This is a genomic window from Lentzea aerocolonigenes (assembly GCF_000955955.1).
GTDB lineage: Bacteria > Actinomycetota > Actinomycetes > Mycobacteriales > Pseudonocardiaceae > Lentzea > Lentzea aerocolonigenes_A.
Window position 1 is genome coordinate 1 of the sequence record NZ_JYJG01000004.1, and the last position, 113,883, is coordinate 113,883.

110 protein-coding genes and 1 pseudogene (1 of these 111 only partly in view) are annotated in these 113,883 nt (G+C 67.8%); 59 read left to right on the top strand and 52 right to left on the bottom strand.

The window, feature by feature from the left end; genetic code table 11:
• Window positions 1-4 precede the first annotated feature (4 nt).
• Window positions 5-439, bottom strand: coding sequence for a hypothetical protein (locus tag UK23_RS01360; RefSeq protein ID WP_045309484.1), 435 nt, complete (start codon window positions 437-439; stop codon window positions 5-7).
• An 89-nt stretch (window positions 440-528) separates the two neighbouring features.
• Here UK23_RS01360 and UK23_RS01365 point away from each other — a divergent pair, with 89 nt between their 5' ends.
• Both UK23_RS01365 and UK23_RS01370 read left to right on the top strand, forming a co-directional pair.
• Window positions 529-1,404, top strand: coding sequence for a phosphoribosylaminoimidazolesuccinocarboxamide synthase (locus tag UK23_RS01365; RefSeq protein ID WP_045309485.1), 876 nt, complete (start codon window positions 529-531; stop codon window positions 1,402-1,404).
• A gap of 50 nt (window positions 1,405-1,454) precedes the next feature.
• Window positions 1,455-2,105, top strand: a complete 651-nt coding sequence (locus tag UK23_RS01370) for a hypothetical protein (protein WP_045309486.1) — start codon at window positions 1,455-1,457, stop codon at window positions 2,103-2,105.
• Here UK23_RS01370 and UK23_RS01375 read toward each other — a convergent pair.
• Window positions 2,068-2,691 (bottom strand): MBL fold metallo-hydrolase, encoded by a 624-nt coding sequence (locus UK23_RS01375; RefSeq protein ID WP_045309487.1) that lies wholly within the window; start codon window positions 2,689-2,691, stop codon window positions 2,068-2,070. The genes UK23_RS01370 and UK23_RS01375 overlap by 38 nt on opposite strands.
• Before the next feature lie 237 nt (window positions 2,692-2,928).
• Between UK23_RS01375 and UK23_RS01380 the strand changes: the two genes are divergently transcribed.
• Window positions 2,929-3,882: a trypsin-like serine peptidase gene (locus tag UK23_RS01380; RefSeq protein WP_052684281.1), complete on the top strand. Its 954-nt coding sequence runs from the start codon at window positions 2,929-2,931 to the stop codon at window positions 3,880-3,882.
• Here UK23_RS01380 and UK23_RS01385 read toward each other — a convergent pair.
• Entirely contained in the window at window positions 3,866-4,846 is a 981-nt protein-coding gene (locus UK23_RS01385; RefSeq protein ID WP_045309575.1) for an NAD-dependent epimerase/dehydratase family protein, read from the bottom strand. The two genes, UK23_RS01380 and UK23_RS01385, sit on opposite strands and share 17 nt — an antisense overlap.
• Window positions 4,847-4,995: 149 nt before the next feature.
• Here UK23_RS01385 and UK23_RS01390 point away from each other — a divergent pair, with 149 nt between their 5' ends.
• The 4 genes from UK23_RS01390 to purL all read left to right on the top strand — a co-directional run bounded on the left by UK23_RS01390 (window position 4,996) and on the right by purL (window position 8,927).
• Window positions 4,996-5,529 carry a DUF3800 domain-containing protein gene (locus UK23_RS01390; protein WP_045309489.1) on the top strand — a complete coding sequence of 178 codons (534 nt, stop codon included), beginning with the start codon at window positions 4,996-4,998 and terminating at the stop codon, window positions 5,527-5,529.
• Window positions 5,530-5,764: 235 nt separating this feature from the next.
• Window positions 5,765-6,004, top strand: a complete 240-nt coding sequence (gene purS, locus UK23_RS01395; RefSeq protein ID WP_030465889.1) for a phosphoribosylformylglycinamidine synthase subunit PurS — start codon at window positions 5,765-5,767, stop codon at window positions 6,002-6,004.
• On the top strand, window positions 6,001-6,675 hold the full coding sequence (gene purQ / locus UK23_RS01400) for a phosphoribosylformylglycinamidine synthase subunit PurQ (RefSeq protein WP_045309490.1): 675 nt from the start codon (window positions 6,001-6,003) through the stop codon (window positions 6,673-6,675). Before purS ends, purQ begins: the two co-directional genes overlap by 4 nt.
• On the top strand, window positions 6,672-8,927 hold the full coding sequence (gene purL / locus UK23_RS01405; protein ID WP_045309491.1) for a phosphoribosylformylglycinamidine synthase subunit PurL: 2,256 nt from the start codon (window positions 6,672-6,674) through the stop codon (window positions 8,925-8,927). The genes purQ and purL overlap by 4 nt, the downstream gene beginning before the upstream one ends.
• A 19-nt stretch (window positions 8,928-8,946) precedes the next feature.
• Here the strand turns inward: purL and UK23_RS01410 are convergent, their stop codons facing one another.
• Entirely contained in the window at window positions 8,947-9,738 is a 792-nt protein-coding gene (locus UK23_RS01410) for a lysozyme (protein ID WP_045309492.1), read from the bottom strand.
• 42 nt (window positions 9,739-9,780) lie between these two features.
• Window positions 9,781-10,620 carry an aldo/keto reductase gene (locus UK23_RS01415; RefSeq protein ID WP_045309493.1) on the bottom strand — a complete coding sequence of 280 codons (840 nt, stop codon included), beginning with the start codon at window positions 10,618-10,620 and terminating at the stop codon, window positions 9,781-9,783.
• Between the two features lie 78 nt (window positions 10,621-10,698).
• On the opposite strand from UK23_RS01415, the gene UK23_RS01420 reads away from it, so the two are divergent.
• Window positions 10,699-11,592, top strand: coding sequence for a LysR family transcriptional regulator (locus tag UK23_RS01420; RefSeq protein WP_045309494.1), 894 nt, complete (start codon window positions 10,699-10,701; stop codon window positions 11,590-11,592).
• 865 nt (window positions 11,593-12,457) lie between these two features.
• Here the strand turns inward: UK23_RS01420 and UK23_RS01430 are convergent.
• Complete coding sequence (locus UK23_RS01430; protein WP_052684282.1) at window positions 12,458-13,363, bottom strand: pentapeptide repeat-containing protein; 906 nt, start codon at window positions 13,361-13,363, stop codon at window positions 12,458-12,460.
• Between the two features lie 92 nt (window positions 13,364-13,455).
• Between UK23_RS01430 and UK23_RS01435 the strand changes: the two genes are divergently transcribed.
• The 3 genes from UK23_RS01435 to UK23_RS01445 all read left to right on the top strand — a co-directional run bounded on the left by UK23_RS01435 (window position 13,456) and on the right by UK23_RS01445 (window position 18,346).
• The gene (locus UK23_RS01435) at window positions 13,456-14,268 is read left to right on the top strand and encodes an SAM-dependent methyltransferase (protein ID WP_045309495.1); all 813 of its coding nucleotides are present in this window, start codon (window positions 13,456-13,458) and stop codon (window positions 14,266-14,268) included.
• Window positions 14,269-14,328: 60 nt separating this feature from the next.
• The gene (locus UK23_RS01440; RefSeq protein ID WP_196777574.1) at window positions 14,329-16,494 is read left to right on the top strand and encodes a putative bifunctional diguanylate cyclase/phosphodiesterase; all 2,166 of its coding nucleotides are present in this window, start codon (window positions 14,329-14,331) and stop codon (window positions 16,492-16,494) included.
• A 64-nt stretch (window positions 16,495-16,558) separates the two neighbouring features.
• Complete coding sequence (locus tag UK23_RS01445; RefSeq protein WP_045309496.1) at window positions 16,559-18,346, top strand: glycoside hydrolase family 15 protein; 1,788 nt, start codon at window positions 16,559-16,561, stop codon at window positions 18,344-18,346.
• Here the strand turns inward: UK23_RS01445 and UK23_RS01450 are convergent.
• The gene (locus UK23_RS01450; protein ID WP_052684284.1) at window positions 18,343-20,982 is read right to left on the bottom strand and encodes a glycoside hydrolase family 2 protein; all 2,640 of its coding nucleotides are present in this window, start codon (window positions 20,980-20,982) and stop codon (window positions 18,343-18,345) included. The genes UK23_RS01445 and UK23_RS01450 overlap by 4 nt on opposite strands.
• Before the next feature lie 150 nt (window positions 20,983-21,132).
• Here UK23_RS01450 and UK23_RS01455 point away from each other — a divergent pair, with 150 nt between their 5' ends.
• From UK23_RS01455 to UK23_RS01475, 5 genes are all read left to right on the top strand, one after another.
• Window positions 21,133-21,729, top strand: a complete 597-nt coding sequence (locus UK23_RS01455; protein WP_082114333.1) for a DUF3558 domain-containing protein — start codon at window positions 21,133-21,135, stop codon at window positions 21,727-21,729.
• 146 nt (window positions 21,730-21,875) lie between these two features.
• A complete protein-coding gene (locus tag UK23_RS01460) occupies window positions 21,876-22,220 on the top strand; it encodes a hypothetical protein (RefSeq protein WP_045309580.1) in 345 nt (114 codons plus the stop codon).
• Window positions 22,221-22,235: 15 nt separating this feature from the next.
• Window positions 22,236-23,462: a PPE domain-containing protein gene (locus UK23_RS48160; protein WP_052684286.1), complete on the top strand. Its 1,227-nt coding sequence runs from the start codon at window positions 22,236-22,238 to the stop codon at window positions 23,460-23,462.
• Window positions 23,459-24,277, top strand: coding sequence for an ESX secretion-associated protein EspG (locus tag UK23_RS01470; protein ID WP_045309498.1), 819 nt, complete (start codon window positions 23,459-23,461; stop codon window positions 24,275-24,277). Before UK23_RS48160 ends, UK23_RS01470 begins: the two co-directional genes overlap by 4 nt.
• A gap of 158 nt (window positions 24,278-24,435) precedes the next feature.
• A complete protein-coding gene (locus tag UK23_RS01475) occupies window positions 24,436-25,965 on the top strand; it encodes a glycosyl hydrolase family 28-related protein (RefSeq protein ID WP_196777575.1) in 1,530 nt (509 codons plus the stop codon).
• Here UK23_RS01475 and UK23_RS01480 read toward each other — a convergent pair.
• Window positions 25,962-27,671, bottom strand: coding sequence for a hypothetical protein (locus tag UK23_RS01480; RefSeq protein ID WP_045309500.1), 1,710 nt, complete (start codon window positions 27,669-27,671; stop codon window positions 25,962-25,964). The two genes, UK23_RS01475 and UK23_RS01480, sit on opposite strands and share 4 nt — an antisense overlap.
• On the bottom strand, window positions 27,668-29,233 hold the full coding sequence (locus tag UK23_RS01485; protein ID WP_045309501.1) for a hypothetical protein: 1,566 nt from the start codon (window positions 29,231-29,233) through the stop codon (window positions 27,668-27,670). Before UK23_RS01485 ends, UK23_RS01480 begins: the two co-directional genes overlap by 4 nt.
• 88 nt (window positions 29,234-29,321) lie before the next feature.
• On the opposite strand from UK23_RS01485, the gene UK23_RS01490 reads away from it, so the two are divergent.
• Window positions 29,322-29,669 (top strand): sterol carrier family protein, encoded by a 348-nt coding sequence (locus tag UK23_RS01490; protein WP_419503861.1) that lies wholly within the window; start codon window positions 29,322-29,324, stop codon window positions 29,667-29,669.
• On the opposite strand, the gene UK23_RS01495 is transcribed toward UK23_RS01490, so the two are convergent.
• Both UK23_RS01495 and UK23_RS01500 read right to left on the bottom strand, forming a co-directional pair.
• On the bottom strand, window positions 29,666-31,708 hold the full coding sequence (locus UK23_RS01495; protein WP_063778030.1) for an alpha/beta hydrolase: 2,043 nt from the start codon (window positions 31,706-31,708) through the stop codon (window positions 29,666-29,668). The genes UK23_RS01490 and UK23_RS01495 overlap by 4 nt on opposite strands.
• On the bottom strand, window positions 31,705-32,028 hold the full coding sequence (locus UK23_RS01500; protein WP_045309503.1) for a type VII secretion target: 324 nt from the start codon (window positions 32,026-32,028) through the stop codon (window positions 31,705-31,707). The genes UK23_RS01495 and UK23_RS01500 overlap by 4 nt, the downstream gene beginning before the upstream one ends.
• A 96-nt stretch (window positions 32,029-32,124) precedes the next feature.
• On the opposite strand from UK23_RS01500, the gene UK23_RS01505 reads away from it, so the two are divergent.
• The 6 genes from UK23_RS01505 to arfB all read left to right on the top strand — a co-directional run bounded on the left by UK23_RS01505 (window position 32,125) and on the right by arfB (window position 37,606).
• Window positions 32,125-32,871, top strand: a complete 747-nt coding sequence (locus UK23_RS01505) for a maleylpyruvate isomerase N-terminal domain-containing protein (protein ID WP_045309504.1) — start codon at window positions 32,125-32,127, stop codon at window positions 32,869-32,871.
• Window positions 32,871-33,194 carry a hypothetical protein gene (locus UK23_RS01510; RefSeq protein WP_045309505.1) on the top strand — a complete coding sequence of 108 codons (324 nt, stop codon included), beginning with the start codon at window positions 32,871-32,873 and terminating at the stop codon, window positions 33,192-33,194. Before UK23_RS01505 ends, UK23_RS01510 begins: the two co-directional genes overlap by 1 nt.
• 147 nt (window positions 33,195-33,341) lie before the next feature.
• Window positions 33,342-34,847 carry an amidophosphoribosyltransferase gene (purF, locus tag UK23_RS01515; RefSeq protein ID WP_045309506.1) on the top strand — a complete coding sequence of 502 codons (1,506 nt, stop codon included), beginning with the start codon at window positions 33,342-33,344 and terminating at the stop codon, window positions 34,845-34,847.
• A gap of 30 nt (window positions 34,848-34,877) precedes the next feature.
• Window positions 34,878-35,939: a phosphoribosylformylglycinamidine cyclo-ligase gene (gene purM, locus UK23_RS01520; RefSeq protein ID WP_045309507.1), complete on the top strand. Its 1,062-nt coding sequence runs from the start codon at window positions 34,878-34,880 to the stop codon at window positions 35,937-35,939.
• Window positions 35,940-36,009: 70 nt separating this feature from the next.
• On the top strand, window positions 36,010-37,167 hold the full coding sequence (locus UK23_RS49905) for a SigE family RNA polymerase sigma factor (protein ID WP_231114336.1): 1,158 nt from the start codon (window positions 36,010-36,012) through the stop codon (window positions 37,165-37,167).
• Between the two features lie 10 nt (window positions 37,168-37,177).
• Window positions 37,178-37,606, top strand: a complete 429-nt coding sequence (gene arfB / locus UK23_RS01530; RefSeq protein ID WP_045309508.1) for an alternative ribosome rescue aminoacyl-tRNA hydrolase ArfB — start codon at window positions 37,178-37,180, stop codon at window positions 37,604-37,606.
• Here arfB and UK23_RS01535 read toward each other — a convergent pair.
• Together UK23_RS01535 and UK23_RS01540 are read right to left on the bottom strand one after the other, a co-directional pair.
• Window positions 37,589-38,260, bottom strand: a complete 672-nt coding sequence (locus UK23_RS01535) for a response regulator (RefSeq protein WP_045309584.1) — start codon at window positions 38,258-38,260, stop codon at window positions 37,589-37,591. The genes arfB and UK23_RS01535 overlap by 18 nt on opposite strands.
• Window positions 38,257-39,792, bottom strand: a complete 1,536-nt coding sequence (locus UK23_RS01540) for a sensor histidine kinase (protein WP_045309509.1) — start codon at window positions 39,790-39,792, stop codon at window positions 38,257-38,259. The genes UK23_RS01535 and UK23_RS01540 overlap by 4 nt, the downstream gene beginning before the upstream one ends.
• Window positions 39,793-39,922: 130 nt before the next feature.
• Between UK23_RS01540 and UK23_RS01545 the strand changes: the two genes are divergently transcribed.
• The 3 genes from UK23_RS01545 to UK23_RS01555 are packed head-to-tail and all read left to right on the top strand — an operon-like array spanning window position 39,923 to window position 42,924.
• Window positions 39,923-40,891, top strand: a complete 969-nt coding sequence (locus UK23_RS01545) for a Bug family tripartite tricarboxylate transporter substrate binding protein (RefSeq protein ID WP_082114344.1) — start codon at window positions 39,923-39,925, stop codon at window positions 40,889-40,891.
• On the top strand, window positions 40,888-41,406 hold the full coding sequence (locus tag UK23_RS01550) for a tripartite tricarboxylate transporter TctB family protein (protein WP_045309511.1): 519 nt from the start codon (window positions 40,888-40,890) through the stop codon (window positions 41,404-41,406). The genes UK23_RS01545 and UK23_RS01550 overlap by 4 nt, the downstream gene beginning before the upstream one ends.
• 54 nt (window positions 41,407-41,460) lie before the next feature.
• The gene (locus UK23_RS01555; protein ID WP_082114343.1) at window positions 41,461-42,924 is read left to right on the top strand and encodes a tripartite tricarboxylate transporter permease; all 1,464 of its coding nucleotides are present in this window, start codon (window positions 41,461-41,463) and stop codon (window positions 42,922-42,924) included.
• Window positions 42,925-42,988: 64 nt separating this feature from the next.
• Here the strand turns inward: UK23_RS01555 and UK23_RS01560 are convergent, their stop codons facing one another.
• Complete coding sequence (locus tag UK23_RS01560) at window positions 42,989-44,482, bottom strand: CoA-acylating methylmalonate-semialdehyde dehydrogenase (RefSeq protein ID WP_045309513.1); 1,494 nt, start codon at window positions 44,480-44,482, stop codon at window positions 42,989-42,991.
• Window positions 44,479-45,531 carry a LacI family DNA-binding transcriptional regulator gene (locus UK23_RS01565; RefSeq protein ID WP_082114334.1) on the bottom strand — a complete coding sequence of 351 codons (1,053 nt, stop codon included), beginning with the start codon at window positions 45,529-45,531 and terminating at the stop codon, window positions 44,479-44,481. Before UK23_RS01565 ends, UK23_RS01560 begins: the two co-directional genes overlap by 4 nt.
• A gap of 110 nt (window positions 45,532-45,641) precedes the next feature.
• On the opposite strand from UK23_RS01565, the gene UK23_RS01570 reads away from it, so the two are divergent.
• The 10 genes from UK23_RS01570 (at window position 45,642) to UK23_RS01615 (ending at window position 55,996) form a co-directional block, all read left to right on the top strand.
• Entirely contained in the window at window positions 45,642-46,637 is a 996-nt protein-coding gene (locus UK23_RS01570; protein WP_045309514.1) for a Gfo/Idh/MocA family oxidoreductase, read from the top strand.
• Window positions 46,638-46,639: 2 nt separating this feature from the next.
• On the top strand, window positions 46,640-47,500 hold the full coding sequence (locus UK23_RS01575) for a TIM barrel protein (protein ID WP_045309515.1): 861 nt from the start codon (window positions 46,640-46,642) through the stop codon (window positions 47,498-47,500).
• 14 nt (window positions 47,501-47,514) lie between these two features.
• Window positions 47,515-48,498: a sugar ABC transporter substrate-binding protein gene (locus UK23_RS01580; RefSeq protein WP_045309516.1), complete on the top strand. Its 984-nt coding sequence runs from the start codon at window positions 47,515-47,517 to the stop codon at window positions 48,496-48,498.
• Between the two features lie 15 nt (window positions 48,499-48,513).
• Window positions 48,514-49,563 carry an ABC transporter permease gene (locus UK23_RS01585; RefSeq protein ID WP_045309517.1) on the top strand — a complete coding sequence of 350 codons (1,050 nt, stop codon included), beginning with the start codon at window positions 48,514-48,516 and terminating at the stop codon, window positions 49,561-49,563.
• Window positions 49,560-50,330, top strand: coding sequence for an ATP-binding cassette domain-containing protein (locus tag UK23_RS01590; RefSeq protein ID WP_045309518.1), 771 nt, complete (start codon window positions 49,560-49,562; stop codon window positions 50,328-50,330). The genes UK23_RS01585 and UK23_RS01590 overlap by 4 nt, the downstream gene beginning before the upstream one ends.
• A complete protein-coding gene (iolC, locus tag UK23_RS01595) occupies window positions 50,327-51,259 on the top strand; it encodes a 5-dehydro-2-deoxygluconokinase (protein ID WP_045309519.1) in 933 nt (310 codons plus the stop codon). Before UK23_RS01590 ends, iolC begins: the two co-directional genes overlap by 4 nt.
• Complete coding sequence (locus tag UK23_RS01600) at window positions 51,256-52,161, top strand: Cgl0159 family (beta/alpha)8-fold protein (RefSeq protein WP_045309520.1); 906 nt, start codon at window positions 51,256-51,258, stop codon at window positions 52,159-52,161. Before iolC ends, UK23_RS01600 begins: the two co-directional genes overlap by 4 nt.
• Window positions 52,158-53,045 carry a 5-deoxy-glucuronate isomerase gene (iolB, locus tag UK23_RS01605; protein ID WP_045309521.1) on the top strand — a complete coding sequence of 296 codons (888 nt, stop codon included), beginning with the start codon at window positions 52,158-52,160 and terminating at the stop codon, window positions 53,043-53,045. The genes UK23_RS01600 and iolB overlap by 4 nt, the downstream gene beginning before the upstream one ends.
• Complete coding sequence (gene iolD / locus UK23_RS01610) at window positions 53,042-54,895, top strand: 3D-(3,5/4)-trihydroxycyclohexane-1,2-dione acylhydrolase (decyclizing) (protein WP_045309522.1); 1,854 nt, start codon at window positions 53,042-53,044, stop codon at window positions 54,893-54,895. Before iolB ends, iolD begins: the two co-directional genes overlap by 4 nt.
• A 105-nt stretch (window positions 54,896-55,000) precedes the next feature.
• A complete protein-coding gene (locus tag UK23_RS01615; protein WP_045309523.1) occupies window positions 55,001-55,996 on the top strand; it encodes an NADH:flavin oxidoreductase/NADH oxidase in 996 nt (331 codons plus the stop codon).
• A 72-nt stretch (window positions 55,997-56,068) separates the two neighbouring features.
• Here UK23_RS01615 and UK23_RS01620 read toward each other — a convergent pair whose 3' ends face one another.
• Window positions 56,069-56,257: a DUF3073 domain-containing protein gene (locus tag UK23_RS01620; protein ID WP_045309524.1), complete on the bottom strand. Its 189-nt coding sequence runs from the start codon at window positions 56,255-56,257 to the stop codon at window positions 56,069-56,071.
• A 173-nt stretch (window positions 56,258-56,430) separates the two neighbouring features.
• On the opposite strand from UK23_RS01620, the gene UK23_RS01625 reads away from it, so the two are divergent.
• On the top strand, window positions 56,431-57,291 hold the full coding sequence (locus UK23_RS01625; RefSeq protein WP_045309525.1) for a hypothetical protein: 861 nt from the start codon (window positions 56,431-56,433) through the stop codon (window positions 57,289-57,291).
• On the opposite strand, the gene UK23_RS01630 is transcribed toward UK23_RS01625, so the two are convergent.
• Genes UK23_RS01630 through UK23_RS01650 form a run of 5 tightly spaced genes read right to left on the bottom strand, consistent with a single transcriptional unit; the run spans window position 57,234 to window position 61,382 of the window.
• Window positions 57,234-58,412, bottom strand: a complete 1,179-nt coding sequence (locus tag UK23_RS01630) for an MFS transporter (RefSeq protein ID WP_045309526.1) — start codon at window positions 58,410-58,412, stop codon at window positions 57,234-57,236. The two genes, UK23_RS01625 and UK23_RS01630, sit on opposite strands and share 58 nt — an antisense overlap.
• A gap of 43 nt (window positions 58,413-58,455) precedes the next feature.
• Window positions 58,456-59,025 (bottom strand): hypothetical protein, encoded by a 570-nt coding sequence (locus tag UK23_RS01635; RefSeq protein WP_045309527.1) that lies wholly within the window; start codon window positions 59,023-59,025, stop codon window positions 58,456-58,458.
• 60 nt (window positions 59,026-59,085) lie between these two features.
• Window positions 59,086-59,910, bottom strand: a complete 825-nt coding sequence (locus tag UK23_RS01640) for a 3-keto-5-aminohexanoate cleavage protein (protein ID WP_045309528.1) — start codon at window positions 59,908-59,910, stop codon at window positions 59,086-59,088.
• A gap of 18 nt (window positions 59,911-59,928) precedes the next feature.
• A complete protein-coding gene (locus tag UK23_RS01645) occupies window positions 59,929-60,990 on the bottom strand; it encodes a YgfZ/GcvT domain-containing protein (RefSeq protein WP_045309529.1) in 1,062 nt (353 codons plus the stop codon).
• Entirely contained in the window at window positions 60,987-61,382 is a 396-nt protein-coding gene (locus UK23_RS01650; protein WP_045309586.1) for a Fur family transcriptional regulator, read from the bottom strand. The genes UK23_RS01645 and UK23_RS01650 overlap by 4 nt, the downstream gene beginning before the upstream one ends.
• A gap of 72 nt (window positions 61,383-61,454) precedes the next feature.
• Between UK23_RS01650 and UK23_RS01655 the strand changes: the two genes are divergently transcribed.
• Window positions 61,455-62,297, top strand: coding sequence for an aminodeoxychorismate lyase (locus UK23_RS01655; protein ID WP_045309530.1), 843 nt, complete (start codon window positions 61,455-61,457; stop codon window positions 62,295-62,297).
• Here the strand turns inward: UK23_RS01655 and UK23_RS01660 are convergent.
• The 15 genes from UK23_RS01660 to UK23_RS01725 form a co-directional block, all read right to left on the bottom strand.
• Window positions 62,294-64,828 carry a glycosyl hydrolase family 18 protein gene (locus UK23_RS01660; protein WP_082114336.1) on the bottom strand — a complete coding sequence of 845 codons (2,535 nt, stop codon included), beginning with the start codon at window positions 64,826-64,828 and terminating at the stop codon, window positions 62,294-62,296. The two genes, UK23_RS01655 and UK23_RS01660, sit on opposite strands and share 4 nt — an antisense overlap.
• Window positions 64,829-64,912: 84 nt before the next feature.
• Complete coding sequence (locus tag UK23_RS01665) at window positions 64,913-65,764, bottom strand: biotin-dependent carboxyltransferase family protein (protein WP_045309531.1); 852 nt, start codon at window positions 65,762-65,764, stop codon at window positions 64,913-64,915.
• The gene (gene pxpB / locus UK23_RS01670; protein ID WP_045309532.1) at window positions 65,761-66,348 is read right to left on the bottom strand and encodes a 5-oxoprolinase subunit PxpB; all 588 of its coding nucleotides are present in this window, start codon (window positions 66,346-66,348) and stop codon (window positions 65,761-65,763) included. Before pxpB ends, UK23_RS01665 begins: the two co-directional genes overlap by 4 nt.
• Window positions 66,349-66,357: 9 nt before the next feature.
• Window positions 66,358-67,320, bottom strand: a complete 963-nt coding sequence (locus UK23_RS01675) for a S8 family serine peptidase (RefSeq protein WP_052684287.1) — start codon at window positions 67,318-67,320, stop codon at window positions 66,358-66,360.
• Window positions 67,311-67,775, bottom strand: coding sequence for a hypothetical protein (locus tag UK23_RS01680; protein ID WP_156212648.1), 465 nt, complete (start codon window positions 67,773-67,775; stop codon window positions 67,311-67,313). The genes UK23_RS01675 and UK23_RS01680 overlap by 10 nt, the downstream gene beginning before the upstream one ends.
• A gap of 23 nt (window positions 67,776-67,798) precedes the next feature.
• Entirely contained in the window at window positions 67,799-71,641 is a 3,843-nt protein-coding gene (locus tag UK23_RS01685; RefSeq protein ID WP_052684288.1) for an SGNH/GDSL hydrolase family protein, read from the bottom strand.
• 34 nt (window positions 71,642-71,675) lie between these two features.
• Window positions 71,676-75,038: a hypothetical protein gene (locus tag UK23_RS01690; protein WP_052684289.1), complete on the bottom strand. Its 3,363-nt coding sequence runs from the start codon at window positions 75,036-75,038 to the stop codon at window positions 71,676-71,678.
• A gap of 159 nt (window positions 75,039-75,197) precedes the next feature.
• On the bottom strand, window positions 75,198-75,833 hold the full coding sequence (locus UK23_RS01695; RefSeq protein ID WP_045309534.1) for an FABP family protein: 636 nt from the start codon (window positions 75,831-75,833) through the stop codon (window positions 75,198-75,200).
• Window positions 75,834-76,162: 329 nt separating this feature from the next.
• Window positions 76,163-76,462 carry a DUF1416 domain-containing protein gene (locus UK23_RS01700; protein WP_045309535.1) on the bottom strand — a complete coding sequence of 100 codons (300 nt, stop codon included), beginning with the start codon at window positions 76,460-76,462 and terminating at the stop codon, window positions 76,163-76,165.
• 5 nt (window positions 76,463-76,467) lie between these two features.
• Window positions 76,468-77,313 (bottom strand): sulfurtransferase, encoded by an 846-nt coding sequence (locus tag UK23_RS01705; RefSeq protein WP_045309536.1) that lies wholly within the window; start codon window positions 77,311-77,313, stop codon window positions 76,468-76,470.
• A 31-nt stretch (window positions 77,314-77,344) separates the two neighbouring features.
• A complete protein-coding gene (locus UK23_RS01710; protein WP_082114337.1) occupies window positions 77,345-77,788 on the bottom strand; it encodes a DUF4395 domain-containing protein in 444 nt (147 codons plus the stop codon).
• 73 nt (window positions 77,789-77,861) lie between these two features.
• Entirely contained in the window at window positions 77,862-77,939 is a 78-nt protein-coding gene (locus tag UK23_RS54910) for a putative leader peptide (protein ID WP_352235731.1), read from the bottom strand.
• A 79-nt stretch (window positions 77,940-78,018) separates the two neighbouring features.
• Window positions 78,019-78,426: a thioredoxin family protein gene (locus UK23_RS01715; protein WP_045309538.1), complete on the bottom strand. Its 408-nt coding sequence runs from the start codon at window positions 78,424-78,426 to the stop codon at window positions 78,019-78,021.
• Window positions 78,423-79,253 (bottom strand): DUF2993 domain-containing protein, encoded by an 831-nt coding sequence (locus UK23_RS01720; RefSeq protein ID WP_045309539.1) that lies wholly within the window; start codon window positions 79,251-79,253, stop codon window positions 78,423-78,425. The genes UK23_RS01715 and UK23_RS01720 overlap by 4 nt, the downstream gene beginning before the upstream one ends.
• Entirely contained in the window at window positions 79,250-80,014 is a 765-nt protein-coding gene (locus UK23_RS01725) for an alpha/beta fold hydrolase (RefSeq protein ID WP_269112240.1), read from the bottom strand. Before UK23_RS01725 ends, UK23_RS01720 begins: the two co-directional genes overlap by 4 nt.
• A gap of 134 nt (window positions 80,015-80,148) precedes the next feature.
• On the opposite strand from UK23_RS01725, the gene UK23_RS01730 reads away from it, so the two are divergent.
• The 7 genes from UK23_RS01730 (at window position 80,149) to UK23_RS01760 (ending at window position 87,113) form a co-directional block, all read left to right on the top strand.
• Window positions 80,149-80,913: a response regulator transcription factor gene (locus tag UK23_RS01730; protein WP_045309591.1), complete on the top strand. Its 765-nt coding sequence runs from the start codon at window positions 80,149-80,151 to the stop codon at window positions 80,911-80,913.
• Between the two features lie 10 nt (window positions 80,914-80,923).
• Window positions 80,924-81,802, top strand: coding sequence for a mycothiol synthase (gene mshD / locus UK23_RS01735; protein ID WP_045309541.1), 879 nt, complete (start codon window positions 80,924-80,926; stop codon window positions 81,800-81,802).
• 198 nt (window positions 81,803-82,000) lie between these two features.
• Window positions 82,001-83,110 (top strand): phosphate ABC transporter substrate-binding protein PstS, encoded by a 1,110-nt coding sequence (gene pstS / locus UK23_RS01740; protein ID WP_045309542.1) that lies wholly within the window; start codon window positions 82,001-82,003, stop codon window positions 83,108-83,110.
• A 33-nt stretch (window positions 83,111-83,143) separates the two neighbouring features.
• Window positions 83,144-84,208 (top strand): phosphate ABC transporter permease subunit PstC, encoded by a 1,065-nt coding sequence (gene pstC, locus UK23_RS01745; protein WP_082114339.1) that lies wholly within the window; start codon window positions 83,144-83,146, stop codon window positions 84,206-84,208.
• Window positions 84,205-85,119, top strand: coding sequence for a phosphate ABC transporter permease PstA (pstA, locus tag UK23_RS01750; RefSeq protein ID WP_045309543.1), 915 nt, complete (start codon window positions 84,205-84,207; stop codon window positions 85,117-85,119). The genes pstC and pstA overlap by 4 nt, the downstream gene beginning before the upstream one ends.
• 10 nt (window positions 85,120-85,129) lie before the next feature.
• Entirely contained in the window at window positions 85,130-85,906 is a 777-nt protein-coding gene (gene pstB / locus UK23_RS01755; protein ID WP_045309544.1) for a phosphate ABC transporter ATP-binding protein PstB, read from the top strand.
• A 10-nt stretch (window positions 85,907-85,916) separates the two neighbouring features.
• Complete coding sequence (locus tag UK23_RS01760; RefSeq protein ID WP_156212652.1) at window positions 85,917-87,113, top strand: hypothetical protein; 1,197 nt, start codon at window positions 85,917-85,919, stop codon at window positions 87,111-87,113.
• A 7-nt stretch (window positions 87,114-87,120) separates the two neighbouring features.
• Here the strand turns inward: UK23_RS01760 and phoU are convergent, their stop codons facing one another.
• From phoU to UK23_RS01790, 6 genes are all read right to left on the bottom strand, one after another.
• Window positions 87,121-87,786 (bottom strand): phosphate signaling complex protein PhoU, encoded by a 666-nt coding sequence (gene phoU, locus UK23_RS01765; protein WP_045309546.1) that lies wholly within the window; start codon window positions 87,784-87,786, stop codon window positions 87,121-87,123.
• A gap of 72 nt (window positions 87,787-87,858) precedes the next feature.
• Complete coding sequence (locus UK23_RS51175) at window positions 87,859-90,807, bottom strand: LCP family protein (protein ID WP_196777576.1); 2,949 nt, start codon at window positions 90,805-90,807, stop codon at window positions 87,859-87,861.
• Between the two features lie 302 nt (window positions 90,808-91,109).
• Window positions 91,110-91,958 carry a GGDEF domain-containing protein gene (locus UK23_RS01775; protein ID WP_045309594.1) on the bottom strand — a complete coding sequence of 283 codons (849 nt, stop codon included), beginning with the start codon at window positions 91,956-91,958 and terminating at the stop codon, window positions 91,110-91,112.
• A gap of 141 nt (window positions 91,959-92,099) precedes the next feature.
• Window positions 92,100-92,552: a hypothetical protein gene (locus tag UK23_RS01780; RefSeq protein ID WP_045309547.1), complete on the bottom strand. Its 453-nt coding sequence runs from the start codon at window positions 92,550-92,552 to the stop codon at window positions 92,100-92,102.
• The gene (dusB, locus tag UK23_RS01785; protein WP_231114338.1) at window positions 92,545-93,669 is read right to left on the bottom strand and encodes a tRNA dihydrouridine synthase DusB; all 1,125 of its coding nucleotides are present in this window, start codon (window positions 93,667-93,669) and stop codon (window positions 92,545-92,547) included. The genes UK23_RS01780 and dusB overlap by 8 nt, the downstream gene beginning before the upstream one ends.
• Window positions 93,670-93,679: 10 nt before the next feature.
• Window positions 93,680-94,204 carry a macro domain-containing protein gene (locus UK23_RS01790; protein ID WP_045309548.1) on the bottom strand — a complete coding sequence of 175 codons (525 nt, stop codon included), beginning with the start codon at window positions 94,202-94,204 and terminating at the stop codon, window positions 93,680-93,682.
• A 121-nt stretch (window positions 94,205-94,325) separates the two neighbouring features.
• Here UK23_RS01790 and UK23_RS01795 point away from each other — a divergent pair, with 121 nt between their 5' ends.
• Window positions 94,326-94,997 carry a DUF4241 domain-containing protein gene (locus UK23_RS01795; RefSeq protein ID WP_052684293.1) on the top strand — a complete coding sequence of 224 codons (672 nt, stop codon included), beginning with the start codon at window positions 94,326-94,328 and terminating at the stop codon, window positions 94,995-94,997.
• Here the strand turns inward: UK23_RS01795 and UK23_RS01800 are convergent.
• Window positions 94,994-95,539 carry a superoxide dismutase family protein gene (locus UK23_RS01800; RefSeq protein WP_045309549.1) on the bottom strand — a complete coding sequence of 182 codons (546 nt, stop codon included), beginning with the start codon at window positions 95,537-95,539 and terminating at the stop codon, window positions 94,994-94,996. The genes UK23_RS01795 and UK23_RS01800 overlap by 4 nt on opposite strands.
• Before the next feature lie 91 nt (window positions 95,540-95,630).
• Here UK23_RS01800 and UK23_RS01805 point away from each other — a divergent pair, with 91 nt between their 5' ends.
• A complete protein-coding gene (locus UK23_RS01805; RefSeq protein ID WP_045309550.1) occupies window positions 95,631-96,104 on the top strand; it encodes a DUF6328 family protein in 474 nt (157 codons plus the stop codon).
• Here UK23_RS01805 and UK23_RS01810 read toward each other — a convergent pair.
• Window positions 96,069-96,761 carry a hypothetical protein gene (locus UK23_RS01810; RefSeq protein ID WP_045309551.1) on the bottom strand — a complete coding sequence of 231 codons (693 nt, stop codon included), beginning with the start codon at window positions 96,759-96,761 and terminating at the stop codon, window positions 96,069-96,071. The genes UK23_RS01805 and UK23_RS01810 overlap by 36 nt on opposite strands.
• Window positions 96,762-96,812: 51 nt before the next feature.
• Window positions 96,813-97,931, bottom strand: coding sequence for a serine hydrolase domain-containing protein (locus UK23_RS01815; RefSeq protein WP_045309552.1), 1,119 nt, complete (start codon window positions 97,929-97,931; stop codon window positions 96,813-96,815).
• Window positions 97,932-98,252: 321 nt separating this feature from the next.
• On the opposite strand from UK23_RS01815, the gene UK23_RS01820 reads away from it, so the two are divergent.
• Entirely contained in the window at window positions 98,253-99,698 is a 1,446-nt protein-coding gene (locus UK23_RS01820; RefSeq protein ID WP_045309553.1) for an MDR family MFS transporter, read from the top strand.
• A 50-nt stretch (window positions 99,699-99,748) separates the two neighbouring features.
• Here UK23_RS01820 and UK23_RS01825 read toward each other — a convergent pair whose 3' ends face one another.
• On the bottom strand, window positions 99,749-100,450 hold the full coding sequence (locus UK23_RS01825) for a hypothetical protein (RefSeq protein WP_045309554.1): 702 nt from the start codon (window positions 100,448-100,450) through the stop codon (window positions 99,749-99,751).
• A 187-nt stretch (window positions 100,451-100,637) separates the two neighbouring features.
• Window positions 100,638-101,852 carry a saccharopine dehydrogenase family protein gene (locus tag UK23_RS01830; protein WP_045309597.1) on the bottom strand — a complete coding sequence of 405 codons (1,215 nt, stop codon included), beginning with the start codon at window positions 101,850-101,852 and terminating at the stop codon, window positions 100,638-100,640.
• Window positions 101,853-102,288: 436 nt separating this feature from the next.
• On the opposite strand from UK23_RS01830, the gene UK23_RS01835 reads away from it, so the two are divergent.
• On the top strand, window positions 102,289-103,377 hold the full coding sequence (locus UK23_RS01835; protein WP_045309555.1) for a serine hydrolase domain-containing protein: 1,089 nt from the start codon (window positions 102,289-102,291) through the stop codon (window positions 103,375-103,377).
• A gap of 98 nt (window positions 103,378-103,475) precedes the next feature.
• On the opposite strand, the gene UK23_RS01840 is transcribed toward UK23_RS01835, so the two are convergent.
• The gene (locus tag UK23_RS01840; RefSeq protein WP_196777577.1) at window positions 103,476-103,814 is read right to left on the bottom strand and encodes a hypothetical protein; all 339 of its coding nucleotides are present in this window, start codon (window positions 103,812-103,814) and stop codon (window positions 103,476-103,478) included.
• Window positions 103,815-103,942: 128 nt separating this feature from the next.
• Here UK23_RS01840 and UK23_RS51180 point away from each other — a divergent pair, with 128 nt between their 5' ends.
• Window positions 103,943-104,350 carry a hypothetical protein gene (locus UK23_RS51180; RefSeq protein ID WP_156212658.1) on the top strand — a complete coding sequence of 136 codons (408 nt, stop codon included), beginning with the start codon at window positions 103,943-103,945 and terminating at the stop codon, window positions 104,348-104,350.
• Window positions 104,351-104,496: 146 nt separating this feature from the next.
• On the opposite strand, the gene UK23_RS01850 is transcribed toward UK23_RS51180, so the two are convergent.
• Together UK23_RS01850 and UK23_RS01855 are read right to left on the bottom strand one after the other, a co-directional pair.
• Window positions 104,497-104,868 (bottom strand): hypothetical protein, encoded by a 372-nt coding sequence (locus UK23_RS01850; RefSeq protein WP_156212660.1) that lies wholly within the window; start codon window positions 104,866-104,868, stop codon window positions 104,497-104,499.
• 111 nt (window positions 104,869-104,979) lie between these two features.
• Window positions 104,980-105,396, bottom strand: coding sequence for a hypothetical protein (locus UK23_RS01855; protein WP_196777578.1), 417 nt, complete (start codon window positions 105,394-105,396; stop codon window positions 104,980-104,982).
• A 233-nt stretch (window positions 105,397-105,629) separates the two neighbouring features.
• Here UK23_RS01855 and UK23_RS49910 point away from each other — a divergent pair, with 233 nt between their 5' ends.
• From UK23_RS49910 to UK23_RS01860, 3 genes are all read left to right on the top strand, one after another.
• The gene (locus UK23_RS49910) at window positions 105,630-107,114 is read left to right on the top strand and encodes an AAA family ATPase (protein WP_196777579.1); all 1,485 of its coding nucleotides are present in this window, start codon (window positions 105,630-105,632) and stop codon (window positions 107,112-107,114) included.
• 130 nt (window positions 107,115-107,244) lie between these two features.
• On the top strand, window positions 107,245-107,562 hold the full coding sequence (locus UK23_RS51185; RefSeq protein WP_156212662.1) for a hypothetical protein: 318 nt from the start codon (window positions 107,245-107,247) through the stop codon (window positions 107,560-107,562).
• Between the two features lie 152 nt (window positions 107,563-107,714).
• Window positions 107,715-108,281, top strand: a complete 567-nt coding sequence (locus UK23_RS01860) for an HD domain-containing protein (RefSeq protein ID WP_045309559.1) — start codon at window positions 107,715-107,717, stop codon at window positions 108,279-108,281.
• On the opposite strand, the gene UK23_RS01865 is transcribed toward UK23_RS01860, so the two are convergent.
• Window positions 108,266-108,739, bottom strand: a complete 474-nt coding sequence (locus tag UK23_RS01865; RefSeq protein WP_045309560.1) for an NUDIX hydrolase — start codon at window positions 108,737-108,739, stop codon at window positions 108,266-108,268. The two genes, UK23_RS01860 and UK23_RS01865, sit on opposite strands and share 16 nt — an antisense overlap.
• A gap of 10 nt (window positions 108,740-108,749) precedes the next feature.
• Window positions 108,750-109,503, bottom strand: a pseudogene (locus tag UK23_RS01870) (DUF5919 domain-containing protein).
• A 159-nt stretch (window positions 109,504-109,662) separates the two neighbouring features.
• Between UK23_RS01870 and UK23_RS01875 the strand changes: the two are divergent.
• The 6 genes from UK23_RS01875 to UK23_RS01905 form a co-directional block, all read left to right on the top strand.
• On the top strand, window positions 109,663-110,118 hold the full coding sequence (locus UK23_RS01875; RefSeq protein WP_045309561.1) for a hypothetical protein: 456 nt from the start codon (window positions 109,663-109,665) through the stop codon (window positions 110,116-110,118).
• A 3-nt stretch (window positions 110,119-110,121) separates the two neighbouring features.
• Window positions 110,122-110,325, top strand: coding sequence for a hypothetical protein (locus UK23_RS01880; protein ID WP_045309562.1), 204 nt, complete (start codon window positions 110,122-110,124; stop codon window positions 110,323-110,325).
• Window positions 110,325-110,585 (top strand): hypothetical protein, encoded by a 261-nt coding sequence (locus UK23_RS01885; RefSeq protein WP_045309563.1) that lies wholly within the window; start codon window positions 110,325-110,327, stop codon window positions 110,583-110,585. Before UK23_RS01880 ends, UK23_RS01885 begins: the two co-directional genes overlap by 1 nt.
• Window positions 110,572-110,823 (top strand): AMED_5909 family protein, encoded by a 252-nt coding sequence (locus tag UK23_RS01890; RefSeq protein WP_231114339.1) that lies wholly within the window; start codon window positions 110,572-110,574, stop codon window positions 110,821-110,823. Before UK23_RS01885 ends, UK23_RS01890 begins: the two co-directional genes overlap by 14 nt.
• Window positions 110,824-111,242: 419 nt before the next feature.
• On the top strand, window positions 111,243-112,724 hold the full coding sequence (locus tag UK23_RS01900; protein WP_330769808.1) for an FtsK/SpoIIIE domain-containing protein: 1,482 nt from the start codon (window positions 111,243-111,245) through the stop codon (window positions 112,722-112,724).
• Window positions 112,721-113,883: the 5' portion of a replication initiator gene (locus tag UK23_RS01905; RefSeq protein ID WP_045309566.1), read on the top strand. It continues 442 nt past the right edge of the window; only the first 1,163 of its 1,605 coding nucleotides appear in the window; its start codon is at window positions 112,721-112,723; the stop codon falls past the right edge of the window. The genes UK23_RS01900 and UK23_RS01905 overlap by 4 nt, the downstream gene beginning before the upstream one ends.

The window sequence follows — 113,883 nt, forward strand, 5'->3', positions numbered from 1 at the left end:
CCGTCTAGACCTTGTGCCAGCGCAGGCGGTTGCCTCGGTTGCCGTCCTTGCGACACTCCAGCGGCTCGCCGAGCAGGCCGATCCCGCTCGCGCCTTCCGGGCTGCACGACGCGCCCTCGGAGACGAACAGCCCTTGCTGCGGGGGCGTGCTCGGCGTCGTGGTCTGCGGGGGCGGTGGCGGTGCCTGCACGGGCGGCGGCTTCGGCTGCGCGGTCGTCGTGGTGGTGGTGGTCGTCGTCGTGGTCGTGGTGCTGACCGTGATGTCGACGACATCCGGTGTCGGCACGATGCTGACCGACTGGGTCGGAGTAGTTGGCTGCGTGCTCGAGGCCGGCGACGAGAGCGGGCTGGAGTCGATGCTCCACCCGGCCACGCCCAGCACGATGAGCAGTCCCAGGCTCGCCAAAGCCGGGATCCACAGCGACTTGCGGGTGAGCACGGGTGCACCTTAAGCGTCAGAGAGCTTGATCTGTAGGGGTGAAGGGGTGTACGTCGGTTTCCGGAACACGGGCACGTAGGCTGACCAGCGTGCCTACGCTCGCTGACTACCAGCACGTCGCCCGCGGCAAGGTTCGCGAACTCTACGACGTCGACGACGAGCTGCTGCTGTTCGTCGCGTCGGACCGGATCTCGGCCTACGACCACGTCCTGAGCACCGAGATCCCGGACAAGGGCCGGGTGCTGACCGCGATGAGCGTGTTCTGGTTCGAGCGGCTCGCCCCCAACCACCTGGTCGCCTACGACGACCCGCGCATCCCGGCCGAGGTCCGCGGCCGCGCGCTGCTGGTGCGCAAGCTGCAGATGGTCGACGTGGAGTGCGTGGCACGCGGCTACCTGACGGGTTCTGGCATGGCCGACTACACGGCAACGGGCGCGGTGTGCGGGATCGAGCTGCCGGCCGGGCTGGTCGAGGCGTCCGAGCTGACGCCGCCGATCTTCACGCCCGCGTCGAAGGCCGAGATCGGGGCGCACGACGAGAACGTGTCGTTCGAGGTCATCGCGGAGAAGCACGGTGTCGAGCTGGCGTCGAAGCTGCGCGACCGGACGATCGAGCTGTACAGCGAGGCGCGCGCGTACGCGTTGACGCGCGGCCTGATCCTGGCGGACACGAAGTTCGAGTTCGGGCTGGACGCCTCGGGCGAGCTGATCCTTGCCGACGAGGTGTTCACGCCGGACTCGTCGCGGTACTGGCCGGCCGAGGGCTACGAGCCCGGTCGCGTGCAGCCGTCGTTCGACAAGCAGTACGTCCGCGACTGGCTGACGTCCGATGCGTCCGGCTGGGACCGCAAGAGCGATGTTCCGCCGCCTCCGCTGCCCGCGGACGTCGTCGAAGCCACCCGGAATCGGTACGTGGAGGCGTACGAGCGGCTCACTGGCCGGTCTTTCGCTGACTGGCTCGCCTGAGTTAGCTCCGCTTTCACGCGGATGTCACCACGGCATGGCGCACTCAGAACGTGCATTCACAGCTCGTGGTCTCACTGTCCGGCATCGGTCCGCAGACACTCGACCGATGCGCTGATCTCGCCGCGGCCCTCGACCCGCGGAAGGTGCCGTTGTCGCTGCTCGTGAAACCTCGCGAGCTCGGCAAGGCGCAGGAATGGGTGCGGCAGCGCGCCGCGCTCGGCGATGACGTCGTGCTGCACGGTCTCGGCCAGCGGCGGCTCCCTGCCTATGAGGCGGGGTTGTTGCTGACGGGTGCCCGCGTGCAGATGGAAGCCATCGGCCTGAACACCACCACGTTCGCCCCACGGCGGTGCGTCGCGTCGCCCGGCACGTTGATCGCGCTGGCCAAGCACAGGTTCAACCGCTGTGCCGACGCCCACGCCGTGCGCGACGTCGGCACCGGGCTCGCGACGCTCGGCCGGCTGCACGCGCTGACCGAGCGCAGCAGCTTCGGTGAGCTGCGCTCGCTCGCGCTCGTCTACGCGACGGCACGGTCCGCGCGCCGCGGAGGTCTGACCCGGATCACCGTCGACGCCCGCGACCTGGACCGGCCGGGTGCGCGGCAGGCCGTGCTCGACGCCGTGGACATCGCGCTCGCGCACGACGCCGAGCCGACGACCTACGTCAAACTGCCGTCTCCTCGCTTGGCGTCAGCGGCCTGACCTCGGTGCCCTCCGGCTTCAACATGTCGAACAGCGCGTAGGCGTTCTGCGGCATCGACAGCAGCTTCTCGTGGATGGGCACGGCGACGCGCGGCTTGATCGCGCGCATGAAGTCGACGGCCTCGCCCAGCCTGAGCCACGGAGCGCCGGAGGGCAGGCCGAGCACGTCGACGTCCTCGTCCGGCACGAACAGCGAGTCGCCGGGGTGGTAGAACGCGCCGTCGCCGACCACGTACGCGGTGTTCGGCACGATGGGGATGTCCTGGTGGATCATCGCGTGCTTGCCGCCGACGACCTTCACCGTGGTGTCGCCGACCTTGATGACGTCGCCCGGCTGGGCGACCGTCGGATTCTCGACGCTGGGCGCCGATCCCTCGTCCACGATGAGCTGAGCTTGCGGGTTCCGCGCGAGCAGTGCGGGCAGCCTCTCGGTGTCCAGGTGGTCGTAGTGCTGGTGCGTGATGAGCACTGCGTCCAGGTCTTGCACGTCCTCGAACCCCGCGGAGAACGTGCCGGGGTCGATCAGGATGCGCGTCGACCCGGTGTCCAGAAGCACGCAGGCGTGGCCGAAATGGACAACTCGCATGGATTCCTCCATTACCGACTTTTGGCGGGCTGACACGGTCAGGTGACGTCGGAAGTATCAAAAGGCATGAGGAAAACCCTGCAACTCCTCACGGCACTGGCACTCGCCCTGCCGATGACGTCCTTCGTCCCTGCTACCACCACCTCTACTCCTGCTCAGGCGGCCTCGCCGCAATCCCAGGAGATCGGAACTGAGGAATCGATCTCAGTCCGCGTGGGTGGTGCAAACCGTTCTGCTGTGATCGACAGGCCGGGTTCCGGTTACGTGAAGATCCATTTCACCGACCTCCGGATCCTGCCCGGCGACGTGCTCACGGTGTCGAACCCTGACGGCACCGAGAAGTACACCTACAACCGGGATCTTCGATCTTCGTTGACGGCGACTCCTGACGCGACCGGTTTCTGGGCCATGTCGGTCACGGGCTCATCAGCCGTGGTGTCGTTGAAGAACCCGCTGTCGCGCGTGCGGATCGACAAGATCACGCGCGGCTACACCGAGGCCGAGATGTCCTCGCAGCCGTCCGTGCAGAGCATCTGCGGCACGAACGACTACAAGGACGCGGTCTGCTACCAGTCGAGCAACCCGACCGAGTGGGGCAAGACCGCGTCCGTCGCGAAGTTGCTGAAGAACGGCAGCTCGTTGTGCACGGCGTGGCGGGTCGGCCCGAAGAACAACATGCTCACCAACAACCACTGCTTCACCAGCACCAACGGCATCGAGGTCTGGTTCAACTACCAGTGCCCGACCTGCGGCGGCACCACGTCCGCCACGGTCACCAAGGTTCTGGCGGACAGGGTGATCAAGACCGACTCCGGTCTCGACTACACCCTCTTCTCCGTGAACAACTTCACGGCCATCAGCTCGTTCGGCTACCTCGAACTGGACGCGCGCGTTCCGGCCGTGGGTGAGGAGATGTACATCGTCGGCCACCCGGCCGGGAAGCTGAAGAAGTTGTCATTGCGCGACAACAACAACGGCGGCGGCTACTGCGTCGTGCGCGCGGTGCGGGTCAACGGCAACGTGTCGCAGTCCGACATCAGCTACATGTGCGACACCGAAGGCGGCTCGTCCGGTTCGCCGGTGCTGTCGAGGCGCACGCACAAGGTGATCGGGCTCCACCACTTCGGCGGCTGCCCGAACCAGGGCGTGCGCATCGACCTCGTCGCCGCGCAGATCAACCCACTGCTGTAAGGATTTCCTGCTCTTCCTCCGCGGTGAGCCCAGCCTTGCGAGGCCGGTCCAGCCCGAGGCCGCGCTCGTACTCCAGCGAGTCGAGCGCGGTCTCGGCGAGCGGCCTCGTTTTGAGCCCGTTGGCGAACGCGTTGCTGACATCGCGACCGACCATCTTGGCCCACTCCTGCGGCAGCCACAGCGGCAACGACCGCGGCCCGGCCCACGGGTTGATCTCCAGCTGCTGCAGGACGTTCTCCGGCACGCTGACGATCTGCGTCCCCGGCGCCGCCGTCGCGCCCGCGATCTCCCCGATCGCCATCTGGAACGGCATGACCGGCCCGGTCGAGTCGTACGTGCCGGTGACTCCCTCCTCGGCAGCGAACACGATCCACTGCGCCAAATCCCGCACGTCGATGTGCTGGAACCCCAGGTCGGGGCTGTCCGGCACCACGACCTTCCCGCCCTGGCTGAAGCGCGCGGGCCAGTACCCGAACCTGTCACTCGGGTCGTCCGGCCCGGTGATCAGCCCGGCCCTGACGATGAACTCGCGCCCTGCCACCGCTTCCCTGACGGCGTTCTCGCTGGCCACCTTCACGCTGCCGTACCGCTCAGCCGTGAACTCCTGCGTCGGGTCGTCCTCCAGCGGCGGCAGGAGTTCGTCGCTGCCACTGCTGTGGTCCGCGTAGACCGAGATGCTGGACACGAACGTCCAGTGCGGCGTCGTTGCGCCGAACGCCTCCAGCGCGTCCCGCACCCAGTTCACCGAGTACTTGGACACGTCGATGACCGAGTCGAACTGCTCGCCCGCCAGCTGGCCGAACGCGCCGGGCCGGTTTCTGTCGATCGAGACGAGGCGTGCGCCATCGGGGACCTCACCCGAGGCACCGCGGGCGCCGCACAGCACCTCGTGGCCCCGGCGCACCGCCTCCGCCACGATGGCCTTGCTGAGGAACACGGTTCCGCCGAGCACCAGGATCTTCATGATCTCCAGCATCCGTCGGATCCGGCTCGGGTGCCACCGGTCTCGCTTTCGGCGAAATAGCTTGTTGGAATGGGTCCAACACCCGGTCGTTCGGACCCGATCGGCTGGACGTGGTGAACTGTTGTTCGGACCCGGCCGATGGACGTTTCGTGAGTCTGCACGCCTTCGTCGACGAGTCGCGGCGAAACGACACGTACCTGCTGGCGGTGGCCTTGGTGCCGCCCGGCCAGTTGCACAAGTTCCGCAAGGCCTTGCGCTGTCTGCTGATGCCTGGGCAGCGGGAACTGCATTGCAAGAAGGAGACCCCCAGTCGCCGCAAAGCGATCGCGTCCCGGATGGTGGAGGAGAAGGTCTCCGTGCGGCTGTACAGGAGCAGCTGTGACCAGGGTGACGAACAGGCGCGTCAAGCGTGCGTCCGGCGGCTCGTCGAGGATTTGCTGCAAGCCGGTGCTCATCGACTCGTCCTTGATTCGCGTGCCCAGCGAGACCAGCACGACCTCCTGACCATCCGCACATCACTTGGCCACGTCGCGTTGTCCACGAACCTCGTCTACGAGCACTGCCGCAGCAGCAACGAGGAGCTGCTGTGGATCGCGGATTTCGCGGCCTGGTGCTACGGCTCCGGCGGTGAGTGGCGGGAGCGGGTGATGCCGATCGTCGAGTCGGTCGTCGACCTGAACTAGCCCCAAAAAGCGCGATACCCAGCCGTCGACCGTCCGGACGTGGGCTGGGTACACTTCCTCGGCTTACGGGCCTCGGCACGTCCAACTCTACCAAACAGCGCCGCCGAGGCAAGCTCGTTCACCCGGTGGTGAGCCGGTGAAGATGTGCCGCCCACCACGTGTCGTCTGGATGAACCCCCAGGTCAGGTAGGGTCTCGGAGTACCGCCAGCCCCTCAAACCCGGGAGCAGTCTGTCGTGGCCCGAGTCGTCGTCGACGTCATGCCGAAGCCCGAAATTCTCGACCCGCAAGGCCAGGCGGTGGCGAACGCGCTGCCGCGTCTTGGCTTCGACGGCATCACCGCCGTCCGCCAGGGCAAGCACTTCGAGCTGGAGGTCGCCGACGACGTCGACGACGCCACGCTCGCCAAGATCGCTGAGACCTTCCTCGCCAACCCCGTGATCGAGGACTGGACCGTGCGCAGGGTCGAGGCATGAGGGTCGGTGTCATCACCTTCCCCGGCACGCTCGACGACGTCGACGCCCAGCGCGCCGTCAGGTACGCCGATGGGGAGGCTGTGCCGCTCTGGCACGGCGACCACGACCTCAAGGGTGTCGACGCCGTCATCGTCCCCGGCGGGTTCTCGTACGGCGACTACCTGCGCTGCGGTGCCATCGCCCGGTTCGCGCCGGTCATGCAGGAAGTGATCGAGGCCGCGCACAAGGGGATGCCGGTTCTGGGCATCTGCAACGGCTTCCAGATCCTCGCCGAGGCCCACCTGCTGCCGGGCGCGTTGGTGCGCAACCACAAGCTGCACTTCGTGTGCCGCGACCAGTGGCTCGCCGTCGAGAACAACACCACGCCGTGGACCACCAGGTACGACAAAGGTGCCGAGATCCTCGTGCCGCTGAAGTCCGGCGAGGGCGGCTACCAAGCCGACCAGAAGACACTCGACGAACTCGAAGGTGAGAACCGAGTCGTCTTCCGGTACGTCGGCGAGAACCCGAACGGCAGCCGCAACAACATCGCGGGCATCACCAACGCCAGGGGCAACGTCGTCGGCCTCATGCCGCACCCCGAGCACGCCATCGACGCGCTCACCGGCCCGACCGACGACGGTCTGGGGATGTTCCTGTCGCTTCTCGACGCAGTGCAGGTGAAGGCATGAGCATCGACACCGTCAAGAACGCCGAAGCCACGCCCGACCAGGAGCAGCCCTACAAGGAGCTGGGCCTGAAGGACGACGAGTACGCGCGCATCAAGGAAATCCTGCAAAGGCGCCCAACGGACGCCGAGCTCGCCATGTACTCGGTCATGTGGAGCGAGCACTGCTCCTACAAGTCGTCCAAGGTGCACCTCAAGTACTTCGGCGACACCACGACCGACGAGATGCGCGCCAAGATGCTCGCGGGCATCGGCGAGAACGCCGGCGTCGTCGACATCGGTGACGGCTGGGCGGTTACGTTCAAGGCCGAGAGCCACAACCACCCGTCGTACGTCGAGCCCTACCAGGGCGCGGCCACGGGGGTCGGCGGCATCGTGCGCGACATCCTCGCCATGGGCGCCCGGCCGCTCGCGGTCATGGACCCGCTGCGGTTCGGCAAGCCCGACGCCGAAGACACCAAACGCGTCCTGCCCGGCATCGTCGCGGGCGTCGGCGGCTACGGGAACTGCCTCGGCCTGCCGAACATCGGCGGCGAGGTCGTGTTCGACGAGTCCTACCAGGGCAACCCGCTGGTCAACGCCCTGTGCGTGGGTGCGATGCGGGTCGAGGACCTGCACCTCGCGCACGCGTCCGGCACCGGCAACAAGGTCATCTTGTACGGCGCGCGCACGGGCCTCGACGGCATCGGCGGGGTCAGTGTCCTGGCCAGCGAGACGTTCGACGACAGCGCCGGCAAGCGCAAGAAGCTGCCGAGCGTGCAGGTCGGCGACCCGTTCACGGAGAAGGTCCTGATCGAGTGCTCGCTGGAGCTCTTCGAGAAGGGCATCGTCGTCGGCATCCAGGACCTCGGCGGCGCCGGGCTGTCCTGCGCCACGAGCGAGCTGGCGTCCGCTGGTGACGGCGGCATGCACGTCTGGCTCGACCGGGTCCCGCTCAGGGCGAAGAACATGACTCCGGCCGAGATCCTCTCCAGCGAGTCCCAGGAACGCATGTGCGCGGTCGTCGAGCCCGCGAACGTCGAGGCGTTCATGGAGGTCTGCCGCAAGTGGGACGTCATCGCCACCGAGATCGGTGAGGTGACCGACGGCGACCGCCTGGTGATCACCTACCACGACGAGGTCGTCGTGGACGTGCCGCCGCGCACCGTCGCGCACGAGGGCCCGGTCTACCACCGGCCCATCCAGCGACCGGCGGACCAGGATGAGCTGCAGGCGAACACGCCGGACAGCCTCGAAAGGCCCGAGAACGTCCTCGAACTCATCAAGATCATGGCGGCCAGCCCGAACCTGGCTTCCAAGAAGTGGGTCACGCAGCAGTACGACCGGTACGTCCGCGGCGGCACGGTCCTCGCGCAGCCGAGCGACGGCGGCATGATCCGGATCGACGAGGAGACCGGCCGCGGGGTCGCTCTCTCGACGGACTGCAACGGCCGCTACACCAAGCTCGACCCGTACGAGGGCGCGAAGCTGGCGCTCGCCGAGGCCTACCGCAACGTCGCGGCCACCGGTGCCACGCCGGTCGCCGTCACGAACTGCCTCAACTTCGGCTCGCCGGAGGACCCCGGCGTGATGTGGCAGTTCGAGCAGGCCGTGAAGGGCCTCGCGGACGGCTGTGCCGAGCTCGGCATCCCGGTGACCGGCGGCAACGTCAGCTTCTACAACCAGACCGGCACCACGGCGATCCTGCCGACGCCGGTCGTGGGTGTGCTGGGCGTGATCGACGACGTGCGACGCCGCATCCCCACCGGGATCGGCGCGGAGGCCGGCGAGACGCTGCTGCTGCTCGGCGAGACGCGCGACGAGTTCGGTGGCTCCGAGTGGGCCCACCACGTGCACGGCCACCTCGGCGGGCTGCCGCCGAAGGTCGACCTGCAGCGCGAGAAGCTGCTCGGCCAGGTCCTCGTCGCGGGTTCCCGGGACGGCATGGTCTCGGCCGCGCACGATCTCTCCGAGGGCGGCCTGGCCCAGACGCTGGTCGAGACGTGCCTGATCGGCGAGGTGGGCGCGCGCGTGTTCCTGCAGGGCGACCTGTTCACCGAGCTGTTCAGCGAGTCCGCCGGCCGCGTGCTGGTCGCGGTTCCCCGCACGGAGGAGCAGCGCTTCACCGACATGTGCACCGCGCGGCGCCTGCCGTGGCGCAAGGTCGGTGTCGTCGACCCGGGGTCGAAGGCGCTGGAGATCCAGGGGCTCGGTGAGCTGCCGCTCGACGAGCTGCGCGAAGCCTGGGAGGGCACCCTCCCGGCTCTGTTCGACTAGAACCTGCAGCGCATCGCCGTCAGCTGGCGGCGATGCGCTGCAACTGGTCGAACTTGCCGTTGAACAGGTTCTGGTCACCGGGGAAGAGCCCGGCCGCCTGCCACTGCCAGATGGTGTGGAACTCGAAACCCATGGGCAGCGGGCCGAGCTTCGAGTTGTAGTGCGCCACCCACAACGGGTTGTTCTCACCGAACTTCACCGAGCCGCCGACGCACTTGTTCCACCAGCTGGTGGACGTGTAGATCGCCGGATATCGCTTGGTGAGCACGAAAACCCTGTCGCTGAACGCCTTCACCCACGCCGTCATCGCGGCCTGGTCCATCTTGTAGCAGGTGTCGCCGTACGGGTTGTACTCCATGTCCAACGCCGGCGGCAGCGTCCGGCCGTCCGGCGACCAGCCACCGCCGTTGTTGACGAAGAAGTTCGCCTGCGCCACGCCGTCGGAGCGATCGGGCAGCGCGAAGTGGTACGCGCCGCGGATCATGCCGGCGTCGTAGGAACCGTTGTACTGCTGGGTGAACTTCGGGTTCCGGTAGTGGGTGCCCTCGGTCGCCTTGACGTAGGTGAACCGGGCTCCTTTGTCCCAAGAGGACTTCCAGTCGACGTCACCCTGGTGGCTGCTGACGTCCATCCCGGGCACTTTGCCCTCTGTCGGCGGGTCTTCCTCCGCCCGCAGATCACCAAGGCCTTCGTGCTTCAGGACTTGAGACCCCGCGAAGTGGTCCGCGGAGCCCTCTGGCAAGGGCGCCGCGGACGCGGGTGCCGGTGTCATACCGGCGACGATCGCCACGATGCTGATCAAGGTCCGCATGGACTAGATCGTGCGACCATTTGTCCTGATTTGCCACCGGGGTCACCCGTCCAGGCGGGTCAGCTCGTCCTTGGTCAACTCCAGGTGGGTGGCCTGGGCCGAATCGCGGATGCTCGCCGGTCGAGAAGCACCCGGAATGGGGACTACCACTTCGGACTTCGCCAGCATCCACGCGAGACACACCTGGTGTGCGCTCACGCCGTGCGCGTCGCCGACCTCCTTGAACGGACCGCTCAACGCACCCGCCTTGCTGATCCCGCCGAACGGGCTCCACGGCAGGAAAGCGATGCCGAGCTTGTCGCACAGCTCGAGCTCCGGCTCGCTCGACCGGAACGACGGCGAGAACTGGTTCTGCACGGCCGTCAGCCGCCCGCCCAGGATCTCGTTGGCCAGCACGATCTCCTCCGGGTTGAAGTTGGAGACGCCGGCGTAGCGGATCTTCCCGTTGTCCAGCAGCTCCTTCAGTGCACCGACCGACTCGGCGATCGGCGTCCTCGGGTCCGGCCGGTGGAACTGGTACAGGAAGATCTGGTCGACCCCGAGCCGTCGCAGCGACCCGTCGACGGCGTTCAGCAGGTATTCGCGGGTGCCGTTCAGGCCCCAGCCGCCGCCCGGCACGCGGGTGTGACCGCCCTTGGTCGCGACGAACACCTCCTCGGACCTGCCGCGCAACGCCTCGGCGATCAGCTCCTCGTTGTGCCCGAAGTCGCTGTCGTCGAGCGAGTAGGCGTCGGCGGTGTCGATGAACGTCACGCCGGCGTCGAGCGCGGCGTGAATGGTCTCGACGGCCTGCGCGCGGTCCGGCCTGCCCTGGATGGAGATGGGCATGCCGCCCAGACCGATGGCGCTGACCTCGACTTCTCCGATACGACGCTTCTGCATGTCCTCCACTCTGGCCCACTTGGATTAAGCTGTCCAACGCAAAGAAGTGATCTCATTGAGCACTGCGGGTGATGAATCGTGGAACTCAGACAGCTCGAGTACTTCCTCGCGGTCGCCGACGAATGTCATTTCACGAGGGCTGCGCGCCGGATGCACGTCTCCCAGTCGGGCCTCTCGGCGTCGATCCGGGCGCTGGAGGTCGAGCTCGGCGCGCCGCTGTTCCTGCGCACCACCCGCCAGGTCGAGCTGACCCAGGCGGGACGAGCCCTGCTGCCAGAGGCGCGCAGGGCGTTGACCAGCATCGACTCGGCGAGGGACGCGGTCGCCGCCGTGCAGGGACTGCTGCGCGGCACGTTGTCCGTCGGCAGCCTGCAGTGCCTGCACGTGGTGCACCTGCCCGCGGTGCTGGCGCGGTTCCACGAGATCCACCCCGGCGTGGAGATCCGGATGCGCCAGTCCGGCAACGCCGAGCTGGTCGAGGAGGTTCGCGCGGGCAGGCTCGACCTGGCGTTCGTCACGCGTCAGCCGAAGATGGCCGACGATGTCAGAGTGTCCACTTTGGCCACCGAACCGCTGATGCTGGCGTGCGCACTCGGAAGTCCCTTCGCCGACCGGGACTCCGTCGGCCTGGAGGAGCTCGCGGGGCTGCCGTTCGTCGATTTCAACCCCGAATGGGGCACGCGCGACGTCGCCGACCGCACGCTCGCCGCGGCCGGGGTCGAGCGGCGCGTCGCCGTCGAGGTCAACGACGTGCACTCACTTCTCGACTTCGTCGGGTTCGGCCTCGGCGTCGCGCTAGTCCCGCAGTCCTTCGTCGTCAAGACGAACAGCGCGTGCTTCGTCGGCCTTCGCGGGGACCTTCCCGTTGCCGAGACCGTGGTCGTCACGAGCAACACCGTCAGCGCCGCCGCGAGCGTCCTGCTCGACATGGTCGCCGAAGCCAAGTCCGGCCGCCTCCGTGCTGCCGGTTAGGTGCCAGCCGGTCGCGGGCTCGCGGAACTCGGTGCCCTCCAGCACCTTCATCTCGCCGCGCTGCTCGGGCGCCTTCGGTGACGGGTGGAAGAACCTGCCCAACTGGGCGGTCCCGAAGTCCCCGCTCAGCTCCACCTCGTGAGCGAAAGTGACCTCCTGGAACGAGATCCCGCCCTCGAACCTGCCGTTCTCCATCTGCAGCCTGCCGTGGAACGTGCCGCCGGAGAACAAGGTGACGCTCTGCACGTGGACGTTGCGCAGGTTCGTGATGCCGTAGAACTGGGCTCGGCGGGCGACGAACCTGTTGACGTGCCTGCCGTCCAGGGAGAAGTACTCGAGCGTCGCCCCGGTCAGATCCAGGTTCAGGTGGTAGTGCTTGCGCGTTTTCCGCCACGACAGCGTGTCCTTGATCAGCCGCTGCGCGGTCAGCCGCACCTGGTGCTCCAGACGGACTGCCTGAGGCACATCGCCGAAGTCCTGGTCCGGGTCGGCCGGCTCGGCCAGGTGAGAGGGGTGCTCGAAGGGGCGGCGCAGGTACGCGCACAGCACGTCGATCACGGTCTGCCGGTAGCGCGGGGTGGAGTTCGCCAGCGCCGCCAGCGCGTGCATCGCGCCCACCCGCACCTGGTCAGCCTCGTTGCCGAGCAGCTCGACCGAGCGCGCGAACCGTTCGTCCGCGGTTTTCTCGCTTTCCAGGAAGTGCTTCCTGTCGTTGAGCCACAACGCGTAGAGCGCGACGATCGCGCCGCCCGCCACGCCCGCGGTCTTCACGATCTCCACCGGCGGCGCCTTGAACCACCAGAGCAGCACCGCGGTCCCGGCGGTGACGATGGCGGCCATCACCACCGCGAGCAGCCACTTCACGTCAGTTCCTCCACGCTTCGGGAAGATCGGCTTCCACCGCGAACGTACAGCCGTCCGCCTTCACGTCCGCCCACTCCGAGTCGGCGAACTTGGTCTCCCCGCCGAACTTCGTGTTGGTGAACACGGCGAGACCGCGCGACTTGAACCGGCTGAACCACGCCTTGCCGCGGATCTCCGTGTGGTGCACCTGGAACCGGCCGTTCGCCACTGCCTCGGTGACGTAGAAGTGGCCGTGGATCAGCATGTGGTGGAACGAGTTGGAGTCCTCGAAGTGGGCGACCCTCATGTACAGGTCGCCGACCTGCCGGTACGAGAGGTCCATGAACTCCAGGTGCGCCTTGGTCAGGTTGAGGTCGTACTGCGGGGCGTTCTCCTCGCCCAGACGTGGCAGCAGGTCCTCGATCAGCCGTTGCGAGGTGAGCCGGACCTCCAGTTCGATCTCCTCGGGGTCGTTGCTCGTCTTCTTGTACGGACGGCGCAGGTACGCGCAGAGGATGTCGAGCACCGTCTGCGTGTAGTCGGCCCTGGACTTCGCCAGGCCGGCCAACGCGTGCATGGCGCCCACGCGGACCTGCGCCGCATCGTGCCCCAGCAGCTCCACAGCGCGTGCGAACCGTTCGTCGGCGACACGGGACCTGTCGTGCTCGATGCGCTGGCTCTCGAGCTCCTGGCGGGCCTCCTCGACCTTGCGGCGCCGGTCGTTGAGCCACAACGCGTAGAGCGCCACGATCGCGCCGCCCGCGAGCCCGCCCGTCTTGATGGCCTCGTGCTTCGGCGCGCCGGGGTCGATGAGCAGCAGGACACCGCCGACCAGCACGAACGCGCCGAGCGAGGCGAGAATGGTCGGAAGAAGCAAACTTTTCGCGCGGCGGTGCTTGCGTGCGCCGCCGACCGGCAGGAACCTCACGAGATCGGCATTCTGCCAACCAGGTGGTGTGCCAGGCTGACGTATTGGCCGATGATGGGCTGAACGGGTTCCTACGCGAACGGGGTGGGCGGGTGGAGCGGCCGAACTGGGCGCCAGGAGACATCGACCTGGAGCGGCCGAGCGTCGCGCGTGTGTACGACTACTGGTTGGGCGGCGCGCACAACTTCGCCGCGGACCGGGCCGCCGCGCAGAAGACGCTCGAGTACCTGCCCGAGCTGCGCAACATCGTGCTGAACCACCGCGCGTTCCTGCGCCGGGCGGTCCGCTACCTGCTGAGCAGGGGCATCAGGCAGTTCCTGGACCTCGGCTCCGGCATCCCGACGGTCGGCAACGTGCACGAGATCGCCCAGACCGCCGACCCGAACTCGCGGATCGTCTACGTCGACATGGATCCGGTCGCGGTCGCGCACAGCCGGTCGCTGCTCAACGGCAACGACCGGGTGAGCGTGCTGCAGGCCGACGTGCGCGACCCGGAGTCGGTGCTCACCTCGGCCGAGGTGACCGAGCAACTGGACTTCGACGAGCCGGTCGGCGTGCTGATGATCGCGCTGCTGCACTTCGTGTCGGACGACGACAACCCGACGGGCATCATCGGCGGCTACCGCGACCGTCTCGTTCCCGGCAGCTTCCTCGCCGTCTCCCACGCGGGCTACGAGGCCGACGAGGAGACCGGCTCGTACCGGGCCGCGAGGTCCAACTACGACCGCAGCGTCACACAGATGACATATCGCAACAAAGTCGAGTTCACCAAGCTCTTCGAGGGGTTCGCGCTGGTCGAACCCGGTGTCGCGCGGCTGCCCGCGTGGCACCCGGAGTCGCCGGACGACCTGGACGACGCGGGCACGTCGTTCCCGGGCTTCGGCGCGGTGGGCCGGAAGGAGTAAAGGTGACTCCGCACGGCGACCGCCCGTATGCTGCGCGTTCGTGGCGTTAGGGCCGAGCAGATGACCGAACGGGTAGACCAGCGTTTGCGCGAGGATCGCTCTCCTTTGGGCCCGGCCGTTCTGGCCGGTGCCGAGTCGTTCGCGCGCAGCTGGGCCACGGCTGTCATCGGTTCGAGCTACGTCCCGATGACCCGCGCCGAGGTCGCCCAGCACCTCCAGGACCTCACCGAGATGCTGGTCGAGGCGCTGTTCGCGAGCCCGTTCCGCACCGCACCCGGCTACGACATCGGCTCCAAGCTGGTCGACGCGCACTTCACCGGCACGGACACGCTGGGCCGCACCGTGCAGCTGCTCGGCGACGACCTGCTGGCCGAGCTGGGCTTCCCCGGTGACGAACGTCTGCAATCCCGGCTCGCGGCTCTGCAGGGCGCGCTGGCCGCCGGGTACGCCCGTGCCCTGCGCGAACGCACGCTCGCCGAGCAGGAGGCGATCAGGGCCGCTGTCCTGGACGCCCGCGACCAGGCGGAAGCGATGCTGCGGGCGTCGGAGGCCCGGTTCCGCGCGATGTTCACCGAGGCCGCGATCGGCATCGGCATCGCGGACATCGAGGGCCGGATACTGGACGTCAACCAGGCACTGCAGGACATGCTCGGGTTCAGCGTCGAGGAGATGCGCCAGTACAACGTGCGCGACCTCATGCACCCCGAGGACGCGGGCAGCGTGTGGCGGCTCTACGACCAGCTCATCGCGGGCGAGTGCGACCACTACCGCGCCGAGAAGCGCTTCCACCGGGCCGACGGCGAGCAGGTGTGGACGCATCTGACGTTGTCACTGGTCCGCGACGACCACGGCGAGCCGCAGTACCAGGTCGCGATGATCGAGGACGTCACCGATCGCCACCTGCTGCAGAACCGCCTGCGCTACCAGGCGCTGCACGACCCGCTGACCGGCCTGCCGAACCGCGCGCTGTTCCTCGAACGGCTGGGGCGCGTCTTCAACAACCGGGCCAAGCACGTCCGGGCCGGTCTTTGTTACCTGGACCTGGACGGCTTCAAGGTCATCAACGACTCGCTGGGCCACGACATAGGAGATCAGCTCCTGGTCGAGGTCGGCCGGCGCCTGGACCACTCGGTGTCCGGCGAGGGCAAGCTGGTCGCGCGCATGGGCGGCGACGAGTTCGTGATCCTGGTCGAGGGCTCGACCGGCGAACAGGACATCGTCGACGTGGCGGACCGGGTGCTGACCGAGCTGGAGGCGCCGATCCGCATCGCGGGCCACGAGCTTTCGGTTTCCGCGTCCATCGGCATCGTCGAACGGCAGCTGTCCGGCACGACGTCCGCCGATCTGATGCGCGACGCGGACATCACGCTGTACTGGGCCAAGGCCGACGGCAAGGCGCGCTGGGCGTTGTACGACCCGGAGCGCAACGCCCGCGAAGTAGCTCGCTTCACGCTGTCGGCCACGATGCCGCGTGCGTTGGAACGCGGCGAGTTCTACGTCGAGTACCAGCCTTTGGTGCGTCTGGAGGACTCCACGGTTACCGGCGTGGAGGCGTTGGTGCGCTGGCAGCACCCGGAGTTCGGCCGCCTCGCGCCGGACCGGTTCATCGAGCTGGCCGAGGAGACCGGCCTCATCGTCCCGTTAGGACGGTGGGTGCTGCGCAAGGCCTGCGAGGAAGCCCGGCGCTGGCTGGTCGAGTTCGGCGACGCGGCCCCGTTCGTCTCGGTGAACCTGGCGGTGCGCCAGTCCCGCGACCCCGAGCTGGTCCGCGACGTGAAGCGCATCCTCGACGAGTGCGCGCTGCCGCCGCACCACCTGCAGCTGGAACTGACCGAGTCCGCGATCATGGGCACCGCCGACGAGCCGCTGGAAGCGCTGCGGGCGTTGTGCGACATGGGTGTGCGCATCGCGATCGACGACTTCGGCACGGGCTACTCGAACCTCGCGTACCTGAAGCACCTGCCCGTGCACGAGCTGAAGATCGCCGGCTCGTTCATGGAGGGTCTGCGGGCCGAGCACGAGGAAGACCCGGTCGACTCGCAGATCGTGGCGACTTTGGTGCAGCTGGCGCACGCATTGGGGTTGGGTGTGACGGCTGAAGGCGTCGAGACACCTGCTCAGTCCGCCCGGCTGCTGCGGCTCGGGTGTGACACGGGCCAAGGATGGTTCTTCGCTCGTCCCGGGCCGCCCGAGAACATCGACAGTCTGCTGCGGGGAGATCTGTAGCCGCCGGAGAACATCCGGCGGCCACTCCGCGTGGTGATCTCCACTGCGGGGAACTCCCAGGGCCATGAAGTCATTGGCCCTGGTGGTGCTTCTGCTCCTGATGATGACCCCGGTCGTTCGTGCCGCGGCTGACGTCGTCCCGTTGCCCGCCGACAAGCAGGGTTTCGGGACTGCGAGGTCTGCGGCGAGCCCGGTCTGGTTCACGCTCGGCCACCAGGGCCTGTCCGAGATCTTCTTCCCGGACCTCAGCACGCCCGCGACCCGCGAAACCCGCCTGCTGGTCGACGGAAAGCCAGGTCAGGCCTACACCGAACCCGCCGACGACCGATCGTTGACGTTCCGGCAACGCCTGCGCGGCGACGGCTGGCAGGCCGAGATCACCTACGTCACCGACCCGCAGCGCGCCGCCGTGCTCGCCGACGTGGCACTCACCGCACGGCGCCCGGTCCGGATCACCGTCGACCACGTTCCGATGAAGGGCGCCAGCGAGGTGGTCAGCACGTTGCCCACCGAGCCGGTGCGGCATGCGCGCGGCACGTTCGCGGTCGGGTTCGGCGACGGTGTTGGCCAGGCCGCGCTGGACCGCGGGTTCCGCGTGGTGGCGCGGGAGTACGCGCGGGGCTGGCACGCTTACCTGGACGGACTGCGGCGCCCGAAGTCGGCGGACCCGAAGCTCTACGACATGTCCGTGATGGTGCTGGCGGCGACCGAGGACAAGACCAACCCCGGCGCGTCGATCGCGTCGCCGAGCTTCCCGTGGGCCTTCGGGTTCGATCGGGAGCTCGCACCCGAACTCGGGCCGTACGCGCTGGTGTGGCCGCGCGATCTCTACCACGTGTCGACGGCCATGATCGCGGCCGGCGATCGCGCGTTCGCCGGCCGCGCGCTGGACTTCATGCTCCAGCGGCAACAACAGCCCGACGGCCACCTCCCGCAGAACACGAAGGTGGACGGCACCCCGTTCTGGAAGAGCGTCCAGCTCGACGAGACTGCGGCACCTCTGCTGCTGGCCTGGCAACTGGACCGCCGCGACAAGTCCACTGTGGACGCGATGCGCAAAGCCGCCGACTACCTGCTGAGCTACCCGAACGCCCCGTTCAGCGAGCAGGAGCGGTGGGAGAACCAGAGCGGCTACTCGCCCGCCACGATCGCCTCGGTCGTCGCCGGCCTGGTGTGCTTCGCGGACCTGTTGCAGCGCAACGGAGAGGACGCCGGCAAGTACCTCAAGGCCGCCGACGAGTGGCAGAGCGAGGTGGAGAGCTGGACCGCGACCAGCACCGGCCCGTACGCGCCCAAGCCGTACTACCTGCGGCTGACCAAGGACGGAAACCCCGACGCGGCGACGAAGTACAACCTCGGTGACAACAACCCGGCCGACATCGACCAGCGCGCGGTCGTCGACCCGAGCTTCCTCGAACTGGTCAGGCTGGGCGTCAAACGCGCCGACGACCCGGTCATCCGCAACACCGTCGAAGTCGTCGACCAGCAGTTGAAGGAACAGGGCTACTGGCACCGGTTCACACAGGACGGCTACGGCGAGACCAAGGACGGCGGGCCGTGGAACGTGCCGAACCCAGTCCGCACCTACGGGCGCCTGTGGCCGTTGCTGACCGGCGAGCGCGGTGAGTACGAGCTGCTCATCGACCAGAAGGCGAGCGCCGCCAAGCGTCTGAGGGAAATCGCGGCCACCGCCAACAACGGCCGGATGCTGCCGGAACAGGTGTGGGGTGGCCGGGGAACCACCTCGGCCACCCCACTCGCCTGGACGCACGCGCAATACGTGCGGCTGGCGTGGTCGCTGGACGCGGGCCGTCCCGTGGAACGACCCGACGTCGTGGCGAACCGCTACTAGCGCTTCGAAACGTTGTGGCCCGACACCTCCACGACCGGCTGGGCGCCACCCAGGTCGGACGCGCGGTACTCGGCCCTGATCGTCTGGGTCTCACCGGGGAACAACGTGATGTAGTTGTCCGTCCAGTCGACCGGCAGCACCTCGGCGCCACCCGTGCCCTTGCGCAGCGACGCCCGCAGGAAGAACGCCACGGAAGTGCCGGTGTTCTTGATGGTCACGTGCGTGGCCTGCCTGCCGTCCGTGCCAGGCGTGGTCGTGGAGGACACCGACACCTGACCGGCCTTCAGCGAGCTCAACGACTTCAGGTCCGTGTACGCGGACTGCGGCGTGTAGTACCAGTCACCGCCGTTGTAGTTGAGCGTGTCCGCCTTGGTGGACAGCCAGTACACGTTGCGGTCGATCTCCTTGCCGCTGGAGTCCTTGAGCACCAACCGCACGAAGTACGCCGTGGACAGGCCAGAGGGCTGCGGCACGTTGCCGACCCGCACGGAACCGTTGGCCTTGGCCGGAACCGGGCGCGTCTCGTTCGCCTTCTGGGAGCCGTCGGAGTTGAAGACGGTCACCTGGAGGCTGAGGCCGTCCTGCGCCTGCAGACCCATGTTCACGACGGCGAGCGACTTGTCGTCGTAGGAGTACTGCGCGTGCAGGGCCTTGTTCGCCGTCTTGGCACCGAAGTACGAACCCGCGGTCGCGAGGTTGTAGTTGTAGAGGTGCCAGTACAGCTTGGGCCACGGGTCGTTCTGCATCCAGTAGATGACGCCCTGCGCCTGGTTCGCGCCGGTGTCGGAGAAGTCGCGGCCGAACGCCTCGAACTGCGCGCGGTTCGTCTCGTACTGCTGCAGCTGGGCCTTCTTCACGAAGTCGTTGACGTCAGAAGGCTTGCCGTAGCGGTTGTCCAGCGCGGTGCCCCAGAATCCGAGCTTGCTGAACGTGCCCGACGGGGACAGGTGGTACTGCGAGGCGTTGTAGTCGGTCAGCTTGTTGATCTCGGAGGAGCTGAGGAACTTCTTCAGCTCGTCCATCTCCGGGATCGCCGGGCCGGGGCCGATCTCCGACGCGAAGCCGGCCGAGCCGCCCTTCTGGTTGTTGTACCAGTAGACCGGCGGCTCCCACCAGTACGGGCCGTCCATCTTCATGCCCGAGTCACCGAGCTGAGGGGAACTGCGGCGAGCGGCCGCGGTGACGATCGGGGTCTGCCAGTCGGCCCGCTTCAGGGCGTCCAGGTAGATCTTCTCGACGGCGGCCACCGGGGCCTCGTCCGAGCCGATCAGGAACGTGAACACGCTGGGGTGGTTGCGAATCCGCTTGGCCTCGCCCTCGGCGGACGCGCCCGCGACCTTCTTGTCCTCCGCGGAGTAGCTGCCGGTGCTCTGCCACTTCGAGCAGCACTCCCAGCCGGTCATGATCAGGATGCCCATGCGGTCGGCCATGTCGTAGATCTCGTCGTTCTCGGGCTTGCCCTCGAGACGGATCGTGTTGAGGCCCATGGACTTCGTCAGCAGCATCTCGTCGGCGATCTTCTGCACGTTGGTGCGCAGGAAGAGGTCCGACGCCCAGCCGCCGCCGCGGATCAGGATCGGCTTGCCGTTGATCTGGTACTGGATGTTGCCGCTGACCATCTTCGAGGTGACCTCGCGGATGCCGAACGTCGTCTTCTGCTCGTCCGACTTCGCGCTCGCCACGGTCGCGGTCGCCGTCGCGTCGTACAGCGGCTGCGCGCCCATCTGGAACGGCCACCAGACCTGCGGGTTGCTGACGTTCAGCGTGAACGTGACCGTCTTGGTCTCGTTCGCGGCCAGGCTCACGTTCTGGCTGTAGTTCTGGCCCGCGGCACTGCCGGCGACGGTCGTGGTGACCGCGCCGCCGGTGTTGTTGCGCGCGTCGACCTTCACGGTGACCGTGGCGCTGTTCAGGTTCGGCAGCGGCAGGTCGGTCGTGACGTGCAGGCCGCGCAACGAGACAGGACCGCTCGCGGCCAGGTCGACGTCGCGGAAGATGCCCTGGTTGCGGTCGGGCGGGAGCTGGGACCAGTCGATGAAGTGGATCACCAGGTCCTTGGCCGGGTCGGACGGCGAGGCCTTGATGGCCAGCGCGTTGTCGCCCTTCTTCAGCAGGCTGGTGACGTTGAACTCGAAGGTCGGGTAGGCGCCGATCACGGTGTCGGTGCCCGCGACCTTCTTGCCGTTCAGCCAGATCTCACCGCGGGAGATGATGCCGCCGTTGAGCTTGAGGAACGTGTTGACGCCCGGCTGCGGGTCGGCCTGGAAGGTCTTGCGGTACCACCAGGGGACCTGGAAGTCCGCGCGGTTCGCCTTCTTCAGGTTGTCCGAGTAGTTGACGTCGCCGTACTTGTTGTTCGCGATCAGGCCGGCCATGACCGTCGATCGCGCGGGCACGGTGAGCCATCCGGAGTCCGAATAGGTCGGCGCGGAGATCACGTCACCGGCCTGGGTGGCGGTCTTGCTGGTCTGCATCCGCCAGTCGGGGACGGTGGAGACGGATCCGGGGCTGGCGGCCGCCTTGAGCGCCGCCCCCGTGCCGGGCACGGGGCCCGCGTTGGCTGATGTAGCTGGCACGAACAGGGCCAGACCCACCGCCGCCACGACCAGTGTCGGTAGTGGTCGGTTGCGCAGCATGTCGCTCCTCGACGCATCGGGGCGGCGGCGCTTCGGGGTATCGTAAAGAAGGTTTCCTTTTTGTGAGGTCACCGGCAATGCGCCTTATGGGTGACGCGGGACACATCAATCGCAACACTCCGTGCGCGACGGTCGGATAGGTTGACCGGCATGCGTCGACTTGTCGTCCCGTTCGTGCTGGCAGCGGTCCTGACCGGGTGTTCTTCGACCGAGCAGGGGACGCCCTCGGCGGGCAACCCGACCAGTGGGACACCGACGACCGGAACTTCTGCCGGTACTGCCCCCGTGGACAGGCCCAAGGCCGTCGACATGAAGACCCTCGACCCGTGCTCGCTGATCACGCCGGAGACGAAGAAGGCTCTCGGCATCCGCACCGCCGAGGCGCTCCCCGCGGACAACGACTACGGCGACGGCGCGAAGGCGTGCGGTACGACCTACGAGGACCGAACGTACAACTGGGACATCGAGACGATCGTCAACGGCGGTGTCGCCAGGCTGAAGTCGACCGAGGGCAAGGCGCGTGAACTGACCGAGCTCAAGATCGCCGGTTATCCCGCCTATCTCGGCAAGGGGAAGTCGCAGGGCACTGGCTCGCCCCAATGCGAGATCTACATCGACGCGCACGACGATCAGCTGCTGCTGGTCTCGGTGAGCGCGCCGTTCAGCGGCACCGTCACCGAGGACAGTGCCTGCGACAAGGTCAAACCGCTCGCGGAGGCGGTAGGAGCCGTGCTCGCCACGAAGTGAGTAGAAGTACTCCCCTTGTACCGGGAACCGGTCACTCGCGTCATGCATCAGAGCTAAAGTCGTCCCAAATGCACACGCGGCCCGTTGCTGTGGGGCCGTACTGAGGAGGGTGTGCCGTGTATCTCGCGGATGGTGGTGGGGGTGGCGTGTCCACGCCCACGGAGTTCGGTCAGCGCAAGCTGAAGGTGGACCCGTCTGCCATTCCAGAGGCCAGAAAGGCCTTCGAACACGCGCTCGACGAGTTCGACGCCAAGATCAGGCGTGCGGTGGACCACCTGCCCACGAAGCCGTGGGCAGAAGACCCGATCAGCAGCGAGACGTCGAAGGCGTTCAACGAGCAGACGTCCGACAAGGCGCTCGCGGCGCTGAAGTTCTACCGCGAGCAGCTCGTCGGCGTGATCAGCCAGCTCAAGATGATCGAGGAGCAGTACCGCAAGGTCGAGGGCGACAACACGGCCATGTGGGGCAAGCACCAGCGAGACCTGGGCTGAGAGGGGGACTGACCGATGACTGACCACCGCTTTCAGGGGTACGCACACCCCGAGCTGTACAAGATGATCAACTCTGGTCCTGGCGTCTCCGCCTCCATCCCGGTGGAGCAGGGCTGGAAGACGATCAAGGAGACGCTCGCCCAGATCGACGGCGACCTGCACACCGCGCTGAGCAAGATGGGTGCGGGCTGGGAGTCCGACGCCGCCGACGCCGCGGGTGCCGCGCTGTCGCCGCTGGCGCAGTGGGCCGGGTACGCCGAGCAGGGCTCCGGCACGATGGAGAGCTCCGCGCGCCTGCAGGGCGAGTTCATCGCCGACGCGCGCAAGAAGATGCCCGAGGTCGTCCCGGTCACCACCGAGAAGCCCGGCCTCCTCGACATCGCGGTCGGCGGCCTGACCGGTCCGGTCGGCATGGCGCACGTCGTGGGCCAGCAGTTGGACCACGAGAAGCAGGAAGCCGCCGCGGACAACGCCGCAGCCCAGGCCGTCAAGGTCATGGAGGACTACCAGTCGGACAGCCGCTGGAACTCCTCGACGCTCGGTGAGTTCCCGGAGCCGCCTCAGGTCGTGATCGACACGCCGCCTCCTGCCGGGTCCGGCACGGAGAACACGCGCGTCGGCTACTCGTCCACCGGCACGCCCACGGTGTCCGGCCACAACACCGGCACGACGAGCCCGTCCTGGGCCACGCCGCCGTCGACGCAGCAGCACGTCCAGACCTGGACGCCGCCGCCCACCGACACGACGCACACGTCGTGGGTGCAGCCGCCGACGCCGACGCCGACGCCGCCGGTGCACACGCCGCTGCCCACGAACCTCCCGACGCCCGAACCGCGCCCGACCCCGGTCGGCCCGGTGTTCACCCGGCCCACCACGAGCGGCACCACCGGTGTCCGCGGTGGCGGTGCCGGCGGCGTTCGTGGTGGTCAGCTCGGGTCCGGCAAGGCGTTCGGCCCGATGTCCGGCTCGCTCGGCGCGTCCGGTCAGCAGGGCTCGATGAAGCCCGGTGCCATGGGCATGGGTTCCGGTCCCGAAGGCATGCGCGGTGGGGCCATGGGTTCCGGCGGGGCTGCCGGCAAGGGCGGTGCCGCGGGTTCGGGCGCTGGTGGCGCGCACGGCCAGAAGGGCGAGGGCGAGGACGACATCGAGCACAAGGCGGCCGACTACCTGGTCGAGACCGACGACGTGTTCGGTGACGAGCGCATGGTCGCGCCTCCGGTCATCGGAGGCTTCTCGGAGTGAGCCTGTTCGGCGCACCGGCGGAGAGGGAGCCGATCACTCTCTCCGCCGAGGAGTTCGACGTGGTGTGGGAACGGATGAACGTCGGCCCGATGCCGCTCGTGCTCAAAGTTCCCACTCCCGGTAAGACGCGAGACGAGCGGATCACCCTCGAAAACCGCGTCTACCAGCAGTTGGACTACCGGCGCCTGGGCAACTCGCGCGGTCTTTCGTCCGAACTGGACGGACTGCTGCGCATGTTCGTGAAGCCCGAGCGGGAGGCGGACGGCCGCCTCTGGCTCGGCCACAGCCTGCGTGTCCTGGCCGTCGCGAACGGCGACTGGGGCGCGCTGGCGACGTTGCGGGACGACCAGCTGACGTTCCAGCCGTGGGCGGGCTCCGGCCTTGCCTCCGCGGTGCTGTCCGTGCTGCCCGCGCACCCGGCCGGAACCGGTCTTTCGGTGACGCTGCCCAGCGCGGACATCGAGAAGGCGATCTCCCAGACCGACGGCTCGCCGAAGTCGATGGAGGCCGCCTTCCGGGGCGTCGGCCTGCGTGAGGCGGACGCGAAGGCGTTGGTGCAGATGTTCACCGGCATCGTGCACACCGGGAACTTCGGGGCAGCGGCACGGGACAAGTACGGGAAGCGGTGCAGGCCCGAGCGCGTGATCGCGTTCTTCGACACCGAAGAGGGCCGCTACCTGCAGCAACGTCGTTCGTCGAACGGTCAGCCACCCTGGAGCACGTTCACGCCGACCGATGCTCGGCGGATGATGCACCAGGTGGACGAGCTGATCTCCGAAGCGGTTCGTTCCGCAGGCGGCTCGAGTCTGGTTTGATCTGAGCACCGCCGCCGTGGCCAAGACCCCTTGGAGACGGCGAAATGAGCATCGACAGACGGCAATTCCTGCTGGCTACAGGGGCTGCCTTGGTCGGGACGTCAGCGTTGACGGGGACTGCTTCGGCAGCGTCCTCGGCAACGCTCTGGCAAGAGTTCGTGGCGAACCCCTACAACCACCCGCAGATCCCGAACATCGCGTACGCCGGCTACCGGATGGGCGAAAAGCCTGCTCACCGGCCCGTGCTCGCGAACGTGCTGTTCTTCGGGGCTCGCCGGGACGGTTCCGCGGACGCCGCGCCCGCGATCAACAAGGCCATCGAGTTCGTCGGCCGCTTCGGTGGCGGCACCGTCTACGTGCCGCCGGGCCGCTACCGGATCGACGACATCATCCGCGTCGGCTACGACAACGTGGTGCTGCGCGGCGCCGGCAGCTCGAAGACCACCTTCTACGCGACCCGGTCGCTGGAGGAGATCGTCGGCATCAACCGCAGCCGCTACGGCTCGGAGAACTCGGCGTGGAGCTGGTCGGGCGGACTGGTGTGGGTGTGCCACCGCGACCGGTACCAGCCGTTGGTCGACGCGATCAAAGCGCACAAGTGGCCGTTCGAGGGCTGGACGGGCAACGAGCTGGAGCTCGGTTCGACCCTGACCGGCGTCACGGGGTCCGCTGCGCGTGGTGCGTTCGTCGTGACCGTCGAGAATGGACACAAGCTGCGTGCCGGTCAGCGCGTGCTGCTGCGGGTGGACGACGACGGCTACTCGCTGCCGAAGCACATGTGCGGCGACGTCGAGGGCACGAAGACCTACAAGTGGGACGACAAGGACAAGCTCCTGTCGTACTTCCCGTTCCTGTGGCCGGTGAAGATCGAGTGGGTGCGCGGCAACAGGGTCAAGCTCGCGCAGCCGTTGCCGGTGGAGATCCGCCCGGAGTGGAAGGCGCGCCTGACGACGATGGCGCCGGTGATCACGGGTGCCGGCGTCGAGGGCATCAAGATCGAGATGTTCAAGGTGCCGACGCCGAAGCACCTGCAGGACAAGGGGTACAACGGTCTCGCGTTCCAGTGCGCGTGGGACTGCTGGGCCGACGACGTGCACGTGCAGGACGTCGACAACGGGTTCCTCCTGGTGTCCTCCAAGGGAATCTCCCTGCTGAACACTCGGGTTTCCGGCCGTGGTCACCACCACGCGTACGCGACGCGCGAGCAGTCGCACGACAACCTGACGGATGGCTTCGTGATCGAGGCGCCGTCCGAGCCGTCGCAGGCGGGCGCGGGCAACCACGGGCTGAACGTCGAAGGCCTGTCGTGCGGCAACGTCTGGACGCGCGGCAAGATGGACTACGACGTCTTCGACACCCACCGCGGTCTGCCGTTCGGCAACGTCCGCACCGAGATCACCATCAACAACGTCGGTGCACACGGTGGCAGCGCCAACGCGGGCCCGTTGTACGGAGCCAGGTTCGCGCACTGGAACGTCACCGTCACGAACCAGCGTGCCGGCAACGTGCGAATCGACCAGGTCGCGCCGTGCAGTGCGACCGTGGCGATCTCCGAGGTCCGCGACTTCGGTCAGATCGACAAGCCGGACTTCGCCGGTGCGTTGAACTCGCGGCTGGAGCTCTACGGCACGAACGAGGTGACTCCGAAGAACCTCTATGACGCGCAAAGGAAGTTGCGCCGGAACTAGCCGCGCATAGCGATCGGCAGCGAGCGCGTCACGTCGGCGAGATCGGTGGGGAGCACGAAGCTCTCCACCGATCTGCTGATCCGTCGCGTCCAGCCTCGTTCGGTGAGTTCGAGCCGGTACGACAGCGAGACGCCTGGCAGATCGCTGGGTGTCGAGTCGGCGAGCAGCAGGTGCTGGCCGTAGTTGCGTCCTGCCTCGCTGAGCGCCTGCAGGACCTTGAGGAGTTCCGGGTCGGCCTCGACCAGGTCGCGCACGCCGTTCACGCAGACGAGCAGTTCCGGCAGCGGGTGCTTCAGTTCTTTCTGGGCGAGCAGTGCCGCGCGGTAGTCCCAGGTGGTCCGGAAGCCGTTGTCCGCCAACGTCCTGGCGCGTCGGTCGAGGTCGTCCAGCAGATCTCCGTGCCATACGTGCGGTGCTTCGTCGAGGCCGGTGGGGCCACCGATGAACGTGACTCGCAGGTCGTCCGGTGAGTGGCGCAGCAGCTGGCCGAGAATCAGCGCGTTGAGGGCTTCCGCGCGTCGTTCGGGTGGTGCGACGACCTCGCCGTGCGGGCCCATCCCGTCCTGGAGGTGGGTGGACTTGAGGTCCACCTCCACCGGCTGGCCGTGCTCGTCCGCACCCACCGGAGCCCGGTACTGCAGGGCGACGGGACGGGGCCGCCACGCGTGTTTCGGCAGGTCGTGGAGCGTGAAGAAGTCCGGCGCCGGTTCGGTCCGGTGCATGAGCAGCGGCAACGAGACCGCGAGCTCTTCGAGGTTCGCGGGTGCGGTGCAGTCGTCGATCTGCAGGTCCGTTGTCGCGTGTGGACTGTCGAGCAGCAGCTGGATTCCCGACTTGCCGACGTCCTTGGCGACGATCACGAGGTCCGCGGCGAACGACGGATCCGCTTTGACGATGTCCTCGAACCCGTTGACGCAGACCAGAAGCTGAGGCAGCACCTGGTCGAAGCCGCGGTGGTGGAAGATCGTCCAGGTGTTGCCGACGACTTCGAGCCTGCGCTGCGACTCGGCCAGCAGCATGTCCGCGAGCTGCGCGGGATTCCTCGTCGCGTTGCGGTGATGGCTCTGCACGTGCGGCGCCTGGTCGAGTCCGGCGAAGGCATCCGTGTCGTGCGCGTCGATGAGGATCGTCTGGAACAGCCTGGGCGAGTGCGTGGTCATCAGCCCCAGCACCAGACTCCGGAACGCGCCCGGCGAGGTGATGCTGAGATGCGATCCCGTGCGCCACTTGCCGTCGACGAACCGGGTGAGCTCGACGACGACCGGTTCGCCGGCGCCGTCGACCCCGATCGGGACCTTCCACCACCGGCCCTTCCACGCGAGCGTCCTGCTGAACTCGTGGATGCCGTGCAGTGCGAGGAAGTCCAGCACTTCGACCTGCAGGCGAACGTTGTCGGGAAGATCGCCGAGCACACGGGCGGTGATGACCACGTTGACCTCGTGCGCCGTCGTGGTGATCCACCGGACGGCGTCGGCGAGCCCGGGATCGCTTTCCGCGCACAGCTTCCAGTCGTCGATCAACAGCGTCGCGCCGGGTTCACCACCGCGCTCGAACCAGGTCAACAGGTTCTGGCGGCGGCGTTCGTCGGCGGGGTCGAAGCTGACGGCGGCCTGCGACTCGCCGCGCCCGATCCGGTAGACCCCTTGTCCCGCAGGGGTTCGCAGGCCGGTGAGGCGTGGCGGCCCGACCAGGGCGAGAGGCGTCACGGCACCGCGATCTGCGACTGGACCGGGCCTGGGAGGGTGAGGGCGAAACCGGGCCGGTCCGGCACCAGGGCGGCCTGACGTGCGTCGAGCAGCGACGTGGCCGGGTCGTCGAGCCGGAACTCGATCGCGAAGCCCAGGTTCTTCATGATGAAGGCCGGAACCTCGGCCCACGTGCGGGCGGTGACCACGACGTGGCGTTGCGGGTCCAGCGGTTCGCCGGGACCGTCCAGGAGCTGGTAGTTCGGCAGTTCGTCACCGAGAACCGTCGCCAGCGTGCGCAGGGCCGTGCTCTTGCCCGTGCCCGGTTTGCCGACGATGGCGCCGTAGCGCGCTTCCGAGGTGAAGATCGGGGTGAAGACGGCACGGCGTTGCTCGAACGGGATGTCCACGATGCCCATGGCGCCGGGAGGAAGCATGTCCAGCTTCAGCTCGACCGGACTCTGGTGCAGCGGCGGCAGGACGAGCGGGTGGGCGGGTGGACCGGAGTCGGCCAGCGCCTGCGGCAGCGTCTCGGCCCACTCCTCGAGGTCGTACGGCGGTGTCGCGGACGGCCACTCCGGCAGCCTGGCGCGCAGCTGTTCGGGGAACGCCTCGCCGGAGAAGAGCAGGTAGACGCCCATGACGCGGCCGGCGCCGGTCAGGGCGTCCAGGGTGTCCTTGAAGCGGGGATTCCGCTCGATCAGCACCTCGGCGCTGTCCACGCAGACGAGCAGGGCCGGGAGCGGGTCGAGGCGCGGGTTCTCGTCGCGCTTGTCGCGGTAGTCGTTGTAGTTGCGGCACCCGTCGGTCTTGTGCACCAGTTCCTGCCGCCGGTTGAGCTCGCCGTCGAGACCGATCCGGAACCGCTCGAGGACCTCGTCGGAGTCGTCGCCGGTGAGGCTGAAAGCCATGTGCGGTGCGGGGCTCAGGCCGTCGAAGACACCGGTGTTCAACATGTCGAAGCAGCCGATGTTGAGGTCTCTCGACGAGTGCGTGGCCATGAGTCCGAGCAGGGCGGCGAGCAGCTTCTGCTCCCGTTGCGCGGCCGTGCCGAGGTAGGTGCCCGAATACCCGTCCGCACCAACGGCGATGTGCAGGTAGACCGGCCAGCCGCGCTCATCGGAACCGACGGCGGTCCTGAGGTCGCGCCGCTGCTGCTTGTTGCTCAGATCGGTCTCGATCTCGTGCAGAGCCAGGAAGTCCGCCGCCTCGCCGAGCAGATGGCGCCGCAGCCGTCCCGGCACGTCCGACCACTTCCGCGCCGTGACCACGACCTGCACGCCCCGCGCGGGCCCGAACGCCGCTATCCACTCGACGACCTGGTCGAGCTCCGGGTCGTGTTGCACGCACAACGCCCAGTCGTCCACCAGCAGCACCGCACCGGACGGCGCCCCGCGTTCGAACCAGTCCAGCAGACTCCGGCACCCCATCTGGTCCGACGGGTCGAAGGTCGCCGACACCGGCAACGGGTCCGCCCCGCGCCCGATCCGGTAGACGGCCATGTCCGGCGCGGCCGCGAGAGCCGCCGTCAGCCGCTCCCTCGTCGCCTGGCCGGAACCGACGACCGCGAAGTTCCTGATCACGGTCCAGATATACCAACAGCTCCGGGGCCGCCGCTGCCGCTTCGCTAATGTGGGCGACGTGCCAGCCAAGCCCGTCGACCCCGCCGAGATGCGAGCCGCCGTGCAGGCCGTGCTCCCGTGGCTGCGAGGCGAGGCCGACCAGCCGGCACGCCCGCTGCTGGCCGCCGCCGTGCGCCTCAGCCTGCGCACCCTCGAGCAGATCGCACCTGGCCGCAGCGTCGAGGTCCGCGTCCCGCCGTTCGCCGCCGTGCAGTGCGTCGAGGGCCCGCGGCACACCAGAGGCACGCCCCCGAACGTGATCGAGACCGACCCGCGCACCTGGCTGGAACTCGCAGTCGGTTCTCTCGCCTGGGCCGAGGCCGTGGACGGCGGTCGGGTCACCGCCTCAGGGACCCGAGCCGACCTCTCCCACCTCTTGCCGGTCGTGCGCTTCTAGAACCACGACCCGATCGTGTTGTCGTAAACGGACTTCGCACCGTCCGAAATGGCGCCGCCGACGTCCTTCACGACCTCGACACCACCCTCGACCACGGCCTTGCCACCCTCGTAGACGTCCCGTCCGAGCTCACCGGCGTTGCCCAGTGTGTCAGCGGCCACGTCAACGACATCGCTGCCCAACTCGCCCACCGTGCCGACCGCGTGCCTGCCTGCGTCGCCCCAGTTGCCGTGCGAGATGTCGTCGACGACCTGGCCGCCACCGCGCCAGACGTCCTCGCCCATGTCGACGACCTCCTTGCCGGTGTTCACGCCCCAGTCGATGACCGGCCCGACACCGGGAATGTTCGAACCAGGCACCTCGACCGGCGTCGGCGAGTCCTGCCACCGCTGCTCGGTGACGTCACCGCCGTGCCCGGTAGCGATCTTCGCCAGGTTGCCCAACGACTCGGAACCCTTGTCGTAGTACGACGAGTGCGCTTCCCCGACCCAGGTCTGGCCGGAGGTGCCGAACTGCTTGGCGCCGAACGAAGCGTCGTACGGACCGGTCGACGACCCGTCCTTGGTGAACCAGTCGCCACTCGTGCCCTGGATGACCGGGTCGTGCTCGGTGCCGCCGACGTACACGTGCCCGGCACCCGGTCCGAGCTGGTTCACGTTGGACGCACCGACGCCCGGCGACCCGACGAATGCGATGTCGTCCGCCTTGAGCCCGTTGTCCATCGCCGAGTACCCGACGACCGTGCTGCCGTAGCTGTGCCCGATCACCGTGACGTGCGCGCCCGGGTTGACCGCGCGGTAGTTCGCGACGTCCTGCGCGAGGAGCTTGCCGCCCTCGATCGCCTGTGCCGGGTCGTTGACCTGGCCGAGCGCTGCGGCAGGCGCGTCGTACCCGAGCCACTGGATCGCGGCGCCGTCGGGCCCCATCGCGTTGCTGAGGTTCGCGGCCTGCGACATGCTGAAGCCGCCTTGGAGGTCCGAAGTCGTGCCGGGCACGCAGACAGCCAGGTTCTTGGCGGTGTCCGGGTTGCCGAACGCCACCGCCATCGTGCCTTCCTTGAGCCCAGGACCGTCCGGGCTGTAGGCGAGGATGTATGGCGTCTTGCCGCTGTCCTTGCCCAGCTTGATGGCCTTGTCCATCGAGCCCTTCGCGGCCTCGGCGTTGTGGGCGCGACGTGCGGCTTCGTCGTATTGGGACAAGAGCTGCGACCCCTGCGGGTCGTTGCGCAGTGCTCGCTGGCCATCCGACGAGTTCGGGTCGACGCCCAGCTCACGAGCGCGGTCAGCCAACTGCTGCTGCAGAGCGGTCTTCTGGCTGTTGAACCGGCCGATGTCATCGGTGATGCGTGCGCGGTTCGCCTTGTCGAGCACCTCGGCCGGCAAGCCGGGAAGCTGGCCGAGTTCCTGGAACTTGGTGTCCAGCAACGCCTTCTGCTGATCCGCGCTGAGTGACTTCCACCAAGCCGCGACCGTCTTCGGATCGGTGCCTGGTGGAGGCACCGGAGGAAGTGCCCCTGCACCGCCGGCGCGCTGTGCGGCACGATCCCAGCCGCAGTCCGTGCGAGCGGATTCCTCGAAGCCGGGCGGGATCTTGGTGAGCGCGCCCGCGTAGGACCGCAGCACGTTGTCGTAACCCGACTTCACCTTGTTCAGGGAGTCGTTGACCTGGTTGGCGAGCGTGCGGGTCTGCTCCTCGTCGAGACCCGGAGGACGGCTGCGCCACACGTTGATCGCCTGGTCCGCAGCGCCGCGCATCTGACCGTAGGCACGGGATGCCGCCTGAACGATGTCCACGCCCGCGCCCAGTCGTTCGGCGGCGGCCTTGGTGGCTCTCGTGGACAGTTCGGCGCGTGCGGTGAACTTGGTGGAGGCTTGGCCAACCCAGTTGCTCACCGCGGTCTTGCCACCCTTGGCCACCGAGTCACCGGCGCGGCCGACGGCACTGATCGCACCGGTGATCGGATCCGCGGCGGCAGCGATCCGGCTGACATCGCCAGATGCGAGCTTGCCGTAGAGGCTCTCCGGATCCGTGTAGCTCACTTGCCGCCCCCAAGTCCCTGAACGAGCTTCATCAGCGCCGAGGCGTGGTCGTCGTCCGTGCGCTGGTAGGCATCGGCGTTCGAGACCAGGCCTTCCGCCGCGTCGGTGATCCACGCGGAGCCTCGTTGGAGGTCCTGCGAGTGCGTTCCGACGAACTTGGACAGGGCGTCGGCGAACTCCGCGGCTGCGTCGACCTCACCCAGCGCGCCAGCGTCGAGCTTGAGCATCGAGATCATCTCCGCCGCCTCGCGCACCGCGTCGGAGCCGTTGCCGAACTCCTTGGACGCGTTGCGCAACAGCTCTGGCTCAACGCCGAACATCGCACACCCCCTGATTGGTCCTCGATCACTGCGACGCACGCACATCATCGCCGGTTCCTCCGTCGCGGGTGGACCGTTTCAGGCACGATGACCCCCATGGTGCAGACGGGGTGGACGGCCGAGCGGTGGACCGCTGTGTTCATCGAGCAGGCGGAGATGTTCCGCAAGGCAGTGGCTGACGCGGATCCGGCGGCCGAGGTGCCGACGCGTCCGGGATGGACCGTGCAGGACCTCGTCGTGCACCTCGCGCGCTTCCTGGAGACGTCCACGGCCTACCTGCGCACCGGCAGCCGCAACCCGATGAAGCCGCCGGCGCCGAGGGGCGGGCTGTCGCCGCTCGAATACCTCGACCTGCAGCTGGCCGAGGCCGGAGAGGTTCTCGCGGCCGTACCCGGCAATCGGCCGGTGTGGACGTTCTCACCCGCTGCTCCCGATCTGGCGTGGGTGTGGCACCGCCGAATCGCGCACGAGACGGTGTTGCGCCGGTTCGACGCGCAGACGGTCGTCCGCCAGGTGGTCGCCACGGACGCGGACCTCTGCGTCGACGGCATCGACGAGGTGCTGACCACGATCGTCGCGGCCAAGCTCGACGGTGATTCGCCCAGTGAGGTGTCCGGCACGGCCGTGGTGCGGCCGACCGACGTACCCGAGTCCTGGCTGATCTCGCTCACCGCGGGCGAGGTGCCCCAGACCCGTGCCGCCGCACCCGGCGAGGAAGGCGACGCGCAGGTGACCGGGGACGCGGAGCTCGTCTACTTCTGGCTCTGGAACCGGATGAACCTCAAGGAGATGACCGGCGACCAGCGCGTGCTGGACGTCCTGAAGGTCGGACGGGGGCACTGATGCGCAAGCTCACCGCTGTAATGGTCGGTTGTCTGGTGCTCACGGGGTGCGCGGCCTCCTGGCAGGGGGACGAGGTCCGCTACCGGATCAAGGCCGTCGACAACTCCACCCCCACTGAGTACTTCGAACTCGAACTGGCAGGTAGTGCACCGAAGGGCGCGTTGGACGCGGCCGACATGGCACGTGAGTTCGTGCAACCGAGCGACGTCAGTGGTGGTGCCGCCGCCGGTGACGAGGTGCTCTGCCTGGTCGAGCAGAAGAAGGGCAGCGCGATCGGTGACTCGCACGTCGTGACCCGGGTGAAGAGCTGCAAGAAGGCGTGATTGGCAAGATCATCGTGCGCTGAAGGCGTTTTCGGCGTCCGAAGGCATGAGTTTGGTCACCTCACCAGGGGTTCGAGGGGGGTGGTTGGCCCCCTGCTCCACTTACACTCGGGACGTAGCCAGCCCCGTCGTTAGGGAGCCAACTCGGTGGTCGCCGACCAGTCCCAGCCCGAACAGGAACCCCGTGAGGAGTGCGGCGTCTTCGGCGTCTGGGCTCCCGGTGAGGACGTCTCGAAGCTGACCTACTACGGGCTCTACGCCCTGCAGCACCGCGGCCAGGAGGCGGCGGGCATCTCGGTCGGTGACGGGGCTCAGGTCGTCGTCTTCAAGGACCTCGGGCTCGTCAGCCAGGTGTTCGACGAGCAGGTGCTCCAGAGCTTGAAGGGCCACGTGGCCGTCGGGCACTGCCGTTACTCCACCACCGGGTCCACGACCTGGGAGAACGCGCAGCCGACGTTCCGCACCACCGCTGCCGGCTCGGGGCTCAGCCTCGGCCACAACGGCAACCTGGTGAACACCGCCGAGTTGCTGGAGAAGGCCAAGGCGCTCGGCATCGTCGAGCGCAACGGCGCGACGACCGACTCGGACATCCTCTGCGGCCTGCTCGCCCACGCGGCGGCCGACAAGGGCATCGAGCAGGCGGCCCTCGAACTCCTCCCGACGGTCAAGGGCGCGTACTGCCTGACCTTCAGCGACGAGTCCACGCTCTACGCGGCGCGTGACCCGCACGGTGTCCGGCCGCTGGTGCTCGGCCGGCTGGAACGCGGCTGGGTCGTGGCGAGCGAGACCGCGGCGCTGGACATCGTGGGCGCGAGCTTCGTGCGCGAGGTCGAGCCCGGTGAGCTGATCGCCATCGACGAGAACGGGCTGCGGTCCTCCCGGTTCGGCAACCCCGACCCCAAGGGCTGCATCTTCGAGTACGTCTACCTGGCGCGGCCGGACACGACGATCTCCGGCAGGGGCGTGCACGCCACCCGCGTCGAGATCGGCCGCCGGCTCGCCAAGGAGCACCCGGTCGAGGCGGACCTGGTGATCCCGGTACCGGAGTCCGGCACGCCGGCCGCGATCGGGTACGCCCAGGCCAGCGGCATTCCGTACGGCACCGGCCTGGTCAAGAACGCCTACGTCGGCCGCACGTTCATCCAGCCGTCGCAGACCATCCGCCAGCTCGGCATCCGGTTGAAGCTGAACCCGCTCCGGGACATCATCCGGGGCAAGCGGCTGGTCGTCGTGGACGACTCGATCGTCCGCGGCAACACCCAGCGCGCGCTCGTCCGCATGCTGCGCGAGGCCGGTGCGCTTGAAGTGCACGTCCGGATCGCGTCGCCGCCCGTCAAGTGGCCGTGCTTCTACGGCATCGACTTCGCCTCGCGTGCCGAGCTCATCGCGAACGGCCTGGACGACGACGGCATCCGCCGCTCGGTCGGTGCCGACTCGCTCGGGTACGTGTCGCTGGAGCAGCTGGTCGCGGCGACCGAGCAGCCCAAGACGCGGTTGTGCTCGGCGTGCTTCGACGGTGAGTACCCGATCGAGCTGCCGGCGGACGCCCTCATGGGCAAGCACCTTCTTGAAGGGCTCAAGGGCGTGTCGGGCTCGGCCGCTCCCGTCCTGGCCAACGGCTATGGTGCCGAAGACGCCTTGCGTCGTCCCTGAGCACCCAAGATCCAAGTGGAAGAAGTTGACGTGACCGACAGCGCCAAGGCCACCTACGCCGCCGCCGGAGTCAGTATCACCGCAGGTGACGAGGCGGTGGAGAAGCTCAAGCCGTGGGCGGCCAAGGCGCACCGGCCCGAGGTTCTGGGTGGCATCGGCGGGTTCGCCGGCCTGTTCCAGCTCAAGCTCGACCGCTGGAAGGAGCCGATCCTCGCGTCCTCCACGGACGGCGTCGGCACCAAGATCGCGGTCGCGCAGGCGCTCGACAAGCACGACACCGTGGGCATCGACCTGGTCGCCATGATCGTGGACGACCTGGTCGTCTGCGGTGCCGAGCCGCTGTTCGTGCAGGACTACATCGCGGTCGGCAAGGTCGACCCGGACAAGATCGCGTCGCTGGTCAAGGGCATCGCCGAGGGCTGTGTCCAGGCCGGTTGCGCGCTGCTCGGCGGCGAGACGGCCGAGCACCCCGGCCTGATGGGCGACGACGACTACGACATCTCCGGCACCGGTGTCGGCGTGGTCGAGCAGTCCAAGCTGCTCGGCCCGGACCGCGTGCGCGACGGCGACGTCGTGATCGCGATGGGCTCGTCCGGCCTGCACTCCAACGGCTACTCGCTCGCCCGGCACGTGCTGCTGGAGATCGGGCGCATGCCGCTGGAGGGTCACGTCGAGGAGTTCGGCCGCACCCTCGGCGAGGAGCTGCTGGAGCCGACCAAGATCTACGCCAAGGACTGCCTCGCGCTGATCGCCGAGACGGAGGTCCGCGGGTTCTCGCACGTCACCGGTGGTGGCCTCGCCGCGAACCTGGCGCGCGTGCTGCCGGAGGGCCTGCACGCCACGCTCGACCGCGGTACCTGGTCGCCCGCGCCGATCTTCCAGCTCATCGCCCAGCGCGGCCGGGTGGAGCGCGAGGAGATGGAGAAGGCGTTCAACATGGGCGTCGGCATGGTCGCCGTCGTGGCGCCCGAGGACGTCGACCGCGCACTGGCCGTGCTCACCGCGCGCCACGTCCCGTCGTGGGTGCTCGGCGAGATCTCCAAGGCCGAGGTCGGCGGCGCCGCACTCGTCGGAGACCACCCCAGGTTCTGAGACAACCGGTTTCCGAGGCAACCCCCTACGGTCGTCGTTGCGTACTAAGCGGCGACCGAGGAGGGGGCACTTGGACCGTCGGCTTTCTAGGGACCGCGAGTTCGGGGAGTTCGTCGACGCACGCGCTCTCGTCATGCGCCGCACGGCCTATCTGCTGTGCGGCGACTGGTACCGCGCCGAGGACATCGTCCAGAACGCGTTGATCAAGCTCTACGTGGCCTGGTCCCGCGTGCGCAAGGACAGCGTCGACGCCTACGCGCGCAAGGTGCTGGTGCGCACCGCCATCGACGAGGGCCGGCGCGGCTGGTTCCAGCGCGAACGCACGGTCGACGTCGTGCCGGAACCGGCGGTGACCGACGACGCGGCGGACTTCGACCTGCGGCTGGCGCTGGACGCCCTGCCGCCGGGCCAGCGCGCTGTCGTCGTGCTGCGGTACTGGGAGGACCTGAGCATCACCGAGACCGCCCGCATCCTCGGCAGGACGGAGGGCACGGTGAAGAGTCAGGCGGCCAAGGGGCTTGCCGCGTTGCGCGAACTGCTGGAGGACGAGCCGAAGCTGCGGATCTACCGCTCCGAGGTCATCCGCAAGGGCAAGGCCAAGCTCACCCGCAGGCGCACGGCGATCGCGGGTGCGCTGGCGATGGTCATGATCGTCGGCCTGGGGACGACCGGGTACGTGCTGCAGTCGTCGATGACCATGAAGGACTCGGGAGGCATGGCGACGTCCGCGACCATCGACCGCAACGCCCAGCTGACCGAGGTCCTGCGCGGCGCGGGCATCGTTCCGGCGGGTGTCACCGCGGAAGGCGTCCCCGAGATCGACGCCGGCGCTTTCACGTTCTTCACCGTCGACACCGTCCGGCGAGCCGTGGCGAGGTTGCGGGACACCGAGGGCGTCGGTGGCGTGACGATCACGCTCGACCGCCCCCCGACGAGGGACCTCGGCACCTGCGAGTTCTACCTCGAGTGCCAGATCGTGGAACGCAACGGCATCAAGGTCCGCGTCATGGTGATGGCGGTGCCCGGCCGGCCTGCCGCACAGGTCCTGGCCGCCCTCGCCATCCGCTCCGACGGCACGCGCGTCGAGGTCACCAGCGACAACATCGGCCGCTTCACCGACACCGTGCGCCGCGAGCCCGACCTGGTGGGTGCTCCGCAACGGCCGGCGCCCCTGCTGGACCGCGAGGCGTTGATAAAGATCGCGACACTGCCGGGGTTGACCTTCTAACCTTGCAGGCATGAACGACGTGACCGTGACGAGGACGCTGGTGATTCCGGCGTCCGAGTTGCGCGAACGTTTTTCCAGGTCAGGTGGGCCGGGCGGGCAGGGAGTGAACACGGCGGACAGCCGCGTGGAGCTCTCGTTCGACCTGGCTGCCTCGCCGTCGGTCCCCGAGCACCTCAAGCGCCGGATGCTCGATCGCCTGGAGAACCGCCTCGTCGACGGCGTGCTCACGATCGCCGCGTCCGAGCACCGGGCGCAGCTGCAGAACCGCGCCGCCGCACGGGAACGCCTCGCCGCGATCCTGCGGTCAGCAGCCGCGCCGCCGCCTCCGATGCGCAGGCCGACCAAACCCACCAAGGGCTCGCAGGAACGCCGCATCGCGGGCAAGAAACGCCGTGCGGAGACCAAGCGCGGCCGCGGTCGTTCAGGCTCCTGGGACTAACGCGTAGATCCGCTCCGGACGGCCGGTTCCGCCGTACCGCAACCGAACTTCAGCGCGACCCGTCGACACGAAGTGCTCCAGATACCGGCGTGCACTGACGCGGGCAACGCCGGTCGACGACGCGCACTCCGACGCCGACAGCCCTTCCGCGTGAGACCGCAACGCGTTCTCCACGAGCCGGGCGGTCTCCGGCGTCAACCCCTTGGGCAGCAACGGTTTCGAGGTTGGTCGAGCGCCGAACACCTGGTCCACGTCGGCTTGCCCGGCCGAGTCCAGCCGGTGCAGCTTGTCCCGCAACGACGCGTAGTGCGCGAGCTGGTCCCGCAGAGCCGAGTAGTCGAACGGCTTGATCAGGTAGTGCAGCACGCCACCGCGCATCGCACTGCGCACGGTCTCGACGTCGGTTGCCGCCGTGATCACGATGACGTCCACGTCCTCGTTGGCGCGCAAGGACTTCAGCACTTCCAGCCCGCTCTGATCGGGCAGGTAGATGTCGAGCAGCACCAGATCGGGCTTGAGGGAAGCCACCAGCTTCAACGCATCCCCGCCGCTGTGCGCGACCCCGGCCACCTCGAACCCCTCGGTGCGCGCGACGTAGCCGCTGTGCACCTTGGCCACCATGAAGTCGTCGTCGACGACGAGCACCCGGATCACCAGGGCAGCCTTGCCGTGAAGACCGAGCCGGTGACGCTCACCGAACCTCCGCGCCGCAGGCACGCTCGCCTGATCAGCGCGAGCCCGATACCGCGTTCACCGTGCGATGCCGCCTTGGTCGTGAACCCGTGCCGGAACACCTCTTCTGCCAGTTCCGGTGCCACCCCGGGACCTGAATCGCGCACCACGACCTGGACCTCGTCGTCCAACTGCATCACACCCACCTCGATCCACTTCCCAGCTCCGTTGGTGCTCAGCGAGCTCAGTGCATCCAACGCGTTGTCGACGAGATTTCCCAGCACCATCACCAAATCCGCGGACAAAGCTTCGTCGACGCGTCCCAGCACGCTGTCCGGGCCCATCCGCAGTGCCGTGCCGCGTTCGGACGCGAGCGACGCCTTGGCGATCAGCAGCGCGGCCACGGCGGGGTCGCCGATCGACGAGCTGACCTCGGCCCGCCACTGGTCCTGCGCCGAGCTGATCTGGTGAATGTAGTTGGTGACCTCGTCGTACTCCTTCAGCGCGATCAGCCCGGCGATGGTGTGCAGCCGGTTCGCGAACTCGTGCGCCTGCGCCCGGAGCGTGTCCGTCGCGTGCTGCGAGGCGTCGAGTTCGTGTTGCAGCGCAAGGAGTTCCGTGCGATCTCGCAACGTCACGACCGCGCCGGCACCCTCGATCGGCATGCGGTTCACCGTGAGCACGGCACCCTGCCGCAGCACCAGCTGGTCGACACCGGTCGCGCGCCCGGTCAGCACGTCGCGCAGCCGGTCGTTGAGCTCCAGTTCCTCGACGGACCGGCCGACCGCGTCCTCCGGCAACGCCAGCAGGTCGCTCGCGTGGTCGTTGACCAGCGTGATCCGGTTCTGCCCGTCGAGACCGACAACGCCCTCGCGGATACCGTGCAGCAACGCCTCGCGGTTCTCGACCAGCGCGGTGATCTCGTGCGGTTCCAGCCCGAGCGTCTGGTTCTTCACCCTGCGCGCCAGCAGCAACGATCCGGTGACGCCGATGACCAGCGCGATCGCCAGGTACCGCAGCACGTCGACCGGCTGGTTCAACGCACCGACGAACAGGCCCGGCTCGATCGCACCGGCGATCACCATGCCGTTCACCTTGCGGCTCTGCTCGTCGAACACCGGCACGTGCGCCTCGATCGAGTCGTCCACCGTGCCGACCCAGGCCTTGCCGTCGAGCGCTGTCGTCGGAGTGTCCAGTTTGGACCCGATCTGGGCCGGATCGGGTGACGCGATCACGATCCGCCGGGCGTCGACGATCAGCACGTAGGAGGCACCGGAGAGGCTCCGCGCGGTCTCGGCGGGCGCGGCCAGAATTCGCCAGTTGCCCATCGACGTCTGCACGACGTTGGTCGCCGCCACGTTCTCCGCGACGGACAGCATCCGGCGCTCCTCGTTCGAGCGGAAGTTGCTGCCCAACTGGACGACCGTCAGCGCGCCGACCGCGCACAGTAGCAACGTGACGACAACGAGTTGCCACACTAGGAGCTGGCTGGCCAGGGAACGGCGGCGACGCATGAGACCTCCCGTGACCAGAAAGACCGAAAGAAACCTTAGAAGCGCAAGAGCGACATCAAGGTTTACACCAGAGCAACATGTCGAACCACGCGGATGAGAGGCGGGGATCACAGTGTCGGTGAAGGTGTGGGTGGCAGTGGCGACGGCGTTGCTCGCCGTCCTGCTGGTGCCACCGCTGCTGACGCCGGGTGCGGACAGCGGCGAGACCAGTCAGGTGCGGGCGTTGCGCGTGCTGGTGCCGAACCAGCCCGGCGGCGGGTACGACATCACGGCCCGCACTGCGGCGAAGGCCATGGAGGACGCTGACCTGCTGCGCAACGCCGAGGTGTTCAACCTCCCCGGCGCGGGCGGCACGGTCGGGCTCGGGCGCACGGTCGGTGAGCGCGGCAACGGCAAGCTGATCATGTCGATGGGCCTGGGCGTCGTGGGCGCGGTGTACACGAACAAGTCGCCGAACTCGCTGCTGGACACCACCCCGATCGCGAAGCTGATCGAGGAACCGGACATCGTCGTGGTCGGCAAGGACTCGCCGTACACGTCGTTGCAGCAGCTCGTGGACGCGTGGAAGGCCAACCCTGGCACGGTGACGGTCGGCGGTGGTTCGGCTCCTGGCGGACCTGACCACCTGGCGCCGATGCTGATGGCCAAGGGTGTCGGGCTGGCGCCCAAGAGCGTCAACTACATCCCGTTCGACGGCGGCGGCGAACTGCTGGCCAGCGTGCTCGGCGGCAAGGTCGCGTTCGGCGTCTCCGGCGTCGGCGAGTACCGCGACCAGATCCAGGCCGGCACGTTGCGGGTGCTCGCCGTGACGAGCTCGAAGCGCATCAGCGGCATCGACGCGCCGACGCTCAAGGAGTCCGGTGTGGACGTCGAGTTCACCAACTGGCGCGGCATCGTGGCTCCTCCCGGCATCACGCAGACCGACCGCGACAAGCTGGTCGATCTGCTGCAGCGGATGCAGAAGACCCCTCAGTGGGCAGAGGCGTTGCAGCGCAACGGCTGGACCGACGCCTTCGCACCGGGAGACCAGTTCAAGACCTTCCTGGAAAGCGAGAACAAGCGGGTGGCAACAGTGCTGAAGGACTTGGGGCTGGCATGACGACCGAGACTGAGGCGGGGCCCAAGAACTGGCTCCGCGAACGTTCTGAGCTGGGCATTTGCGCCCTCCTGGTCGTGCTCGGCGTGCTGGTGCTGACCGACGCGCTGCGCATCCCCACCGACTTCGCCCAGCGCGGCCCGGTCGGCCCGAAGGCGGTGCCGATCCTGGTCGGCTCGCTGCTGCTGGTCGTCGCCGTGCTGCTGGCCCGTGACGTGCTGCGCGGCGGTCGCGGCGAGGCGGAGGGCGGCGAGGACGTCGACCTGACCGAACCGGCCGACTGGCGCACGGTTCTGCTGCTGTGCGGTGCTTTCCTCGCGAACGCCGCGCTGATCGGCGTGGTCGGGTTCCCGATCTCCGGCGCGATCCTGTTCTGGGGCGCGGCCTACGCGCTCGGCAGCCGCGCGTACGTCCGCGACCCGCTGATCGCGGCCGGGCTCTCGATCCTCACGTTCGTGGTGTTCAACAACCTGCTCGGCGTCCCCCTGCCAGGTGGCCCGTTGATGGAGGTGTTCTAGGTGGAACAACTGCTCGACGGCTTCGCGACCGCGCTGACGCCGACACACCTGCTGATGGCGGCGATCGGCGTGCTGCTCGGCACCGCGATCGGCGTCCTGCCGGGCATCGGCCCGGCCATGGCGGTGGCACTGCTGCTGCCCGTCACCTACGGCATGGAGCCGACCGGCGCGTTCATCATGTTCGCGGGCATCTACTACGGCGGCATGTTCGGCGGCTCGACGACCTCGATCCTGCTGAACACACCAGGCGAGAGCGCCGCGGTCGTCACGGCGTTCGAAGGCAATCCCATGGCCCGCCAGGGACGTGGTGCGCAAGCGCTTGCCGCCGCTGCCATCGGCCACTTCACCGGCGGCATCATCGGCACGATCCTGATCGTCCTGCTGGCGCCGTTCGTGGCCAAGCACGCGGTCGACATCGGCGCGCCGGACCTGTTCGCGATCATGGTGCTGGCGTTCATCGCGGTGACCTCGGTGCTGGGCGCCTCGCGGATTCGCGGTGTCGCGTCGTTGCTCATCGGACTGACGATCGGTCTGGTCGGGTTGGACGAGATGACCGGCCAGCAGCGGCTCACGTTCGGCTCGTTGCACCTGGCCGACGGCATCGACGTGATCATCGTGGCGGTGGCGTTGTTCGCGGTCGGCGAGGCCCTGTGGGTCGCGGCTCACCTGCGCCGCAAGCCGTTCGTCCCGATCCCGGTCGGGCGTCCGTGGCTCGCGAAGGCGGACCTCAAGCGCACCTGGAAGCCGTGGCTGCGCGGCCCGGTGATCGGCTTCCCGTTCGGCGCGATTCCGGCCGGCGGCGCGGAGATCCCGACCTTCCTGTCGTACGTGACGGAGAAGCGGCTCTCCAAGCACAAGGACGAGTTCGGCAAGGGCGCCATCGAGGGCGTCGCGGGTCCGGAGTCGACGGCTTCCGCTTCGGCCGCAGGCACTCTGGTCACGATGCTGACCCTGGGCCTGCCGACGACGGCGACCGCGGCCGTGATGCTCGCGGCGTTCCAGACCTACGGCATCCAGCCCGGACCGTTGCTGTTCCAGCGCGAGTCCGGCCTGGTGTGGGCGCTCATCGCGTCGCTGTTCATCGGCCTGACGCTGCTGCTCGTGCTGAACCTGCCCCTCGCACCGTTGTGGGCGAAGCTGCTGCGCATCCCGCGGCCGTACCTGTACGCGGGAATCCTGTTCTTCGCCTCGGTCGGCGCCTACGCGGTGAACGCGGACATCTTCGACCTGCTGCTGATGTTCGTGATCGGCCTGCTGGGCTTCGGCATGCGCCGCTACGGTCTGCCGGTGCTGCCCGCGATCATCGGCGTGATCCTCGGCCCGGCCGCGGAACAGCAGATGCGCCGCTCGTTGCAGCTCTCCGACGGCTCGCTGACGGGCCTGGTCAACAGCCCGATGGCGATCGTGGTCTACGTGGTCATCCTGCTGATCGTGTTCTTCCCGCTCATCAAGAAGTTCCTGCCGAAGCCGACGCCTCCTGCGGCTCCGGTCGAGGAACGCGAGAAGGTCGACGCCTGATCTGGTCGTGACGTCTGCAAGTACTACCAACTGCGAGTTGGTAGTACTTGCAGACGTCTTTTCGTCAGCCGTGGGTGGGGAAGCCCAGGTTCACGCCGTGCTGCTGCGGCCACCGCGCCGTGATCGCCTTGGCGCGCGTGTAGAACTTCACGCCCTCAGCGCCATGAACGTGCGTGTCGCCGAACAGCGAGTCCTTCCAGCCGCCGAACGAGTAGTAGGCCATCGGCACGGGGATCGGCACGTTGATGCCGACCATGCCGACGTGCACGCGCCGCTGGTACTCGCGCGCGGCCAGGCCGTCGCCGGTGTAGATGGCCGTGCCGTTGCCGTACTGGTTGGCGTTCACCAGTTCCACGGCGTCCTCGAACGTGTCGACGCGGACGACCGACAGCACCGGGCCGAAGATCTCGTCGGTGTAGATCGTCATGTCGCGGGTGACGTGGTCGAAGAGCGTGGGCGCGAGCCAGAAACCGCCCTCGGATCCCTCAGGTGCGTGCCCGCGTCCGTCGACGACCAGCGACGCACCGGCAGCCTCACCAGCGTCCACATAGGACCGAACCTTGTCCCGGTGCACGCCGGTCACGAGCGGACCCATCTGGGCGGCAGGGTCGGTGCCGGGCAGGACGGACGGGTGCAGGTCACGGGTCCGTGAGGCGATCTTCGAAACCAGCTCGTCACCGGTCTCACCCACGGCCACGACCACCGAGATCGCCATGCAGCGCTCGCCGGCAGACCCGTAACCGGCGGACACAGCGGCGTCGGCGGCCACGTCGAGATCGGCGTCCGGCAGCACGACCATGTGGTTCTTGGCGCCGCCCAACGCCTGCACGCGCTTGCCGGCCGCGGTGCCGCGCGAGTACACGTGTCGCGCGATCGGGGTCGAGCCGACGAACGACGCCGCGGAGACGTCCGGGTGATCGAGCAGAGCGTTGACCGCGAAGGCATCGCCCTGCAGCACGTTCAGCACGCCATCCGGCAGCCCGGCCTCCTGGAACAGCTCGGCCAGCCGCACCGAAGCGGACGGGTCGCGCTCGGAAGGCTTCAACACGAAGGTGTTCCCACAAGCGATGGCGATGGGGAACATCCACATCGGCACCATCACGGGGAAGTTGAACGGCGTGATGCCCGCGACCACGCCCAGCGGCTGGCGGAAGGAGTAGGCGTCGACACCGCGCGAAACCTGCTCGGAGTGCTCGCCCTTCAGCAGCTGCGGGATGCCGCACGCGAACTCGACGACCTCCAGTCCGCGCTGCACCTCACCGGCGGCGTCCGACAGCACCTTGCCGTGCTCGGACGTGATGATCGCGGCGAGCTCGTCGCGGTTCGAGTGCAGCAGGTGGCGGTAGGCGAACAGGATCCGCGAACGCGTCGACAACGACGACTCGGACCAGGACTGCGCGGCCTTCAACGAGGAGGACACCGCGAGGTCGACGTCAGCCTGCTCTGCCAGCACGACCTGCGCCGCCACCTCCCCGGTCGCCGGGTTGAAGACGTCGGACGTGCGGGACGACACCCCCGTGGTGCGGGCGCCGTCGATCCAGTGGGGGATGGTGCTCAACGCAAGCCTCCGTGTTTATTGGTCGCGGCTTCGCCGCTCCGGCGACTTCGCCTGGGAGTCGCCGGTGGAGCGGTGGTGTTGCGGACTACGAGAGAGGGATTGAGGAGATGGCGCACGGGTTCGGTGCGTTCTTCACGAACCCGCTGCAGGAGCGCCCCGGCAGCCAACCGGCCGAACTCGGCACGAGGCTGGTCGATCGTGGTCAGCGAGACGTGGCGGAGAGCCGCCAGCGAAGTGTTGTCGTACCCGACAACGGAAACGTCGTGCGGCACGCGCAGCCCGGCGTCTTCCAGAGCTGAAATGGCACCGACGGCGTTGAAGTCGTTGCAGGACAGGATGGCCGTGGGCAACGAGTCCGAGTCGATCAACGACCGGATCGCCCGGGCCCCGGCGACATCGGTGTACTCGGAGGAAACGATCTGCGGCGCCAGCCCGTGCGCCTCCATGGCAGCGACGTAGCCACGCCGGCGAGGTCCGGCCTGAGTGCCTTCACCACCGTCTAAATGGGCAATCCTCTTGTGCCCCAGGGACACCAGGTGGTCGATCGCCAGCCGCGCGCCCTGCTCGCCGTCGTCGTTCACGGTATCCACAGTGGACACCCGGGACGACCGCGCGACCAGGACCACGGGAAGTTGTTCAGCGGCCTTGCCGATCGCGGTGGCGGGGACGACAGGTGACAGGAGAATGAGCCCGGCCGGGCGGAACGACAGCAGCGACTCCACCGCGCGGCGCTCACGGGCGGGCGAGCGGCCGCCGGTGTTGATGATGATGTCGAACCCCTGCTCGCGCGCCACCTCGTCGATGCCGTCCACGACCTCGGCGAAGAACGCGTTGTGCAGGTCGGACACCATCACGCCGAGGACGGTCGACGTGCGCGAGGCCAGTGAACGGGCCATGGCGTGCGGCGAGTACCCCAGCTCCTCCGCGGCCTTCAGCACTGCACTGCGTCGCGCCTCGCTCACCTTGGGTGAGTTGCGCATCACCAGTGACACCAGTGCGCGAGAAACTCCCGCCCGCAGAGCAACGTCCTCCATCGTCGGCCTGACCACCGATAACCACCTCCCCTCTTGACACCCTGTGGCCGAAGTTACAGCATTAGAGCGCTCCAACCAATAGAGCGCTCTAACACATCACAGCCGATGAACAGGGGAAACCTGCGATGCGGATCGGAGTAGCGGGTGTCGGCAGGATCGGCACCATGCACGCCACCAACCTCGCCGCACTGGATCGAGTCGACGAGGTGCTTCTCTTCGACCCGGTGCCCGGTCGTGCCGCGCAGGCGTCGGCTGAGCTCAAAGGGACAACCGCCGTCGAGGACCTCGACACGTTGCTCGGCGGCGTCGACGGCGTCCTGCTCGCCACCCCGACGAACACCCACCCCGAGATGCTGCGCGCGGCGATCGGGCGCGGGGTGCCCACGCTGTGCGAGAAGCCGATCGCGAGCGACCTCGCCGAGATGACCGCGCTGGTCGAGGACGTCGAGAAGTCCGGCGTCGAGGTCCTGGTGGGCTTCCAGCGTCGTTTCGACCCGGCCATCTACGAGCTCAACCGCCGGATCCGCGCGGGCGAGGTCGGCGACATCTACCTGGTCAGGGCGGTCGGCAACGACGCGAACCCGCCGGACTTCTCGTACCTGCCCGCGTCCGGCGGCATCTTCCGCGACCTGCTGATCCACGACCTGGACTGCGTGCCGTGGCTGGTCGGCGAGCCGGTCGTCGAGGTCTACGCGAGCGGCTCGGTCCTGGTGCACCAAGCGTTCGCCGACGCGGACGACGTGGACAACGCCGTCGTCATGCTGAAGTTCGCGGGCGGCGCGCACGCCACGTTGGCCGGCGGCCGGCACGACCCGGTCGGCTACGACCACCGCATCGAGGTGCTCGGCAGCAAGGACTCGCTGGTCGCCGGCGTCGACTCGCGCACGCCGCTGAACTCGCTGGAGCCCGGCGGCCACGTGGCCGGACCGGACGCGTACCCCGGCTTCCCGGAGCGCTTCCACCGCGCGTACGTCAACGAGATGAACCTGTTCACGCAGGTCATCAAGGGCGAGGTCGCGAACCCGTCACCGGCGCGGGAGAGTTTGATCAGCCTGCGCCTGGCCGAAGCGTGTGAGCAGTCGCGCCGCAGTGGCGCACCGGTGCGGATCGAGGGGAACTAGGCATGGCGAAGATCGCTGGGGCACCGATCTCCTGGGGCGTGTGCGAGGTTCCTGGCTGGGGCAACGTCCTGCCGGCCACGACCGTCCTCAACGAGATGAACGAGCTGGGGCTCTCGGCCACCGAGCTCGGCCCGCCCGACTACCTGCCCGCTGACCCCGGTGCCCTGAAGGCAATGCTCAGCGAGTACGAACTGACGCTCGTCGGCGGCTTCCTCGCCGTCACGCTGCACACGGACGTTCAGTCCACTCTGGACGAAGCAGACCGGGTGGCGGGCATTCTCAAGGCGGGTGGCGCGGAAGTTCTCGTGCTCGCCGCCGCGACGGGCCTCGACGGTTACGACGAAACGCCGCAGCTCACCGACGACGAGTGGAACACCCTCGTCGACACCTGCGCGAAGATCCGTGAGATCGCCGCGAAGCACGGGCTCGCGACCGTGCTGCACCCGCACGTGGGCACCCACGTCGAGCGGGAGGCGGAGGTCGACAGGTTCCTCGCGGACTCCGATCTCCAGCTCTGCCTGGACACCGGCCATCTCCTCATCGGTGGCACGGACCCGGTCGAGCTGGCGCGCCGCTACCCGGACCGGATCGGTCACGTGCACCTCAAGGACGTGCGTGACGAGATCGCGGCGAAGGTGCGCAGCGGCGAGCTCAGTTACACCGATGCCGTGGAACAGGGCATCTACGTGCCGCTCGGGGACGGCGACGTGGACGTGGAAGCGCTGGTGAAGCTCGTTCAAGAGGCGGGCTACACCGGTTGGTTCGTGCTTGAGCAGGACACCCAGCTCAAGGACGGAAGTCCAGTGGACAAGCCACTGAAGGACACCGGGCGCAGCCTCGCGCACCTCAGCAAGATCCTCTGAAGGGACTGGAGACGATGAAGTCTCGCTTGGTCATCCGTGCGGGCGTTGCCCTCGCCGGTGTTGCTCTACTCGCCGCCTGTAGCGGTCCCACGGGTACCAATACCCAGAACACGCAGAACAACAGCGCACCGGCGACGGGTGACCTGAAGGTAGCCGTGATCACGCACGGCACGTCGGGTGACGCGTTCTGGAGCGTGGTGAAGGTCGGTGCCGAGGACGCGGGCAAGCAGCTCGGCGTCGGCGTCACGTACAACTCCGACGGCGACCCCGGCGCCCAGGCCAAGCTGATCGACAACGCCGTGTCGCAGAAGGTCGGCGGCATCGTGGTGTCGATGGCGAACCCGGACGCGCTGAAGACGTCCATCGAGAACGCGGTGAAGGCCGGCATCCCGGTCATCACCATCAACTCCGGCAGCGCGAAGAGCGCGGAGTTCGGCGCCATGGCGCACGTCGGCCAGGAGGAGTCGATCGCCGGTGAGGAAGCCGGCAAGAAGCTCAAGGCCGCGGGCAAGACCAAGCTGCTGTGCGTGATCCACGAGGCCGGCAACACGGGCCTCAACCAGCGCTGCGACGGTGCCCGCACCGGTTTCGGCGGCGCGGTGGAGAACCTGCAGGTCGACATCTCCAACCCGACCGACGTCGAGGCCCGGATCAAGGCCAAGCTGCAGTCCGACACGGCCGTGGACGGCGTGCTGGCACTGAACCCGCAGGTCGCCGTGAACGCCGCGTCGGCCATCAAGGGCGCGAGCTCGAAGGCGCAGGTCGCGACGTTCGACCTGAACGCGGACGTGGTCAGCTCGATCAAGGCCGGTGAGGTGCTCTTCGCCGTCGACCAGCAGCAGTACGAGCAGGGCTACTTGCCGATCGTGATGCTGAAGCTGTTCAAGGACAACGCGAACACGCTCGGTGGTGGCAAGCCCGTCCTCACCGGTCCCGGCTTCGTCGACAAGTCCAATGTGGACAAGGTCGCGGAGTACGCCAAGGCCGGCAAGCGCTAAGGAGTGAGCGGAGAGATGACCGTGACGGCGCAAGCGCCACCGGCGGCCGACGAACGGCTGAGCAAGCCCAGGGTGATGGATCAGCTGATCAAGCGCCCTGAGATCGGCGCGATGCTCGGCGCGCTGCTCGTGTTCCTGTTCTTCTCCGTGGTCACCGAGCAGTTCCTGAGCATGGGCGGTGCGGCCACGTGGCTGGACGACGCGTCCATGCTCGGCATCATGGCGGTGGCCGTGGCGCTGCTGATGATCGGTGGAGAGTTCGACCTGTCCGCCGGTGTCATGACCGCGTCCACGGCGCTCGTCACGGCCATCCTCTCCACCCAGCTGGGCCTCAACGTCTGGCTGTCGTTGCTGGTGTCGCTCGCCTTCGCGTTGGCGGTGGGCGCGTTGAACGGCTGGCTCGTGATGCGCACGGGCCTGCCGAGCTTCATCGTCACGCTGGGCAGCTTCCTCGCGTTGCAGGGCCTCAACCTCGGCGTCACCCGGCTCGTGACCGGCAGCGTGCAGGTGTCGGGCATGCGCGACACCGTCGGGTACGAGTCGGCGGGCTTCCTGTTCGCGTCGACGTTCCAGATCGGCGGCACCAGCTTCTACGTGTCGATCATCTGGTGGCTGCTGTTCGCGGTCATCGCGTCGACCGTGTTGATGCGCACCAAGTTCGGCAACTGGATCTTCGCGATCGGTGGTGCCGCGCAGTCGTCGCGCGCGGTCGGTGTGCCGGTCGTGCGGTCGAAGATCCTGCTGTTCATGACGACCGCGTTCGCCGCGTGGCTCGTCGGCTCGATCAACATCCTGCGGTACGCGAGCGTGCAGGCGAACCAGGGAATCGGGCTGGAGTTCCAGTACATCATCGCGGCGGTGATCGGCGGCTGCCTGTTGACCGGTGGCTTCGGCTCCGCGGTGGGCGCGGCGATCGGCGCGCTGATCTTCGGCATGGCGCGGCAGGGCATCGTCTACGCCGGCTGGAACAGCGACTGGTTCCAGCTGTTCCTCGGCGTGATGCTGCTGGCCGCCGTGCTGGTGAACAACATGCTTCGCCGCCGGGCGGAAAGGGTGAAGCGATGACTTCTCTCATCGAGGTCGAGAACATCGGCAAGACCTACGGCAGCGTCATCGCTTTGAGCGATGTGTCCACTGTGGTCAACGCCGGTGAGGTCACCTGCGTGCTCGGCGACAACGGCGCCGGCAAGTCGACGCTGATCAAGATCCTGGCCGGTGTGCACCAGCACGACCAGGGCTCGTTCAAGGTCGAGGGCGACGAGATCAAGTTCTCGTCCCCGCGTGAGGCGCTGGACCGCGGCATCGCGACCGTGTACCAGGACCTCGCGGTCGTGCCGCTGATGTCGGTGTGGCGCAACTTCTTCCTGGGTTCCGAGCCGACGACGAAGTTCGGCTTCCTGGACCGGAAGAAGGGCCGCGAGATCACCAAGAAGGCGTTGTCCGACATGGGCATCGACCTGCGGGACGTGGAACAGCCGGTCGGCACGCTGTCGGGTGGTGAACGGCAGTGCGTCGCCATCGCCCGCGCGGTGCACTTCGGCGCCAAGGTGCTGATCCTGGACGAACCGACCGCGGCGCTCGGCGTGAAGCAGGCCGGTGTGGTGCTGAAGTACGTGGCCCAGGCGCGTGATCGCGGCCTCGGCGTCGTGCTGATCACGCACAACCCGCACCACGCCTACCCGGTCGCCAACCGGTTCCTGCTGCTCAAGCGCGGTCGTGCGCTCGGCAGCTACGAGAAGAACGAGATCGACATCAACGAGCTGACGCGCCAGATGGCCGGCGGTGCCGAGCTGGAAGCGCTGGAGCACGAGCTGCGAGGTGTCGAGGCGTGACGTCGCTGGAAGTGCTGACCGTCGGCCGGGTCGGCGTCGACCTCTACCCCGAGCAGTCGGGCGTGCCACTGGCCGAGGTCAGCACGTTCGCCAAGTCGCTCGGCGGCACCGCGACCAACGTCGCGGTCGCCGCCGCGCGGCTCGGCCGTCGTGCCGGGGTGTTGACGAAAGTCGGACCTGACGGTTTCGGAACCTATGTGCGGCAGGCACTTGAAGGCTTCGGGGTGTCGTCGGAGCACGTCGGCACGTCGCCGGATCTGCTGACGCCGGTGGTGTTCTGCGAGCTCAACCCGCCCGCGGACCCGCCGCTGTTGTTCTACCGGCTGCCGATCGCGCCGGATCTCACGCTGAGCGAGGACGACGTGCCGTGGTCGCTCACGCGTGAAGTCCCGCTGTTGTGGGTGACCGGCACCGGAGTTTCCGCTGAGCCCGCACGTTCAAGTCAGCGGATGATGCTGGCGAACCGGGCCCGGCACGGCCACACGGTGCTGGACCTGGACTACCGGCCGATGTTCTGGCCGGACGTCAAGACCGCGCGCGAAGAGATCAGCTGGATGCTCGACCACGTGACGGTCGCCGTGGGCAACCGGACCGAGTGCGAGGTCGCGGTCGGCACGTCCGATCCCGACGAGGCCGCGGACCGGCTGCTGGCACGCGGAATCTCGTTGGCGCTGGTCAAGAAGGGCGCCGAGGGCGTGCTGGTGGCCACGCCGGAAGGCCGCTGGACGGTCGAGCCGACGCCGGTCGAAGTCGTGTGCGGGCTTGGTGCCGGTGACGCGTTCGGTGGATCCGTGGTGCACGGCCTGCTGTCGGGCTGGGAGCCGGTGAAGATCGCCCGCTACGCCAACGCGGCCGGCGCGATCGTGGCGTCGCGGCTGGCCTGCGCGGACGCGATGCCGGACCAGAAAGAGATCGAGGAGCTGCTGTGATCACGGACGGGCAGTGGCGCGAACTGCTGTGGCGGCGGGCCGAGGACCCCGGCTCGATCAGGCGGGCCTACCAGGCGCGCAAGCGGCGCAACTCGTTGCTGAACGGCAAGTCCACGCTGTTCCTGGTCGCGGCGGACCACCCGGCTCGAGGCGCACTGGGCGTCGGCGGCGACCCGCTGGCGATGGCCGATCGACGGTCGTTGCTCGACAGGTTGCTGACTGCGCTGGCGAATCCCGCGGTCGACGGTGTGCTCGGCACGCCGGACGTGATCGAGGACCTGTTGCTGCTCGACGGTCTGAACGAGCGCGTGGTCATCGGTTCGATGAACCGAGGTGGCCTGGCCGGTGCGGACTGGGAGATCGACGACAGGTTCACCGCCTACGACGCGTCGTCGATCGCGACGTTCGGGCTGGACGGCGGCAAGATGTTGCTGCGCCTGGTCGACTCGGATCCCGGCACCATTCCCACTTTGGAAGGCTGCGCGCGAGCCGTCACCGAACTCGCCGAGCACGGCCTGATGGCGATGGTCGAACCGTTGCCGTACAAGCGTGATCACAACGACAAGCTGGTGCTGCAGAAGGACTCCGCGGCTTTGTCGCGTGCCTCGGCCGTGGCCGCGGGCTTGGGTGCGACCTCTGCCTACACCTGGCTGAAGCTGCCCGCGCCGAACGAGCCGGAAGTCGTGCTGGACACCACCGCGTTGCCGGCCCTGGTGCTGGGCGGGGTTCCGTCCGCGAACCCCGAGGACGACCTCGCGTCGTGGGGCCGCTCGCTGCGCCATCCGACCGTGCGCGGCCTGGTAGTCGGCCGTGCGCTGCTCTATCCGCCGGACGGTGATGTTGCCGCTGCCGTTGCTGCCGCCGCCGAAATCCTGCGCACCGCAAAGGGAGTCACGGTATGACCCTGCACCGTCCACACGGGACGCTCTCGACCGCGGCCGAGGTCATCCACCTGATGCCGGAGGACGCGGGCTGGATCTACACCGGGCTGCGGGTGATGCGGATCGAGGCCGGGTGGGTGCACACGATCGAGACCGGCGAGTTCGAGGCGTTCGTGCTGCCGCTCGCCGGGTCGTTGACGGTCGAGGTCGACGACGAGCGGTACGAGCTGCAGGGCCGTGACTCGGTGTTCACCCGCGTCACGGACTTCGCTTACGTGCCACGGGATGCCTCGGTTGTGCTGTCCTCCGAGGACGGATGCGAGGTCGCGCTGCCGATGGCTCGCTGTGAAAAGCGGCTGACTCCCAAGTACGGCCCTGCGGACGGCGTTCCGGTCGAGGTGCGCGGTTCCGGCAACGCCACCCGCCAGGTCACCAACTTCGGCACGCCGGGCGTGTGGGACCACGCGGACAAGCTCAACGCGTGCGAGCTGATCACCCCGGACGGCAACTGGTCCTCGTACCCGCCGCACAAGCACGACTCCTCGGAGCCGTGCGAGGTCGAGAACGAGGAGATCTACTACTTCCGCATCGCCGACCGGGATGGCGTCACGCCGTCGCGGACCGGCTTCGGTTTCCACCGCACGTACACCGACGACGGCACGATCGACGAAGACGTGACCGTGCGCGACGGTGACGTGTTCCTGATCCCGCGCGGCTACCACGGTCCGTGCGTCGCGGCGCCGGGTTACCCCATGTACTACCTGAACGTTCTGGCCGGACCGGGCGACGAACGTTCGATGGCGTTCTGCGACGACCCGGCGCACACCTGGGTCCGCGACAGCTGGGCGACGCAGGAGCTCGACCCGCGCTGTCCGGTCACGACTGCTGAGGGGCGAGTGAAGTGAAGCTGACGACCGCGCAGGCTCTGGTCCGGTGGATGCTGGCCCAGCGCACCGAACTGCTCGACGGTTCCACCGCCCCGTTGTTCCCCGGCGTGTTCGGGATCTTCGGGCACGGCAACGTGCTCGGCCTCGGCAACGCGCTCGAAGAGGTCCGCGACCGCATGCCGGTCTGGCGCGGCCACAACGAACAGGGCATGGCCCTCGCCGCGGTCGGCATCGGCAAGGCCACCCATCGCCGCCAGGTCGGCGCCGCCACGTCGTCCATCGGCCCCGGCGCCCTGAACATGGTCACGGCAGCGGGCGTCGCCCACGCCAACCGGTTGCCGCTCCTGCTCCTGCCAGGCGACACCTTCACCGGCCGCGCGCCGGATCCCGTGCTGCAGCAGGTCGAGCACTTCCACGACCCGACCGCGACCGTGAACGACGCGTTCCGCGCGGTCAGCCGCTACTTCGACCGCATCACCCGCCCCGAGCAGCTGCTGTCGACTCTGCCCCAGGTCGCGCGGGTGCTGACCGACCCGGCCGACTGCGGCCCGGTGACGCTGGCTCTGCCGCAGGACGTCCAGGCCGAGTCCTACGACTTCCCCGACGCCCTGTTCACCCCGGTCGTCCACCGCCTGCTGCGCCAGCGCCCGGACCTGCGTGCTCTGACCGAGGCCGCCCAGGCGATCCGTTCCGCTTCGAAGCCGTTGCTGGTGCTCGGCGGCGGCGTCCGCTACTCGGGTGCTGCCGGAAGGGCGTTGCGGTTCGCCGAGCAGCACGGCATCCCGATCACCGAGACCACGGCCGGCCGCACGCTGATCCCGCACGACCACCCGCTCTACGCCGGGCCGCTGGGCATCACGGGCTCCACCTCGGCCAACGTCCTGGCCGGCGAAGCCGACCTGATCATCGCGGTGGGCACCCGGCTGCAGGACTTCACGACCGCGTCCTGGACCGTGTTCTCCGCGGACGCCCACATGATCTCCCTGAACGCGGCTCGCTTCGACGCCGTGAAGCACGGCTCGTTCGCCCTGGTCGCCGACGCCGACGAGGGCCTGCGCGAACTGACGGACGTCCTCGCCTCCTGGCAAGGCCCGGCAACCTGGGCGGCCCGCGCCCGCACCGAACGTGCGAAGTGGGACGACCACATCACGTCGCTGCGCCGGCCTTCTGATGGCCTGCCGACGTACGCCCAGGTCGTCGGCGTCGTGAACGACGTCAGCGGCCCGCGCGACTACGTGATGACGGCATCCGGGGGCCTCCCCGGTGAGCTGATCGGCGGCTGGCGTGCCACCGGCGAGTCCACAATGGACGTCGAGTACGGCTTCTCCTGCATGGGCTACGAACTGGCCGGGGCCTGGGGCGCTGCGATCGCCCACACCGAGGGCGTCGTCACCACCCTGCTCGGCGACGGCTCGTACCTGATGCTGAACTCCGAACTCTTCTCCGCCTCCTTCGCCGGCCACGGCTTCGTGGCGGTCGTCTGCGACAACGACGGCTACGCGGTGATCCACCGCCTGCAAACGGGCCAGGGCGGCGCGGGCTTCAACAACCTCTACGCCGACTGCACGACCAACCACTCCGAACCGCCGCGCACGGACTTCGCCGGCCACGCCGCCGCGATGGGCTGCGCGGTCTTCCCTGCCGACTCGCTGGCCGACCTCGAAGGCGCGTACCGCAAGGCCCGCGAGGTGGCGGTGTCCGAACGCCGCCCGGCCGTCGTCGTGATCCGCACGCACCCGTCGTCGTGGACCGAGGCAGGCGCGTGGTGGGAGGTCGGCGTGCCGGAGATCTCACATCGCGCCGAGATCGGCCAGGCCCGCGAGGAAGTTCTTGAAGGCAAGGCCAAGCAGGTCCGCTACCTGAGCTGAGCGTCACCGCTCAGTGACTGAGACAACCTCGCATCAGGGAACAACACCCACGGCGTGTCCCCTTGAACGGTTCGTAGGCCTACGAACCGTTCAAGGGAGTTTCCCGTGAGCTTGCTGTTCTCCCCGCTGACCCTGCGGTCGGTCACCCTGCCCAACCGCATCGCGGTGAGCCCGATGTGCCAGTACTCGGTGAGCGCCGAAGACGGCATCCCGATCGACTGGCACCTGGTGCACCTCGGCAGCAGGGCCGTCGGCGGCGCCGGGCTGGTCATCGCCGAGGCCACGGCGGTCGAGCCGCGGGGCCGGATCTCGCCGCAGGACGTCGGCATCTGGAACGACGCCCAGGTCGAGGCCTGGAAGCCGATCACGAAGTTCATCAAGGAGCACGGCTCGGTGCCGGGCATTCAACTCGCGCACGCTGGGCGCAAGGCGATCGGTGACTGGGTTCCGGTGGCACCCACGACCGAGCCGTTCCCCGGCGGCAACCAGCCGGAGAAGCTCACCGGCCACGCGAGCATCGTCAAGGCGTTCGTCGAAGGCGCACTCCGGGCGCTCGAAGCCGGGTTCGAGGTGCTGGAGATCCACGCCGCCCACGGTTACCTGCTGCACGAGTTCTACTCGCCGCTCACGAACGAGGGCAGCCTCGAAGAACGCATCGCCGTCCCCGTCGAGGTGACCGCCGCCGTGAGGGCAGCGGTCGGCCCGGACGTGCCGGTGATCGTCCGCATCAGCGGCACCGACTGGGTGGACGACGGCTGGACCGCCGACGACAGCGTTGTGCTGGCACAGGCGCTCAAGGCCGCGGGTGCGGACCTGATCGACGTGTCCAGCGGTGGCAACACCGCGCAGGCGGACATCCCGATCGGGCCCGGCTACCAGGTGCCGCTCGCCGAAGCGGTGCGACGCAAGGCAGACGTGCCCACGGGTGCGGTCGGCCTGATCACCGAGGCGAAGCAGGCCGAACAAGTTTTGACGGACGGTTCCGCTGACCTGGTGCTGCTCGCGCGCGAGTTGCTCCGCGACCCGTACTGGCCACTGCACGCGGCACAGCAGTTGGGTGTGGAGGTCAAGGCACCGAGGCAGTACGCCAGGGCGTTCTGAAAGCGCCCTCAGAGTTCAAGGGCTGGGCACCGATGATCCGGTTGCCCAACCCTTGAACTCTTCAGGCTGAATTCAGCGACGGTAGTCGTCGTAGTCGTCGTACGGGTCGTCGTGGGGCACTTCGGCACCACCACTCCCGTTCGGCGACCTTTCGTCACCAGACAGCTCGCGCTGCAGCGCAGCGAAGTCGGTCTCATGAGAGCTGTATTTGAGCTCCCTGGCGACCTTCGTCTGCTTGGCCTTCGCTCGGCCGCGCCCCATGGCTCGACCCCCTCGCACAGGGACGGGGGCGGCCGGGGGAACGGCGGCCCCACTCGTCTCGACAACTAGTTCCTGGTAACTACCGTACCGTGCCGATGGGGTTCCTCGCGACGCGGTAGGCGTGACACGTACCGCCAAATCTCGCGGCCGCCCTCGCGTGGAAGGATGCACAGGTGCCCAGACCGTTCGTCGCCTACCTACGGGTGTACGAACCGTTATCGGTATTGGACGCACCGCTAGCTGCGAAGGTCGAAAAAGCCCTGGAAACCGGGCCTGTCCTCCGGTCGGAGGCAGGTGACCGCGAACGGGAGCTGTGGTTGCGATCACAGTTGAGACAAAAGCTGCTTCCGGGCGAGTCGTTCGACGTGATGACGATCAGTCCGGCCGAGGTGCCGACCTCCGAAGCCGCTCGTGTCGGTCCGGGACCTCTCGTCTGCCCTCTCGACCTCCGGGCCCGTTCCGCCGCGGCTCTGGTGGGCTTCCTGGCCTCCTCTCCGCCGATCCTGCAGGACGCGGTGCTCAACCTGGCCTCCGAAACGGTCCGAGCGCGCGCGTCCGCCGTGATGGCCGAACTCTCGGCGGGAGCGGTCCACGTCATCTCCACGACCTGGACCGTGCCGCTGCCCTGGTTCTCCCTCGTCGACCCGGCCCAGCGCCGCGTGGTGCTCGCCAGCGCCCAGGACGACCCCGAACGGCAGGTGTCCTGGCGGGTCGCGATGGCCGACGCGCGCCGCCGCGTCGCACGGGCGTTGAAGATCGTGAAGGCGTCACTGGGTGAGGACGGGCCCGCGAAGGTCCTCGCCGACACCGGACGCTGGCTCGAGCACTTCCACCCGCACTCGGCGGTCGAGCTCGACTACGGCGGCCTGGTGCAGCTGCTGCAGGACAAGGACCTGCTGGAGGACACCTCCGCGGCCGACGTCAACGCCATCGTCGACGCGCTGGAGAACGGTGACGCCGAGGAGGTCGCGCTGCGCTACGAGACGCTGCGCGAGTTCTGGGGCGAGCTGGCCCGCAGGGAACGCCACGGCTGAAGCAGCACCCGCGCGGCTACCGCTGCCGCGGCTGCCAGCGCCATCGCCGCGGGCCACGCCACGTGCACGGCGACCCAGGCGGCGATCGCCGGGGTGATCGCGGCGCTCAGGTAGTTGGCCGAGTTCTGCATGGCGATCGCGGTGGCGCTGCGGCCGTCGGGCGCGAGCTCACCGGCCTCGGTGACGGCCAGGCCGTTCCAGCACACGGCCAGCGCGGTCGTCGGCACCAGTACCGCGACCAGGACGGGGACTGGCGCCTGGTCGAACACCGCGACCAGCACGAACCCCACCGCCGTGGCGATCGCGACGATCTTCAACGGGCCGATCCGGCTGCGCGCCCGGTCCGACCACACGCCCACGGCCAGCCTTCCAGCCCCACCCACCGCCTGCGCGATGCCGAACACCACCGCCGCAGCCGTGACGGTCATGCCGTGAGTGCTCAGCAGAGGCACGAGGAGGGCGGTGGCGGTGAACTGGGGAACGACGAGCAGTCCGCTGGCCAGCGACAGCCTGAGCAGTTTCGGATCCTTGAGGATCAGGCCGTGGTCGCTGCTCGCCCTGGTCGCACCAGGCGGCTCGCGGACCAGCAGCGCCACCGCGAGCGCCACGAACGCGGTCACCGAAGCCAGGGCCACGAACGCGGCAGGGACGCCGTGAGTGATCGCGAGGCCCGGCAGGAACGCCGCCGTGAGCGCTGCACCCAGCGGGGTCGCCGTCTGCCGCACGCCCATCGCGAGCCCGCGGTTGCCGGCGCTGAACCACGACATGACCGCCCGGCCGCTCGCCGCGTTGACTGAAGCCCCGAACAACCCGGCGCCGAGCAAAGCCAGTCCTGCGAGCCATGCGTTGCCGAGGGCAACTGCGAGCAGGCAGGCGGCCGCACCGACGCCGCCGATCGTCATGGCGAGCCGTTCACCACGGCGGTCCGCGAAGAACCCCCACGGCACCAACGCGATCATCGTGCCGAGGTTCACGGCACCGAGAAGCAGCCCGACCTGGGGCAACGTCAGGGAGAAGTGCTGCTGCAGCTGCGGGCTGATCGCGGGCAGGCCGAGGAAGACTGCCGCGTTCGTGCCCTGCGCCAAAGCTCCGATGCACAGCACGACCCAGCGATACCCCATGAGGGCACGCTAGGTCTGCAGTTCAGAAAGTGGAACGCCTGTCTTACCTCTTGGGACGGTGGTGTCCGCGCTCAGCCGCCAGCAGCTCGTCCACCGACGCACTTCCGCGCTGGTAGCGAGAGGCGATCTCGGCGTTGAGCTTGTCCACGACCACCTGCACCTCGCGCCGCCGCACCGACACCGAGGCCTCTTCCGAGATGAACGTCTCCAACGCTTCGCCGAGGCGATCGTCGGACAACTTGCTCACGTCGGAGAGGTCCACGTCGGAGACGAGCGCCTCGACGTGCCGTTGATGCGCATCAGCACGTGACGGCTCATGGGTCTGGTACCGGCCCAGACCGGTCGCCGGGCCAACGGCATTCGTGGACAGGATCGTGGCCAGCTGCTCGACCACCGCCGAGCCGCCGGAGCTGCGGCGCTCCTGTTCCGCGCGCACGATGTCGATCCGCGCGTGCAACAGCCGCCGCAGGTAGGACAGGTCGGTCTCTTCCTGCGCTGCCTCGTCGCGGAGTTCGCGCACCTCGACGAGCGGGCGCTGCTCGACGCCCTCCGTGTAGTCGGGGGCGAGCACCCGGTCGATTCGGCGGCGCCCGCCAGGACGCACCTCGATCACGTGTCCATCCTGCGGTAGATCCTCCTCACCCGCCAACACATCCCATGCACCAAACTTGTCTCAAATGTGCACGCCCAGGAGCTTCCGCGTCTCATCTGGCGTCAAAGCAGGCCGTTGCGCGATCTTCGCCAGGCCTGCCGCGCGCGCTACGAGCTGTGCGTTGTCCCGAACTGGCACACCACGTGAGTAGCTGATCGTGTCTTCCATACCCACTCGAAGGTGGCCACCCGCGCCCAAAGCGGTGAACATCACGGGCAGCGTGGTCCGGCCGATCCCGGTGGCGGAGAAGGTTGCCCCGTCCGGCAGAGCGTTGACTGCTGCGACCAGGGTCGCGGCGTCACCGGGCATGCCGCCGGGCACTCCCATGACGAAGTCGACGTGCACATGACCGCCCGCGGGCAGGCCGTGCTGGTCCAGAAGGCGCTTCAACGACGCCAGCTGGCCGATGTCGAAGATCTCGTACTCCGGGACGATGCCGCGTTCCTGCATGCCCTTGTGCAGCGCGACGATGAACTCCCAGCGGTTCATGAACACGTCGTCGCCGAAGTTGACCGTGCCCATCGTGCAGGACGCGGAGTCCGGCATCGCCTCGAGCACGCGCAGCCGGTTCTCCTCCGGGTCGTGCACCGACCCGCCGGACGACAGCTGGACGACGAGGTTGGTCTCGGAGCGCAGAGCCTCGACGGTGGCCTTCAGCCGGCCGAGGTCGAGCGACGGCTTCGCGTCCTCGCCACGGATGTGGACGTGGATCATCGCCGCGCCGACCTGCTCGCAGCTCTGAGCCGTCGCGACCAGCTCTTCCAGGGTGACTGGAAGCTGCGGGACGTCCGCTTTCGCGTGTTCCGCTCCGGTGGGAGCGACCGTGATGAGAGTGCCCAAGGACATGGGCGCGACTCTAGGGCCTCATCCCCGCAGGTTGCGAACAGCTTCCCGGCCCAGACCGGGGGTGTCCGGCGGCACCGAATCGGGGTCGATTCGTGCCTGAACCTCCCTTTCGGGGGCTCCGGCGACGAGGTCCGATTCCACCGGCACAGACCGCTTGACCAGCGCCAACGCGATCGGACCCAGCTCGTGGTGCAGCACCACGCTGCCCACCCGGCCGACCGCGCGCCCGTCCAGGGTGACGGGGTCACCGGTCTCCGGCGTGCCGTCCGCAGAACCATCCAGGTGGAGTAGGAGCATCCGGCGCGGCGGGCGTCCCACGTTGTGGACCTTCGCGACCGTCTCCTGGCCCCGGTAGCAGCCCTTGTTGAGGTGCACGGCCGGGTCGATCAGGTTGACCTCGTGCGGGATCGTGCGCTCGTCGGTGTCGATGCCCTGGCGCGGCCGCAGCGCCTCGACCCGCAGCGCCTCGAACGCGAAGCTGCCGGCCGGGCGAGCACCCGCGTCGGTGATCCGCTGCCACCAGTCCGTGAGCTCGGAACGTGGCACCAGCAGGTCGAACGAGCGCTGAAGTGGCCACGACGTCCTGCGCACGAAACCTTCGCCGAGCGCGTCGACGCCGGTGGGCACGGGGATGCCGAGCTTCTCCAGCACCGCGGGCGCGTCCGGTCCGATGATCGACAGCAGCGCGAACTCCGCCGTCGCGTCCCGTGGCTCGACCTTCGACCAGAAGACCATCTTCTGCAGGTACTTGAGCAGCTCGTCGACCTTCTCGACGTCCAGGAACACCGTGCCGCCGACGTTCGCGACGACCATGTGGTGCTCGAGGCGGCCCTGCGCGTCGAGGATCAGCGCCTCGGTCGCGGCACCCTCGCCCAGCTGCTCGAAGTGCTGGCTGGTGAGCTGGTGCAGCCACTTGAGCCGGTCCTCGCCGGGAATCGCGATGACACCGCGGTTGGAGCGGTCCACGACCACGACCGACCGAGCTGCCGAACGTTGCTCGGCGAACGGGTCGCCGTAGTGCCAGGCAACACCTGCGTCGGTGGAATCGTCGGGCGGCGGGACGGCTCCGGGGAGGATCACTCGGTCTCCTGCTCCTGCTCTTGCTTCAGACAGTCACGGCACGTGCCGGACAGCGCGAGGTGGCTCGCATCCAGTTCAAACCCGTCTCGCTCCCGCAATGTTCCGACCAGCGGGTCGAGCAGCTCACACGGGATCTCGTCGATCCGGCCGCACACGTGGCACACGAGATGCACGTGCTGGTGGTCGTCGACCGAGTAGCTCGGCGCGCCGTGACCCAGGTGCGTGTGCCGGACCAGCCCGAGCCGGTCGAGCAGGTCGAGCGTGCGGTAGATCGTGGTGATGTTGACCGTCGGCGCGGTCTCCTGGACGCGCTGGCAGATCTGCTCGGGCGTCGAATGCTCGAGCGACCTGACCGCGTCCAGCACGAGCTGGCGCTGCGGCGTCATCCGCATGCCGCGGTCGTGCAGCGTTTTGCGCAGGCCTCTTGCGGTCTCCACACCACCGATGTTAGTAGGCTCGGCGACATGCGCGTGCTGGCACTGCTCGACGGAACCCTCGCTGACCCCGACTCGCCGCAGATCCGCGTCGACGACCTCGGACTCATGCGCGGTGACGGCGTGTTCGAAACGATCCTCGTGGTCGACGGGAAGCCCCGCGAACTCACGCCGCACCTGGACCGGCTCGACCGGTCCGCGGCCATGCTCGACCTGCCGGCACCGCCGCGTGCGGAGTTCGAGCGCGCGGTCGAGCTCGTCATCGGAAACTGGGCAGGCGGCAAGGAGTTCGCCCTCAAGCTCGTCTACACCCGCGGCATCGAGGGCGGCGACGGCACGGGCACCGGGTTCGCGCTCGGCATGGAGATCGGCGCGAAGGTGCTCAAGCAGCGTGCCGAGGGCCTGGCCGCGGTGACGCTGGACCGCGGCATCGAGCCGGACCTGGCCGACCGCGCGCCGTGGCTGCTGCTGGGCGCGAAGTCGCTGTCGTACGCGATCAACATGGCCGCGATCCGCGAGGCCGAGCGCCGCGGAGCCGTCGAGGTCATCTTCACGACCTCCAGCGGCTCGGTGCTCGAGGGCCCGACCTCGACCGTGATCCTGGTGCGGGGCAAGACGCTGGTCACGCCGCCGTCGAAGCTCGGCATCCTGCCCGGCACCACGCAGTACGCGTTGTTCCGCGCCGCCGAGCGCGCCGGCTGGACCGTGCTCGTGGAGCCGATCCAGGCCGGCGAGCTCTACGACGCCGAGGGCGTGTTCCTCGCGTCCAGCGTTCGCAAGATCACGCGCGTGACCACGCTGGACGGCAAGCAGCTGCCCGACTCCTCAGCCCTGCTCACTGAGCTGCAGGGCCTTTACGAGTCCGAGTACTAACGGAGTCCGGAGTCGACCGCGGTCAGCAACGGACCGCGGTCACCCGACATCTCCCAGAACATCGCACCGAGCAGGTTCTTCGACTTCAGCCACGCGGTCTTCTTCTGGATCGACCACGTGTCGTCGAAGGTCCACCACTGGTTGCCGGTGTAGCAGGACGTCGCCACGGCCACCTCGTCGTGGTAGACGGTGCAGTTCGGCACGGACGCGACGAGGTTGGCGTACCCGCGCGTGCCAGCTTCCTCCGGGAACTGGCCAGGTGCCGCACCACCTGCGGCCTGCCACTCGCCGTTCTTGCCGCCGTTGACCACGTTCTGCCAGCCGCGGCCGTAGAACGCGAGCCCGAGCGTGATCTTGCGCGACGGCACCCCGGCGTCGAGGTAGGCCTGCACCGTGCTCGCCACGTCGAAGTGGAACGAGTACGGGTCGTCCGGGTCGGGGTAGAGGTTGCCCTGGTGCCCGGTCCGGTTCGGCTCCCACGAGTTGTCGCTGCCGGAGCCGTGGAAGTCGTAGCCCTGGACGTTGAAGATGTCCATCGACTGCGCGACCCGCCCGAGCTCCCAGCCCGTCGCGATCTTGCCGGGGTCGGCCGGGGTGAACGCGGTCAGCTGGTAGCGCTTGCCGGTCGTGGCGCCGTACGCGTCGATCTGCCGGCGGAACTCCTCGATCAGCAGCGAGTTGTTGACCTTGTCCTGCGGGCCGAAGTGGTTGCCCGCGTGGCCTTCCGCGCCCGGCCACTCCCAGTCGAGGTCGAAGCCGTCGAAGATGCCGGCCGCGGTGCCGGGGCCGCCGGCGCCGTTGTAGGTCGGCAGGTTGCCCTTGAGATAGATGTCGATGCACGACGACACGAACTTCTTGCGCGAGGCGTCCGTCGCCGCGACGTCGGAGAAGTACTTCGAGTACGTCCAGCCGCCGAGCGAGATCAGCACCTTGAGGTTCGGGAACCTGGCCTTGAGCTTGCGGAGTTGGTTGTAGTTGCCGCGCAACGGTTCCCAGCCGCTGTCCGCCACGCCGTCGACGGACTGCGCCGCGCTCATCGGCCTGCTGTAGTCGGCTTCCGCGTCACCCGCGCCGTCGCCCTGGTTCGGGTCCTGCGGGTTGGCGCTCGTGCCCTTCGTGACGCCGTGCAGACATGTCAGGTTGACCGGGTCGATGTTGCCGAACGCGTAGTTGACGTGCGTCAGCTTCGCGGCGTCCATGTCCTTCACGAAGTACTGGCGCCCGTAGATGCCCCACTGCACGAAGTAACCGACACGGGCGTACCCACCGACGATGTCACTCGTGGTCTCGGTGAGCGCGTTGCTCGGCCCGGACACGTTGTCGTAGGTGTCGCGAGCGCGCACTGTGAAGGTGTAGCTCGTCGACGGCGCGAGGCCGCTGACCACCGCCGTCGTCCCGGAGACCGTCATCTTCACGGTTGAGCCCTGGTAGACGTCGTAGTTCGCGACACCGCTGTTGTCCGTGGAAGCGTTCCACGCCAACGTGATGCTGCCCGCGTCCTTGGCGGTCGAACGCAAGTTGCCCGGCACGCTCGGCGGAGTTGTGTCAGTGGCCGGGTTGTTGGTCGTGACGCTGACGGCCGCGCTCGGGGAGCTTTGAGTCCCCTTGGTGTCCTTGGCCCGCACCGTGAACGAGTACGCGGTGTTCGGGTTCAGGCCGGTGACGATCGCCGACGTCGTGGTGCTGCTCGTCGCGAGCGTGCTGCCGCTGTAGACGTCGTACCCCGCGACCGGCAGCGAACCCGCGGTGGAGGCGTTCCACTGCAACGTCACCGTGCGCGTGGTCTTGCTCGGTGAGGTCAGACCCGTTGGGGCGCTTGGCGGAGTGTCCGGGGCGCCGCTGCAGTTCGCGTTGTTGACGCGGCAGGTCACCGGTTCCACGTTGGAGCTGATGGAGAACGTCGGGCTGTACGGCTCGGTGCTGCCACCCGCCGCGACGCTCTTGTTGTAGTACGCGGGAGTAAGCGTGACCTGGTTGCCGGATTGGGCAACCGTGCCGTTCTGGCCGTTGCTGACGGTCACGCCGTTGGGCAGCGTGAAGACGATCGACCAGTCGGCGATGGCCGCGGTGGTGTTGTTGCGCACGATGAACTTCGCGGTGCCGCCGGCGACCGAGTAGTCGGCGGTGACGCCACTCGCGGGCGGAGCTGGATCACCGTTGCCGTCGCACGGCATGTTGTTGATCGTGCAGGTGGTCGGGTCGGAGGCCGTGCTCAACGTGAACGTCGGGCTGTACGGCTCGGTGTTGCGCCCCGGCGGGAGGTTGTTGATGTAGAAGGCCGGAGTGAGGGTCACTCTCGTGCCGTTCTGGGTGGTCGTCGCGTTCTGGACGTTGCTGACCGTGACACCGGACGGCAGGTCGAACTTGATCGACCACCCGTTGAGCGCGGTCGTGGTCGCGTTGGCGACCACGAACTTGCCTGTCGTGCCGGCGCGGGAGAAAGTGGCGGTGATGCCCGTGGCGGCCTGTGCAGGGACCGCCAATGCGAGCACGGCGACCAAAATCGCCAGGAGGGCAGGGATTCGGCGCATGCGGAGCTCCAGGTAGGTAGAGGTCCGCGGCGGCCTGGCTGTTACGGTACTTTGGTCTGGACCACTAGGTCAACGCTGTGGTCCTCAGTCGATCGGGCGGAACCTGACGCCCGTCCCCGGCCGCGCCTGACCGAGGAACCGCAGGTGATCGCGGTCGACGACACCGATCACCGGATAGCCGCCCGTCGTCGGGTGGTCGTTCAGGAAGACCACCGGCTGCCCGTCCGGCGGCACCTGAACGGCACCGGTGATCATCCCCTCACTGGGAATCTCGCCGTCACGACGATTCAGCTTCGTTCCGCTGAGCCGTGCGCCGACGCGGTTGCTGCGGTCGCTGACAAACCATTCCCCTTGCTGCAGCTGGGTTTCCGCGTCGTCGAACCAGTCGTCGCGCGGGCCGAGCCGGATCGGGATGACCAACGTTTGCAGCGCTCGGTGTGGTGGCACGACGTCCGCTCCGATTGGGACGTTCGGCGTACCGAGCGGCAGAACGTCGTTGTCCCGCAACGGGTCTGGACCGATTCCGGACAGCAGGTCGGTCGAACGGCTGCCGAGTTCCGCTGGGACGTCGATGCCGCCGGAGAACGCCAGGTAGGTGCGCAGGCCGGTGTCCGGCGTGCCGACCTTGAGCGTTGAGGCCTTGGGCAGGTGCAACGGCTGGTGCGAGTCGGCGAGCTTGTCGTCGATCCAGAGCCTTGTGTGCGGGCCGGTCACCGCGATCGTGCAGGACGCGTCGGTCGTGAGCTCCGCGCCGCCCAGCAGGAGTTCCAGACCTGCCGCTGCTTCGTCGTTGCCGACGAGCCGGTTGGCGAGCTTGAGCGAGTCCGGGTCCACTGCGCCGGACGGCGGGACGCCGAGGTGGGCGTTGCCGGGGCGGCCGAGGTCCTGGATCAACGCCTGCGGTCCGGTGCGGATGATCGTGATCTTGCGGTTCATGCCACCACGAACCTGACCTGGTCGCCGGGCTGCAGCAGCGCCGGGGTCTCGGCCTTCTGGTCGAACAGCACGATCTCGGTGCGGCCGATCAACCGCCAGCCGCCCGGCGTGGCTCTGGGGTAGGCGGCGGTGAACTCGCCCGCGATGCCGACACTGCCCGCCGGGACCTTCGTGCGCGGCGAGTCGAGCCGTGGCTGCTGGAGTGACGCGGGCAAGCCCGTCAGGTAGCCGAAGCCGGGTGCGAAACCGCAGAACGCGACCTCGTAGGTGGCGCCGGTGTGGAGCTTGACGACCTCTTCGGGACTGATGCCCGCAGTGTCGGCGACCAGGTCGAGGTCCGGTCCGTCGTAGATCACGGGGATGGTGACCTCGCGCGGGTGGTTCTCGGGCGCCTTGGTCAGGTCGACGGTGGCCAGCGCTTCCCTCACCTGCGGGAGAGCGCCCTTGACCAGCACCGTTCTGGCGGCTGGGACGAGCTCCTCGATGCCGTCGAGGCCTTCGAGGGCCGCGCGGACGGCCGCCACCTCGGTCAGTGAGTCGACCTCGACCAGGAGGGCGTCGGTTCCGCAGCGCCGGAGCAGCATGGACCCATGCTACGGGGAATCGTGGGATTGTTGAACAATCTGACGGGCGCGTCGTTGCCACATCGTGCAGCCCGCGACGAGCACGCCGAGTGCGACAGCGCAGGAGAGGACCAGGCAGCCCAGGTGCGAGGCGGGCTCACCGGCCAGCGCGGCACGCGGGTTGACGAGCCCGAACCCGAACCGGGGATCCCGTCCGGGCGCTCCGGCGTCCGTCGCCGTGCGAGCCAGCCGGTCGGTGACCTCGGTGGCGCTCAGCTCCGGAAACCGCGCCCGCACCAGCGCGACCGTGCCGGAGACGACCGCGGCCGCTTGGCTGGTACCCCGTCGCGGAACGTCCTGGCCCGCCGCGACGTCGACGCCTGGCGCCGCGAGGAAGATCTCCGGTCCCTCGACGCTGACGTCGGGACGGAACTCCCCGTGTTCGTCCACCGCGGAGACGGCAAGCACCCCGTCCCGATCGGCAGGGCTGGTCACTCGGGAGTCGACCGATGCGTTCCCCGCGGCGGCGACCACCACGACGTCGTGTTCACGCGCGTAGCGAAGACCCTCGTCGTACACACTCGAACCAGGAGTGCCGCCGAGCGACAGGTTCACCACCCCGGCACCCTCGTCGACGACCCACCGCAGCGCGGCGTTGACGTCGGCGGGACCGCCGTTCAGCCGGGCGGGAAGGACAGTCGCGTTCGGAGCCACCTCCAGCACCAGCCGGGCCATCGCGGTGCCGTGCCCGTGCGGGTCGGGAGCCTCCGCGCCGAGATCGGGAAAGTCCGCGCCGGGCAGAACGGCGTCGGAGAACCGCGCCACTCCGGTGTCCACCACCCCGACGACGACCCCGGCACCGGTGGAGAGCTCGTGAGCGCGGTCCAGCCCGAGCTGGTCACGCCACGACGGGGTGGCCGAGGCGAACCCCGGCCACCCCGCCAGCAGTGCCGTCAGCGCGAACGCCGCCAGCGTCCGCAGCTTCAGTGCCAACGCGACAACGCCATTTCGCCGTTGTCCATCGCGCCGGCGCGGAAGACCCAACCGGCCGCGCTGCTGGTGCGCTGAGCCGCCGACGTGATCGACGACTTGCCGCTGCCGTTGTAGAACGGACCGCACTGGATCCAGGTGCGCCCGCCGTCCCGAGACCAGTCGAGCCACACGCTCACGTTGCGCGACAGCGGCTCGAAGTGGCCCTCGAACAGTTGCGCCCAGCCGCGCCTGACCCCGTTCACGGTGCCGAAGTTCAGGTACAGCCAGTGCCCGCTCCTGGTCGGCACGTCCTCGACGTCGGTTCCGCTCAGGTTGTCCGGGATGTTGGCGAACCCGTTGGCCCCGTTCACGCAGTTGCCGGTGGTCGCGGACGCGGTGGACGGCACCAGGAGCGTGATGCCCGTGAACATCAGCACCGCGGCCACGAGCGCTGTCGCTTTCCTTTGCCAGTTCATCGAAATTCCCCCTCGTTCGGTTGTCACATGCCGATGGAGCGCAGCGTCTGTTCCAGCACGCCTGCGTAGTGGAGGGCGCCGAGTGCGTTCGGGTGCAACGACTGCTGACTCACCAGCCGTTTGAACCGATTGGGATCCTCGCCAGGTGTCTTCGAGATGATCACTCTGTTGATCAGTTCGGGATTGCCGCCGCACGCACCCTTGCCCGTGAACGTGGGAATCGGATCGGCGAATCTCACCTTGTAGAACTCACTGCGCAGGCCGTCCACCGTCGTGACATACCGGTCGCGCAGGTGAACCGCCATGTCCCGCAGCCAATGCCGGGTCTCGGTGGTGAACCCGGTGTTGCACGCGGTCGCTCCGTCCGGCTCGAGGAAGACCGGATAGCCCATCAGCACGATCGTCGCGTTGGGGGCGAGCTCGGCGATCTTGCGGATCACGGTGGCAACAGAGCCCATCACGCCGTCAATCCGCTTGGGCTCCGCTGCGGACAAGGGTTCGGTGTCGCCCGCGAGCGTGTTGTCCTGGCACCGCGTGGCCAAGACGCACTCCTCGAGCACAGGGGAGAATTTGGCGTCGTTTCCTCCGACCGAGAGTGTGACCAACGTGGTGTCGCGGTTCAGGAACCCCGCCTCCATCTGGCCCTTCTCTCCCGCGAAGACCGACTGGTTCCCGTAGACGTCTCCGGTCCACGCCCCGGAGCAGGCCAGCAGGTGGTGGTCCATGCTCGTGTCGTTCCAGTTGTCGGCGCGTTCGCCGATCGGTGTCTGGCTGTCCGCCAGCCTGGCGAGCCGCGACCACGAGTAGGTCGACCGGTGGCAGTTGTTCTGCATCCACGTGCCGCCGTGCACGTCGGTCTCGTGGTAGTAGACGCTGTTGTCCTCGGCGCCGGTGCCCTCACCCGAGGCGTACGAGTCGCCGAGCGAGACCACGATGTTCTTCGGCTTGCCGGGCAACGGGGCGAACGCCACCGCGTCGTACACCACGTCCTGGATGCCTTGCTGCTGCAGGGTCATCCTCTGGTCGGTGTAGTTGTTCAGCGACACCTCCGGCGTGCCGGAGAAGTTGAACACCCCGAGTGACACCCACTTGTTCTGCTCCGCGCCCTGCGGGATCGTCCGCTTCTGGTAATCCGCCTGTCCGACGCGAATCGTGTAGGTGGCCTGCTGCGTCTCGGCACCGTGGTCCGTGACGTGCACCAGCACCCGTGCCCACTGGTTCAGCGACTGGTTGAGCTTCCACGTGCCGGTCACCCGTTGCGCGGCGTAGTCCGCGACGTTGTTGAACGCGTGGGCGAACCAGAAATGCCCTCCGAAGCCCGCACCGACCTGGTGGAAGTCGACCTTCGACGGGTAGGTCGTCTGGTTGCCGTTCTGGATGCGGGAACCGAAGTTGAAGCTCAGCGAACCCGAGTTGCTGAAACCCTTGAGGCCGCAGCCGGTGCCGACCTCCACTGGCACGTCGTCGATCACCAACGCGTTGGCTGGCAGTCCCTGGTCGGCAGCGCCAGGGCCGCGGCCGCACCGCGCCGGGTACGGCGTCGTGATCGTCGGTTCCGGCTCGTTGCCGGAGAACGACAGGCGCTCGACCCCGCAGTCCCGTGCGCAGTCCGCCCAGGTCGTCGTGTCGTGCCACCAGCACCTCAGGTCGTCGCGCTGGCACGCCGTCGGGCCACCCTGCGGGTACTGCGCCGGCACGTGCGGTTTGGTCTGGTCGCACTGGTTGCGGTCCGGCGCGCAGAAAGCGAAGAGGCCGGGCCGGGCGCCCTGGACGCCGTGGGGCCAGACTGCGGGCGGGAAGGCCCAGTCGTACTTCTTCGCGTTGTAGTCGTAGCGCTGCAACCTGTTCGCGGCCCAGCCGATCACGCGTTCCGGATAGGACCAGTGGTTCGGCGTCTTCGCGTCGTCCCGGCTGTCGGACAGGAACACCCCGCGGTCGGCAGGGTAGTCGGGGTTGGCCATGTTGTTGGTCCAGCCCAGTCCGTACGCACCGCCCGCACCCGCCTCACCCGGCTGGTGGTAGCCCGAGTTGTAGGCCCACAGCGCGAACCACCAGTTCTCCAGGTACTTCGGGTCGCCCCCGTTGACCTTCACCCCGGCCGCCGCGAGCTCGTTCCACTTGCTCTCGAGGATCTGCATGCCGGCGGCGATGTTGGCCGCGTAGTCGACGGTGAGCGCGACCTGCTGCTGGTAGGTGTACTTGGTCATGCCCACGCGCATGCCGTCGGTCACCTGGGCCATGCCGTAACCGCAGTCGGCACCGGCGAAGTTGACGTAGCTGATGTCACCGTGGTTTCCATAGAAGCCGCCCTGGTGGAAGTTGCCGCTCTCCCCGTCGACCGCGTGGGGACTGGCCTGCCACATGTTCGACTCCTGCGCCAGGACACCGAGCATGATCTGCGCGGGAATCCGGCCGCCGCCGCTGAGACCGCGCAGCGGGAACAACCCCTGCGGGCTGTACGCGCCGATGGTGGTGCCATTCCAGCCGGCCGGGCGCCCGGTGGTCAGCTTGCCCTGGATCGCCAGGTCGACCGCCCACTCGCCCATCCGCGGACTGGGTTGCAACGTCTGGATCCGGGGATCGTTGCGCGGAATCGCACACGTCCGGTTCGGATCGGTCGTCTCGTTGGCCGGGTCGGCCGCCACGGTGACCGCGGACTGCTGTGGCGCCGACGCCGGTGTCGGCGCGGAGCCCTGCACCGGACCCGACGCGGACGGCGCGACGACGAAGTCCAGCTTCGCGCCGGTCGCCACGGCGGTGGCGGTGATGCTGACCGGCTGCGGACCGTCGTCACCGGAGCGCGCGCCCGCACCTGCCGCGGCCTCGTTCTTGTTGCTGGCAGCGGTCACAACGAGCTGTGCCGCCGTCGACAACTCGGCGTCGGCGGCTGCGTCGACGGCACGCCAGCCCTGCGGCAACGGCTTGCCGAGCGGAGCCTTGCCGAGCCTGGTGGCGCTGGGGCCGACCAGCACGGCTGTGCCGCCGGCGCCACGCAGTTGCACGTCACCCTTCGCGGCGGAGGCGACGATCGCGTCCGTGCCCGCGGACAGTGCGTGGATCTCGGTCTTGTCCTTGCCGACGACCTGATAACCGAGCACGTTCCGCCCGGTCGGAACCAGCCGGGACGGCGCGCCGTCGGTCATGTGCAGCAGCGACTGGCCGCCCTTGGCGTCAACGCTGACCAGCGACGTGCCCCTGACCGCGGCGACCGCCCCGCCGAACGGCACCGCGGAGGTGAGCTGACCGGGAGCGGACACCGTCTCGGTGATCTTTGCCTGCTCGGTGTCGACGGTCATCAACTTCGTCGCGTACCCGCGGCTCTCGTCACCGTCCAATCTGGACAGAACTGCGGTTTCCCCTGAGCCACAACCAGGATTGTGGTACGCCAGCGACACCGGCTGGCCGAGCTTGGTCACCGCGCCGGAACCGAGGTCGACGACCGCGGCCAGCGCGCCGCCGTGGAACAGCTGCTCCTTGTTCGCCGCGGCACGAGGTGCGTAGACCACCACCGCGTGCTTGCCGGAACCGGTGACGCAGTACTGCCCGATCCACTGGTCGGTGTCGGTGCCCGGCTCGGACAGAGTGGCCGCCGTGCGCCAGGTGTAGCCGGTCGCGGCGTCGGCGACGAGCAGGTGCAGTCCGCTCGCGTCGCTGTCGGACGTCACCGCGCGGTCGGTGGAGCCGCGCCACGCGGACGTGAGCTTGGCGTCGCGGTCGGCCTCGCGGACGCTCGGCTGGATCGGTGCCGGTGCGGCGGGGGTGGTCGGTGGAGCAGGTGGTTTCGCGGGTGCTGCCGGCGTGACGAGCAGCGACAACCCCAATGCCGCCACCACCGGTATCACCGTCTTTCGGGCGTGCTTGTGCACAGGTTTCTCCCCAGTTGAGATGTGCAGGCGCTGCCTACTGGAAGTCCCACAAGAAGGTTTTGCCGTCCTGCCAGCGAGCTGGGGCCCAGCCGAGCTCGGCGGACAGGTTGGACTCCCCGGTGGGGAGGGTGAGCCTCAGGCTCTGCCTCGACCGGTAGTGCTGGAGGATCTCGATGTCGTCCTGAGCTGTCGGGCTGAACCCTCTGATGACCCAGCGCTGCGCCGTGTCGTCCGCGTTGCAGGCGAGTTCGTGCACGGCACCGCCTTCGGTGGGCCGGTCGGGCTCGACCGGTACGAGGCAGAGGCCGCTGGCGGTGTCCTTGATCAGCACCAAGGTGTCGGGGCCGTCGGGGATCTCCGGTTCGATCTGGTTGATGTACTTGAACGTCCAGTAGCCCTCGGTCCACGCGTTGCACGGACGGCCCTCGACCAAGGCGTTGTCCTTGGGGTTGTTGTCCTTCAGCATCAGGCAGAACGGGTTGTCGTCCTGTTTGATCTGAGCCTGGAACAGATCCGAACCTCCCCCTGACGTGATCTCCGGCTCCAGCGCGACCGCGTCGAACGCGACCTGGTTGAAGCCGTCGCTGCCCGCCTTGATCGTGCTCAGGTGGACGGTCGGCGCGTTGAAGAACGGGAAGGTGCCGAGAGTCACCCACCGGTTGAAGGTGCCGCGCTGGTCGACGGGCACCGTCCGCGGACCGGTGGCGGTGTCGACCACGTAGTCGACCTTCGCGTTCGCCAGGTGGTCGGGGATGTGCACCTTCACCTTCGCGAGCCCGTCGATCGCCGGGAACTTCCAGGTCGCGTTGATGGCGAGCTTGCGCCCCTCTTCGGTGTCCGGCCTGGTGTGCCCGTACCAGAAGTGCGCTCCGTAGCCGCCCCCTGACTGGTGCAGGTCGATCCGCCCGGATGCGTCGTTACCGGACTTGCCGCCGAAGTCGAGTGAGAAGGTCGCACCCTCGGAGTTCTTCCTGATCTTGCAGGCCTTGACGCTGACCGGCTTGACCGCCTCCTTGACGTCGTCGACGACCATGGCCTGGTCGGAAATGCCGTCGTTGGTGCAGGCTGCCGGGTAGCTCACCGCGTTGATCGGTTCGGCTCGCTGATCCGTTTTCGCCCAGTCGTAACGCATGTACTCGTGGCCGCACTCGATGCCGCACGGGTTGCGCCACACCGAGGCCTCGTGCACCCAGCACTTGAGGTCGGTCTGACCCGCGGTGTTGGTGTGAGCGCACGGACCCGCGGGCTCGTCGCGCACCTCGGGTGCGGTCGGCGTGATCTTCGTGTTGGGCTGGCACTGGTTCGACGCGGTGCAGAACTGGTTCGCCGGTGGCCACGCGAGTCGCTTGTTGGCGTTGGGAGTGCCGGGAGCGTTCGGGTTCTGGGGGTTGTCCGTCCCACCCCACCAGGCCGCGCGGAAGAACGCGATCTCCTGACCGGGTCCTTCGTAGCCGCTGGGCGGGTAGGCGGCGAACCCGAACACCTTCTCCGGGTAGGGCCACTTCTGCGGCTTGGCGAAGTCGTGCGGGTCCAGCCCGAACGGCTGCCTCGCCGGGTAGCGGGGATTGGCCGGGTTGTTCAGCCAGCCGAGCCCCCACGCGCCGTTCGCGCCGGATTCACCTTGCCGGTGGAATCCGGAGTTGTACGCCCACACCGTGTAGAACCAGTTCTCGATGCGCGCCGGGTTGTTGTCGTTCAGGCGCATTCCGGCCGCCTGCAGCTCGTTCCACTTGATCTCGAGCAGCTGCAGTCCTGCCGCGACGTTCGCGGCGTAGTCCGTGCCGATGGCGTACTGCCGCGCCTCGGACAACGGCGGGTCGTTCGGCTTGTCCGGCTTGGGCTTGCCCGGCAGGCGCATGCCGTCGGTCATCTGCGACGGGCCGTAGCCGCAGTCCGCCTTGTCCCACCGGATGTCCCAGTCGTCACCGGTGATCGGGTTGCCGTTGGCGTCCTTGTTGTAGATGTCGGTGCCGTAGTAGTTGCCCACCAACGGGTTTCCGAACTGACCCGCGATGGTGCGCCGGTCGGCCTGCCACAGATTCGACTCCTGACCGAGCACGCCGAGCAGGATCTGCGCGGGAACCTGGCCACCACCGGTCAGCCCAGCGCGCGGGAACATGAGCTGTTCCTGTGGTGTGTAGGCGAACGAGATGCCGTTGTTGTTCCAGTTCGGTTCCCGCCGCACGTCGAGGTGGCCGCTCACGGCCATGTCGGCGGCCCACTCCACCTGCTTGGGCTTCGGCTGGTAGACCTGCACACCGGGATCGTTGCGCGGCACCGAACACACCCGGTTCGGGTCGACGGTCTCGTCCCAGCGCGGCGTCAGCGTGGCAGCGGGGTCGACGACGAAGCCGACGTCCTTGCCACTGCGCAGGTTCTTCGTCCTGATCCGGAGCTGGTCCGCGGCGGACTTGGCCTCCCAGATCTGCGGACGCTTCGTCTCGACCGCGGTGATCGCGGCATCGCCACTGGTCGACACCTCCGAGCCGGCCGGCACGTCGAGCTTGCGGACCGGTGCCGGCAGCGACTCGACCTTGGTCGTGGCGCCGGTGATGAACACCTTGCCGCCCAGACCGCGCGCCAGTGCCACCTCGCCCGATGGCCCGGTGGCGAGCGTCGTCGCCGCGGTCGCGGGATCGGCTGTGGAGGACACCACGGCACGACGAACCCGGTCTTGGCCGTTGTCGGCGTCGACGTAGACGACCCCACCGTCCGCGTCGGCCCTGAGCTGGCGAGGCACCCCGCCGGTGTTCTGCACGACCCGGCGCTTGGAGCCGTCGTGGTTCACGCGCAGCACGCCGGCCGAGTCGGCCACCACGAAACCCCCGTCGACCGGAGTCGCGGAGGTGACCTGGGTCTTCAGCTCGGTCCGCTGGCCGAGCGCGTTCGACGTCGTGTCCAGCAACGTGACACCGGTCTTGCCGAGGTCGATGTCACCTTCCTGGGTGAGCGCGGCGGTCTCGCCAGCACCACAGCCGGGGTTGAAGTACGCCAGGCTGGTCCGGATCGGCAACCTGGTCACGGCGCCGCTCGTCAGGTCGACCACCGCGGTGAAGCCACCGCGAGTGGCGAGCTGCTCGTCGTTCGTGAACGTCCTCGGCGCGTAGACCACGACCGCCTTGCGACCTGACCCGGTCACACACGCGTTGCCGATCCACTGGTCGGTCTGCACGCCCGGCACGGACAGCGTGGCCGCGGTGCGCCACGTGTAGCCGGTCTTCGCCTCCGCGACCAGCAGCCGCAGACCGTCCTGGTCACCGCTGGTGGTCCACAGCCGGTCGCCTGATTCCTGCCAGCCCCTGCCCAGCAGCTCGTCGCGCTGTGCGGGCGCCACGCTGGACGACTCCCGCGGTGCCTGCTCGACCGCGTTCGCGGACGGCGCTGGCAGCACAGCCATCACGGTCAGCGCGCACAGCGCTGACCGCCCCCATTTCCTTCTCACTCCCCAGCCCCCTCTTTCACCGGAGCGGACGATCACCCCGGGAGAAGACTGGCTGCGAAGCGTTGCAGAAAGATTGACGCGCTGGTCAGGTACTAGAACCCGGTCCCAGAGGCTCTAGCCGACGACGCGCATGAGGTGCGCGGACGTGTGCGGCTGCCTCGGCTGCCCCACCATGGCCCGCTCCTCGACGTACGCCAGGTCGCCGTTGTTGACGATGCCGTACAGCCGATGGGAGGACGTGACGTCCTTGGCGGTGGCCGTGCGGATGACCGCGTCGGTCTCGAACTCCCACGCGGTCTGCTTGATCGGCTTGCCGTAGTACATCTCGACGACGCCGGTGTTGTGCGTGAGCAGCACCTCGATGGTGTCGTCGGGCTGCGGCCGCCAGAACCCCGACTCGCGCGCGGCCGGGCGGATGACCTCGCCGGCCTCGTTGAGCAGCCACGACCGCGCCTCGTAGATCAGGAACGGCCGACCGTCGTGCGCGAAGGTGATCTGCTGGCCGAACCTGAACGGCCCGTCGATCGTCGGGTAGACGACCTCGCCCTCACCGCGCCACACGCCGACCAGCGGGAGGACCGCGAGGAGGGCGTCGTTGAGGTTCGCGCCTTCCCGCAGGTTCGCCGTGTCGCCCGGGATGGGCATGTCGGTGAACTGGGGGAGGTTGCGGGCGCGCGTGGCGGCGGCTCGCTCTTCTGCCAGGCGGATGGCCTCGTCGCCGCTGCCCGGGATGGGGGTGCCTGCGGTCATCGCTGGTCGGAGTAGAGGCGGTACACGACGTAGCCCGCGAACCACATGACTGCGATGGTCACTAGCACCAGGAGTCCGGTGAAGATGTGTTCCACGTTGGGGAGGATATCTCTCCCTGGTTGACGTGCAGGGTTGTGGTGGCGGAGGACACCGCCCACGCCCGCTCCGGATGGGTCGTGCGGCAGTGGGCTTGCGGTGGTCGGCTTGCGGTGACCCGGCTCGTATGTGACCGCACACCGCGAAAGCAGCACCCGACAAGCCGCCCAGAAACAAGCAGAAGGCCCCGGCGGAGCATCTCCGCCGAGGCCTTCGCCATACCCGATCAAGCGTCAGGCAACAGCGATCTGCACGTCGTGAATCCCAGGCCCGGAAGCCGAGACATCAGCCTGCCCGTTCCCAGACCGGTGCAGAGCGCGGACGGTCCAGCTGCCCGGCGCGGCGAAGAAGCGGAAGTCGCCCTCCGGGGAGGAGACGACCTCGGCGGTGAACTCGCCGGTCGAGTCGAGCAGGCGGACGTAGGCGCCACCGACGGGAGACCCGTCCGCGACGACCTTGCCCTGCAGGACGGTTTCGGTGGTCGTGGCTTCGATCGTGCCGCCCTGGACGGGCGCGCCGCATGAGTCGGACATGAGAATCAGGCCTCCTTGCCGGAACCGAGTTCGATCGGCACGCCGACGAGCGAGCCGTACTCCGTCCAAGAACCGTCGTAGTTCTTGACGTCTTCGTGGCCGAGCAGCTCGCGCAGGGCGAACCAGGTGTGCGAGGAGCGCTCGCCGATGCGGCAGTAGGCGATGGTCTTGCGGCTGCCGTCGAAGCCCGCCTCCGCGTAGATCTCGCGGAGCTCGTCGTCGGACTTGAAGGTGCCGTCCTCGTTGGCGGCCTTCGACCACGGCACGTTCACGGCCGACGGGATGTGGCCGGCGCGCTGGGCCTGCTCCTGCGGGAGGTGGGCCGGGGCGAGGAGCTTGCCGGAGAACTCGTCGGGGGAACGCACGTCGACGAGGTTCTTGTTGCCGATGGCGTCGACGACCTCGTCGCGGAAGGCGCGGATCGAGAGGTCCTGCTCCTGCGCCTTGTACGAGGTCGCGGGACGGGTGACCTCGTCCTTGTCCAGGGGACGGCCGTCGAGCTCCCACTTCTTGCGGCCGCCGTCCAGGAGCTTGACGTTGGTGTGGCCGTAGAGCTTGAAGTACCAGTAGGCGTAGGCGGCGAACCAGTTGTTGTTGCCGCCGTAGAGGATCACCTGGTCGTCGTTGGAGATGCCCTTGGCCGAGAGCAGCTTCTCGAAGCCCTCGCGGTCCACGAAGTCGCGGCGGATCGGGTCCTGGAGTTCGGTCTTCCAGTCGATGCGTACGGCGCCGGGGATGTGGCCGCCTTCGTACGCGGTGGTGTCCTCGTCGACCTCCGCGAACACGACGCCGGGCGTCTGGAGGTTCTCCTCGGACCAGGCGGCCGAGACCAGCACGTTCTCACGGCTCATGGGACGTTGCTCCTGTTGGTAGTGCGTGGGCTTATTGCGATTGCGGACGTGCGAGGGCGGGTGCGTACCGGCGCAGCAGCAGGTACATCTCGCACCCGAGGCACAGGCCCAGCGCGGCGTTGAGCAGCGCTGCCACCAGTGCGAGGGCTGTGGCCACCATGCCGAGCGTGGTCAGACCCGTGGCATAGCCGAGGGTTCCGATCAACGCGAACACGAATCCGACGCCCTGGGCGAAGCGGAGCGGTGCGGCCTCTTCGCGTTCGGTGGTCGGGGTGATCCGTGGCTGGATCGCGTAGCGGTAGACGTGGCCCCACGGGTTGAGCTTCAGCGAGATGAACGCGCACATCGCGAACAACACCGTCTGCGCGGCGAGGAGCCGCCACCAGCCGGTGAGGAGCACGACGGCCAGGATGACGGTGGTCATCCAGGCGGAGAAGCGCGGTCCGCGCGGGTCTACTGGGGCATCTTTGGGCACGACGACCTCCGGACATTCGGACGAGGAGAAATTCAGTCCGTCAGAGGTAGCTGCTGGGCGTCAAGCGGCCCAATCAGCTCGTCGTGCGACACAGGCTGCTGCGCACGCGGCACAGGTCAACCGCGCGTCGCTTCGTGAGCAGCATGGTCATGCCAGCGAGGGTAGCCCTCAATCCCTCGGTCCGGGAGGTATGTCCATCTGGTGGAACAACCCAGGTTCACTCGACCGGATTAGGGCAGATGTGGTTGCAGGGCGGCGAGCAAAGTGTCGCGTTTCGGTACGCCACCGACTCGCAACACCTCCACGCCGTCGGCTGTCAGAGCGAGAGTCGTCGGAGTGCGCATGACGCCCAGAGAAGCGGCCACGTCCGGCAGGTTCGTCACGTCCAGCTCGGCGTGTGTGAGGCCGTCGGTGCGGGAGGCCAGGTCGCTCAGGATCACCTTCGCGTGCCGGCACGGCGCGCAGAACGTGGTGGAGAGCTGGACCAGCGTCACCCCCGGCGCGAGCAGGTCGCGCACGGGAGCGGGCAGGTCGGCAGAAGTCTCCCGGGAAGAGATGCGGCCCTCGCGGACCTTGAGCAGCACACCGATCGCACCGGCCACGGCCAGCGCGCCCAGCAGCGCCCACACACCAGTCATCGTTGGACCAACGGTACATCCGTGATGATGCCCGACAGCACGAACGCACCGGGCTCCACCCGCACGGCGGTCGGCACGGCCCCGAACGGCAGCTTGCCCGGGTCGATCTTGACCGCGAGCGCCTGGCGCAGCGTCGGGACGATGTTCTTGAGCGACATGTCGTCCAGCTCGACCTCGTCGACCGTGATCTGGATGGCGCCGCCGGCCAGCGAGACCTGGCCGTACGCGGTGAGCTTGACGTCCTTGCCGGCGACGTTGGTCTGCCCGGAGAGCTTGATCGCGGCGGTCGTCTGCGGCGCGGGCGGCGTGCCGGGGGCCGTGGTGGTCGTCGTCGTGGTCGTGACCCGGTTGTCCGGGTCGATCGAGAGCTTGTCGAACGGCGTGACCTGGCTCGCGAGCCGGTTCAGGTCCAGCGACTTGATCTTGACGCTGCCCTCGACCTGGTCGATGGTCGCCTTGGAGACGTTGCCCGCCAGCAGGTCCGACAGCTCCACGCGGGTGTGCCGCAGGTCGGCGTGGATGTCGAGGTCGCGCAGGTCGACGCCCTGCGCCTCGTTCTTGATCGGCACGCCGGACGCGTCGATCGCCACGTGCGTGTAGTCGCCGCGGACCGCCTGGAGCATGAACGGGAAGCCGTTGATGCGCACCGACGGGTCCTCGTCGAGCTGCAGCTTCTCCCGCATCCGCTGGGCGATCTGGTATTCGCCGGCCGCGGCGAGCGCGAAGTCGGCGGCCACCAGCAGCAGTCCCAGCACGATCACCGTGATCAGGAGGAACTTGCCGCGCCGGGACTTCTTTCGCGGCCGTGCAGGGGTGTGCGCAGTCATTCCTCGTCCTCGACTTTGCCGGCGATCCATGCCGCCATCCGGTCTACCAGGTCTGGAGTCGCGGCTGATTCCGCATGCCGCATACCGGGCTCGATCCACAGCTCGGCATGTCCTGAGGACGCGCGGTGCAGTGACTCGGCGTGCTCCGGACCGAAATAGTGGTCCAGGTCACCGTGCACGATCAGCAGTGGGGTGGGTGTGATGCACGCCACCACCTCCAGCGGACTCTCCGGCGGTTGTACCCAGCTGTCGCCGAGCCGAACCCCGAGCGCCCGTGCGGCCAGCTTGCCGTGCGGCTGCTCCAGCAACCAGTGGACGCGCCGCATCGGCGCCGTCTCCCGCGACCACCACCGGGCCGGGCCGCTCACGGAGACAACGACATCAGGGCTGGTCTCGCCCAGTGCCGCATGCCGGATCACGATCGAGGCGCCCATCGAGAACCCGACCGTGGCGATCTTCGAGTAACCCAGTTCGCGAGCTGTGCGAACCGCCGCCTCGATGTCGTGGATCTCGTCCGCGCCGACCGTGGAGCGTCCTTCGGACCGTCCGTGGCCGCGGAAGTCGTACGCGACGACACCCCCGTGCGCGGCCAATCGGGCCAGAACCCGCGCGACGTACGGCTTGGTCACGTTGTTCGTGAACCCATGTCCCACAACGAAAGCGAGGTCGTTTTCACTCTTGTAGTGGACGCCGTGCAAGCGCACTCCGTCATGTGACACGGATGTAACAGGCGTGACGCTTGTGGAAACAACTGTGAGCACGGCTTCTTGACCTGGGACTTTCTCGGGTTGCACCGGTATTGTCTCCGTCATCCGCAGGCAACGGGGCCCGGTCACCGTACGCCCGTGTGCTGGTCAGAGGTGACCAGACCACGGCCGAGAAGGAGGGCGCCGCGATGAGCATCGACGTGCTGCTGCTGACGACAGACCCCGACCCGGAGGCCGTGCTGCCCGCGCTGGCACTGCTCCCGCACGCGGTCCGCCCGCTGCGTCCCGAGGTCTCCGCACTGCTCGAAGCCGGTCCCCACGACATCGTGCTGGTCGACGCCCGCACCGATCTCGTCGGCGCCCGCTCGCTGTGCCGGCTGCTCGACTCGTCCGGCGTGGACGTGCCCGTGGTGGCGGTCGTCACCGAGGGCGGTCTGGTCGCCGTCAACTCCGACTGGTCGGTCGACGAGATCCTGCTGCCGAACTCCGGTCCCGCCGAGGTCGACGCCCGCCTGCGCCTGGTGCGCTCGCGCCGCGGCGCCACGCAGCCCGGTGGCGACGGCGCCCTGCAGCTCGGCGACCTCGTGATCGACGAGGCCACCTACACCGCGCGCCTCAAGGGCCGCCCGCTCGACCTCACCTACAAGGAGTTCGAGCTGCTCAAGTACCTCGCGCAGCACGCGGGCCGGGTCTTCACCCGCGCGCAGCTGCTGCAGGAGGTCTGGGGCTACGACTTCTTCGGTGGCACCCGGACGGTCGACGTCCACGTGCGACGGTTGCGCGCCAAGCTCGGCCCCGAGCACGAGGCGTTGATCGGCACGGTTCGCAACGTCGGCTACAAGTTCGTGCGCCCCCCGCGCCCCGGCTCGTCGCGCCGCCCGGCCGAGATGGTCGAGGTCGACGAGATCAGTGACTCGGTCCACGTTCTGGATGAGCGTTTGATCGCGCGGTAGGTTCGCCTGTGTGGCGCAACTGAGCTGGTACGACGAGCTGACGACCGACCAGGCCGCCGAGGTGCGGGGCCTGCTGGCGGCTGCCGAGAGCACCGACGGCGTGGCCCCGGTCGGTGAGGCCGTGCGACTGCGGATGCGCCCCGGTGCGCACGGCAGCAAGCACCTCCTCGCCCACCTGAACGGCGAGCTCGCCGGGTACGCGCACGTGGACATGCTCGGTGACTCGGGCGGCCACAAGGTCGCCGAGTTCGCCGTGCACCCGAAGTACCGCCACCAGGGCGTCGGCGAGGCGTTGGTGAAAGCGCTCCCGCTGCAGGACTCCCTGCGGGTCTGGGCGCACGGCGGTCACCCGGACGCCGAGAAGCTCGCGGAGAAGCTCGGGTTCCGCAAGGTGCGCGAGCTGCTGAGGATGCGGCTGCGGGTGGAGAGCGAGCTGCCAGAGCCGAAGATCCCCGAGGGCATCACCATCAGGCCGTTCGTCCCCGGCAAGGACGAGGCCGCGGTCGTCTACGTGAACCACCGCGCGTTCGACTGGCACCCCGAGCAGGGCTCGATGTCGATCGAGGACGTCCGCGCGAAGGAAGAAGAGGACTGGTTCGACCAGAAGGGCTTCCTGCTCGCGTTCAACGCGGACGAGCGGCTGGTGGGCTTCCACTGGACGAAGGTGCACACGCCGGACCTCGGCGAGGTCTACGTCGTCGGCGTCGACCCGGACAGCCAGGGCGGTGGTCTCGGCAAGGCGCTCACCCTCGTCGGTCTGCGTCACCTGCGCGAACAGGGCGTTAAAGAGGTGATGCTCTACGTCGAGTCGGACAACGCGGCGGCGGTGAGCGTGTACACGAAGCTCGGCTTCACGCTCTGGGACGCGGACGTCCAGTACGCCCGGTAGTCAACGGATCGTCACAAAACGCATACGCGCTGGTCACGCCCTCACTCGTTTGGCCGTGTGACCCGTCACTTCCCGTTCGGTGTTCACCTGTCGTTCACCCTGACTAGGTGGGCTGTCCACCATGGATACCTACCTTCCGAAGCGAGCGGCGACGTCCGTCGCGAAACCGCTAATGCTTCCGCAAGGTGGAGGACCAAGGTGAAGATCCAGCGGCACGGCGCCGTGCTCGGCCTCGTCGCGGCCAGCGCGCTTCTGCTCGGTGCGTGTGGCAGTGACAACAACACGGCGGCAGGCGGCTCCACGCCGGCCAGCGGTACCTCCGTGCCCGTCGAGTGTGGTGGTAAGCCCAAGCTGAACGCCGAGGGTTCCTCCGCGCAGAAGAACGCCGTCGACGCGTTCGTCCAGGCGTACAAGGCGGCTTGCCCGAGCGCCGACCTCGCGTACAACCCCTCCGGCTCCGGCGCGGGCGTGAAGAACTTCAACGCCGGTCTCGTCGACTTCGGTGGCTCGGACTCCGCGCTGAAGGACGGCGCCGAGACCGAGGCGGCCGCCAAGCGCTGCCAGACCAACCCGGCGTGGAACCTCCCGCTGGTGTTCGGCCCGGTCGCGATCGGCTACAAGGTCTCCGGTGTGGACAGCCTCGTGCTGGACGCCAAGACCACCGCCGCGATCTTCTCCGGCGCGGTCAAGAAGTGGAACGACCCGGCCATCAAGGCCCTCAACTCCTCCGCCGCCCTGCCGGACAAGGACATCGCGGTCATCTACCGCTCGGACGAGTCGGGCACCACCGACAACTTCCAGAAGTACCTGACCACCGCCGGTGGCTGGACCAAGGGTGACGGCAAGCAGTTCAAGGGCGGTGTCGGCGAGGGCAAGGAGAAGTCCGCCGGTGTCGCGCAGGCCGTCGGCTCGATCGACGGTGCGATCACCTACGTCGAGTGGTCGTTCGCGCAGGACAACAAGCTCTCGACCGCCAAGATCGACGCCGGTTCGGGCCCTGTCGAGCTGTCCGCCGAGTCGGCCGGCAAGGCCATCGACGGCGCGAAGGTCAAGGGCGAGGGCAACAACCTGGTCCTCGACCTGAACTCGATCTACGGCACCAAGGCCGCCGGTGCGTACCCGCTGCTGCTCGCGACCTACGAGATCGTCTGCTCGAAGGGCTACGACGCCGACACCGCCAAGGCCGTCAAGGCGTTCCTGACCGTCGCCGCCAGCACGGGCCAGGCGCAGCTCGCCGAGGCCGGTTACGTGCCGCTGCCCAAGGCGTTCCAGGACAAGATCCTGACCGCTGTGAAGGCGATCGCCTGAGGTTGATGCGAAACTTCGGCTGACGCAGACGCGATGAACGATCCCGTCGTGGCCAAGCGCCCCGCCGGCTCCGGAGACACCGGAGCCGTGCGGGGCGTTGCGGCTGCTCCCACTGCCACGGAGGCTCCGATTCCCCCGACACCGGAAGCTTCAGAGACTCAGACCAAAGTTCACGTTCGGCCTGGCGACCGGATCTTCCGCGGCCTGGCGACGGGTTCTGGTGTCTTCATCGTCGCGATCATCGGTGCGATCGGGCTCTTCCTGATCGTGCAGGCGATCCCGTCGCTCGGGTTGGACAACGTCAACTTCCTGACCAGCCGCGAGTGGAACACGACCGACCCGGCCAACCTCCGGTTCGGCATCCTCGACCTGCTGCTCGTGACGGTCGTGGTCGCGTTGCTGGCGCTGCTGATCGCGATGCCGATCGCGATGGGCATCGCGCTGTTCCTCACGCAGTACGCCCCGCGCAAGCTCGCCCGGCCGTTCGCGTACGTCGTCGACCTGCTGGCCGCGGTCCCTTCGATCGTCTTCGGCCTGTGGGGCCTGTTCGTGCTGGGGCCGGTGCTGTTCCCGATCTCCACGTGGCTGATCGACAACCTCGGCTGGATCCCGATCTTCGCCAAGGGCAACGTCAACGTGCAGCTCGGCGGGACCGTGTTCACCGCGGGCATCGTCGTCGCGGTGATGATCCTGCCGATCATCACGGCGGTCAGCCGCGAGGTCTTCGAGCGGACGCCGACCATGCACGTCGAGGGGGCCATCGCGCTCGGCGCGACCAAGTGGGAGGTCGTGCGCACGACGGTTCTGCCGTTCGGCAAGGCGGGTTACATCAGCGCCTCGATGCTCGGTCTCGGCCGCGCGCTCGGTGAGACCATCGCCGTCGCGGTCATCCTGAGCACGGCGACCAGCTCGTTCGGCTTCTCCCTCTTCGACGGCGGCAGCACGTTCGCCTCGAAGATCGCCCTGGCCGCGCCGGAGTTCAACGACGCGCGCTCCGCCGGTGCCTACATCGCCGCCGGTCTCGTGCTGTTCGTGCTGACCTTCGTGGTCAACGCCATCGCGCGCTCGATCGTCGCCGGCCACAAGGAGTACGAGTGAGCACCCTCTCCGCGGATCCCCAGCGCCTCGCGACGCCGCCGACGTTCCAGAAGGTCGGCGCCGCCCGTCGCTTCAAGAACGGTCTCGCCACGACGCTCGTGTGGGGCTCGTTCCTCGTCGCCGTCGTCCCGCTGGTGTGGGTGCTCTACACCGTCGTGCAGCGCGGCTTCCCGGTCATCCTCGACGGTGACTGGTGGTCGAAGTCGCTCTCCGGACTGCTGGCCCGTCAGCAGGGCGGCGGTGCGTACCACGCGATCTACGGCACCCTGGTCCAAGGCCTGGTGTGCGGTGTCATCTCCGTGCCGATCGGCATCATGGTCGCGATCTACCTCGTCGAGTACGGCGGCCGCTCGAGGCTGTCCCGCGCCACGACGTTCATGGTCGACATCCTGACCGGTGTGCCGTCGATCGTCGCCGCGCTGTTCGTCTACACGGTGTGGATCACGTACTTCGGCCTCGGCCGCAGCGCGCTCGCCGTGTCGCTCGCGCTGGTGCTGCTGATGGTGCCGGTCGTGGTGCGCACCACCGAGGAGATGCTCAAGATCGTCCCGGACGAGCTGCGCGAGGCCTCCTACGCGCTGGGTATTCCCAAGTGGAAGACGATCGTCAAGATCGTCATCCCGACGGCACTCTCCGGCATCCTCACCGGCATCATGCTCGCCCTCGCCCGCGTCATGGGTGAGACCGCGCCGGTGCTGGTGCTGGCGGCGTACGCCCCGTTCATCAACTTCAACATGTTCGACGGCCCGATGGCCTCGCTGCCGTTGCTGATGGTGAACGAGCGCAACAACCCGACGCAGGCGGGCTTCGAGCGCATCTGGGGCGCGGCGATCACCCTGGTGCTCCTCATCACCCTGTTCAACCTCCTGGCGACCGTGATCTCGCGGGCGCTGGCGCCGAAGACGAAGTGAGCGGGCGGACATGGCCAAGCGACTCGACATCAAGGACCTGAACCTCTTCTACGGCAAGTTCCACGCCGTCGAGAACGTCTCGCTCCAGGTACCTCCGAAGAACGTGACGGCGTTCATCGGCCCCTCCGGCTGCGGCAAGTCGACCGTGCTGCGGTCGCTCAACCGCATGCACGAGGTGGCCATCGGCGCGCGCGTCGAGGGCAAGGTGCTGCTCGACGGCGAGGACATCTACGCGTCCACTGTGGACCCGGTCGAGGTGCGCCGCACCATCGGCATGGTGTTCCAGCGGCCGAACCCGTTCCCCACGATGTCCATTCGCGACAACGTGGTGGCGGGTCTGAAGCTCGCGGGCGTGAAGAACAAGAAGGAGCTCGACGAGGTCGCCGAGCGCTCGTTGCGCGGCGCCAACCTCTGGAACGAGGTGAAGGACCGCCTCGACAAGCCGGGCGGCGGCCTCTCCGGTGGTCAGCAGCAGCGTCTGTGCATCGCCCGCGCGATCGCGGTGCAGCCGGACGTCCTGCTGATGGACGAGCCCTGCTCCGCGCTGGACCCGATCTCCACGCTGGCGATCGAGGACCTGATCACGGAGCTGAAGAAGGAGTACACGATCGTCATCGTGACTCACAACATGCAGCAGGCCGCGCGCGTGTCCGACCAGACCGCGTTCTTCAACCTGCTGGGTGTCGGTCAGCCGGGCCAGCTGATCGAGGTGGACGACACGGAGAAGATCTTCTCCAACCCCGGCCAGAAGGCGACTGAGGACTACATCTCCGGTCGCTTCGGCTAAATTGCTGGGCGTGAGCCCGCAAAGCAAGAGCCGCAAGAAGAAGCAAGGCAAGGCACCCGGCCGCCGGCCTCAGCAGCAGTCGCCCTACGCACCGCTGCTGGAGTCGGCGGCCGCGTTGCGTTCGGAGTCGTGGCTGCTGGCCGAGTCGTGGGCGAGCGAGCTGTTCGGCACGCTGTGGCTCGGTGCCTGGCGGTTCGAGGACTGGCTGGAGGCCTTCACGTCCGAGTACGGCCGGATGGTCGACGCCCTGAGCGAGATCGAGCAGCCGGAGGCGCTCACCGCGCTTCGTGCGCTGTCGGGCGTGGGCGACGCCGACCTCAGGGCCATGGTCACGACCGCGGCGAACGACCTGGCGGCCAAGGGTGTCGAGGATCCGGAGTGGTACTCGCCGGGCGCGCTGCCGGTGTTCCGCGACGCCTTCCTCGTCACGAACCTGTTGGGGGACGTGGAGGTCATCGCGTTCACCCAGGACCGCGCGGGTGTTCCCGAGACGATGATGTTCATGCGACAGCCGGTGCTCGGCGCCACCTCGATCGAGCTGTTCTCCACGCCGGACGAGGGCACGATCGCGTTGCTCGAGGACATGATCTCCTCGACGCCCCAGGCGTTCCGCAACCAGATCACGCCGCTGACCGCGGAGCAGGTGTTCGACCGCCTGTGGCCGGACGTCGAGCAGTTCTGGTCCGACGGTCCGGACGACGAAGCCGAAGAGAGCCTGATCGGCGACGACGAGGAGGCTCTGCACCCCGTTCAGCTGATGGCGCTCGCCGAGGCGCGCGTGAGTCTGCTGGTGCCGGGTGACTACGAGATTCCCGCCATCAGTCCGGAAAGGACGGATGAGGTCGTCGCGGCGTTCCTGGCTTCAGAGCACGGGATCGCTGACGTCGAGGCGGCGCGGGCGTTCGCTCAGCTCGTCGCTTCCGCTGCGGTGGAACAGAACCGCGACCCGGTCGAGTACGGGCCGGCCTCGCTCACCGCTGTGCTGATCATGAACTTGGCCGCGCGCGTGCACGTCTCGGACGAGGATTTGGCGCTGCTGCCGGAAATCGCGCGGGCGTGGGCGTACTTCACCGTCGAGGCACGGGATCTGCCGCGGGAGCAAGCCCTCGAGGAGTGGGACGAAGAACTGCCCACCGTGCTCGCCGAGTTCTCCGAGGCTTACGCCGATCCGGAGCTCGCGGCAGAACGCGATGGGCAGTTTCGTTGATCGAGGCTCAGAGGTTCTCGTCGCCACCGTAGCCGGGCATCCGGCCGGTGACGACGAAGACCGTGCGCTTGGCGACCGACACGGCGTGGTCGCCGTAGCGCTCGTAGAAGCGGCCGAGCAGCGTCGTGTCCACTGCGGACGCGACGCCGTGCTGCCACTCCTTGTCCATGATCACCGAGAACAGGTGGCGGTGGATGTCGTCCATCGCGTCGTCCTCTTCTTCGAGGTTGCGCGCGCGGTCGACGTCCTTGTGGCGGATGATCTCGGCCGCCTCCTTGGCGAGCTTGACCGCGATCCGGCCCATCTCCGCGAAGTACGGCTGGACGTCCGCCGGCACGGCGGACGCCGGGTGGCGGCGTCGCGCGGCCTTCGCCACGTGCAGCGCCAGGTCGCCCATGCGCTCGACGCTCTCGGCGGCGTGAATCACCGCGAGCACGGTGCGCAGGTCGGTCGCGACCGGTGCCTGCAGCGCGAGCAGCGCGTACGACTGCTCCTCGATGCTGGAGCGGACGTCGTCGACCTTCTGGTCACCGCTGATGACCTGCTCCGCGAGGCCGAGGTCGGCCTGCAGCAGTGCGGCGGTCGCGTTCTCCATCGCCGCCGCGACCATGCCGGTCATGTCGGCCAGTCGTCCGGCGAGCTCTTCTAGCTGGTCATGGTAGGCCTCGCGCATGGCGCCCAGCCTACGTCCCGACCATCGCGGCAGCGACATGCCAGGATGAACCCGAGGTGAACCCCAGGCGAATCACTTCGCGCAGGGGTCCTGTGCCGCGTTCACAATGGACAGATCGTTGCCCGCTTGTCCCTGGTTGGTGCCTGCCTGGGTACCCGCCTGCGGTGCCGCGACCTTGCCGTCGAAGTTCGCGCCGAGGGTCAGCAGGAGGGCTCCGCCCATCTCGGGCGCCTCCACCAGTTCCGCGGTGGGAATCGCGGCCCTGAGGGTTGCGGCCTTGTTCTCGTTGCCCTTCGCGTACTTGATGGTGGTCTTCGCTTCAGGCGCCGAGTCACCGACCTGGACGACCTTGAACCCTTGCCCCTGCAACGCGGTCGACGTGCGACCGGCTCCACCGGGGTTGGACTCGTCGCCGTTGCGCACCTGCACGGAGACCGTCTTGGGGTCGACCACCGTGCCGGGCTGGACCGGCGTGCTGTTCTGGTCACCCGGCTTCGACTCGACCGGCTTCTCCTGCGGCAGAGGCGTTCCGTCGATGATCGTCTGGAACAGCTTCTTGACGTCGTCGTCCCGCAGTCGCTCGATGTTGTCGTCGTTCGACTTCGTCGGGCCCTCGTCGGTCCAGTGCGGCATCGTCACGAACGAAACACGGCCGGCGTCCAGGCTCTGCAACGAGTTCGCGAGTTCCAGCAGCTGTGCGACACCGATGTTGTCGCCGACCGTGGACGTCGTGAGCGCGTTGATGAAGTTGTTGAGCTTGGTCGGGCTCAGCAGCACCTCGTTCGACAACGCCTGGCGCAGCATCGCCGACAGGAAACCCTGCTGCCGCTTGATGCGGTCGAAGTCTCCGCCGACGTCACCCGCGACCTTGCGGGCACGCACGTACGACAGGGCCTGGTCGCCCTTGAGCGTGTACTTGCCCGGCTTGTCGATGACGACACCGAGCTCGTCGTCCTTGATCGCCTTGGGCGCGCAGATCGTCACGCCGCCGATCGCCGTCGACATCTCGCGGAAGCCGCTGAAGTTGATGCTGACGAAGTGGTTGATGTTGAGGCCGGACAGCTGCGTCATCATGTTGGCCACGCACTCGGGCCCTCCGCTGCCGTAGACGGAGTTGGCCATGACCTCTTTCTCGGGAGCGAGAGGTCCGCCGTACTGGCCGTTGTCCGGGTTCCAGCTGCGGCACGCGGGCCGGTCGACCCGCACGTCGCGCGGCAGCGACACGATGACCATGCGCTTACGGTCCGCGGGGATGTGCGCGAGCATGATCACGTCCGACCGCGCGCCACCCTCCTCGGCCTGGGTGCCGACGTTGTCCTCCGGCTTCGCGCCCGCCCGGGTGTCCGAGCCGACGAGCAGGAAGTTCTCGTCACCGAGCTGCTTCTCCGCCTGCTGCACGGCCTGCGTGTTGCCGCCGAGCGCGTCGATCTTCGGGATCTTGGAGTCGGCGTAGATCGTCGCGGCCCAGGCGAAGCCGGTCGACACGAACACCACGGCCGCGGCGGCGATCGCCCCGACCTTGGCCCCGCGCATCAACCTGCGCTGCTGGGGCGTGCGGCCGGCGATCTTCTTCTCGCCTTCCTCGTCGCCCTCGGTCAGGCTCACCGGGTCGGCGAACTGGGTCGCCTCCTCCAGTTCGTCCTCGTCCTTGACCCACGGCATGAGCTTGGCGCGCCGTTCCTTGCGCTGGCGCTCCTGCTCGAGCAGTTCGTCGTGCACCGCAGAGAACCGCGCGAGCGTGTGGTCGACCTCGCGCCGCTTCTTGACGTCGTCGCCGATGGCCTCCATCTCGGTGGTGAGGCACATCGGGTCCATGTCCTCGCGCTTCTCGACCTTGGCCACCCCGACCGCCGCGGCGATCTGGGTGGCTTCAGGACCGGGCGCGTCGGCCTTGGGCTCCTCGGCAGCGGGCTTGTTCGGTGCCGAGGGGGCACCGCCTGCCGCAGGAGGGGACGCGGCAGGGCCACCAGGACCGGCGGGGCCACCAGGACCGGCCGGTCCGGCGGGAGCAGCACCGAGCCGGTTGGAGATGGCCGCACCACCGGGCGCGGGCCGGGGACCGCTCGACTCTGCCCGCGGGGGCATGGGCCGGGGACCGCTCGACTCCGCGCGGGACGGCATCGGATGCCTGCCGGTCAGGTCCCCGTTCGGGGGCACGGCACGGCGATCAGGCCCCTCGCCAGGGGCGGGCGGGCGCTGAATGCCGGTGGACGACGGCGCCTCACCCGGCAGCAGGCGGCGGGGCGGACCGGCGTCCGGCGCTTCCGGTGCCTTGGGAGCGGGCGGGCGCGGGATGCCGTTCTGCGACGGCGCGTCGCCAGGAGCGAGCCTGCGCGGCGGTGCGCCGTTGATGTCAGGCGCCGGGCGGCGGATCGTGCCGCTGGGCATGCCGTTCGCCTCTGGCACCCCGTTCGGCGCGGGACGCCGCGGGACACCGTTCGATGACGGTGCCTCGCCGGGAGGCATGCGGCGCGGGTCCCCGGGTGCCGGGGGGCGCTGGATGCCGTTGGACGACGGTGCGTCGCCGGGCACGAGCCTGCGCGGAACACCGTTCGGCACACCGTTGGGAGCGCCGTTCGGAGGCATGGGCCGTTGACCGGTCTGCTCACCAGGAGGAACCGGCCTGCGCTGCATCCCGGTCGCGTCGGGACGCGGGCGCGTCCCGGTCTGCTCACCAGGAGGAGGCGGGTAGGCACCGTTCTGGGCGGGCCGCGGCGGCGCCTGGTCGGCCATCGGCGGCCGCGGGCGCGTACCCGTCTGCTCACCAGGCCGGTGAGCGACGGGCGGCTGCTGCCGCGGTTGCTGTGGCTGCTGCACAGGCGGATCAGGCAGAGCGCGCCTGCCCGTTGCCGGCGCCACGGGCAGTGCACGCCTGCCCGTGGCGGGTGCGGGTGGGTCAGGCAGGGCACGCCTGCCTGTCGTGGGAGCGTCGGGCGAGCCTGGCGGGACGGGCCGGGGGATGTTCGTCCTGCTGTGCTGCTCGATGAGGTCCGAGACGCTCAGGCCCCCAGAGCCTTCCATCGAGCGACGTCTACGGCCGGTCGGCTGGTCCTGCTGCTGGGGATCCTGATCACCACGGGAAGAGGGGCCGCCACGTCGGGGGTCGTCGGGCACCCAATCTCCCTTCTGGGTCAGAAGCTGTAGCGGTTCGTCATTACGAGATGACGACGACCGGGACACAAGGGTTGCATCACCGGGCGTGTCAGTTGCGCCCGCGATACTACGGATGTAGGCGACTTCTGACGACCACTCCGGGTGATACGGCTTCGATCTATACGCGATTACGCGCAGTCCGCTTGCCCTGAACGGGTGAGCCAGCTCACTCAGTAGTAACCGAGAACACGTGTCTCGGTGATGGCACGCCGACCAGACGCCTCGCCTGCGAGACGGACCCGTCCGTCTGCACGGTACGCCACCGCGTTACGTCCCGACTGCTTGGCCGTGTAAAGCAGGCTGTCGGCGCGCAGCAGCTGCTGTTCGGCGCTCACCGCCGGGCGTTCAGGAGCCTCGTCGGCCGGCGGTTCGTAGGCGAGGCCCGCGCTGACGGTCACGCGCAGGCCCGGCGCGATCTCCTGCCACGGGTGACGCTCGACACGTTCGCGGGCCGCCTCGGCGATCTCCACGGCCGTCGCGGCGTCCACCCGCGGCAGCACGAGCACGAACTCCTCGCCGCCGTAGCGGGCGCAGAAAGCGTCCTCGGGCAGGCCCTGCTGGAGCAGCTCCACCACGCGTTGCAGCACGCGGTCGCCCAGCAGGTGCCCGAAGTTGTCGTTGACCTGTTTGAACCAGTCGAGGTCGATCAACGCGATGGCGAGCCCGTGCCGGCACGCGCCGTGCTCGGCCAGCAGGTCCATCAGCCGCTGGTCGAGGTAGCGGCGGTTGTAGGAGTCGGTGAGGCTGTCGCGCAGGCTCTGCTCGCGTGCCTCGGCGTGCTCCCTGCGCAGCCGGTCGACCTCGCGGCGCAGCTGTTCGGGAACGTGCGGCTCCTCGACCTGGTCGGCGTGCACGAGGTCGAGAGCGGAACGCAGGTGCTGGTAGGCCTGGCGCCACTGGCCGCGGGAGGCGAGCAACGTCGCGATGGACTCGTGCAGCCCCACCAGCCCAGGACCCTGCCGGTCGACGCTGGCGTCGTCCTGCGGGGTCTCTGCGATCTCGGGTCGCAGCGCGGTCATCGCGGTCACCTCCTTACTTGCCAGGTGTCGTCCCCTAAGAGGCAGCGCTTGAGCAAGAAGGACGCGTGGGGGTGGGATTTCCCCCGTCCGGTTGACCGTCAGCTGCTCCGATCCAGTGAGCTTGGGTGATCAACAACCCGTTCAGCCACCGAGACAGGGCGCGAACCCGTACACCTCGTCGTCCAGAAGCACGACGTGCAGCGATCCGATCTGGCTGCCGATCACCGCGTCGTCCTGGCGCAGCGTGACCGTCACCGCGACGACGTAGACCTCCCCGCGCGGATGGGCCTTCTCGCCAGGGGGTGCCCAGTCGGCGTCCACCCGAAGCGTCGACCAGGTCGGCTCGACCTTGATCGTGGCGCCGCGAAGATCGCACGTTTTCTGCCGGAAGTCCGGATGTTGGGTGTCCTTCAACAACTTCTGCTGCTGGGACGCACCCTCGTCGCCGGCCTTGTTCAGGTGTTCGTAGAACTCCTTGAACTTCGCCTTGCCGCCGTCGGTCAGCCGGACCGGTCGTGCCGTGCCCGCGACCGGACCGGCACAGCCCGCGAGGAGCGCGAGCGAGGCCAGCAAGACCGCGACCCGTTCAGCCACCGGAGTGCATCACGTCCGCGCCGGCCGGCACCGTCGCGTCCTCGGGGTCGTCCAGCCACCCCTCCGGCAGCACGACCTTGGCCGAGGAACCCTGCCGTCCGCGCGGCCCCTCCGCGTTCTCCGGGAAGGGAATGCTCGGGTCGAGCTGGCCGATCAGGTCGTCCAGCTGCTGCAGGCTCGAGACCATCGCGAACGCCCGGCGCGTGTCGCCGCCGACCGGGAAGCCGTGCCAGTACCAGGCCATGTGCTTGCGCAGGTCCCGCAGGCCCTTGTCCTCGCCGTAGTGGGCGGCGAGCAGCTGCGCGTGTGTGCGGAGGATTTCCGCGACCTCGCCGAGGTTCGGTCCCTCGGGGATCTCGTTGCCCTGGAACGCCGCCTGCAGGTCGCGGAACAACCACGGCCTGCCAAGGCATCCGCGCCCGACGACCACGCCGTCGCAGCCCGTCTCCGCGACCATGTCGAGGGCGTCCTGCGCGCTGAAGATGTCGCCGTTGCCCAGGACCGGGATGCTCGTGACGGCTTCCTTGAGCCGCGCGATCCTGCTCCAGTCGGCCTTGCCGGAGTACCGCTGCGACGCCGTGCGCGCGTGCAGTGCCACGGCCTGTGCGCCCTCGTCTGCCGCGATACGTCCCGCGTCGAGGTACGTCAGGTGGTCGTCGTCGATGCCGATGCGGAACTTCACCGTGACCGGCATGTCTCCGGCGTTGCGAACCGCGGCCCGCACGATCCGCCGGAACAGCTCGCGCTTGTACGGCAGCGCGGCCCCGCCACCCTTGCGCGTCACCTTGGGCACCGGGCAGCCGAAGTTCATGTCCATGTGGTCGGCGAGGTTCTCGTCCACGATCATCTTCGTGGCCTCGCCGACGTTCTTCGGGTCGACGCCGTAGAGCTGCATCGACCGCGGGTTCTCACCCTCGTCGAACGTGATCATGTGCATGGTCATGGCGTCGCGCTCGACCAGCGCCCGCGCCGTGATCATCTCGCAGACGTAGAGCCCTGCCCCGTACTGACGGCACAGCTGCCGGAACGCCACGTTGGTGATACCGGCCATGGGGGCCAGCACGACGGGCGGGTCGACGGCGAACGGGCCGATCTTCAGGGTGGAGGGAACGGACACGCCCCTCAGGTTACGGCACTGACCTGCCGTGATCTTCGCCCAGCGCGACCGCTGTGGTGAGCGCCTCGCAGGTCTCCTCGTCGAACGCCACCAGCCGGATCCGGTCGATGACAGGTAGCGACCGCACCGCCCGGGCCGCCACCTGTGCCGCTCGGCCGGTGGGGAACCCGTAGACGCCGGTCGCGATCGCCGGGATCGCGATGCTCCCGACACCGAGCTCCGCGGCCAGCTTCAGCGAGTTCAGGTAGCAGTTCGCGAGGATCTCGTCCTCACCCCGCTCGCCGTCCTCCCAGACCGGCCCGACCGTGTGGATCACGTACTTCACCGGCGCCAGGTCGAACGCGGGCGTGGCCACGGCGTTCCCCGGTTCGCACGGAGCGAGCTTCGCCCCGGCCTCCGCCAGCCTCGGCCCAGCCGCCCGGTGAACCGCCCCGTCCACTCCGCCGCCGCCCAGCAGCGACTCGTTCGCCGCCGTCACGATCGCGTCCACGTCCTCGGCCGTGATGTCGCCCAGCACAACTTCGATCGTCCCCATGCCAGGAAGCCTTGCACCTGCGCACTTCCGTCCGGGCGGACTTCACGCAGCGCGAACACCCCGGTGCCCCGATCGGGTGTCAGAGCCTTCTGCCAACATGCCCCTTGGAGGTGGCCTACGCGTGGGGGCGGTTCAACTGATCAGGTCCGGGTTCGAGCGGTTCTTCGTCGACGGACCAGTCGGCAAGGCGACCGGCGGCGGCGAACAGCAGGTCGTGGCCGTGCAGCAGGTGGGCGAACTGGCGTTGCCGACCGGCAGGCTCGTGGCAGCTGACCCGTTCGTGGTGTGGCCGGAGGATGCCGAGGCGTTCACCGAGACGGTCGCGCCGGGCACGTACCCGGTGTCGGTCTCCCTGGTCTCGTGGGTGGACGGCGACGGCTACCCGGATCTGCGCCAGGGCTATCGCGTCGCCGCGGCCAAGGTGACGGTGCAGGACGAGCCCGCGTACTCGTGGACGCCGGCCGTGCTGCCGGGCGAGCTCGTGCCGATGCAGGAGGAGTTCGGCTACGACGTGAAGTCGAGCACCGGCGCGTTCTTCGACCTCTCGGCCGCTCCGGCGATCGACCGCCTGGCGAGCGACGACGAGGCCGGCAACTGCGACCTCATCGACGCTCTGGGCAAGGTGGGCGGTGGCCGCGGCCCGGCCAACGTCACGGATCTCGAGTCCGGTCTGAACGTCGTGGCCTTCTCGACCGGGTGGGGTGACGGGGTCTACCCGACCTGGGTCGGCCGCAACACCGCGGGCGACCCGGTCGCGTTCGTCACCGACTTTTTTGTGATCAACCGCTTTTAGAAGGCCACGTTGACGCAGGCGAGTCGCGGGCCGGCCGTTCCTGCCTCGCCGGGCTTGGTGTGCGTGTGTTCGTTGTGGACGACGACGGACTGCGCATGCCGGTCGGTGAACTGCCAGTCCACAGTGGACGAGGTGTACGCGAACCCGTTGCCGTCCGTGTGCACGTCGAGCCAGATCTCGTTGTGCGGGTTGGCATACGCGGGATCCACGGACGGCTGCTTCGGGTCCGCGACGTGCTGGAAGTGCGGCCCGGCGGCTGCTGGTTCCTTGCCGCACTTGTTGACGTGCACGTGCGCGCCGTACGCCCGGTGTGGCAGCAATCCCTTGAGCGTCAGGATGACCGTCGTGCCACCGCTGATCGTCGGCACGCCGAGCACGAGCACCTTGGCTCCGCTCGGGACCTTCTCGTCGTACGTGACGGCTTTGGCCGTCTCGCTGTACTTCTCGAACTTGCCGGACGCGTGGGCCACGTGCGCGGGTTCTGCCTGTGCGGTCCCCGTGAACAGGAGAACGGCGGCTGCCGCGACTGCGAACGTCTTCATGGATCTCTTGCATAGTGGTATCGGCTTTGTTCCGCCATTTTTGAGACGCGTTTCAGTGTTTCAACTGGCTCTTTCGGGGTACTTTTGCGCGGTGAGCGAAGCCGAGGAATCCGACCAGAGCAGACTCGCCCGCAACGTGAACGAGCTGCTCCAGGAGCTCCGCGTGGCCCAGGCCGGCGTGCAGATCCTCTTCGGTTTCCTGCTCTCCATCGCGTTCACCGACAAATACGCCTCGATCAGCGGATACGTGCGTGTCACCCATCTGGCCACGGTTCTGTGCGCCGCGGCCGCGGTGGCCTTCCTGACCGCTCCGGCCGCGTGGCACCGCGTGCTGTTCCGCCAGGGCCGCCGCGAGGAGGTGGTCCAGGCGGGCAACACGTTCGCCCTGGTCGGCCTCGCGTTCCTGGCGCTGGCCATGACCGGGACCGTCCTGCTGCTGGCCGAGGTCATCCTGCCGACGTGGGGAGCGATCGTCGTGGGCGTGCTGGCCCTGCTCGTCTTCACCGGTCTCTGGTTCGCCGCGCCGATCTCAACCAAAGGTGCTCAGTACCGCAAGCGCCCCTAGTCCGAGCGTGGCCGGCAGCGCGATGAGCACCTGCCGTTTGGTGGGCTTCTGCTCGGCCAGCACGCGAATTCCCAGCGGTACCAAGGCAACGCACAGCCCGACCGTTCCCACGATGGACATCACCTCAGTGCCCTTCAACACGCCGAGCGGCAGCAGTCCCATCGCCGCCAGCGCCACCGAGCGCACTTTGCCGAGCTCGCCGCTGAGGTAGGCCGCGATCGCGAGCACGAACCAGCCGAACATGATCGTGAACGACAGGAAGCTGAACAGGTGCAGGTCGCCGTACCCGTTGGCGACCAGCTCCGTCGCTCGGTCGAGACCGAGATGCTTTGAGGCGCTGAACGCCGCGTGGTCCACCCCGGCGTGGAACGTCCGCGCGAACAACCCGACCGTCACCAGCATCCCGGCCCAGGTCGCCCACGCCGGCCTGCTGACGCCGATCCGTTGCACGAGGAGCGCCACCGCGGGCCACATCACCACATTTCCTGCCAGAAAAGAGGTGTAGGCCGCCGTCATGAGTGCCGGATGTTCCGCGGCGGCCCTCAGCTGGTCCGGAAAGAAGAAGTGGAACGGCGACCGCGCCAGCGTTCCGGCCAGCAGCAGCACCGGACCGAGCACCAACGCCGTTCCACCAACCCACGCCCCAGGAAATCTCATGCCCGAACGTTGGCACCGCCGGCGCCCCGGCGGATCGGACCACGGTCCGAGTCAGCTCGTCGCCGCGGCGGCGATCTGCTGGACGATCAACGGCTGGCCGTCCGCCGACTTCACCGTCGGGTTCACCGAGTACACCAGCTTCCGCTCCAGACCACGCGTGGCGAAGACGCCGCTCGAGTAGCCGTGCCGGCTGCCGGTCTTCCCCCACACCTCGACGCCGTTCACGACGATCCTCATCAGGCCCTGGCTGTAGAGCGCCGGACCGCCTCCGCCGAACGTGGGCACGTCCGGAACGGTGAAGAGCCTCGTCATCATCTCGCGGCCCAGCAGACGGCCGCGGAACAAGCCGGTGATGAATCCGTCCAGGTCCTCGGCGGTGGAGACGAGCGCGCCGGCCGCGCCCGGAATCGACTGGTTCATCTCGGTCGCGTCGACCAGCTCGCCGTCCACGTCGAGATACCCGCGCGCCGCCGCGCCGGGCAGGCTCGGGTCGTCTCCCGGGTCATAGGTGTCGCACAAACCCAGCGGCCCGGTGATCCGTTCGCGCAGGTTCCGCGCGTAGGAACGTCCGGTCACCTTCTCGACGATCATGCCGGCCGTGACGTAGGCGGTGTTCGTGTACTTCTGGGCGGTGCCGGGCGGGAAGTCGATCGGATGCCGCAACGCGGTGTCCACCACCTGACGCGGGCTCCAGTGCTCGAAGCGGTGTTCGAGGACCCAGCGCGGGTCGGTCAGCCCCGGGATGTCCACCGACGGCAGGCCGGACGTGTGATCGAGCAGCGTGTGCACGGGAACGGGCGGGTAGTCGGCCGGCAACACGCCTGGCAGATACCGCTGCACGGGCTCGTCGAGGTCGATCCGCCGCTCCTGGGCCAGCTGCAGCACCATCACAGCGGTGAAGACCTTGGTGGTGCTGCCGATCCGGAAGCGCCCACCAGCTCGCACCGGCGCACCGGTGCGCACGTCGGACACCCCGGCAACCCCGGACCAGGCACCCGCCGACCCGGTGATCCTGACCAGCGCCCCGGTCGTCTCCTGGTTGGGCAACCCGCTGATCGCGGCTCGCAGCGCGGCGTCGTTGGGCGGCGGTAGTTGAGGTGCGGCACCCGCGGGCACCGCACTGACGGCAGCCGCGACGGCGGCGATGATCGTGACAACTGCGGTTCTCATGTCGATCAGCCTGTCGGCTCCGGACCTCGCGAAACATGGAGCTTCCCGGCGTTGTTGGGGTAGGGCCAGCCGCATGATCATCCGTCGATCCCGGATTCGCGTGAGCCGGATGTCGATTCGAGCTCTCGCGGTTCGACGTATGAGCAGACGGACAAGCATCCGGTCCGCTGCGGGCGGAATTCGGATGAGACCGGCACGGATCTGAGGAAGACTCGGCAGCACCGATGACTTGCTTCAGATCCACCGGTCTCTACCGGTGTCACCCAGACGCCGGCGGCCTTGGCCGCGACACGACTGCCAGCTACCTAGTGAGGGCCTGACATGCCTGCAGCGATCCAAGACCGCCCGACCGCGCAAGCGGCCAGAACACCCCTGGTGGTGCGCCTGCTGGTGCTGGCCACGTTCGTGGTGATCCTCAACGAGACCTTGATGATCAACGCGATCCCGCGCCTGATGGAGTCCTTGCAGGTCACCGAACAGGCAGCGCAGTGGGTCTCCACCGCGTTCATGCTCACCATGGCCGCGGTCATCCCGATCTCCGGCTGGTTCCTGCAGCGAGTGACCACCCGCCAGGGCTACGCGATCGCGATGGGCGTCTTCCTGGCCGGAACCGCCATCTGCGCCGCGGCCCCGATCTTCCCGATCCTGCTGGTGGGCCGGATCGTCCAGGCCGCAGGCACCGCCGTGATGATGCCGCTGCTGATGACGACCCTGATGACCGTCGTGCCAGAACAGGACCGCGGCCGCGTCATGGGCAACGTGACCCTCGCCATCTCCGTCGCCCCGGCTCTCGGCCCGGCCGTCTCTGGCCTGATCCTCCAACTGGGCAGCTGGCGCCTGCTCTTCGTGGCCGTCCTCCCGATCGCCGGCGCTGTCACGTACTTCGGCCTCCGCCAGATGACCAACATCGGCGAACCGAAGGTCAGCTCGATCGACTGGTACAGCGCAGTCGCCGCCACCCTGGGCTTCGGCAGCCTCGTCTACGGCCTGAGCCTCTTCGGTGAACGCCAGCCGGACCTGGGCCTGGTCTTCGTGGTCGCAGGCGCCGCCACCATCACGTTCTTCGTGCTCCGCCAGCTCAAACTGCAGCGCACCGGCGCTCCGCTGATGGACCTGCGCACCCTCACCAACCGCACCTTCACCCTGGCACTGGTCCTGCTGTGCATCGGCATGCTGGCCATGCTCGGCTCGATGATCCTGCTCCCGTTGTACCTGCAGAACCTCCGAGGCCTGACCCCGCTCGAAACCGGCCTGCTCCTGATGCCGGGCGGCCTGGCCATGGGCCTGCTCGGCCCCACGGTCGGCAAGCTCTACGACCGCCTGGGCAGCCGCCCGCTGGTCCTCCCCGGCGCGATCGGCATGGTCCTCTCCCTGGCAGGCTTCACCCAGGTCTCCAGCTCGATGCCGTACTGGCAGATCCTGTGCCTGCACGCCCTCCTGATGGTGAGCCTGGCCGCCACCTTCACCCCGCTGTTCACCCTGGGCATGGGCGCTCTGCCGCCCGACCTCTACCCGCACGGCAGTTCGATCCTGGGCACCCTCCAACAGGTGGCAGCAGCTCTGGGCACCGCCCTCGTCGTGACCGTCATGTCCGCCCGAGCCACCCACCTGGTGTCCGACGGCGTTGGTGCCGCTGCCGCCCAGCTGAGCGGCATGAAGCTGGCCTTCGTCGTAGCCACCGTGATCGCCGTGGCAACGATCGTCGTAGCGGTGATGCTGCCCAGCCGCACCACCACCTCGCCCGATGCCGAGGCCCACGCCCACTGAGCTCGAACTCGAAGGCCCTCAGGTCGCCGACCTGGGGGCCTTCTCTCTTTTCAGCGGCGCATCCACACGCGCAACGGCCCAAGCGCGACAAACCCGCACGCGAGTGCGTGCTCGAGATCATCCCCATGCTCATAACCGGCAAGGGGCAGCTCAGGCCAACGTGCCGCAGCCGCCGCAACCGCTGCCGACCAAACCGCCGTCTCCTCGCCGTCGACCGCGAAGAGGTTGCTGAGCCCGACCACGCCCGAACCGCGGTTCAACACAACGCCCCCAGCAAGTTCTTCACCGCTACGCAGAGCCAGCACCACCACGTCCGGCTCGTCGAGCAACGCAGGCCTGAACACATCGGGCGCGTCATCCCCACCGTGCCAAGCACTCTGCCAAGCGCGAAGCCCAGCAGCCGTCCCAACCTCCTCAGCCCGCAGTCCAGAAGCCGGACGAGCTTCTGGCAGCCGGTAGATCCAGTGGGCCGTGAACAGCTCGGCAAAGCCGTGGGAGGTGAAGTCCTGGGCGGCGAAACTGTCCTTGATCGAGCACCCGGGCGACGTGTCGATGCCGGCAAGCACGTCGCTCGGCACCGCATCAGCCAGCAACGTGACGGCATCGGGGTAATACAGCGGCGTGCGGCGCGCACTGCGCCACACCCGCTCGCCAAAGGTGCTGGGAATGCCGTGGGACCTGCATACCGACGCACACCAGTCGGCGTTGTTCCGGGCAGCGGCTTGAAGAGAGGCCGTCTCACTCGTGATCACACAGACAGGCTGGCACCGCTCATGCCGGCCACGCATCCGGTTTCTGCCCGCCGCAAGACGAAACGCCCAGGCCGGTGACCTGGGGGTTCGTCAGGAGCGGCCCTAACGCATCAGCATGCGAACCGCTCGGTGCAGGCCAAAGGGGCGACCGGCTCACCGTGTGTTCGCCTGCACGGGCCGACGCGAGTCAGGCGGCCGTGACGTCATAGGTGTGGCCGGCGATGCGGAGGCGGTCGATCAGGGCACGGCCCATGGCCGTCGCCGGTGTGAGCGAGCCGGATCGCTGCGGGAGGTCGTCCAGAGCCAGGCAGAGGGCGCTCTGCCCGAGCATGACGGCCGTGGCCGCATAGCCGGGATCGCCCGGCCCGGCGACCGTGGCCCGGTAGCGGCGCCCCGAACTGGTGGTGGCGTGCAGCACCGAGCGGAACCAGCCCTTCGCGCGGGCCTGCTCGCCGGGCCCGGTGCCGGGTGCGGGCAGCACCCGGTCGAGCAGGCCGCGGACGGGCTTGACCGACATGGCGCCGACCAGCCCGACCAGCCCACCGGTGATGCCGGCCGCCGCGAGCGCTCCGGTGACGCCCGACCCGGTGCCCATGACCTCGCCGTAACGCAGCGCCGGCCCGTAGGCCCAGTCGAGCAGGGCGTTGCTGCGCCGCACGATGCGCGTGTTGAACGGGGCCATGACGAACGGCGCGTGCCATGACCCGTCGGCGGCGCGGGAGGGCATCCCGGCGTCACGGGGCTGGCCCGGCGTCGGCTCGGCAGCGCGGTCGGGGCTGAGCGCGTGCGGGTCTGCAGCGACTCGCCGCAGACCCGGGTTGCTCTCGTAGGCCTCGATCTGCGCCCGCAGCGAGTCGATCGTGCCGCCGCTGAACCCGCCCCTGACGGTCGCCACCAGCCGCACATCGGTGAGCTGACCAGCACCGTCGGCCTCAGCCTGCTCGTGCAGCATCAACGTGCCCAGGTCAGACGGGATCGAGTCGTAGCCGCAGGCGTGCACGATCCGGGCACCGGACTCCCGGCCCAGCTCGTTCACGGCGTCGATCGCGTCGCGGACGAACAACACCTCGCCGGTCAGGTCCGCGTAGTGCGTGCCGGCCCGCGCGCAGGCCTCGACGACCGGCAGCCCGTAGCGCGCGTACGGCCCGACGGTGGTGGCGAGCACCCGCGTCGACGCGGCCAGCCCCGCCAGCGCGGCCGGATCCCCCGAGTCCGCGACAACCAGCGGCCACTCCCGCGCCGCCAGGGGGAGCCCGGCCCGAGTGGCGGCCAGCTTGTCCGCCGACCGCCCGGCCAGCGCGATCCGAACGCCCGCAGGGGCGTGCCGGGCCAGATGTTCGGCGGTCAGTGCCCCGACGAACCCGGTGGCGCCGTAGAGGACGACGTCATGCTCACGATCCATGCCCGCCAGCATGCTCCCAGGGGCCGGCGGCTCAGCCGGTCGGGTAGCGGCGGTCTACCTCGGTGAGCTGAGAACAGTCGTCGTCGTGCGGGTTCGCGCGGAGAGCGAACTGGTGGGACGCGCAGGTCAGCATAAGAACCCCGTTGTTGCAGCTCAGGGGCCGCAGCTAGCCATCAAGGCCGTTGGACCCCGTGGAACCAACCAATGGGCTTCAAGGGGATGGCGGCTCGATGTAAAGAGGGAGCGAGTCCATGACGCTCGTCGGCTGCCACTCGACGACGGTCGGCCGGACGCCGCCCTTCCGCACGAACTCATGCGCAGCGGTCCCAGGGGTCGGATCAGGGAACGATCGGGGTGATCACCGATGGGCGACGGCGGCCAGGCACAGCAAAGTCGACGCCGTCATCAAGATCCCCTCACACCGGAGTAGCCCACAATGCGCCCACGCCGCGCCTCCGCCACCCTGGCTTTGGCCACCGCTTTCGCGATCGGCGCGGCGTTCCCCGCGACCGCCGCCACATCTGTGGGTCCCGGTGTCCAGAGCGTCCTGGATCGGTTGCCCGACGACGTGGTGGCGGGCGCGCTGGTCAGCCGGGACGGCGTGGGGGCCACCGCCGGTCCGGTCACCGCCAACGCACACTTCCGGATCGGCAGCGTCACCAAGGTGTTCACCAACACCGTGGTGCTCCAGCTCGCCGCCGAACACCGCGTCGACATTGACGCACCGGCACGGCGCTACGTCCCAGGGTTGATGCCCCGCGAGTACGACGGTGTCACTGTGCGCCAGCTCCTCAACCACACCAGCGGCCTGCCCAAGCCCGCCGCGGCCCCCGGTCCGGCGGACGGTCCTGGGTGGTGGCTCAAGGCCGTTGCGCCCCGCGACGCCCTGCGTGACTCGTTCGCCGCGACCATCGGCGCGCCGCCCCCTCCTGGCTCCGAGCAGCAGTACAACGGGCTCAACTCGCTCGTCCTCGGCCTGCTCGTCGAGGAGGTCACGGGCCACTCGTTCACCCACGAGCTGCAGCACCGGATCATCCGGCCACTGAAACTGAGGCACACCAGCCTCCCCGCCGCCGACGATCCGACGATCCCTTCTCCTCACGCACGGGTGTACGTCGGCGGGCACGACGTGACCGAGCAGAGCCCGTATCCGTGGGCCGAGGGCGGCGTGATCTCCACCGCCGCCGACCTGGACCGCTTCCTCACCGCGCTGTTCCGAGGCCGCCTGCTGCCGCCCGCCCAGCAGGAGCTGCTGTTCCACGTGCCGGACGTGAAGGGTGCGGCGACCAACACGAGGTACTGCTTCGGCCCCGAGGCGTGCTACAGCGTCGGCGGCCTGATGCGCTATCGACTCTCGAGCGGTGAGTACGCGTGGGGCAAGACCGGCTCCCGCCCTGGCTGGGACAACGGGTTCTTCGCCACGAAGAACCTGCGTCACCGCGTGGTGTACTCGCTGAACCCGACCGGGCAGGGCTCCGACCTAGACCACATCATGGCGATCGTCGGTGCCGGGCTCGCCGACTGAACCGCCACGCCGCCGGCTTGCCGCTGTCTAACGCGTGACCGACAGAACGGTCCCGTCAGAACCGACGGGCCGCACGAGGTCATTGATCGCCGGCAAACCTACGACAACCAGGCCGGAACGTCCGGGCTGATGCTCGCATCTCCGGAGGGCATCTGGGATTGTTCGTCTGGCGTGAAGATCCCGATTTTCCTGCGATCTTCGAAGCTCATGAAGTCGAGCGCGAGGCGTCGGACCACGTAGTCCATGACCGAAGAGGCTTCCGGAATCTCGGGGTCGTCGGTCATCCCCATCGGTTCATACCGCGTGTTGGTCAGCTTCTCGACAATGACGGGAAACGGGACGCCGTACTGGAGGCCGTCGCGAGCTTCTACCGCAATCAGCACCAACTCATCCGCGGCGCCGTCGAACTCGCGATCAAGCAGCACGAGTCCAGCCACGACGACCTGAAGGCCGAGCTGAAGGTCATCGAAGGCGACCTCAGCAACGTCACCAGAAGGTCGACCGCTACATCGACGCGTTCGAGGACGGCAAGCTCGACCCCGACGACGAGACCTTCAAACAGCGGATGCTGCAACACCGCACCACCCAGAAGAGCCTTCGCGCCCGCCGTGAAGAGCTTCAGCACGAGCTCACCGCTGAACCCGCCATGCCGGACGCCGCACTGCTTGATCAGGTCACCGAGCACATCTCAGAGGTGCTGGACGCCGGGAACCACAACCAGTGGAAAGCCCTGATGGAAGCTCTGGTGGTTGAGGTCAAGGTCCTCAGCCCGGACAGGCTGGTCCCGGTCTTCCGGGTGCCTCAGCCGGACCCTGAAAGGGCAGACACCGACCTGCCGGTACCTGCCCCCGAGGGTTCGCGTAGAGAGCGAACTGGTGGGCCGCCAGGGACTCGAACCCTGAACCCGAAGAGTAAGAGCACTCGCTTGGCGTTGTTCGTTGATCTTCTTCGACAGTGCTCACTACCTGCGTGAATGGACTCTTGATCTGAGCACCGTGGACAGTCGCTTCGCGACGTTTATCGACGTTTTACGAGACTAGAGCGCATCATGATCTTGGTCCTTCTGCGCCGTCTGCACCCCTGCCATCATCCCGACTAGGGTCGCCGATCGCGTTCGGCTCAAGACTGAAATTGCGTACGGCTGACGACTGCGGCAGCTATGAGCGCTACGAGGTTGTCGGTCCAGCAGTCCGACTCCTTGGTGGCGACCTCGGCACTGCAGCTTGCACAGACGAGGTTGGGGCCGCCTTGGCCGTCAAGCCCGCAGCAACCGGCGCGCCGCTTGCGGTCGGGATGCAGAGCAGTGCCTGGCACGTCGTCAGGATGCAGGATGAAGAGCGTGGCGTTGTAGTTGATCGCGTAGGTGCCCTGCGCCACCCGCGGGTCTGCGATGCGATGGTCGGACAGGTGATCGCCAGCCGGGAATGCCGCTGACTCCAGGAGATCGCCGGTGAGAGGGTGCTCGCAGGTCGCGCAGAGATAGAGGGTCACCGGGACATTGTGCGGAATCATGACCATGCTTTAGTCGAGATCGCTCACCTCGGCCGGTGATGCTGGCTCAAGGTACTCGTTCCAGCCTTGACGCAGCGCCGCCGGCCGTTGTCATGCTCGCGGCGTCGGGGTGGCGCTCGTTCGGAAGTCAGTCAGCCAGTCGGTTACCTGCTCATCGCTATGCAAGTAGGGGAGGTTGGGTCCGTGGCGGAGATCGACACCGTGGAGTCGCTCGATCGCCGTTCGCACCGCAACGTCGGTGATGCTGACGTCACCAGTCAACTGAGCCGCAGCCCAACGGTCCACCTCGTCGCGGCTCGTTTCGCCACTCAGGAGGCGCACGAACTGCGACTCGACATCAGCGCGGGACACACCGGCGTGGCTCATGGGAGCAGTCTGCCAGCGCGTGGTCGCCGAGCGGGCTTCGTTGATCGGTGGCAAGGCGGCGCAGCCGTCGCGGCAGTCGAGCGCCAGGACCAGCAGTCCGCGGTGACCCTGACGGCGCTCGTAGGAGCTGCTGGCCGACATGGCTCTACGGGTGAGCTCGTCGGCTGGGATGGGCGCGCTGCGCCGCCCGGCCGACCGGCGCAGCGAAGCGGATGCCGGGAGTGCCGGGATGGAAGGTGTTCGCCGTACACGCGGAGCGTGCCGCCAGCGGCGGCCTTGATCCTGTAGAGCCAAATTCGGCAGTTGTGGCAGGTCGGAAGTGGTCAGCGGCCGTAGACTGCGCAAAGATCACGTTGGTTCGGGACGTTGCGATCGTGACCGACTTCTACGTTGAAGGTGGCAAACGTGAGATTGTGGAAGGCTTGGCAATCGTGAAGGTATCTCTAACGAATGTGGGGCCTGTAAGGTCGGCAAACATCGAAATAAAGCCGATGACAATTTTTATGGGCCCTAATAACTCTGGTAAGTCGCTCCTGGCTACCGTGATGTATGCCGCACTTGCGCGCGCTGGGTCCGAATTGCCAATCAGGTCCGTGCGGGCCATCAGGCAAATGTTGGCGCTTTCTGATCAGGATGCAACGGAAATTGGCGCGTACCTATACGAGGCGATCGATGACTCAAGTATCCATGATTATGAAACTGTCCCGAAAAAGCTGCGAGAGATTCTTCAGCGTCGCTTGGATCAGGTCCTCCATCAATATGGTGCAGCAGTGGTTGATGAGCTGGAGCGGGCTACAGGGGCCGCTGCCGCCAGCCTACGCCGTGTGCACGATCGCCCGCAGCGTGCGTCTGTGACTGTTTCTAGCGCACGACCTAACTGGTCAATTAAGATATCTCTGCTTAGTCGCGGGCCAAAGATTGAGGTCGTCGCGAGCCCGGACTTGCGTGAAGTCTGGAGCTCGGTAAATAGGCGAGCATGGGCTCGTATGAGGACACGCAGAGTAGGGGTTCGGGAAGTTCCAAGGACCTACCTGCTTCGTGAACTAGCTACAGAAATCGCACGAGCTTTGTTTAGGGACGCTCCGGCGCATACGCGGTACATGCCAGCTGCTAGGTCGGGCCTGATGCAGTCGCATAAAGTTCTGGCTGGAACGCTTATTAGGCGGTCTTCTCTGGCGGGCCTGGAGGACGTGCGGATTCCGTCAATGAGTGGCGTTGTGACGGACTTCCTCAGTGAACTCATCGAGATCGACCCGCACTTCACTAGCCCGTTCGATCAAGACGCCAAGTACCTAGAGAGTGAGGTGTTGAACGGTAATATTCGTCTTGATGAAACCGTAGGTGGATATCCTGAAGTTGTGTATGAAACTGAGGCTGGAGACTTTCCGCTGACTCGCACTTCCTCGATGGTCTCAGAGCTTGCGCCGGTGGTTGTATATCTGCGAAGCATCTTGAAGCCGAGGGATTTGCTTATTATCGAAGAGCCTGAGGCGCATCTTCACCCGGCCAGTCAGATCATCCTAGCGAGGTTGCTGGTGCGCCTAGTCAACAGAGGGCTTTCGGTCGCCCTGACAAGCCACAGCGAGTTTTTCTTGCAGCAAATAAATAACTGCATTGTTGCTGGTTTTCTCAAGAAGCCAAGCGCTGCGTCGGTCGATTTTGGTGATGAGATCAGGTTGGACGCTTCCAAGGTTAATGCCTACCTTTTCTCTCCTGGAAGTGCAGGTTCAGGAACGATTGTATCCAGCCTTGAAATGACACCCACCGAAGGAATCTCCGACAGCGGATTCGAGGTGGTTGCTGAGCATCTTTACAATGAGACTGTTGCTCTGGATAGGCGGATGAATGCCCAGTCCTGAGTGGCCGAAGGAACTGGCTCGGCATAGTGATTGCTGTGCGGTGAGAAGATTTGTGGAGAATCAGTGTAGGGTCGCTTTTCCTTCGGATCAGTCTTCGTGGATATGTATATGTGGCACCACGTATCAGAGGGTGCATGCGTACGATGAGAAGCTGTGTGACCTAATTTTTTTCTGGCAGATTGATGTTGCCAGAAGACTGGCTTTGGCTGTTGAATTGAAGGGTGGCGGTGCCAGTATTGATCATGTAAGGCAGCAGCTTCAAAGTGGTGCCGATCTGATTTCCGAGCTGGCGGGGCCTGAAGTGCAGTTCGCTCCCGTCCTGGTGCATAAGCGAATGCAGACGATGCAAATGCGGGCATTGGAGAAGGCTAAGGTCCGCTATCGTGGAAAAACCTATGGTATTATCTTGATGAGATGTGGTGGCGATCTATCCAAGCTGAAGGTATAAAAGCCCGATGATAGCTTCAGTAGCAAGACAGCTGCCGGGGCGACGATCTTCAGCGCGCTAGCTGCATGATCGCCGACGATGTTTGATCTTTCGCCGCTCTGTTTACGTACGTCTTGGTAGTCGACGCTGAAGCAGGTGCGTAGGGTTGCCGAGTGGATCTCGTCGCTTGGGCTACGTGCGTCGTCACGGATGAACTCGCTGAACCGCTGCCTCGCAGGTTCGCTCATGTGCGTGGAGTCGGGCGCAAGGCGAAGCTTGCGGCACCGTTGTTCGACCCGGAGGAACAGGAAATCCTGGTCGCCTCAGCCTTGCTTCATGACATCGGCTACGCCCCACGGTTGGCGGCCTCCGGGTTTCACCCTCTGGACGGGGCAAGCTTCTTGGCTGACAGTCATGTGAACGGCCGGCTGTGCTCGTTGGTGGCGCACCATTCGTGCGCGTACCGGGAAGCTGAACTTCGAGGGTTGTCGGCCGAACTCGCGCGCTGGACGGACGAGAGCACCCCTCTGCGGGATGCCCTCTGGTGGGCAGACATGACCACCACGCCAGACGGTGAACCCACGAGCGTGCACGACCGGATCGAGGAGATTCAGAGGCGCTACGGTCCGGAAGACTTGGTGACCTTCTTCATCCGGCAGGCCAAGCCTGAATTGGTCTGTGCGGTCGAGCGCACCGAGGAACGGCTACGCGCGGCGGGAGTCGACTACACCGCGAAGTAGGGCGTCGTGCGCTTCTCGAACCCGTGCTCGATCCGAAGCCGGATGGACGGATGGATGTTGAGCGCGTCGAGATCTCCGCGGCTGATCCAGTGAACTTCGCTCGACTCGTCACTCGTCCGCAGTTCCCCGCCGATCAGCCGCGCCCGGAAGCAGATGGAGAACTGCTGCCGTACCTCGCCGTCGGTGTAAGCGATGACGTGCTTGGGGTCGGAGTACACGCCAATGATGTCGATGGGCTCGACGTCGATCCCGGTCTCTTCCTTGACCTCGCGGACGACGGTCTGGCCGATGGTCTCGCCAACGTCCTGCATCCCACCGGGGATCGAGTACAGGCCGTTGTCGGTGCGCCGGATCATCAACAGCCGGCCGTGCTCGTCCTGCACGAACGCGGTCACCGCCACCACGATGTTGGTCGCCTTGGGGGCGTTCGGGTCGTTGTAGTGATCGGTGCGCGCCATACCTACGTGCCTACCACTTCGGCGGCTTCGCGCCGTCCCACACGCCCTGGAAGCTCTCGGCGTACGTCTCGAACAGGTCGCCACCGGACAGTCGGCGTAGATGCAGAACCGGGGCGTGAGCTGCCATGAAGCCGTGGACGTGCGTGTTCACGAGCATCTCGTCATCGAACCGGTAGATCGAGTTGTAGAGCGTCGTGCCGTGCACGCGGATCTCTGCGCCCGGTGTCTCGGCCAACGGCTTGTAGACGGCTAGGGCGTTTCGGATCTTGGCCGAGAGCGTCCCCTTGCCGATGCCTTCTTCCTCGCTGCGGCGTGCTACCTCGCGGCTCGTGGGGTCGCCGAGCAACAGGCGGATCTTCACGCCCTCGCTGGCCTTCTGCCGCAGGGTCTTGAGGAGTCTTGAGGAGAGCTGGGTTGTCCACCAGGAACATGCCTGCGTAGACGAGGATCGAGATGCTGATCTTCGACTCTTCGATCAGGTGAGACCAGATGTCTTGCGGTACGGCGTGGCGGTGCGCGTAGACCTGCACGACCTCGGACTCGTTGATCTCTTTCTTCTTCTCCGGCGCGACGGCGTCCGGCCAGAGGTAGGTCTCCGTTTCGCGGACCATGGCGGCGATGGCGTGCCGGTGGCGCGGGTACGGCGTGCGGTCCTGGGTGATCCAGCGTTCGACCGTCTTCGGGTCGACGCCGGTGGCCTTGGCGACCTCTTCGAAGCCCAAAGTGTTGCGTAGCAACGCATCTCGTAGGCGTTGGTTTGGCATGGCCATACCCTCCGTACAACTAGGGACGTCTTCAAGCTAGCAGAGACGTCTGTAGTTGTCCTGTTGTGTGGTGTTGACGTCCTGCGGATTCGTCGAAAGTCGTAGGTGTCGAAATGTCGGGGAGCGGCCCCGGCCGGCACGAACGACAGGAGAACGACGATGGCGATCACAGGTGGGAGCAGGCTTCCGGCGGGTCACGACTTCGTGTTTCCGAGGGGCGCGCTCGTGATGGGTGTCGAGCCGGTGTTGAAGTTCCAGTCCGCGGAGGATCGCGCCAAGGGTCTGCCCGTTGAGCAGGAGGTCGACAAGGACAACGGCCAGCTCGTGTGGTCCGTCCTGGTGATCGACCAGGCTGCGGAGCGCAAGACGGACGCCGCGGTCACGGTCAAGATCTCCGCGCCTCACCGGCCGGTGCCGCCAGAGGCCATCCCCGGCACGGACATTCGCCCGGCTGTGTTCGAAGGGCTGACGGTTACGCCGTGGATCGATGACAAGGGTTGCCGTGGTGGCCACGTCGGTGAGCGTCACCGCTGCCGGGCGAAGCTGGGCTACAGCCTGCGCGCCACCGGCATGAAGGCGGCCGTCGCGGCTAAGCCTGCATCTAAGGCAGCGTGATCCGTGGCCGACTTGATGCGCCTGCACCTGACGGCGAACTTGCCGATTCGGGTGGAACCGCTCGTCTTCGCCGGACGGGTTGAGTTCCGGCTGGGCAACGCCTTCCCTGCGGTGCTGGTCGTCGACGCGGAAGCACTTCCTCGGCTCGCTGAGGCGGTCGCGGAAGGCCAGGCCGCTCTTGATGCCGCTCGTGGCGGTGGTCAGTGATGGGGTTCAACGCCACGTGCACGCCTGGCAAGGACGCGGGCGCGGCCATGATCAAGGTGACGCCCGACGTTCCAGCTCTGGCGATCTACCTCGACCCGGTCAACATCGCGATCCAGCTCCCGCCCTTCCCCGGCGGCTTGGACGTGCTGATGCGGTTCTGTCGGGAGTTGTCGCGCGAGGCGGCGAAGCTGGCCGATCACCTCGGCAACCAGGAAGGTCGTCACGCGCTCGCGGAGGGAGACCAGGATGTCCGCGGTTGAGGTCATGACCTGGGGGCGGGCTGAGCAGGTCAAGACGCTGAGCGAGGCGCACGACGTGCTGAGCAAGCTGCTGCCCAATCCCAAGTCCAAGCCCGAAGTGCTGAAGGACTACTACCTCCGCTCGGCTGCCATCTACGCGCGCGTCGCGGAGACCGATCGCAGCCACCACCACGAGGCCATCTATTGGGCCAACCGTGAGCGTGAGAAGGGCGAGGCGATCAAGCTCCGCAAGAGCTAAGGAAGTCCTGTTTAGACAGAGCGTGTGACCGTGCTGGGTCACGCGGCGATGCCGCACATCTTGTTGTGGCACACAGAGAACCTGAGACGCAGGAGCGGAAACCGGCTACCAACCTCGCCGCTCCTGCGTTGCTCACCCAACTGGGAGTGAACAACGATGAGCGTAGAGCCTGAGCGCATTCGTGCGCTAGACGGGGCCACGAAGCAACTGCTGTGGGATCGGATGATCTCCGGCAAGCAGACCGTCTCCAGCTATGTCGTGATCCTTGACGGCGGCACCGTGGAGACGTTGGAACTCACCGCCGCACAGGCTGAGGGCTTCGAGTGTCTGACCTGTAGGGCGCAGTGCTCCAACGGAGCGGGAACCTTCGTTCCTGTCGGACGCATCCCGAGCGTTGGCAGTGTCTTTCAGTGCATCGCGTGCTCGGTCGGTGTGCGATGAAGGGCAACCGGTGGGTCGACCCCGCGCCGTTCGAGGGCGCACGTCCGCAGGTTCCTTGGTGGGTATGGCTTCCCGGCTGGGTGAAGCTCGTGCTTGCGCCGTTCGTGGTGCTGTGGCTGGCGCTCCGCCTGGCCGCGAAGTTCGTGATGCTGACCGTTCGGTACCCGATCGCCGTCACGACCGGACTCGGCGGGTACGTCGCCTATCGGCAGTTCGGGCTGTCGCCGTTGGTGCTGGCGCTGCTGTCGCTCATGTGTGCCCTGACCGTCTGGTACGGACTCGACCGGAACTCGTTCCTGCGGCATGGCTGGTACCGAGTCCTGACCGAATGGCGGCGGCTCTCGGTCTACGTGCCGCAGTGGCGGACCGTGATGCGCCTCGCTGAGCTGACCAAGGAAGTCCGCGGGAAGGAGTACCTCCCGAAGCTGCGCCGCGTCCGCTCCGAGGGCTGGCGGGACAAGGTGCGCGTGCGGATGATCCCGGCGCAGTCGCCTGAGCAGTGGGAAGCAAGGCGGGACAACCTCGCGCACTCGTTCAACGCTCGGTCCTGCCGGGTCCGGGTATTGAAGCCTCGGTCGCTTGAGCTCGACTTCATTCATGCGGACCCGCTGGCCCGGCCTGTTGCCGTGCCGCCGCTCGCCGACGCCGGAGAGGTCGACCTCAAGCGCGTAGTCGTCGGCCGGACGGAGACCGGCAAACCTTGGCGGCTGAAGCTGCTCGGCTCACAGGTCCTCGTCGTGGGCGTGCCCGGTGCTGGCAAGGGCTCGGTCCTGTGGTCGATCGTCTGGCAGCTCGCCCCGGCCATCAAAGCCGGCATGGTCCGGCTCGTCGGCATCGACCCCAAGGGCGGCATGGAGCTGGGGCAGTGCCCGGACGCTTTCGAGAAGGTCATCTACGACAACGGGCCGGAAGCCGTTGCCCTGCTTGAAGAAATCGCCACAGAGGTCAAGGAACGCGCTTCCCGATACCGGGGCATTCGGCGGCTCTGGGCGCGCAGCACGGGCGAGCCGTTCACGGTCCTCATCGTGGATGAGCTGGCTGACCTGATCGCCTACCAGCCCGACCGGAACCTCCGCGAACGCGCCACGCGGGCTATTCAGACGATCACCTCGCAGGGACGTGCTCCCGGCTATGCCGTGGTGGGCCTGGTCCAGGACCCGCGCAAGGAAGTAGTCGCGTTCCGGCACCTATTCACCACTCGCGTCGCGCTGCGGCTCGACGAACCGGTCCAGGTCGACATGGTCCTGGGCGATGGCGTTCGCCAACGCGGCGCGGCTGCACACGAGATCAGCGAGAACACCCCCGGCGTCGCGTGGAACAAGGAAGACGGACAGCGCGAACCTGAGCGGGCGCGGGCCTTCAACGTCACCGACGCGAACCTGGTCGAGCTGGGCGCCTACCTCGCCCCAGCAACCGTGCACACCTTCCCTGAGCTGTCCGAAGGGAGTGCGGCGGCATGACCGAGTACCTGAACCGCTCCGAGCGGATGAAACAGCCGGCCGCGCTCGACGTCGCTCGGGCTGTCGCAGAAGAACACGGCGTGTGCGTTCGGCCACTGGCCAAGGAACGGATCGACCTCGACACCGGGCGCGTAGACATCGTGCCCGTGCCGTGCGGCTCGACGGTCGCGAGTGTCTGCCCGACCTGCGCGGAGAAGAACCGGCGTCTACGGATGGCGCAGTGCCGTGAGGGTTGGCACCTCACCGAGGAACCCGACTTCACGCCCAATGCACCGACGAACGATCAGCAGGAACTGACTGCGTACCGGGCTGACCTGGTCAAGGCCTTCCGCCTGGCCCTCGATGAGGGTGACGAGGTTGGCGCGGAGGAGGTGAGGGAAGAGGTCGCGGAGGTCGACGAAGAACTTCGGCAACTCGGAGTCCGCGGCTCACTCCCCTCCCTGGAAGTGCCGCTCAAGGCTGCTCGGAAGCGGTCGACCAGGCGGCGGCAGGATGCGCCCAACCTGCCTCGACGGCCGGTCAGCAAGCGCACGGTTGGCAGGGTCTTCGGAGGTAAGTACCAGCCCTCGACGTTCCTCACGCTGACGCTGGACAGCTACGGGAAGGTTCGGAGCGACGGCACGCCTGTTGATCCGGCCAAGTACGACTACCGGCGTGCAGCTCGGGACGCGGTGCACTTCGCCGCACTGCTGGACCGCTTCGTGCAGAACCTTCGGCGCTGCGTTGGCTGGGAGGTCCAGTACTTCTCGGCGGTAGAGCCGCAGAGGCGGTTGGCTCCGCACTGGCACGCGGCGGTTCGCGGCTCTATCTCGCGGGCGGAGCTGCGGGCGGTCGCTGAGGCCACCTATCACCAGGTCTGGTGGCCGGAGCACAACGAGATCAAGTACAGCCGCGAGAACCTGCCGGTCTGGGACGTCCGGGCCAAGGGCTTCGTTGATCCGCACACGCGAAGGGCCTTGCCTACCTGGGAAGACGCGTTGGATCAGGTCGAGCGACCAGCGCACGTCGCACGGTTCGGGGTGCAGGTGCACTCCAAGGGCATCCTCGGCGGCACCGAAGAGGCCGGCCGTCACATCGGCTACCTGACGAAGTACCTGACCAAGAGCATTGACGAGTGTTTCCAGGCGCAGACCGCGCGGCAGGAAGATCACGCCGAACG

What these genes read in the sequence shown, in the direction of transcription:
- UK23_RS01375 (WP_045309487.1), bottom strand. Translation starts at nt 2,691, where the DNA reads ATGCGAGTTGTCCATTTCGGCCACGCCTGCGTGCTTCTGGACACCGGG.
- UK23_RS01385 (WP_045309575.1), bottom strand. Translation starts at nt 4,846, where the DNA reads ATGAAGATCCTGGTGCTCGGCGGAACCGTGTTCCTCAGCAAGGCCATC.
- purQ (WP_045309490.1), top strand. Translation starts at nt 6,001, where the DNA reads ATGAGGGTCGGTGTCATCACCTTCCCCGGCACGCTCGACGACGTCGAC.
- purL (WP_045309491.1), top strand. Translation starts at nt 6,672, where the DNA reads ATGAGCATCGACACCGTCAAGAACGCCGAAGCCACGCCCGACCAGGAG.
- UK23_RS01410 (WP_045309492.1), bottom strand. Translation starts at nt 9,738, where the DNA reads ATGCGGACCTTGATCAGCATCGTGGCGATCGTCGCCGGTATGACACCG.
- UK23_RS01415 (WP_045309493.1), bottom strand. Translation starts at nt 10,620, where the DNA reads ATGCAGAAGCGTCGTATCGGAGAAGTCGAGGTCAGCGCCATCGGTCTG.
- UK23_RS01440 (WP_196777574.1), top strand. Translation starts at nt 14,329, where the DNA reads ATGACCGAACGGGTAGACCAGCGTTTGCGCGAGGATCGCTCTCCTTTG.
- UK23_RS01445 (WP_045309496.1), top strand. Translation starts at nt 16,559, where the DNA reads ATGAAGTCATTGGCCCTGGTGGTGCTTCTGCTCCTGATGATGACCCCG.
- UK23_RS01450 (WP_052684284.1), bottom strand. Translation starts at nt 20,982, where the DNA reads ATGCTGCGCAACCGACCACTACCGACACTGGTCGTGGCGGCGGTGGGT.
- UK23_RS01455 (WP_082114333.1), top strand. Translation starts at nt 21,133, where the DNA reads ATGCGTCGACTTGTCGTCCCGTTCGTGCTGGCAGCGGTCCTGACCGGG.
- UK23_RS48160 (WP_052684286.1), top strand. Translation starts at nt 22,236, where the DNA reads ATGACTGACCACCGCTTTCAGGGGTACGCACACCCCGAGCTGTACAAG.
- UK23_RS01490 (WP_419503861.1), top strand. Translation starts at nt 29,322, where the DNA reads ATGCGAGCCGCCGTGCAGGCCGTGCTCCCGTGGCTGCGAGGCGAGGCC.
- UK23_RS01500 (WP_045309503.1), bottom strand. Translation starts at nt 32,028, where the DNA reads ATGTTCGGCGTTGAGCCAGAGCTGTTGCGCAACGCGTCCAAGGAGTTC.
- UK23_RS01505 (WP_045309504.1), top strand. Translation starts at nt 32,125, where the DNA reads ATGGTGCAGACGGGGTGGACGGCCGAGCGGTGGACCGCTGTGTTCATC.
- UK23_RS01510 (WP_045309505.1), top strand. Translation starts at nt 32,871, where the DNA reads ATGCGCAAGCTCACCGCTGTAATGGTCGGTTGTCTGGTGCTCACGGGG.
- arfB (WP_045309508.1), top strand. Translation starts at nt 37,178, where the DNA reads ATGAACGACGTGACCGTGACGAGGACGCTGGTGATTCCGGCGTCCGAG.
- UK23_RS01540 (WP_045309509.1), bottom strand. Translation starts at nt 39,792, where the DNA reads ATGCGTCGCCGCCGTTCCCTGGCCAGCCAGCTCCTAGTGTGGCAACTC.
- UK23_RS01550 (WP_045309511.1), top strand. Translation starts at nt 40,888, where the DNA reads ATGACGACCGAGACTGAGGCGGGGCCCAAGAACTGGCTCCGCGAACGT.
- UK23_RS01555 (WP_082114343.1), top strand. Translation starts at nt 41,461, where the DNA reads ATGGCGGCGATCGGCGTGCTGCTCGGCACCGCGATCGGCGTCCTGCCG.
- UK23_RS01570 (WP_045309514.1), top strand. Translation starts at nt 45,642, where the DNA reads ATGCGGATCGGAGTAGCGGGTGTCGGCAGGATCGGCACCATGCACGCC.
- UK23_RS01575 (WP_045309515.1), top strand. Translation starts at nt 46,640, where the DNA reads ATGGCGAAGATCGCTGGGGCACCGATCTCCTGGGGCGTGTGCGAGGTT.
- UK23_RS01580 (WP_045309516.1), top strand. Translation starts at nt 47,515, where the DNA reads ATGAAGTCTCGCTTGGTCATCCGTGCGGGCGTTGCCCTCGCCGGTGTT.
- UK23_RS01585 (WP_045309517.1), top strand. Translation starts at nt 48,514, where the DNA reads ATGACCGTGACGGCGCAAGCGCCACCGGCGGCCGACGAACGGCTGAGC.
- UK23_RS01590 (WP_045309518.1), top strand. Translation starts at nt 49,560, where the DNA reads ATGACTTCTCTCATCGAGGTCGAGAACATCGGCAAGACCTACGGCAGC.
- iolB (WP_045309521.1), top strand. Translation starts at nt 52,158, where the DNA reads ATGACCCTGCACCGTCCACACGGGACGCTCTCGACCGCGGCCGAGGTC.
- UK23_RS01620 (WP_045309524.1), bottom strand. Translation starts at nt 56,257, where the DNA reads ATGGGGCGCGGCCGAGCGAAGGCCAAGCAGACGAAGGTCGCCAGGGAG.
- UK23_RS01630 (WP_045309526.1), bottom strand. Translation starts at nt 58,412, where the DNA reads ATGGGGTATCGCTGGGTCGTGCTGTGCATCGGAGCTTTGGCGCAGGGC.
- UK23_RS01640 (WP_045309528.1), bottom strand. Translation starts at nt 59,910, where the DNA reads ATGTCCTTGGGCACTCTCATCACGGTCGCTCCCACCGGAGCGGAACAC.
- UK23_RS01650 (WP_045309586.1), bottom strand. Translation starts at nt 61,382, where the DNA reads ATGCGGATGACGCCGCAGCGCCAGCTCGTGCTGGACGCGGTCAGGTCG.
- UK23_RS01655 (WP_045309530.1), top strand. Translation starts at nt 61,455, where the DNA reads ATGCGCGTGCTGGCACTGCTCGACGGAACCCTCGCTGACCCCGACTCG.
- UK23_RS01660 (WP_082114336.1), bottom strand. Translation starts at nt 64,828, where the DNA reads ATGCGCCGAATCCCTGCCCTCCTGGCGATTTTGGTCGCCGTGCTCGCA.
- UK23_RS01665 (WP_045309531.1), bottom strand. Translation starts at nt 65,764, where the DNA reads ATGAACCGCAAGATCACGATCATCCGCACCGGACCGCAGGCGTTGATC.
- pxpB (WP_045309532.1), bottom strand. Translation starts at nt 66,348, where the DNA reads ATGCTGCTCCGGCGCTGCGGAACCGACGCCCTCCTGGTCGAGGTCGAC.
- UK23_RS01680 (WP_156212648.1), bottom strand. Translation starts at nt 67,775, where the DNA reads ATGAACTGGCAAAGGAAAGCGACAGCGCTCGTGGCCGCGGTGCTGATG.
- UK23_RS01690 (WP_052684289.1), bottom strand. Translation starts at nt 75,038, where the DNA reads ATGGCTGTGCTGCCAGCGCCGTCCGCGAACGCGGTCGAGCAGGCACCG.
- UK23_RS01695 (WP_045309534.1), bottom strand. Translation starts at nt 75,833, where the DNA reads ATGACCGCAGGCACCCCCATCCCGGGCAGCGGCGACGAGGCCATCCGC.
- UK23_RS01700 (WP_045309535.1), bottom strand. Translation starts at nt 76,462, where the DNA reads ATGTCCGACTCATGCGGCGCGCCCGTCCAGGGCGGCACGATCGAAGCC.
- UK23_RS01705 (WP_045309536.1), bottom strand. Translation starts at nt 77,313, where the DNA reads ATGAGCCGTGAGAACGTGCTGGTCTCGGCCGCCTGGTCCGAGGAGAAC.
- UK23_RS54910 (WP_352235731.1), bottom strand. Translation starts at nt 77,939, where the DNA reads ATGACCATGCTGCTCACGAAGCGACGCGCGGTTGACCTGTGCCGCGTG.
- UK23_RS01715 (WP_045309538.1), bottom strand. Translation starts at nt 78,426, where the DNA reads ATGACTGGTGTGTGGGCGCTGCTGGGCGCGCTGGCCGTGGCCGGTGCG.
- UK23_RS01720 (WP_045309539.1), bottom strand. Translation starts at nt 79,253, where the DNA reads ATGACTGCGCACACCCCTGCACGGCCGCGAAAGAAGTCCCGGCGCGGC.
- UK23_RS01730 (WP_045309591.1), top strand. Translation starts at nt 80,149, where the DNA reads ATGAGCATCGACGTGCTGCTGCTGACGACAGACCCCGACCCGGAGGCC.
- pstC (WP_082114339.1), top strand. Translation starts at nt 83,144, where the DNA reads ATGAACGATCCCGTCGTGGCCAAGCGCCCCGCCGGCTCCGGAGACACC.
- pstB (WP_045309544.1), top strand. Translation starts at nt 85,130, where the DNA reads ATGGCCAAGCGACTCGACATCAAGGACCTGAACCTCTTCTACGGCAAG.
- phoU (WP_045309546.1), bottom strand. Translation starts at nt 87,786, where the DNA reads ATGCGCGAGGCCTACCATGACCAGCTAGAAGAGCTCGCCGGACGACTG.
- UK23_RS51175 (WP_196777576.1), bottom strand. Translation starts at nt 90,807, where the DNA reads ATGGAAGGCTCTGGGGGCCTGAGCGTCTCGGACCTCATCGAGCAGCAC.
- UK23_RS01775 (WP_045309594.1), bottom strand. Translation starts at nt 91,958, where the DNA reads ATGACCGCGCTGCGACCCGAGATCGCAGAGACCCCGCAGGACGACGCC.
- UK23_RS01790 (WP_045309548.1), bottom strand. Translation starts at nt 94,204, where the DNA reads ATGGGGACGATCGAAGTTGTGCTGGGCGACATCACGGCCGAGGACGTG.
- UK23_RS01800 (WP_045309549.1), bottom strand. Translation starts at nt 95,539, where the DNA reads ATGAAGACGTTCGCAGTCGCGGCAGCCGCCGTTCTCCTGTTCACGGGG.
- UK23_RS01810 (WP_045309551.1), bottom strand. Translation starts at nt 96,761, where the DNA reads ATGAGATTTCCTGGGGCGTGGGTTGGTGGAACGGCGTTGGTGCTCGGT.
- UK23_RS01815 (WP_045309552.1), bottom strand. Translation starts at nt 97,931, where the DNA reads ATGAGAACCGCAGTTGTCACGATCATCGCCGCCGTCGCGGCTGCCGTC.
- UK23_RS01820 (WP_045309553.1), top strand. Translation starts at nt 98,253, where the DNA reads ATGCCTGCAGCGATCCAAGACCGCCCGACCGCGCAAGCGGCCAGAACA.
- UK23_RS01830 (WP_045309597.1), bottom strand. Translation starts at nt 101,852, where the DNA reads ATGGATCGTGAGCATGACGTCGTCCTCTACGGCGCCACCGGGTTCGTC.
- UK23_RS01835 (WP_045309555.1), top strand. Translation starts at nt 102,289, where the DNA reads ATGCGCCCACGCCGCGCCTCCGCCACCCTGGCTTTGGCCACCGCTTTC.
- UK23_RS51180 (WP_156212658.1), top strand. Translation starts at nt 103,943, where the DNA reads ATGCTGCAACACCGCACCACCCAGAAGAGCCTTCGCGCCCGCCGTGAA.
- UK23_RS01855 (WP_196777578.1), bottom strand. Translation starts at nt 105,396, where the DNA reads ATGTCGGCCAGCAGCTCCTACGAGCGCCGTCAGGGTCACCGCGGACTG.
- UK23_RS01865 (WP_045309560.1), bottom strand. Translation starts at nt 108,739, where the DNA reads ATGGCGCGCACCGATCACTACAACGACCCGAACGCCCCCAAGGCGACC.
- UK23_RS01875 (WP_045309561.1), top strand. Translation starts at nt 109,663, where the DNA reads ATGGCGATCACAGGTGGGAGCAGGCTTCCGGCGGGTCACGACTTCGTG.
- UK23_RS01885 (WP_045309563.1), top strand. Translation starts at nt 110,325, where the DNA reads ATGGGGTTCAACGCCACGTGCACGCCTGGCAAGGACGCGGGCGCGGCC.
- UK23_RS01890 (WP_231114339.1), top strand. Translation starts at nt 110,572, where the DNA reads ATGTCCGCGGTTGAGGTCATGACCTGGGGGCGGGCTGAGCAGGTCAAG.